The 115,343-nt window shown below is 66.5% G+C and carries 97 protein-coding genes, 4 tRNA genes and 1 pseudogene (2 of these 102 cut by a window edge); 89 read left to right on the top strand and 13 right to left on the bottom strand.

Annotated features, from left to right (window positions below; all coding sequences use genetic code 11):
• From ACYVRU_RS07545 to ACYVRU_RS07485, 13 genes and pseudogenes are all read left to right on the top strand, one after another.
• On the top strand, positions 1-2,174 hold the 3' portion of the coding sequence (locus ACYVRU_RS07545) for a hybrid sensor histidine kinase/response regulator (RefSeq protein WP_114539703.1). Its footprint begins 91 nt before the window's first position; only the last 2,174 of its 2,265 coding nucleotides appear in the window; its start codon lies off the left edge, out of view; its stop codon occupies positions 2,172-2,174.
• Complete coding sequence (locus tag ACYVRU_RS07540) at positions 2,171-3,589, top strand: ABC transporter substrate-binding protein (RefSeq protein ID WP_114539704.1); 1,419 nt, start codon at positions 2,171-2,173, stop codon at positions 3,587-3,589. The genes ACYVRU_RS07545 and ACYVRU_RS07540 overlap by 4 nt, the downstream gene beginning before the upstream one ends.
• Positions 3,590-4,253: 664 nt before the next feature.
• Positions 4,254-5,501 carry a prephenate dehydrogenase gene (locus ACYVRU_RS07535; RefSeq protein ID WP_114539706.1) on the top strand — a complete coding sequence of 416 codons (1,248 nt, stop codon included), beginning with the start codon at positions 4,254-4,256 and terminating at the stop codon, positions 5,499-5,501.
• Positions 5,491-6,746 (top strand): annotated as a pseudogene (locus ACYVRU_RS07530) (3-phosphoshikimate 1-carboxyvinyltransferase). The gene ACYVRU_RS07535 and the pseudogene ACYVRU_RS07530 overlap by 11 nt, the downstream one beginning before the upstream one ends.
• Entirely contained in the window at positions 6,746-7,417 is a 672-nt protein-coding gene (gene cmk / locus ACYVRU_RS07525) for a (d)CMP kinase (RefSeq protein ID WP_114539708.1), read from the top strand. Before ACYVRU_RS07530 ends, cmk begins: the two are co-directional and overlap by 1 nt.
• A complete protein-coding gene (locus tag ACYVRU_RS07520; protein WP_227070178.1) occupies positions 7,417-8,286 on the top strand; it encodes a lysophospholipid acyltransferase family protein in 870 nt (289 codons plus the stop codon). The genes cmk and ACYVRU_RS07520 overlap by 1 nt, the downstream gene beginning before the upstream one ends.
• A 2-nt stretch (positions 8,287-8,288) precedes the next feature.
• Entirely contained in the window at positions 8,289-9,185 is an 897-nt protein-coding gene (ispH, locus tag ACYVRU_RS07515; RefSeq protein ID WP_227070181.1) for a 4-hydroxy-3-methylbut-2-enyl diphosphate reductase, read from the top strand.
• A gap of 2 nt (positions 9,186-9,187) precedes the next feature.
• Positions 9,188-10,651: a DUF512 domain-containing protein gene (locus ACYVRU_RS07510; protein ID WP_227070183.1), complete on the top strand. Its 1,464-nt coding sequence runs from the start codon at positions 9,188-9,190 to the stop codon at positions 10,649-10,651.
• Positions 10,652-10,669: 18 nt separating this feature from the next.
• The gene (gene der, locus ACYVRU_RS07505; protein ID WP_227070190.1) at positions 10,670-11,983 is read left to right on the top strand and encodes a ribosome biogenesis GTPase Der; all 1,314 of its coding nucleotides are present in this window, start codon (positions 10,670-10,672) and stop codon (positions 11,981-11,983) included.
• 3 nt (positions 11,984-11,986) lie between these two features.
• Positions 11,987-12,688, top strand: a complete 702-nt coding sequence (gene plsY / locus ACYVRU_RS07500) for a glycerol-3-phosphate 1-O-acyltransferase PlsY (RefSeq protein WP_114539713.1) — start codon at positions 11,987-11,989, stop codon at positions 12,686-12,688.
• Between the two features lie 194 nt (positions 12,689-12,882).
• Complete coding sequence (locus ACYVRU_RS07495; RefSeq protein WP_114539714.1) at positions 12,883-13,881, top strand: NAD(P)H-dependent glycerol-3-phosphate dehydrogenase; 999 nt, start codon at positions 12,883-12,885, stop codon at positions 13,879-13,881.
• Positions 13,882-14,498: 617 nt separating this feature from the next.
• Positions 14,499-17,057 (top strand): hybrid sensor histidine kinase/response regulator, encoded by a 2,559-nt coding sequence (locus tag ACYVRU_RS07490; RefSeq protein WP_461185938.1) that lies wholly within the window; start codon positions 14,499-14,501, stop codon positions 17,055-17,057.
• The gene (locus ACYVRU_RS07485) at positions 17,054-18,370 is read left to right on the top strand and encodes an ABC transporter substrate-binding protein (RefSeq protein WP_114539716.1); all 1,317 of its coding nucleotides are present in this window, start codon (positions 17,054-17,056) and stop codon (positions 18,368-18,370) included. Before ACYVRU_RS07490 ends, ACYVRU_RS07485 begins: the two co-directional genes overlap by 4 nt.
• Positions 18,371-18,612: 242 nt before the next feature.
• Here the strand turns inward: ACYVRU_RS07485 and ACYVRU_RS07480 are convergent, their stop codons facing one another.
• The gene (locus tag ACYVRU_RS07480; protein ID WP_161128437.1) at positions 18,613-19,080 is read right to left on the bottom strand and encodes a methylated-DNA--[protein]-cysteine S-methyltransferase; all 468 of its coding nucleotides are present in this window, start codon (positions 19,078-19,080) and stop codon (positions 18,613-18,615) included.
• Positions 19,081-19,265: 185 nt separating this feature from the next.
• Between ACYVRU_RS07480 and rpe the strand changes: the two genes are divergently transcribed.
• The 18 genes from rpe (at position 19,266) to ACYVRU_RS07390 (ending at position 39,567) form a co-directional block, all read left to right on the top strand.
• Positions 19,266-19,976 carry a ribulose-phosphate 3-epimerase gene (gene rpe, locus ACYVRU_RS07475; RefSeq protein ID WP_114539718.1) on the top strand — a complete coding sequence of 237 codons (711 nt, stop codon included), beginning with the start codon at positions 19,266-19,268 and terminating at the stop codon, positions 19,974-19,976.
• Between the two features lie 17 nt (positions 19,977-19,993).
• Positions 19,994-21,292 (top strand): cysteine desulfurase family protein, encoded by a 1,299-nt coding sequence (locus tag ACYVRU_RS07470; RefSeq protein WP_306559519.1) that lies wholly within the window; start codon positions 19,994-19,996, stop codon positions 21,290-21,292.
• A gap of 254 nt (positions 21,293-21,546) precedes the next feature.
• On the top strand, positions 21,547-22,362 hold the full coding sequence (locus ACYVRU_RS07465; protein ID WP_114539719.1) for a histidinol-phosphatase HisJ family protein: 816 nt from the start codon (positions 21,547-21,549) through the stop codon (positions 22,360-22,362).
• Positions 22,363-22,415: 53 nt separating this feature from the next.
• Positions 22,416-23,324 carry a Nif3-like dinuclear metal center hexameric protein gene (locus ACYVRU_RS07460; protein WP_417175509.1) on the top strand — a complete coding sequence of 303 codons (909 nt, stop codon included), beginning with the start codon at positions 22,416-22,418 and terminating at the stop codon, positions 23,322-23,324.
• A gap of 89 nt (positions 23,325-23,413) precedes the next feature.
• Positions 23,414-24,130, top strand: coding sequence for a zinc ribbon domain-containing protein (locus tag ACYVRU_RS07455; RefSeq protein WP_417175508.1), 717 nt, complete (start codon positions 23,414-23,416; stop codon positions 24,128-24,130).
• 86 nt (positions 24,131-24,216) lie between these two features.
• Positions 24,217-24,408, top strand: a complete 192-nt coding sequence (rpmB, locus tag ACYVRU_RS07450) for a 50S ribosomal protein L28 (RefSeq protein ID WP_157012836.1) — start codon at positions 24,217-24,219, stop codon at positions 24,406-24,408.
• A 326-nt stretch (positions 24,409-24,734) separates the two neighbouring features.
• Entirely contained in the window at positions 24,735-25,082 is a 348-nt protein-coding gene (locus tag ACYVRU_RS07445; protein WP_022739691.1) for an Asp23/Gls24 family envelope stress response protein, read from the top strand.
• A 72-nt stretch (positions 25,083-25,154) separates the two neighbouring features.
• On the top strand, positions 25,155-26,789 hold the full coding sequence (locus tag ACYVRU_RS07440) for a DAK2 domain-containing protein (RefSeq protein WP_417175507.1): 1,635 nt from the start codon (positions 25,155-25,157) through the stop codon (positions 26,787-26,789).
• A 191-nt stretch (positions 26,790-26,980) separates the two neighbouring features.
• Positions 26,981-29,164, top strand: a complete 2,184-nt coding sequence (locus tag ACYVRU_RS07435; RefSeq protein ID WP_461185937.1) for an ATP-dependent DNA helicase RecG — start codon at positions 26,981-26,983, stop codon at positions 29,162-29,164.
• Positions 29,165-29,166: 2 nt separating this feature from the next.
• Complete coding sequence (rsmD, locus tag ACYVRU_RS07430; protein WP_461185936.1) at positions 29,167-29,751, top strand: 16S rRNA (guanine(966)-N(2))-methyltransferase RsmD; 585 nt, start codon at positions 29,167-29,169, stop codon at positions 29,749-29,751.
• A gap of 121 nt (positions 29,752-29,872) precedes the next feature.
• Positions 29,873-30,331 carry an ATP synthase subunit B family protein gene (locus ACYVRU_RS07425; RefSeq protein ID WP_022739695.1) on the top strand — a complete coding sequence of 153 codons (459 nt, stop codon included), beginning with the start codon at positions 29,873-29,875 and terminating at the stop codon, positions 30,329-30,331.
• Between the two features lie 214 nt (positions 30,332-30,545).
• Positions 30,546-31,103, top strand: a complete 558-nt coding sequence (locus tag ACYVRU_RS07420) for a YceD family protein (RefSeq protein WP_114549727.1) — start codon at positions 30,546-30,548, stop codon at positions 31,101-31,103.
• A 185-nt stretch (positions 31,104-31,288) separates the two neighbouring features.
• Complete coding sequence (locus ACYVRU_RS07415) at positions 31,289-32,614, top strand: chloride channel protein (protein WP_114549726.1); 1,326 nt, start codon at positions 31,289-31,291, stop codon at positions 32,612-32,614.
• 129 nt (positions 32,615-32,743) lie between these two features.
• On the top strand, positions 32,744-32,923 hold the full coding sequence (rpmF, locus tag ACYVRU_RS07410; RefSeq protein WP_022739698.1) for a 50S ribosomal protein L32: 180 nt from the start codon (positions 32,744-32,746) through the stop codon (positions 32,921-32,923).
• A gap of 227 nt (positions 32,924-33,150) precedes the next feature.
• A complete protein-coding gene (gene plsX / locus ACYVRU_RS07405) occupies positions 33,151-34,209 on the top strand; it encodes a phosphate acyltransferase PlsX (protein ID WP_261797848.1) in 1,059 nt (352 codons plus the stop codon).
• Positions 34,206-35,078, top strand: a complete 873-nt coding sequence (gene rnc / locus ACYVRU_RS07400; protein WP_114549725.1) for a ribonuclease III — start codon at positions 34,206-34,208, stop codon at positions 35,076-35,078. Before plsX ends, rnc begins: the two co-directional genes overlap by 4 nt.
• Before the next feature lie 6 nt (positions 35,079-35,084).
• Positions 35,085-38,663: a chromosome segregation protein SMC gene (smc, locus tag ACYVRU_RS07395; protein WP_461185935.1), complete on the top strand. Its 3,579-nt coding sequence runs from the start codon at positions 35,085-35,087 to the stop codon at positions 38,661-38,663.
• 205 nt (positions 38,664-38,868) lie between these two features.
• Positions 38,869-39,567: a methyltransferase domain-containing protein gene (locus tag ACYVRU_RS07390; protein WP_181869695.1), complete on the top strand. Its 699-nt coding sequence runs from the start codon at positions 38,869-38,871 to the stop codon at positions 39,565-39,567.
• A gap of 183 nt (positions 39,568-39,750) precedes the next feature.
• On the opposite strand, the gene ACYVRU_RS07385 is transcribed toward ACYVRU_RS07390, so the two are convergent.
• On the bottom strand, positions 39,751-40,074 hold the full coding sequence (locus tag ACYVRU_RS07385; RefSeq protein WP_114539730.1) for a putative heavy metal-binding protein: 324 nt from the start codon (positions 40,072-40,074) through the stop codon (positions 39,751-39,753).
• A 296-nt stretch (positions 40,075-40,370) separates the two neighbouring features.
• Here ACYVRU_RS07385 and ahcY point away from each other — a divergent pair, with 296 nt between their 5' ends.
• Positions 40,371-41,627 (top strand): adenosylhomocysteinase, encoded by a 1,257-nt coding sequence (gene ahcY, locus ACYVRU_RS07380; protein ID WP_114539731.1) that lies wholly within the window; start codon positions 40,371-40,373, stop codon positions 41,625-41,627.
• A gap of 411 nt (positions 41,628-42,038) precedes the next feature.
• On the top strand, positions 42,039-43,367 hold the full coding sequence (locus ACYVRU_RS07375) for a glycosyltransferase family 2 protein (protein ID WP_227070200.1): 1,329 nt from the start codon (positions 42,039-42,041) through the stop codon (positions 43,365-43,367).
• Between the two features lie 316 nt (positions 43,368-43,683).
• Here the strand turns inward: ACYVRU_RS07375 and ACYVRU_RS07370 are convergent, their stop codons facing one another.
• Positions 43,684-44,493, bottom strand: a complete 810-nt coding sequence (locus ACYVRU_RS07370) for a ComF family protein (protein ID WP_461185934.1) — start codon at positions 44,491-44,493, stop codon at positions 43,684-43,686.
• 477 nt (positions 44,494-44,970) lie between these two features.
• Between ACYVRU_RS07370 and ACYVRU_RS07365 the strand changes: the two genes are divergently transcribed.
• Entirely contained in the window at positions 44,971-46,038 is a 1,068-nt protein-coding gene (locus ACYVRU_RS07365; protein WP_181869696.1) for a substrate-binding periplasmic protein, read from the top strand.
• A 284-nt stretch (positions 46,039-46,322) separates the two neighbouring features.
• Here the strand turns inward: ACYVRU_RS07365 and ACYVRU_RS07360 are convergent, their stop codons facing one another.
• On the bottom strand, positions 46,323-47,252 hold the full coding sequence (locus ACYVRU_RS07360) for a SufB/SufD family protein (protein ID WP_114539734.1): 930 nt from the start codon (positions 47,250-47,252) through the stop codon (positions 46,323-46,325).
• A gap of 189 nt (positions 47,253-47,441) precedes the next feature.
• Positions 47,442-48,218 carry an ABC transporter ATP-binding protein gene (locus tag ACYVRU_RS07355; protein ID WP_114539735.1) on the bottom strand — a complete coding sequence of 259 codons (777 nt, stop codon included), beginning with the start codon at positions 48,216-48,218 and terminating at the stop codon, positions 47,442-47,444.
• A gap of 216 nt (positions 48,219-48,434) precedes the next feature.
• Here ACYVRU_RS07355 and ACYVRU_RS07350 point away from each other — a divergent pair, with 216 nt between their 5' ends.
• The 6 genes from ACYVRU_RS07350 to rplT all read left to right on the top strand — a co-directional run bounded on the left by ACYVRU_RS07350 (position 48,435) and on the right by rplT (position 54,582).
• Positions 48,435-51,350 (top strand): insulinase family protein, encoded by a 2,916-nt coding sequence (locus ACYVRU_RS07350; RefSeq protein WP_461185933.1) that lies wholly within the window; start codon positions 48,435-48,437, stop codon positions 51,348-51,350.
• 195 nt (positions 51,351-51,545) lie between these two features.
• Positions 51,546-51,905 carry an SURF2 Surfeit locus protein 2 gene (locus ACYVRU_RS07345; protein ID WP_114549527.1) on the top strand — a complete coding sequence of 120 codons (360 nt, stop codon included), beginning with the start codon at positions 51,546-51,548 and terminating at the stop codon, positions 51,903-51,905.
• 39 nt (positions 51,906-51,944) lie between these two features.
• A complete protein-coding gene (locus ACYVRU_RS07340; RefSeq protein WP_114549526.1) occupies positions 51,945-53,231 on the top strand; it encodes a histone-lysine N-methyltransferase in 1,287 nt (428 codons plus the stop codon).
• Between the two features lie 194 nt (positions 53,232-53,425).
• A complete protein-coding gene (gene infC, locus ACYVRU_RS07335) occupies positions 53,426-53,998 on the top strand; it encodes a translation initiation factor IF-3 (RefSeq protein WP_022739721.1) in 573 nt (190 codons plus the stop codon).
• Entirely contained in the window at positions 53,998-54,195 is a 198-nt protein-coding gene (gene rpmI / locus ACYVRU_RS07330) for a 50S ribosomal protein L35 (protein ID WP_022739722.1), read from the top strand. The genes infC and rpmI overlap by 1 nt, the downstream gene beginning before the upstream one ends.
• 30 nt (positions 54,196-54,225) lie before the next feature.
• Positions 54,226-54,582 carry a 50S ribosomal protein L20 gene (gene rplT, locus ACYVRU_RS07325; protein WP_114539739.1) on the top strand — a complete coding sequence of 119 codons (357 nt, stop codon included), beginning with the start codon at positions 54,226-54,228 and terminating at the stop codon, positions 54,580-54,582.
• Positions 54,583-54,657: 75 nt separating this feature from the next.
• Here rplT and ACYVRU_RS07320 read toward each other — a convergent pair whose 3' ends face one another.
• The 3 genes from ACYVRU_RS07320 to ACYVRU_RS07310 form a co-directional block, all read right to left on the bottom strand.
• Entirely contained in the window at positions 54,658-55,065 is a 408-nt protein-coding gene (locus tag ACYVRU_RS07320; protein ID WP_114539740.1) for a NifB/NifX family molybdenum-iron cluster-binding protein, read from the bottom strand.
• Positions 55,066-55,364: 299 nt separating this feature from the next.
• Positions 55,365-56,882 carry a DEAD/DEAH box helicase gene (locus ACYVRU_RS07315; RefSeq protein ID WP_114549525.1) on the bottom strand — a complete coding sequence of 506 codons (1,518 nt, stop codon included), beginning with the start codon at positions 56,880-56,882 and terminating at the stop codon, positions 55,365-55,367.
• 48 nt (positions 56,883-56,930) lie between these two features.
• The gene (locus ACYVRU_RS07310; RefSeq protein WP_161127158.1) at positions 56,931-58,370 is read right to left on the bottom strand and encodes a glycosyltransferase; all 1,440 of its coding nucleotides are present in this window, start codon (positions 58,368-58,370) and stop codon (positions 56,931-56,933) included.
• A gap of 197 nt (positions 58,371-58,567) precedes the next feature.
• On the opposite strand from ACYVRU_RS07310, the gene ACYVRU_RS07305 reads away from it, so the two are divergent.
• From ACYVRU_RS07305 to ACYVRU_RS07290, 4 genes are all read left to right on the top strand, one after another.
• Positions 58,568-59,569, top strand: a complete 1,002-nt coding sequence (locus ACYVRU_RS07305; protein WP_114549651.1) for a glycosyltransferase family 2 protein — start codon at positions 58,568-58,570, stop codon at positions 59,567-59,569.
• Positions 59,570-59,648: 79 nt separating this feature from the next.
• Positions 59,649-59,723: transfer RNA gene (locus ACYVRU_RS07300), tRNA-Glu, on the top strand.
• A 65-nt stretch (positions 59,724-59,788) separates the two neighbouring features.
• Positions 59,789-60,193: a GtrA family protein gene (locus ACYVRU_RS07295; protein WP_114539743.1), complete on the top strand. Its 405-nt coding sequence runs from the start codon at positions 59,789-59,791 to the stop codon at positions 60,191-60,193.
• A gap of 136 nt (positions 60,194-60,329) precedes the next feature.
• Positions 60,330-61,277 carry a diacylglycerol/lipid kinase family protein gene (locus tag ACYVRU_RS07290; protein WP_231699479.1) on the top strand — a complete coding sequence of 316 codons (948 nt, stop codon included), beginning with the start codon at positions 60,330-60,332 and terminating at the stop codon, positions 61,275-61,277.
• 44 nt (positions 61,278-61,321) lie between these two features.
• Here ACYVRU_RS07290 and ACYVRU_RS07285 read toward each other — a convergent pair.
• A tRNA-Arg gene (locus ACYVRU_RS07285) sits at positions 61,322-61,397 on the bottom strand.
• A 117-nt stretch (positions 61,398-61,514) separates the two neighbouring features.
• Between ACYVRU_RS07285 and rlmD the strand changes: the two genes are divergently transcribed.
• The 20 genes from rlmD to ACYVRU_RS07185 all read left to right on the top strand — a co-directional run bounded on the left by rlmD (position 61,515) and on the right by ACYVRU_RS07185 (position 81,967).
• Positions 61,515-62,960, top strand: a complete 1,446-nt coding sequence (gene rlmD / locus ACYVRU_RS07280; RefSeq protein ID WP_315969921.1) for a 23S rRNA (uracil(1939)-C(5))-methyltransferase RlmD — start codon at positions 61,515-61,517, stop codon at positions 62,958-62,960.
• 99 nt (positions 62,961-63,059) lie between these two features.
• Positions 63,060-63,593 (top strand): peptidylprolyl isomerase, encoded by a 534-nt coding sequence (locus ACYVRU_RS07275; protein WP_114549649.1) that lies wholly within the window; start codon positions 63,060-63,062, stop codon positions 63,591-63,593.
• 101 nt (positions 63,594-63,694) lie between these two features.
• A complete protein-coding gene (locus tag ACYVRU_RS07270) occupies positions 63,695-65,080 on the top strand; it encodes a tetratricopeptide repeat protein (protein ID WP_302403548.1) in 1,386 nt (461 codons plus the stop codon).
• An 89-nt stretch (positions 65,081-65,169) separates the two neighbouring features.
• A complete protein-coding gene (gene ndk / locus ACYVRU_RS07265; RefSeq protein ID WP_114539746.1) occupies positions 65,170-65,574 on the top strand; it encodes a nucleoside-diphosphate kinase in 405 nt (134 codons plus the stop codon).
• A gap of 323 nt (positions 65,575-65,897) precedes the next feature.
• Entirely contained in the window at positions 65,898-66,923 is a 1,026-nt protein-coding gene (locus ACYVRU_RS07260) for a 4Fe-4S dicluster domain-containing protein (RefSeq protein WP_330038083.1), read from the top strand.
• 5 nt (positions 66,924-66,928) lie between these two features.
• Positions 66,929-67,831 carry an FAD/NAD(P)-binding protein gene (locus ACYVRU_RS07255; protein WP_022739735.1) on the top strand — a complete coding sequence of 301 codons (903 nt, stop codon included), beginning with the start codon at positions 66,929-66,931 and terminating at the stop codon, positions 67,829-67,831.
• Positions 67,832-68,620: an NADH-quinone oxidoreductase subunit B family protein gene (locus tag ACYVRU_RS07250; RefSeq protein WP_418997144.1), complete on the top strand. Its 789-nt coding sequence runs from the start codon at positions 67,832-67,834 to the stop codon at positions 68,618-68,620.
• A gap of 4 nt (positions 68,621-68,624) precedes the next feature.
• Positions 68,625-69,914 carry a Ni/Fe hydrogenase subunit alpha gene (locus ACYVRU_RS07245; protein WP_461185932.1) on the top strand — a complete coding sequence of 430 codons (1,290 nt, stop codon included), beginning with the start codon at positions 68,625-68,627 and terminating at the stop codon, positions 69,912-69,914.
• Positions 69,915-70,148: 234 nt separating this feature from the next.
• On the top strand, positions 70,149-71,204 hold the full coding sequence (gene mreB, locus ACYVRU_RS07240; protein WP_022739738.1) for a rod shape-determining protein: 1,056 nt from the start codon (positions 70,149-70,151) through the stop codon (positions 71,202-71,204).
• Between the two features lie 14 nt (positions 71,205-71,218).
• Entirely contained in the window at positions 71,219-72,241 is a 1,023-nt protein-coding gene (mreC, locus tag ACYVRU_RS07235; RefSeq protein ID WP_461185931.1) for a rod shape-determining protein MreC, read from the top strand.
• Entirely contained in the window at positions 72,238-72,765 is a 528-nt protein-coding gene (mreD, locus tag ACYVRU_RS07230) for a rod shape-determining protein MreD (RefSeq protein ID WP_302568824.1), read from the top strand. The genes mreC and mreD overlap by 4 nt, the downstream gene beginning before the upstream one ends.
• 12 nt (positions 72,766-72,777) lie before the next feature.
• Complete coding sequence (gene mrdA / locus ACYVRU_RS07225; protein ID WP_302233867.1) at positions 72,778-74,952, top strand: penicillin-binding protein 2; 2,175 nt, start codon at positions 72,778-72,780, stop codon at positions 74,950-74,952.
• Position 74,953: 1 nt separating this feature from the next.
• Positions 74,954-76,210 (top strand): rod shape-determining protein RodA, encoded by a 1,257-nt coding sequence (rodA, locus tag ACYVRU_RS07220; protein ID WP_461185930.1) that lies wholly within the window; start codon positions 74,954-74,956, stop codon positions 76,208-76,210.
• Positions 76,207-77,412, top strand: a complete 1,206-nt coding sequence (locus tag ACYVRU_RS07215) for a YcjF family protein (RefSeq protein WP_461185929.1) — start codon at positions 76,207-76,209, stop codon at positions 77,410-77,412. Before rodA ends, ACYVRU_RS07215 begins: the two co-directional genes overlap by 4 nt.
• Positions 77,405-79,339 (top strand): TIGR03960 family B12-binding radical SAM protein, encoded by a 1,935-nt coding sequence (locus ACYVRU_RS07210; protein ID WP_461185928.1) that lies wholly within the window; start codon positions 77,405-77,407, stop codon positions 79,337-79,339. Before ACYVRU_RS07215 ends, ACYVRU_RS07210 begins: the two co-directional genes overlap by 8 nt.
• Entirely contained in the window at positions 79,339-79,989 is a 651-nt protein-coding gene (locus ACYVRU_RS07205; RefSeq protein ID WP_461185927.1) for a TIGR03936 family radical SAM-associated protein, read from the top strand. Before ACYVRU_RS07210 ends, ACYVRU_RS07205 begins: the two co-directional genes overlap by 1 nt.
• Positions 79,990-80,255: 266 nt before the next feature.
• Positions 80,256-80,618, top strand: coding sequence for a histidine triad nucleotide-binding protein (locus tag ACYVRU_RS07200; RefSeq protein WP_302233872.1), 363 nt, complete (start codon positions 80,256-80,258; stop codon positions 80,616-80,618).
• 69 nt (positions 80,619-80,687) lie between these two features.
• A tRNA-Asp gene (locus ACYVRU_RS07195) sits at positions 80,688-80,764 on the top strand.
• 20 nt (positions 80,765-80,784) lie between these two features.
• Positions 80,785-80,861: transfer RNA gene (locus ACYVRU_RS07190), tRNA-Asp, on the top strand.
• 164 nt (positions 80,862-81,025) lie between these two features.
• The gene (locus tag ACYVRU_RS07185; RefSeq protein ID WP_461185926.1) at positions 81,026-81,967 is read left to right on the top strand and encodes a PLP-dependent cysteine synthase family protein; all 942 of its coding nucleotides are present in this window, start codon (positions 81,026-81,028) and stop codon (positions 81,965-81,967) included.
• Here the strand turns inward: ACYVRU_RS07185 and ACYVRU_RS07180 are convergent.
• Positions 81,934-82,617 carry a Crp/Fnr family transcriptional regulator gene (locus tag ACYVRU_RS07180; RefSeq protein ID WP_022739748.1) on the bottom strand — a complete coding sequence of 228 codons (684 nt, stop codon included), beginning with the start codon at positions 82,615-82,617 and terminating at the stop codon, positions 81,934-81,936. The two genes, ACYVRU_RS07185 and ACYVRU_RS07180, sit on opposite strands and share 34 nt — an antisense overlap.
• A 150-nt stretch (positions 82,618-82,767) precedes the next feature.
• Here ACYVRU_RS07180 and hcp point away from each other — a divergent pair, with 150 nt between their 5' ends.
• Entirely contained in the window at positions 82,768-84,354 is a 1,587-nt protein-coding gene (hcp, locus tag ACYVRU_RS07175; RefSeq protein WP_461185925.1) for a hydroxylamine reductase, read from the top strand.
• Between the two features lie 189 nt (positions 84,355-84,543).
• Here the strand turns inward: hcp and ACYVRU_RS07170 are convergent, their stop codons facing one another.
• The gene (locus tag ACYVRU_RS07170) at positions 84,544-85,851 is read right to left on the bottom strand and encodes an isochorismatase family protein (RefSeq protein WP_461185924.1); all 1,308 of its coding nucleotides are present in this window, start codon (positions 85,849-85,851) and stop codon (positions 84,544-84,546) included.
• A 110-nt stretch (positions 85,852-85,961) separates the two neighbouring features.
• Here ACYVRU_RS07170 and ACYVRU_RS07165 point away from each other — a divergent pair, with 110 nt between their 5' ends.
• The 21 genes from ACYVRU_RS07165 to ACYVRU_RS07065 all read left to right on the top strand — a co-directional run bounded on the left by ACYVRU_RS07165 (position 85,962) and on the right by ACYVRU_RS07065 (position 110,571).
• Entirely contained in the window at positions 85,962-86,897 is a 936-nt protein-coding gene (locus ACYVRU_RS07165) for an SPFH domain-containing protein (protein ID WP_114539760.1), read from the top strand.
• Between the two features lie 165 nt (positions 86,898-87,062).
• Positions 87,063-87,410, top strand: a complete 348-nt coding sequence (gene rplS / locus ACYVRU_RS07160; RefSeq protein ID WP_022739752.1) for a 50S ribosomal protein L19 — start codon at positions 87,063-87,065, stop codon at positions 87,408-87,410.
• Positions 87,411-87,489: 79 nt separating this feature from the next.
• A complete protein-coding gene (locus ACYVRU_RS07155; protein WP_461185968.1) occupies positions 87,490-88,278 on the top strand; it encodes a ribonuclease HII in 789 nt (262 codons plus the stop codon).
• Positions 88,279-88,426: 148 nt separating this feature from the next.
• Positions 88,427-88,927 carry a YraN family protein gene (locus tag ACYVRU_RS07150; protein ID WP_161127171.1) on the top strand — a complete coding sequence of 167 codons (501 nt, stop codon included), beginning with the start codon at positions 88,427-88,429 and terminating at the stop codon, positions 88,925-88,927.
• A 27-nt stretch (positions 88,928-88,954) separates the two neighbouring features.
• Positions 88,955-90,427, top strand: a complete 1,473-nt coding sequence (locus ACYVRU_RS07145; RefSeq protein ID WP_237974309.1) for a YifB family Mg chelatase-like AAA ATPase — start codon at positions 88,955-88,957, stop codon at positions 90,425-90,427.
• A gap of 3 nt (positions 90,428-90,430) precedes the next feature.
• Positions 90,431-91,378: a DNA-processing protein DprA gene (dprA, locus tag ACYVRU_RS07140; protein WP_461185923.1), complete on the top strand. Its 948-nt coding sequence runs from the start codon at positions 90,431-90,433 to the stop codon at positions 91,376-91,378.
• A gap of 88 nt (positions 91,379-91,466) precedes the next feature.
• Positions 91,467-92,831, top strand: coding sequence for a methylenetetrahydrofolate--tRNA-(uracil(54)-C(5))-methyltransferase (FADH(2)-oxidizing) TrmFO (gene trmFO, locus ACYVRU_RS07135; protein ID WP_330038128.1), 1,365 nt, complete (start codon positions 91,467-91,469; stop codon positions 92,829-92,831).
• Positions 92,828-93,796: a tyrosine recombinase gene (locus ACYVRU_RS07130; RefSeq protein ID WP_223900720.1), complete on the top strand. Its 969-nt coding sequence runs from the start codon at positions 92,828-92,830 to the stop codon at positions 93,794-93,796. The genes trmFO and ACYVRU_RS07130 overlap by 4 nt, the downstream gene beginning before the upstream one ends.
• Before the next feature lie 617 nt (positions 93,797-94,413).
• Positions 94,414-95,733: an MFS transporter gene (locus ACYVRU_RS07125; RefSeq protein WP_461185922.1), complete on the top strand. Its 1,320-nt coding sequence runs from the start codon at positions 94,414-94,416 to the stop codon at positions 95,731-95,733.
• A gap of 166 nt (positions 95,734-95,899) precedes the next feature.
• On the top strand, positions 95,900-98,815 hold the full coding sequence (gene uvrA / locus ACYVRU_RS07120) for an excinuclease ABC subunit UvrA (RefSeq protein ID WP_461185921.1): 2,916 nt from the start codon (positions 95,900-95,902) through the stop codon (positions 98,813-98,815).
• 192 nt (positions 98,816-99,007) lie between these two features.
• Positions 99,008-99,739: a hypothetical protein gene (locus ACYVRU_RS07115; RefSeq protein ID WP_461185920.1), complete on the top strand. Its 732-nt coding sequence runs from the start codon at positions 99,008-99,010 to the stop codon at positions 99,737-99,739.
• Positions 99,740-99,824: 85 nt separating this feature from the next.
• Positions 99,825-100,274, top strand: a complete 450-nt coding sequence (locus ACYVRU_RS07110) for a TetR/AcrR family transcriptional regulator (protein ID WP_461185919.1) — start codon at positions 99,825-99,827, stop codon at positions 100,272-100,274.
• 299 nt (positions 100,275-100,573) lie between these two features.
• Complete coding sequence (locus ACYVRU_RS07105; RefSeq protein WP_461185918.1) at positions 100,574-102,478, top strand: FAD-dependent oxidoreductase; 1,905 nt, start codon at positions 100,574-100,576, stop codon at positions 102,476-102,478.
• Between the two features lie 24 nt (positions 102,479-102,502).
• Positions 102,503-103,279 carry a 2Fe-2S iron-sulfur cluster-binding protein gene (locus tag ACYVRU_RS07100; protein WP_461185917.1) on the top strand — a complete coding sequence of 259 codons (777 nt, stop codon included), beginning with the start codon at positions 102,503-102,505 and terminating at the stop codon, positions 103,277-103,279.
• A 240-nt stretch (positions 103,280-103,519) separates the two neighbouring features.
• The gene (gene gdhA, locus ACYVRU_RS07095) at positions 103,520-104,851 is read left to right on the top strand and encodes an NADP-specific glutamate dehydrogenase (protein ID WP_022739763.1); all 1,332 of its coding nucleotides are present in this window, start codon (positions 103,520-103,522) and stop codon (positions 104,849-104,851) included.
• Between the two features lie 145 nt (positions 104,852-104,996).
• Positions 104,997-105,689, top strand: a complete 693-nt coding sequence (locus ACYVRU_RS07090) for a DNA alkylation repair protein (RefSeq protein WP_461185916.1) — start codon at positions 104,997-104,999, stop codon at positions 105,687-105,689.
• Positions 105,690-105,747: 58 nt separating this feature from the next.
• On the top strand, positions 105,748-107,109 hold the full coding sequence (locus ACYVRU_RS07085; protein ID WP_461185915.1) for a Y-family DNA polymerase: 1,362 nt from the start codon (positions 105,748-105,750) through the stop codon (positions 107,107-107,109).
• Entirely contained in the window at positions 107,102-107,587 is a 486-nt protein-coding gene (locus ACYVRU_RS07080; RefSeq protein WP_157011464.1) for a hypothetical protein, read from the top strand. The genes ACYVRU_RS07085 and ACYVRU_RS07080 overlap by 8 nt, the downstream gene beginning before the upstream one ends.
• A gap of 63 nt (positions 107,588-107,650) precedes the next feature.
• Entirely contained in the window at positions 107,651-109,087 is a 1,437-nt protein-coding gene (locus ACYVRU_RS07075; protein WP_461185914.1) for a DUF2130 domain-containing protein, read from the top strand.
• 73 nt (positions 109,088-109,160) lie between these two features.
• Positions 109,161-109,697 carry a type IV toxin-antitoxin system AbiEi family antitoxin gene (abiEi, locus tag ACYVRU_RS07070; protein WP_461185913.1) on the top strand — a complete coding sequence of 179 codons (537 nt, stop codon included), beginning with the start codon at positions 109,161-109,163 and terminating at the stop codon, positions 109,695-109,697.
• A complete protein-coding gene (locus ACYVRU_RS07065; protein ID WP_461185912.1) occupies positions 109,687-110,571 on the top strand; it encodes a nucleotidyl transferase AbiEii/AbiGii toxin family protein in 885 nt (294 codons plus the stop codon). The genes abiEi and ACYVRU_RS07065 overlap by 11 nt, the downstream gene beginning before the upstream one ends.
• Before the next feature lie 15 nt (positions 110,572-110,586).
• On the opposite strand, the gene ACYVRU_RS07060 is transcribed toward ACYVRU_RS07065, so the two are convergent.
• The gene (locus ACYVRU_RS07060) at positions 110,587-110,829 is read right to left on the bottom strand and encodes a hypothetical protein (protein WP_461185911.1); all 243 of its coding nucleotides are present in this window, start codon (positions 110,827-110,829) and stop codon (positions 110,587-110,589) included.
• A 191-nt stretch (positions 110,830-111,020) separates the two neighbouring features.
• Here ACYVRU_RS07060 and ACYVRU_RS07055 point away from each other — a divergent pair, with 191 nt between their 5' ends.
• Both ACYVRU_RS07055 and ACYVRU_RS07050 read left to right on the top strand, forming a co-directional pair.
• Positions 111,021-111,347: an HIRAN domain-containing protein gene (locus ACYVRU_RS07055; RefSeq protein ID WP_022739771.1), complete on the top strand. Its 327-nt coding sequence runs from the start codon at positions 111,021-111,023 to the stop codon at positions 111,345-111,347.
• Positions 111,340-112,356, top strand: a complete 1,017-nt coding sequence (locus tag ACYVRU_RS07050; RefSeq protein WP_114539772.1) for a tetratricopeptide repeat protein — start codon at positions 111,340-111,342, stop codon at positions 112,354-112,356. Before ACYVRU_RS07055 ends, ACYVRU_RS07050 begins: the two co-directional genes overlap by 8 nt.
• A 144-nt stretch (positions 112,357-112,500) precedes the next feature.
• On the opposite strand, the gene ACYVRU_RS07045 is transcribed toward ACYVRU_RS07050, so the two are convergent.
• Positions 112,501-112,821 carry a hypothetical protein gene (locus ACYVRU_RS07045; RefSeq protein WP_022739773.1) on the bottom strand — a complete coding sequence of 107 codons (321 nt, stop codon included), beginning with the start codon at positions 112,819-112,821 and terminating at the stop codon, positions 112,501-112,503.
• A gap of 270 nt (positions 112,822-113,091) precedes the next feature.
• On the opposite strand from ACYVRU_RS07045, the gene ACYVRU_RS07040 reads away from it, so the two are divergent.
• Positions 113,092-115,343: the 5' portion of a PD-(D/E)XK nuclease family protein gene (locus tag ACYVRU_RS07040; RefSeq protein ID WP_461185910.1), read on the top strand. Its footprint extends 451 nt past the window's final position; 2,252 of the gene's 2,703 nt are visible here — the first part of the coding sequence; it begins with the start codon at positions 113,092-113,094; the stop codon falls past the right edge of the window.

Genomic DNA, 115,343 nt, shown 5'->3' with positions numbered 1-115,343 from the left:
CGGTCGCCGGCAACCTCATGACCTCCGTGGACGAGATATCCCGCCACGACGTGGAGACCATCGAGGGCACGCTGAACAATTGCTACGCGCGCCTGGGCGCGGTGGCCGACCGCCTCGAGGTCTACGACGTGCAGACGGTGCACGAGGCTCAGGAGCAGCTGAACCTGGAGGCGGCCTCGTCGGCCATGTTCAACGCGGTCTATCTCATGGAAGCCGACGGCACGCTCTACAGCAGCTCGTACGTGCGCCTCGGTGCCGACGAGCACGCCTACGACGAGCTCATGGAAGACGGGCGGGAGCACTTCGCCATGCTCTACGACGACGAGAACGGCCGGCTGGAAACCACCAAGGAGTCCCTCATTTTCGGCATCCGCCTGCCCGATACAGAAATCGGCGGGCGAACCTTCGTGGCCATGCTCGCCCGCAGCGACTTGTCCACCATCTCCAGCCAGCTGGTCATCGAGAGCTTCGACGGTCAGGGCGTCTCCTCGGTCGTGAACGCGCGGGGCTATTACATCGTGAGCGCCAGCCCTGCCACCGATCTGGCCGGGCGCGACAACTTCTACGACACGCTCGAGGCCGGCCGCATCGACGACGGCGTCACGGTGGAGGACATCCGCCGCAACATCGCCGCGGGCGAGAGCTTCGTCATCAATTGCACGACGAGCGCCGGCGAGGATCTCGTCATGTCCTTCGCGCCGGTCGCAGGTACCGAGTGGTCGTTCATCATGACGGTTCCGACGGAGGTGTTCAGCCAGCGCTTCGCCCCCTTTATCGCCATGACGGTGGGCATGCTCGGGGCCATGGTGGCGGTCATCTCCATCATGCTGGCGGTCATCTACCGGTTCATGAGGCAGTCGATCCAGGCTCGGGCCGAGGCCGTCGCGCGCACGGAGTTCCTTTCGAACATGAGCCACGAGATCCGCACGCCCTTAAACGGCATCATCGGCCTGAACCATCTGATGGAGCGGCACGTGGACGACGCCACCGCCATGCGCGACTATGTGAATCGGCTCGGCAAGGCCGCCCAGTACCTGCTATCGCTCGTGAACGACATCCTGGACATGTCGAAGCTGCAGGCCGGCAAGGTCGATTTGACGAGCGAGCCCTTCGACGTGAACGCGCTGGTCGACAATGTCTGCGAGATGCAGCGCGGGCCCATGGCCGACCGCGGGATCCGCTTCGAGCTGTCGCGCACAGTCGAGCACCCGTGGCTTCGAGGCGACGAGGTGCGCCTGTCGCAGGTTCTCATGAACATCCTGTCGAATGCGGTGAAGTTCACGCCCGAGGGCGGCCGCATCACCATGAAGGTGCACGAGGCGGTGTACGCGTCGGGGAATGAGGCCGTGCTCACGGTGTCGATCGCCGATACCGGCTGCGGCATGACCAAGGAGTTCGCCGAGCACGTCTTCGACGCCTTCACGCAAGAGCGTAACCGCAACAGCGATTCCCAGAAGGGCACGGGGCTGGGCATGTCCATCAGCTACCTGCTCATGACACAGATGGGCGGCTCCATCACGGTGGAAAGCGAGCCGGGGTGCGGTTCCTGCTTCACCGTCATCGTGACGCTTCCCACTGTCGCGAATGGCGATGAGCCGACGCTTGCTCAGGCGCCCTCGCTGATTTCGCCGAGCGTAGAAGGCGCGGAAGGCAGGGGAGGCACAGAACGCGCGGAAGGGGCGGAGGGCGAAGTCGCCGAAACCGCCAGAGTCGCCGAAGCCCCCGGGGCCCCCGGAGCCGTTCGGGCCGTCTCCTCGCCGTCTGGCGCCGAAGCCGCTCGGGCGCCCGTCGAGATCCTCGTGGCCGAGGACAACGAGCTGAACGCCGACATCATCTCGTCCATCCTCACCGAGGAGGGCTTCTCCATCACCGTGGCCGAAAACGGCGAGGAGGCCGTGCGCCTGTTCTCCGAATCGCCGGCGGGACATTTCGCGGCCATCCTCATGGACGCCCAGATGCCGGTCATGGACGGCTACGAGGCCTCTCGCGCGATCCGCGATCTGAAGCGAGCCGATGCCAAGACGGTGCGCATCTTCGCCTGCACGGCCTCCACGTTCGCCGAAGATCGCAATCGCGCTTTGGCATCGGGCATGGACGACTTCCTCAGCAAGCCTTTGAACGTGACGGTCATGCTGCAAAAGCTCGAGGCCGTTCGGAAGGGCGGTGCCTCATGAGTAGCGAGAGCCGCAGAATACATCGCGGGATGATCGAGCCGGCATTTCCGCCGACGCAAAGCGTCGTGCCGCCGATCCCTCGTCGCGGCATGACCCGCCGCGCCTTCTGCGCGGGAGCGGCCTTCCTTGCGGCCGCAGGGACGCTGTCCCTCGCCGGTTGCAACAGCCTGCCCTTCACGGGTGCCGCGCCCGTTCGTCTGGTGATCAAGGTGCCCCGCACGGGCCACGACGTCGTCTTCGACGACTCAATCAGCCAGGTGGAAACGGTCATTCAGGGCATGGCCGAGGGGTTCCAACGCGACTACGAGAGGCCCGTCGACGTCGAGGTCGTCGTCTTCGAGCAGAACCAGTACGACGAGGCCGTCAAGGGGTCGTTCGACACGGATAAGGCGCCGGATGTGCTTTACGGCGATTACTTCAATATCTCCACCTACATTCGCACCGGGCGCGTCGTGCCGCTGGACGACGTTGTCGCCCCGGCTATCCGCGACGACCTCTTCGACGACTTGTGGAACATGGGCGTGGTGGAGGGCCGCGCATATATGATGCCCTATCTGGCGCGCCAGAACGTGCTTGCCTACAACAAGGAGATGTTCCGCAACGCGGGGCTTGGGGAGTTCGTCGCCGAAGGGAAGATCACCGCCTGGTCGCTGGACGAGTGGACGCGCATTTTGGACGCGCTCGCCGCTTCGCTTCCCAAAGGAAGCTTCCCGATGATGATGTACGCGGGCAGCTCCCAAGGCGACACCCATATCGTGACGCTTCTGCGCTCCGCCGGATCTAGCATCTATGACGAGACGGGCCATTTCAACCTTTCGGCGCCCGAGGGCGTGGCGGCGCTTCGGTGGATTCAGGACGGCGTGGGGCGTGGCTGGTTTCCGCCGCACGCGGAGAATTTGGAAATCGAGGATTGCTCCAGCCTGTTTCGCCAAGGTCAGCTGGCTATCTACATGGTGAACAACGCCTCCATCACCCGCTATGGCGACACGGTGGGGCTCGTGAACTTCCCGGGGCCCGATGCGGACGGCAGCGCCACCGCCTTCGCCTCGGGCTTTCAGGTTTTCGACAACGGCGACGCCGAGAAGCTGCAGGTGGCGAAGGATTTCCTTTCCTATGTGTACACCGATGAGCGCTGGCTCGACTATGCGGCGGGCGCGATACCGGCGAGCAAGCGCGTGTCCGATCGCTATGGCGCCGATATCCCCTCCTACGATCTGTTCCGCGCCAATGCCGATAACGTATGGGATTTCACGGGCGGCAGCCCCGACACCCAGACGGTGCGCGATGTCTTCTACACCGGCATCCACGACCTGCTCATGGGCAAGACGACTCCCGAGGAGTGCGCCGCCTTCTTGGACGAGCGCTGCAACGCCGCCATCGACGAAGGCTGGGCCAAAAGCCAACTGCACGAGTAGGAGTGCGCTTCAGTCAAACTGGCAACCATGGTAACGGCCATTGTAGGGCTGATCAGGGAATTGCTCAGAAAGAGGAAAGAGCCGCCCTCAGCCGAGTAGCTAAAGGCGACCCTCCAACCACGAAATACTAGTCAATTCGTGGAGCGGTCGCCGTAGCCGCGGCAATCGCCTTCTCCTGCATTGTAGCACGACTCAAAGAATACTTCACGATTATCCCCGTAGCGAGTTGCATTCGCCACTCTGCCTTCTGCAAGAGCGCGCGGAGGATTGCCAGGTTATCGAAGGCTACCGCGAAAGCGCGCTGGGTCATGTCGACAGAGGTTGCCATGGTTACTTGGACGCAATTGCTGACATTCGTCCTCGTGATTATTGCGGTGATTGATCTGACCGTAAGGGCCAGAAAGTGAAATAGCCGCTCCCGGTAAGCACGGAAAACGGCTACTTCGCCAAGCTATAAACTTGAACCCGAGGTAGCCGCCGTTCGCCCCGGCAAGCCACCCAGCCTCGTCAGTATATAGCCCACGGCGGAATCCTGTCAACGACCGAGGTATGCGTCAGACGTGCGGAAAATGCGGCGGTGGTGGGTGTTTGGGTGCGGGGGCGGCGGCTTCGTATACAATGGGTGGCGACTGGTACCTGATCGATTGAGGAAACAGACACTTCCATGACTGAATCTGCTGAACTGAACGGCGCCGGCGGGGCGGCCGAAACGGCTCCGGATGCCCCCGCGACGGGCGCCGCGCCGGAGCCCGCTCCCGTCGCGCCCAACGCCCCCTTCTCGGCCATCGCCGTCGTCGGCCTCGGGCTCATCGGGGCGTCGCTGGCCGGGGCGCTGGCGACCAAGATGCCCGACGTGCGCGTCTTCGGGGTCGATACCGATGCCGCCACCTGCGCCGCCGCCACCGAGCGAGGCTGGTGCGAGGCGGCCTCCGGCCCCGACGACCCCGCCTTCCGCGCTTTCATCGAAAACGACTGCGAGCTCGTGGTCATCGCCACGCCGGTTGCCGCCGTGGACGACTACCTCGCTCGCCTGCGCGACTGGGGTTACACCGGCGTCGTCACCGACACCATCTCCACCAAGGGCCACATCCTCGCCGCGGCCACCGAGCTTCTGCCTGCGCCTGCGCGCTACGTGCCGGGACACCCCATGGCCGGCTCCGAGCAGAGCGGCATCGCCGGCGCCCGCGCCGACCTCTTCGAGGGAGCGAACTGGATCCTCTGCCCCGACACGGCGACGGTGCCCGAGGACTTCCAGCACCTCCACGAGCTGGTCACCGGCCTCGATGCCCGCGTGGTGTCGCTGCGCCGCGAGGAGCACGACGCCGCCGTGGCCGTGGTGAGTCACGTGCCGCACATGGTGGCCTCCTCCCTCATGCAGCTGGCGAGCGCGCACGCCGACGACACTGGCTCTATCATGCGGCTGGCCGCCGGCGGCTTCAAGGACACCACGCGCATCGCCGCGGGCAGCCCGAAGCTGTGGTGCGGCATCGCCTTCGACAACGCCTGCGCCCTGAAAAGCGGCCTGGACGAGATGGCCTCCATCCTGGGCTCGTTCGCCGCCGCGCTGGAAACCGGCGACCGCGAGACGTTCACGCGCCTGCTCGCCGAGGCCGCCGACGCCCGCCGCGCACTGCCGGCCGCCTGGGTGCCCTCCACCGAGAAGCTGCTCGAGGTGCGCATCCCCATGGTGAACCGCACCGGCGTCGTTGCGGAGGTCTGCACCATTGCCAGCTCGGTGGGTTGCAATATACAATCTATTGACATCGACCACATCAGCGAGGGCAACGCCGTGCTCTCCCTCATCCTCACCGATGAAGGCGATATCGGCCAGCTCTCGATGCAGCTGATCAACGCTGGTTTCTCCGTATCGTTCAGTCCGCTCATGCCGAAGGAGTACGCTCATGTCGAATAGCGAATTCGCAGAACCCTACACGATCATCGAGCCTTTCGGGGGGCCCTTCAAAGGCGACGTCACGGTGCCGGGCGACAAGTCCATCTCGCACCGCGCCGTGCTGTTCGCGGCCATGGCCGAGGGCACCTCGCATCTTTCCGGCGTGCTCGACTCCGAGGACGTGCGCGCCTCCATCCGCGCCGTGGAGGCCTTGGGCGCCGAGGTCGATTTGAAGGCCCAGCCCGACGGATCGCTTTCCGGCACCGTCACCGGCTGGGGCGCCGAGGGCCCCAGCCAGCCCGCCGCCCCCATCGACTGCGGCAACTCGGGCACCACGGCGCGCCTGCTCATGGGTGTCGTGGCCCCCTGGGACATCGAGGTGACCATCACCGGCGACGAGTCGCTCAAGAAACGCCCCATGCGCCGCATCGTGGCGCCCCTGGCGAAGATGGGCGTCGATTTTGTGCCCGAGACGCCGGAGACGCTGCCCATCACCGTGTGCGGCAACCGCGTCCTGCCACCACCGTGAACGAGCCGGCGCCCTCGCGCAACCACACCGAGCTCATGCTGCCGGAGTTCAACGTGCCCACCACCGCCGGCACCCGCGTGGCCACGGTGACCGGCCCCGCCGAGATGCTCGCCTCCGACGTCGTCGTGCCGGGCGACCCCTCCTCGGCCGCCTTCGTGGCCGCGGCCGCCCTGCTGAAGCCCGGCAGCTCCGTCACCATTCAGAACGTGTCGCTGAATCCGGCCCGCATCGGGTTCGTGCGCACGCTGGAGCGCATGGGCGCCGACATTCGCGAGTCCTACGGCGGGCATGAGGGCAAGGAGCCCCGCGGCACCATCACGGTGAACTACACGCCCGTGCTGCGCGGCTGCGAGATTCCCTCCCAGCACATCGCCTCGGTCATCGACGAGATCCCCGTGCTCGCCCTGGTGGCGGCCCACGCCCGGGGCATCACGGTGTTCCACAAGGTGGGGGAGCTGCGCGTGAAGGAATCCGACCGCCTCAAGGCCATCATCGACGGCCTGGCGCTGCTCGGCGTGGACGCCTGGGAAGAGGGCGACGATCTGTTCGTCGAGGGCAACCCGCAGCTGCAGGTGCCCCAAGGCCTCGTCTTCGAGTCCTACGGTGACCACCGTCTGGCCATGACCTGGGCGCTCGTGGGCGCCTGCGGGCGCGTGCCCGTATCGGTGACCCGCTTCACCTGCGTGGCCGTGAGCTACCCCGACTTCCTCGCCGACTTGAAGGGATTGGTGAAATAGTGATCGTCGCCATCGACGGGCCCTCCGGGGCCGGAAAGTCCACCGTGGCCAAGGCCGTGGCCAAAGAGCTCGGCTTCTCCTGCCTGGACACGGGGGCCATGTACCGCGCCATCGCCTGGCGCGCCCTGCAAGACGGCGTCGCGCTCGACGACGAGCCGGTCTTGGGGGCTATCGCCCGTACCTACGACATCGCCTTCGGGCATGTGGAAGGCGACCCGGTGCCGCGTCGCGTGTTCATCGGCGATGACGAGGTGACCGACGCCATCCGCACTGCCGAGATCGACCGCGCCGTGAGCCCGGTGTCCGCCGCGCCCGCCGTGCGCGAGGCGCTGCTCGACCAGCAGCGCCGCATCGGCAACGCCGGCGACTACGTGGTGGAGGGCCGCGACATCGGTACCGTGGTGTTTCCCGATGCGGCCGTGAAGGTGTTCCTCACCGCCTCCGACGAGGAGCGCGCCCATCGCCGGGTGCGCCAGAACGTCGATCGCGGCATCGGTTCCATCGACTACGACGAGGTGCTGGCCGACCTGCGCCGGCGCGATGCGGCCGACTCCTCCCGCGCCACGGCTCCTTTGCGCCCCGCCGACGACGCCGTGCACATCGACTCCACCGGTCATTACATCGAGGAAGTCATCGAGCAGATCTGCAAGCTTGCCAGAGAGGCGCGCTGATGTTCCTAAAATACTCCGAGATGTGGGACATGGATTTGGGCGGCGAGCCCAGCACCAACGAGATCCCGCACTGGTTCGGCAATGCGGCCTACGTGGTGGTGGGCGGCCTGTGTAAGCTGCTGTTCCGCTATCGGGTGGACAACCGCGACAAGCTGCGCGCCTTCCAGGGCGCGGAAGGGGCGCTCGTCATCTGCAACCACACGTCGTTCTTCGACGTCGTCTTCATGTACCTGGCCGCGCGCCCGAAGCAGTGGGTGCGCCTCATGGGCCGCGACAGCCTCTTCGACAACGCCCACGGCCTGCTCGGCCAGGCGCTCTCGCGGGTGGGCGCTTTCCCCGTGAAGCGCGACACCGCCGACATGACCTCCATCAAGCGCGCCGTGCGCATGCTCAAGCGCCAGGAGCTCGTGGGCATCCTGCCCGAGGGCACGCGCCGCGGCAAGACCGACCGGGTGCCCTCCATCCACGCCGGCGTGTCGGTAATCGCCCGCATGGCGAAGGTGCCCATCCTGCCCATGACCGTGCGCGGCGTGGAGCGCATCAAACAGAAGGGCCAGCGTGTCCATTTCCCGAAGGTGACCGTCGACTACGGCGATCCCATTCTCGTCGGCGATTTCGACTTCCTGCCGAAGGACGAGCGCGTGGAGGCCTGCACCTGGTACGCCATGCGCGAGTGCTTCGCGCTGTACTACCGCTGCGCTCCCGAGGACGTGGACATGGCGGCGCTGTTCCCCGAGACGCGCGACTACGCCCCGGTGTTCGCCGAGCATCCTATCCCGCGCCACACGAGCGAGGAGCTGGCCCGTGCCGCCCGCACCGCTCGCGCCGAGAAAGCCGCCAAGGCCGCCGCGAAAGTGAAGGAGAGCTAACCGTGGAAGTGATTCGCGCGAAGCGGGCCGGGGCCTGCTACGGGGTGCAGCGGGCGCTGGACATGGCCGACGAGGTCATCGCCGACGGGAGCCGGGCCTACACGCTCGGGCCACTCATCCACAATCCGCAGGTGGTGGCCGATCTGGCCGCCCGCGGCGCCGAGGCCGTTGGTTCCGTGGAAGATATCTGCTGGGAAGGTGCCGCAGCCGGGGACGCGTCAGCGGAAGGGTCAGCTTCCGCAGCCGGGGACGTGCCGGCGGTGGTCATCCGTTCCCATGGGGTGACGCCCCAGGTGCTGGCCGCCGTGGAAGACCGCGGGTTTTCCGTAGTCGACGCCACCTGCCCCCATGTGTCCCGGGCCCAGCACGCCGCTGCGGAGCTCGCGGCCGAGGGCTGTCGCGTCATCGTGGTGGGTGAGGCGGGTCACCCGGAAGTGGAGGGGCTCACTGCCTGGGCCGAGGAAGCCGGCGGCAAGGTGGACGTGGTGGCCGCGCCCGAGGAGATCCCCGAGGGCCTGTACGATCCGGTGGGCGTGGTGGCCCAGACGACCCAGCGCCGCGAGAACTTGGAGGCGGTGGTGGCCGCCCTGCGCGAGGCGGGGCTTGAGCCCATCGTGAAGAACACCATCTGCTCGGCCACGCGCCAGCGCCAGGAGGCCGCGGCCGATCTGGCTTCGGCCGTGGACGCTATGGTGGTCATCGGCGGCCGCAACTCGTCGAACACCACGCGGCTGGCTGAGGTGTGCGCGCTCACCTGCCCGCGCACCTTCCACATCGAATCGACCGACGAGCTGGACCCGGAGGCCTTTGCCGATTGCCGCCGCGTGGGCGTCACCGCCGGCGCGAGCACCCCCGAGAACCAGATCGCCGCCGTGGAAGCGTTCCTGCGCGCCCTGTAGCCATGGCCACCTACCCCGGAAAAGACATCGAGCGCGAGGCCTCTTGCGCCTCTTGCGCCGCCTGCGACCAGGCGAGTCTCACGGCTGCCGAGGCGGCGGCCGCGGCGTGGAAGGGGCCGGCGGCGCGCATTATCGCCGTGGAGCCGGAAAGCCCCGCCGACGATGCCGGCTTTGCGCCCGGCTGCTACCTCACGACCGTGGATGGCGCGCCCTTGCGCGACATCATCGACTGGCGCTGGCTTACGGCCGACGACGACATCACGGTCGGCTACATCGACCTCGACGGCGAGGCCGGGGTGGTGGAGTTGGAGCGCGAACCGGGGGAGCGGTGGGGCTTCGAGTTCGACGGCGTGCTGTTCGATTCCGTGAAGCTCTGCCGCAACGCCTGCGTGTTCTGCTTCATGCGCCAGCTGCCCGACGGCGTGCGCCCCTCGCTCGTGCTGCGCGACGACGACTTCCGCCTGAGCTTCCTTGCGGGAACCTTCGTCACGCTCACGAACTTGAAGCCGGAAGATGAGGCCCGCATCATCGAGCAGCACATCAGCCCCTTGCGGGTGAGCCTGCACGCGAGCGAGCCGGAGCTGCGCCGCCGCATGATCGGCAAGCACGCGGCCCACGGCCTGGCAGCTCTCGACCGCCTGCTGGCGGCTGGCATCGAGGCCCATGCGCAGATTGTACTCATGCCCGGCGTGAACGACGGAGAGGCCCTGCGCGAGACCTTGGAATGGGCCTGGGAGCGCCCGGGTATCAACGGCGTGGGCATCGTGCCTCTGGGCTTCACCAAGCACCAGACGGCCCTGCACGAGAGCTTCACCACGCCTAAGGCCGCCCGCGGCGTCATCGATGTGATCGCCCCCTTCCAGCAGCGCGCCCGGGCCGAGCGCGGAGGCCCCTGGGTCTTCGCCGCCGACGAGTTCTACGTGAACGCCTTCGGCGCCGACACGCCGGCCCGTATCCCGCCGGCCTCCGACTACGGCGACTACGACATGTTCGAGGACGGCATCGGCATCGTCCGCTCCTATGTGGACGAGTTCGACGAGGCCTGCGAAAGCGGCCTGGCTGCCCGCGCCGCCGAGGTGCTGGCGGCCCGCGACCTCACCGCCCGCTACATCGTCGGCGAGGCCATGCAGCCCTTCCTGGACGCCATGATCGCGAACAGCCCCCTGGCCGGTCGCCTCGTCCCCCTCACGGTGAGAAACGACTACTTTGGCGGCAACGTCAACGTCACCGGCCTCCTCACCGCCTCCGACATCGCCCCCGCCATCAAGGCTACCAGCGAGGAAGAAGAAGGAACCCACCAGCTCTTTCTCCTTCCGAGCGTTATCTTCAACGACAACGGCGTGACGCTCGATGACATGACCGTGCAGGATATCGAAAACGCGGCCGGCGCCCCGGTGTCCGTGGTATCCTGTAACCCGTTCGATTATCTGCCTGAGATCATAAAGCTCGCCCAAGACGAGTCGTAAAGAATAGCGAGGATACCCATGGCCCTTCCCATCGTCGCCATCGTGGGGCGCCCCAACGTGGGCAAGTCCACCTTGGTCAACCGCATCGCCCAAACCGGCGACGCCATCGTGCACGAGATGCGCGGCGTCACCCGCGACCGCAGCTACCACAAGGCCGACTGGAACGGCGTCGAGTTCATGCTCATCGACACCGGCGGCATCGAGATGGGCGGCGACGACGCCTTCCAAGGCTCCATCCGCGCCCAGGCCTTCGAGGGGGCGCGCGAGGCCGACGTCATCATCTTCCTCGTGGACGGCAAGGCCGGCATCAACACCGACGACGAGGAGGTGGCCCGCATCCTGCAGAAGGCGGGCAAGCCGGTGTTCGTCGCCGTGAACAAGATGGACAACCCGGCCCGCATGGATGAGGTGTGGGAGTTCTACGCGCTGGGCCTGGGCGATCCGTGGCCGGTGAGCGCCCAGCACGGCAACGGCACGGGCGACCTGCTGGACGAGGTCGTGAACGAGCTGCGGAAGGTGGAAGTTGTTCCCGAGGAAGAGGTTGAGGCCATCAACGTCGCCATCATCGGTCGGCCGAACGCGGGGAAGAGCTCGCTCACCAATAAGCTCACCAACAACAACCGCTCCATCGTGAGCGACGTGGCCGGCACCACGCGCGATGCTATCGACACGCTGGTCGAGCACGAGGGGCAGATGTACCGCATTGTGGACACGGCGGGCCTGCGCCGCAAGAGCCAGATCGACCAGGACGTGGAATACTACGGCTTCGTGCGGGCCATGCGCGCCATCGACCGGGCGGATGTGGCCTTGCTTGTCATCGACGGCACCTTGGGGCTCACCAACGAGGACCAGCGTGTGGCCGGATACGCCGCCGAGCGGGGATGCGCCATGGTGATCGTGCTGAACAAGTGGGACATCGTGGAGGGCCCCGAGGCCAAGGAGAAGATCCGCGAGCGCATCGAGGACCGCATGACCTTCGTGGGCTATGCGCCGGTGGTGGCCATCTCGGCGCTTACCGGCAAGCGTGTCGACCGTATCTGGGGCGCCATCGACGACGTCTACGCCAACTACAGCCGCACCATCCCCACGGCCCGTTTGAACACGTGGCTCGCCGGCATCCGCGAGACGGGGCACACCGTGTCGAAGGGCAAGGCGGTGCTGCGCATGAAGTACCTCACCCAGACCGGTACCTGCCCGCCCCACTTCACCTTCTTCGTGAATCGCCCCGATGTCGTGGACGACAACTACGAGCGTTATCTTGAGAACCGCATGCGCGAGGCCTTCCCCTTGGAGGGCACGCCCATCCGCCTCAAGTTCAAGAAGAAGGACTAGGCCATGGCAGCGATCATCGGTTGGCTCGCCCTTTCCTTCGCCGTCTCGTTCCTGCTCGGCTCTATCCCTTGGGGCGTCATCGTGTCGAAGCTGGCCTATCACAAGGACATCCGCGACGAAGGATCGGGCAACATCGGCACCACCAACGCCTTCCGCGCCATGGGCAAGGTCGGGGGCGCGCTCGTGTTCGTGCTCGATTTCGGGAAGGGGCTTCTGTCCGGCTGGCTCGCTTTCTGGTTCTGGGCGCCGCTCGCCGGTTGGGCTGAGATCGACTATAGCCTGGCCGGCGCAACGTTGCCTGCAACGGTTGAAGGGCTTCCGGTGGATGCGGGCGCCTTGGCCCTGGCCCTCGCCTTCGCCGGCTGCACGCTCGGCCACATCTTCAGCCCCTGGCTCAAGTTCAAAGGCGGTAAGGGTATCGCGGTGGCCGCCGCCTGCCTCGTGTTCGTCTTCGGCCCCCTGGGCTTCCTCATCGAGATCGCCGTCTTCGCCCTCGGCATTGCCGTCACCCGTTGCGTGTCCGTGGGCTCCATCGCCGCGGCAGTCATCTGCCCGGTGCTCGCCCTGTACTTCTACTGGGGCCAGTGGGTCCCCTGGCTCATCATCGCCGCCACGGCCTGCGTCGTCATCTGGGCCCACCGCGCCAACATCGCCCGCCTGCGCGCGGGCACGGAGAACAAGATCGGGAGCAAGAAGACAGCCTAAGCATCAACTATGGTTGAGTGAAGCGGAAACGTCGGGTGCCTTGACCGAGCGAGTTCCGCAGATGGTATCGAAGGCGCAGCGATATGCGGCGAAAACGATCTTGTCGCCTTCGATACCAGCGAGGACTGTTTGAGCGAATCAAGGTACCCGGCGGTTCCGCTCCGGGGGAGCTTCAACCAAGAGAGAGGATCGATATGCGCGTAGCAGTGATTGGGGCCGGCAGCTGGGGAACGGCGTTGGCGCTCGTGCTGGCGGAAGCAGGCCACGAGGTGGTGCTCTGGGCCCGCACGCCCGAGGTGGCCCGCGCCATCAACGAGGAGCACCGCAACCCTCGGTACCTCTCGGACTACCGCCTTCCTTCCGCCATCCGCGCCACCGCCGACTACGCGTGTGCCTGCGAGGGCGCTGAGGCCGTGGTCATCGTGACGCCCTCGGCCGCCCTGCGCTCGGTGGCCGCCGACCTGCGAGAGCTCATCGCGCCTGGGACTCCCATTGTCATCTGCTCGAAGGGTGTGGAGGAGAAGACAGGCCTTCTGCCTATCGATACCTTCGCCGCCGAGCTGGGGAATGCGGGCCGCATGGCGGTGCTGTCGGGCCCCACCCATGCCGAGGAGGTCATCTGCCGCAAGCCGTCGGCCGCGGTGGTGGCGTCGGCCGACGAGGGGACGGCGCTCTTCTTCCGCGACCTGTTCGCCACGCGGTTCTTCCGCACCTACACCTCCGACGACCCGGTCGGGGTGGAGCTGTGCGCCGCCTTCAAGAACGTCATCGCCATTGCCGTGGGCATCTCCTACGGCATGGGCTTCGGCGACAACACCGCGGCCATGCTCATCACCCGCGGGCTCGCCGAGATGAGCCGCATGGTGGTGGCGGCCGGGGGAGAGGCGCTTACCTGCATGGGGCTCGGGGGCGCCGGCGACATGGTGGTCACCTGCATGTCGCAGCACTCGCGCAACCGGCGGTTCGGCGAGCAGTACGTGGCCCGCGGCCTTACCCTGGACGATTTCACGGTGCAGACCCACATGGTGGTGGAAGGGGCCATCGCCTGCAAGACCCTGGCCACGCTCGAGGCCCGCTACGGGGTCGATTTGCCTCTGACTGATACGGTGCGCAGCGTCGTGTGGGAAGGGGTGAACCCGCGCGAGGCCGCGGCCGCCCTCATCGATCGGCCGCTTAAGAGCGAGTTCTACTAGAGCGATCTTCCAGGTTGTCCGGCCTTTAACGCCGGGACGGGGGTGCCGTGCTCAAACAGCGGTCTATGGCATTTCTCGTCTGGGGGTTCGGGCCTTTCCGTTTGCCATAGACCGAACTGCGCGCGGCACCCCCGCCCCGAATCTCGGGCTTGCTTCGTAAAATACGAGCGATTGCCTTAAGATTTCGCCAGGTAAACGGGGTGCATACATGGTCGCAACCGTCGGGCCTTCCCGCTTTCACGAGGACGGGAAGGCCTTATTGTTGTCATCAGCCGAGCGGAAGGGCGGAAATCCGGGCAACCGGGCGCCCGTACCGCGAGGTCCTTGACAACCAATTCGAGCTTTCCGTCGCACCGTCTCCTGCGTGAACCCTCCTCTCTCCTCTCTCAAAACCCTCGCGGCGGAAACGATTTCCATGCGTACGTTATCCCCTTCTCCTCCGTGCGTACTGAGCAAAGCTCCTCCGGTTCCCCTGCCGGAGGAGCTTTTTTATGGGCATCTCTTTGCGGCCGCGCCTCGTTTTCCCCTTGTCGTATGCCGTTTTCGCCTTGCAGTTTCCCCTCTGATGACGTACTGTTAAGCAAGCAAATTTCGAAGGGGAAGGGTGCGCCGCCGCTATGAAGACGACCGAGAACGCCGTCCGGGATCGGAAGGGCTTCGCGCGCCTGACCTTGGTCATCGTGCTCATCTTCGCAGTCATGGGGGCCTCTATCTGGGCCGTCTCGAAGAAGACCTCCGACGACATGGCCGATGCCGCCATTCTGAACCTCAACGAGAACTTGAACCTCGTGGAAAGCACCGTGGAGGCCATTCAGGACAGCGAGGCGCAGTTCCAACGGCTTTTGGCCACCGAGCTTGCCGCCGCGGGCGATCCGGCCGCCGCTGTGGAGCGCTTGGGCAAAAGCGATGCCGCCGCGCTCATCTCTGTCGTGCCCGAGGGGGCCGACGTCGGCGTCTCCAACGACGGTGCCCCCTTCGACCCGGCGTCGCTCGATTTCAGCGGCGGGGGAGCCATCAAGGGGCTGCCCGTCTCCCAGGCCTATGTGAACGCCGAGGGCAGCTGGGCCTACACGGTGAAATGCCCCATCGAGCGCGACGGCGTCCCCATCGCCGAGCTGTACACCGAGTACACCTTCGACGCTATCGACCAGTCGCTGCCCCAGGGCTTCTACGGCCAGCGGGCCGTGCTCTACCTCATGGACGCCGCCACGGAGCGCTTCGTGCTGAAGCCCGAGGGCATGGGCGAGCGAGACGCGGGGCATGTGAATCTGGAGGACTTCTACCGGGCCAACAACATCACCGATCCGGTCATCCTCTCCATGGTGGCGGAAGGTGTCGCAAACCGCGAGAACGTCATGTTCGCCCATAAGGTGAAGGGCACCGAGGCCCTGTGCTATTTATGGTCCATCGGCGACGGCACCACCTATCTGGTGGGCTATGTGCCCATGGAGGCCATCCAGCGCGAGGCCCAGGCGGTGAACGTCGCCCTGATCATGGTGGCCTCCATCACGATTGCGGCCTTCTGCCTGTGCGTCATCCTCTACGGTTTCAACCGGCGCAAGCAGGCCCGGGCCCGGCGGGCACGGGAGGAGGAACGCGCGCTGCACGCCGAGCAGCTCGCCCAGGCGCTTCGGGCGGCCGAGGTGGCCAACGAGTCGAAGTCGGCCTTCCTCGCCAACATGTCCCACGACATCCGCACCCCTATGAACGCCGTGCTTGGCTTCACCACCATCATCGAGAAGGAGGCCGACAACCCCGCGAAGGTGCGCGACTGCGCCGGCAAGATCATGGCCTCGGGGCGCCATCTGCTCGACCTCATCAACGACGTGCTGGACATCTCGAAGATCGAGAGCGGCAAAGCGTCGCTCACCTTGGCGGAGTTCGATTTGGGCGACTCTCTGGCGGCGGTGGAATCCATCATCGCGCCCATGGCCCGGGACAAGGGGCAGACGTTCTGCGCGGAGATCCGCTCCGTCCGCCACGAGCGCCTCATCGGCGACGAGACGCACCTCAACCAAATTCTGCTGAACTTGCTGTCGAATGCCGTGAAGTACACCCCGGAGGGCGGTCGCATCTGGCTGCGCTTCATCGGGCTTCCGGCGCATTCCAACGCACTGGAGCATCTGCGCATCGAGGTCGAGGACGATGGCTACGGCATGACGCCGGAGTTCCTTAAGACCATCTTCGACTCGTTCACGCGCGCCGAGAACTCCACCACCAACAAAGTGCAGGGCACGGGGCTCGGCATGTCCATCACCAAGAGCCTCGTCGACCTCATGGGCGGTACCATCGAGGTGGAAAGCGAGGTGGGGAAGGGGTCGTTGTTCCGGGTCGATCTGGAGCTGCGCATCCCCGAGGAGCAGGCTGCCGGATACTTCTGGGAGCGCGCCGGCATCAAGGGCATGCTCGTGGCGGACGCCTCGCCTGCGGCGCACGGGGCCATCGCCGAGTTCATGGAGGGCACGGGCGTGGAAGTGGACGGGGCGGCAAGTGCCGATGCGGCCTGCGAGCTGGCGCGGGCCCGCGGCGGCTATGACGTGGTGCTCGTCGGCGTCCCGTGGCTCGACGATGCCGCCGTGCGTGCGGCCGACGGCCTGCGGGCGAGCGCGGAGACGCCGCTTCTGTTCATGCTCGAGCACGCCTTCGACCAGGACGACGACGTGGCGCTGCCCCCGGGCGCGGCGGTGCTGACCAAGCCCTTCTTCCCCTCCATGCTGAAGCAGAAGATCGAGGCCGTGCGCGGCGTGGATGCCGAGGGAGACGACGATCTGGCCCAGGTGCTCTCCGGCAAGCACTTCCTCGCCGCCGAGGACAACTTCCTCAACGCCGGCATCCTCACGGATCTGCTGGAGATGGAGGGCGCCACGGTGGAGATCGTCGAGAACGGCAAGCTGGCCGTCGAGCGCTTCGAGCGCTGCGAGCCCGGCGAGTTCGACGCCATCCTCATGGACGTGCAGATGCCAGTCATGAACGGGCATGCGGCCGCCCAGGCCATCCGGGCGCTCGCGCGGGCGGATGCGGCGACCATTCCCATCTTCGCCATGACCGCCGATGCCTTCGTGGAAGACGAGAAGGCGGCGCTGGCCGCCGGCATGAACGCCCATGTGGCGAAGCCCTTGGAGATAGACGAGCTGCGGCGCGCCGTCGACCGCTTCGTCGAGAAAGGACGATCATGAGACCTATCGCGAGCAAGCGCGTCCGCAAGGGGGCCGTGGCCGCCGTCGCCCTCGTCGGCGCTTTAGTGCTCGGGGCCTGCAGCGCTCCGGCGCCGGCGGAGAATTTGGCCGTGCAGGATGTCGACGAGGAGAGGACGGTGAACTTCTTCAGCCCCATGGAGAAGATCAGCCCCGACACCGAGAACACGGCCCGCACGGCCAGCGACCTGACGATCGCCATGGCGGAGGAGCGGCTCGGGCTCACGCTGGCCTATCACACCTACACGGCCGAGAACTACCAGGACAAGACCTACGACGAGGTGTGCCTGGAGCGGGCCCGCAACAATTCGGACGATCTGTACCTGCTGAACACCGACACCATCGTGACCCTCGGGTCGGAGGGGCACCTCGCCGACTTGTCGGGGCTTTCCTGCGCCCAGAACCTGCGGGAGGTGGTGCGCACGGCCAACACGGTCGACGGCAAGCTCGTGGCCATTCCCCAAGAGGTGGTGGCCTACGGCCTGTTCGTGAACAAGGATATCTTCGACGAATGCGAGCTTTCGCTGCCGAACACGCCCGAGGAGTTTCTGGAATGCTGCCGGGTTCTCAAAGAGAAGGGCTATGAGACGCCCGTCGGCGCCAACCGCTGGTGGCTGGAGACCTTCGTTTTCGCCCAGGCCTACGCCGATCTGTACAACGGAGGAGACGTGGCCGCCGAGGTGCAGGCTTTGAACGAGGGCCGCGCCCGTTACAGCGACTACATGCGTCCCGGATTCGAGTTCTTGAAGAAGCTGATCGATCTCGGCTACGTCGACGCCGAGAACGCGCTGGTGAGCGAGGCCTTCGAAGGGGCCGGCGAGGGCGATGACTTCATGGCGGGAACATGCCCCATCGTCATGGCCTACTGGGACGCGGCCAACACCGATACCGCCTACGGCAGCCCCTCGTTCAACATGGAGGTCATCGGCTTTCCGAGCGCGCGGGGGCAGATGCCCGTGCTCTCCATGACCGGATGCGCCGTGGGCGAGCGGGCCGAGCACCGCGACGAGGCTCTCAAGGTGGTGGACGTCATCTGCTCGGACGAGGCCCTGCGGCTGTACGCCGAGACCAACCGCGTTATCTCGCCTTCGAAGAACGTGGAAGTGGAATGCGTCGAGCCGCTTCGCCCCTTGAACGATTTGGTGCAGGCCGATACCTACGTGCTCGCCTCGAACGCGGGTATGGACGTGGAACAGTGGGGCAATGTGTGCCTCATCGTGCGCGATTTGCTCGGTGGGGCGACCGTTGACGAGTGCATGGCGAAGCTGGACGCCCTGCAGGACGCGGCGGCCTGATCGACCTGTCCGCGCTCCCGGGTGCCGGGGCGGTCGTCGCCTGTCCGCGTCCGAGAGCGCCGGGGGCATCGCCGCAACACCCGCTCCGCTGTTCGGCCTTCGGCCTCAGGCGCTGCGCTGCTTCATGCTTTTATGGGCGCCCCTTCGGGGCGCTTTTTCAAATTGGTGTTCAGAGAGTTTCGGCGACGCCCCCGGCGCTCTCGGACGCTGCAGGGTCTCGGTTGCTCCGGTGCCCGGGAGCGCTACCTGGTGAGAGGCTGCTGCTCTAGTTTCAGGAGGGCGGCGTTGATGTCGTCGGTGGGCTTGCCGGTGGCGGTGACGATGCGGTGCGTTGGTACGAGCAGGGGAGTGGGGCAGGCGCGCAGGGCGGCTCCGACGGAGCGGAAGGAGCCGGGGCGGCCCAGCGTTTCGGCGAGGGCGCGGGCCGTGGTCGTGTGCCCGTAGGGGATGTTCGCCGCGGCCTTCCATACCTCCTGCTGGAAGGCGCTGCCCTCGGGGCGCATGGGAACGGTGAACGCCGATCGCTGGCCGGCGAGGTAGGCCATGATCTGGTTGGCGGCCTCGGTGGTGAGCGCTGTGGGCTGCCGGTCGCCGGGGAGGTTCTGCTCGCCGAAGCTGACGGCGGTCACGGCGGTGCCGTCGGCGGCGATGGTGACGGGCCCGAACTTCGTCGGATAGGTGAAGAAGGTGCTGCGAGTCGTGCTGGGCATGGGTGTCCTCGCTCTCGTCGGAAGGCGTCGGCGCCCCATCGGGGCGCGGGCGCATCTGCGGCGCCGGCCGTGGGCGCCGGGCCGCTCCGTGCAGGTTTGCCGCTGACGGTCATTATAGGCCGTCGGAGCACCGTCGTCGCGGTAGAATGTCGCCATCGGAAAGCCGCGAGATGAGGATGCGTCCTATGTACCAACCTGTGAAAATCGCCCCTTCAATCCTGTCCGCCGATTTCATGAACCTCGGACGGGACATTCGCATGATCGAGGAGGGCGGCGCCGCCTTCGTCCACATCGACGTCATGGACGGCCACTTCGTGCCGAACCTCACCATGGGCGTGCCGCTCTTGAAGCAGCTCAAGCCCGCCACGAACCTTCTGTGCGACGTGCATCTCATGATCGACAACCCGCTGGACGAGCTGCCCTGGTTCATCGATGCCGGCGCCGATCTTTTGAACGTGCACGTGGAGGCGCTGGATGAAGCCGACCTGGCGCGGGCCGTCGCCCAGATCCACGAGGCGGGCCTTCTGGCCGCGGCGGCTCTGAAGCCCAAGACGCCCGCGAACGCGCTTTCGCCGGTCATCGCCGAGCTGGACATGGCGCTCGTCATGTCGGTGGAACCGGGCTTCTCCGGCCAAAGTTACATCGCGGGATCCGATTTGAAGGTGGCCGAGGTGGTGCAGATGGCGCGGGCGGCCGGCAACGAGGAGCTGCTCATCCAGGTGGACGGCGGCATCGGGCTTTCCACGGCGCCGCTTGTGGCCGCCGCCGGGGCCGACGTGCTCGTCTGCGGCAACGCCGTGTTCAAGGCCGACGACCCGCGGGCGGCCATTGGCGCCGTGAAAGACGCGGCCGACGAGGCCCGTGAGGCTGCCTTGGCCCGTGGCCAATGGAATTAAGAGAAAGAAGAAGCGCGATGAGCAACACCGAGGAAAACCTTGCGGCCGTCGAGCGCGAATTGGCGGCCGATGTGGCCATGGCCGAGGGGCGCGCCGATGCCGAGGACGCCACCCTGCCCGAGCCGGCGGCGGGCTTCATCTACCTGGACTACGCCGCCACCGCCCCCCTGTGCGCCGAGGCGGCCGGCGCCATGGCGCCCTTCCAGGTGCCCGGGCCTGCGAATTTGGCCGTGAACGCCAACGCCAACGCCCTGTACGGGGTGGGGCGCGCCGCCTTCGACCTTCTGGAAAGCGCTCGGCGCCGCGCGGCCCAGGCCCTGGGCGCCCGGCGCCCCGATGAGATCGTCTTCACCTCCGGTGCCACCGAGGCCGACGACGCGGCCGTCCTCGGCCTTGTGCAGGCGGCCGCCGAGCAGCGCCGCCTTGCCGGCCAGAAGGACCGCCCTCTGCACGTCATCACCTCCGCCATCGAGCACGATGCCGTGCTCGCGCCCTGCCGGCGCCTCGAGGGCGAGGGCGTGCTCGTCACCTACCTGCGCCCCAACCGCCAGGGCTTCATCGAGGCCTCGTCGCTGGCCGAGGCGCTCACCGACGACACGGTGCTCGTCTCGGTGCAAGCGGCGAATTCCGAGGTGGGCGCCATCCAGCCCATCCGCGAGCTGGCGGCGCTGGCCCACGAGCGCGGCGCCCTCTTCCACACCGATGCCGTGCAGGCCCTGGGCAAGATGCCGCTCGATGTGCAGAAGCTCGGCGTGGATGCGGCTTCCTTCTCGGCTCACAAGATCGGCGGCCCCAAGGGCGTGGGCGCCCTGTACCTGAAGGCCCGCACTCCCTTCGCCCCCTACCTTCTGGGCGGCGGTCAGGAATCCGGTCGCCGCAGCGGCACCCAGAACGTCGCCGGCGTCACCGGCTTCGTCGCCGCCCTGGAGGCGGCCCAGGAAGCCGAGCCGGAGGAGTCCGCCCGCCTGCGCGCCCTGCGCGACCGCCTCTATGCGGCCATGGGCTCCATCGGCGGCATCCAGCCCACGGTGGAGGTGGACGCCGGCAGCGAGGACTTCCTCCCCAACATCGTCCACGGCCTGGCCGATGAGTGGGAGAGCGAGACCATGGTACTGCGCTTCGACCAGCTCGGCATCTGCGTCGCCGGCGGCAGCGCCTGCTCCAGCCACTCCCTGGAGCCGAGCCACGTCCTCAAGGCCATGGGCATCACCGGCGACGAGTCCTACAACGCCCTGCGCATCTCCATGGGAAGATACACCACCGATGCCGATATAGCGGCCTTCGAGAAGGCTTTGAACAAAGTATTGAACTGGTAGAATACGGTAGAAGATAAAGCATTTCATTGTTGTAAGAGCAGCGTGTGGGCTCGGGGCGGTGGTGCCGCGCGCAGTTCATTCTATGGCATGCAGATACGTCAGAACCCTCGACGAGATCTGCCATAGAATGCTGTTTGAGCACGGCACTTCCGCCCCGAGCCCACACGCGGACAAGCGGTCGAGAGATGCGGGGATTGCTGTTTGAGCACGGCACCACCACCCCGAATCCGCACACGGACAAGGAGAGCAATTAAGTGGAACGAGTAAACACCCATTGCCATTGCGTCTATTCCGGCCACGGCACCGGCACCATCGCCGAGTACGCTGATGCCGCCGCGGCCGCCGGCCTCACCACCCTCGCCTTCACTGAGCACTTCCCGCTCTCTGCGGCCTTCGACCCCGACGAGTACCTCTCCATGAGGCCGCAGATGGTGAATGCCTACCTGGCCGAAATCGACGAGGCCCGCGCCCGGCACCCGCAGATCGAATTCGTCACCGGCACCGAGATGGACTACCTCGGCGCCTTGGAGGACCGCCAGCTCACCGAGGAGGCCCTGGCCCCCTTCCGCTTCCGCCTTCTGTCGGTGCACTTCATCGACGGCTGGGCCTTCGACGATCCCGATCAGAAGGCCCGTTGGAAGGAGCCCGGGGCGCCGGACGCCATCTGGCGGCGCTACGGCGAGCTGTGGTGCGAGGCGGCATCGAATGCGAGCCTGCCCTACGACGCCATGAGCCATCCGGATCTCGCGAAGAAGTTCGGCTATTACCCGAGTTTCAGCCTGGAGTCCCTCTACGACGAGATGGCCGAGGCGGCGCGCGCCGGCGGCCGCATGGTGGAGGTGAACACGTCGGGCGGCTACTACGCCTGCGCCGAGATGTTCCCGGCCCCGGGGCTGCTCGCCGCCTTCTGCCGCGCCGGCGTGCCCTGCACCGTGGGCTGCGACTCCCACGACCCGGCCAACGTGGCCCGGGACATCGAACGGGCCTACGGGCTCATGTACGAGGCGGGCTACAGAAGCGTTACCGTTCCGACAGCCACAGGCGACCGTCGAAGCATTACCATCGAATAGGGTGCGTCCGCGATAAGGCGCGCCGATTCCGTTCCAAGAAAGAAGCTGATCATATGGGATTGTTCAACAAGGCCGACAAGGCCAGCACCGAGGCTCTTTCCAAGCGGGGCGAGTCCCATCTCGCGCCGCGCGCGTTCAATATGACCATCGGCGGCCTGGAGAAGGCGCTGCTGAAGGAGTTCCCGGCCGAGGATGCCGAGAAGTGGGACCGCACCGGGCTTCTGGTGGGGGAGCGCTCGCTGCCCGTGACCCGGGTGGCCGTGGCCCTGGACGCCACGCCGGGTGCTGTGGCCGCTGCCGCTGAGGCCGGGGCCAACGTGCTCCTCACCCATCATCCGGCGTTTCTCGAGGCCCCCGATGCCTTCGCGCCCGAGGCGAGCGCCCTGGAAAGCCCCGGGGCCGTGGTGTGGGCCGCCATCCGCAACCAGGTGGCGCTCATGGATTTCCACACAGCGCTCGATGTGAGCTCGGCGGCGGCCCGGGTGCTGCCCGGTATGCTGGGGCTCAAGTTCACGCTGCGCTTCGCCGAGCCGTTGGCGGGCTCGCGGCGCAAGGGCTACGGGCAGATCTGCGAGGTGCCCGACAACGACGGCGAACCCGAGACCTTGGCGCGCCTGGCGGCCCGCTGCATGGCGGTCTTCGGCCGCGCGCCGCGGGTATGGGGCGCCCCCGATGCGCCGGTGCGCCGGGTCGTCACGGCCACGGGCTCGGCGGCCAGCCTCGCGCCGGCGCTTGTCGCGGCCGGGGTGGACGCCGTCGTCTGCGGCGAGATGAAGTACCACACCGCGCTGGAGCTGGCGGCGGCGCACGTGGCCGTCATCGAGCTCGGCCACGATGCGAGCGAGCTGCCCTTGGTGGCCGTGCTGGCCGAGGCGCTGGCCCGCGCCGGCGTCCCTGCCGAGGCGGTGACGCTTGTCGATCAGTCCGAGAACTGGTGGACGCCGGAGGCCGTCCGCGTCTAGTTGCGTAATTTTCTCCATTGCCCCTGCCCAAGATCTGGGTTTTCGCCTATTATTGTCAGGGAGAAAACAGAGATCGAAAGTGAGGTTCCATGGAGGCTACGCGCGACGATATCGAAGGTCTGTTCGAACTGCAGCGCATCGATCTCGAGATCAAGCGCCTGAGCAAGGAGCTGGACGAGCTGCCCCAGCGCGGCATCATCGTGGCCGCCCGCGACAAGAAGGCCGCCATCGAGGCCAAATCCGAGCAGGTGGCCGAGCTCAAGCGCGCCACCACGAAGAAGATCATCCGCATCGACGACGAGGACGCGTCGCTGGCCAAGAAGGAGGCTGGCGTCCAGGCCGCCATCGACGCCGCTCACGGTGACTTCCGCAACGTGGAGGCCCGCACCAAGGAGCTGGCGGGCATCGTGCGCCGCCGCGCCACCATCGCCGAGGATCGCGCCGGGGTGGCCGCCGAGCTGGACAAGATCAGCGCCATGGAGGCCCAGATCTCGCTCGCCCTGGAGGAGATCGCCGCCAAGGAGCAGGAGGCCATCGACTCGTTCCAGAAGCAGGGGGGCGACCTCAAACTCGCCATCGCCAAGCTGGAAGCGGCTCGCGGCCAGGTGGAGGCGAAGGTCTCCCCGCAGCTATTGGACGTCTACAACCGCACGGCGGCCCGCTCCGGCGTGGCCATCGGCGTGCTCGACGGCAACCGCTGCGGCGCCTGCCGCACGGTCATCGACGGCGGCCGTCTTATCGATCTGCGCAACCAGGCACCGCTGGGTATGTGCCCCTCGTGCAAGCGTTTGCTGGTGATCGCATAATTTCTGTTGCCCTCACCGCGCGCGCTGTGCTATAGTTGGCGAGCTGTGTCCAAAACGAAACAACAAGCACTACGGAGTTGATATCAATGTCGAAGGTTTGCGAAGTTTGCGGTAAGCACCCGGTTGCCGGTCGTAGCATCAGCCACTCTCACCGTGTGAGCAACCGCGTGTTCCGTCCCAACATCCAGAAGATCACCATTCGCGACGCGAAGGGCCATGTCCGTCGCGCCAACGTGTGCACCTCCTGCATGAAGGCCGGAAAGGTGGAGCGCGCCTAGCAAGAGCGCGTCCGCTTTCTTTCCCAGAGAATCCAAAAGCCCGCCCCGCGGGCTTTCTCTGTTTCGGCACAAAGTTGACGATGCGAAGGAGGCGGGGCGGCCCGCGTGCAGGTTGCGCAGCGACTGGAACAGCCCAGTGGGCTGTTCCACCAAGCGAGCCATTGCTTGAGCACGGGTCGTCCCGCCTCCTTCGCGGCGCCTCCGGTGATGCGAGTTCGTTTGTGGAATATGGCCGACTGTCATCGGGGGGTAACGGCGGCGGAGTGTTCGTTGCGCTATACTCTTCTCGACTATGTATGCAAAGCTCAGCGGAAAGGATTTGTCCCATGAGTTCTACGATACCCGGCAACCTCCACGTTGCCAACGACGTGCTGGCCGATTTGGTCGGTAACGCCGCCATGGAGTGCTACGGCGTGGTGGGGGTGTGCGCGCCCAACGCCGCCGACAGCATCGCCAAGATCCTGCCCGCCTCGCGCCTGCGCCGCGGCGTGGTGGTCAGCTCTCTGGAAGAGGGGGTGCACGTCGATCTGTACATCGTCGTGGAATACGGCACCAACATCGCCACGGTTTCCCGCAACCTCATCGACCAGGTCAGCTTCGCGCTGAAGGAGTACGCGCGCGTGCCGCTGGCCGGTGTGGATGTTCACGTCATGGATGTCAAGGTGCGCCGCTAAGGCTCATCGCGAGATGGGCTCAAGTGCCCGCCTGATGCGGGCAGCTCGCCCTTGAAGGAGAATTAACCCCTCATGTCTACTACGACTTACTCTTCCAATAACGTGCTGAACGCCGTGGCCGCCGCTGCCAAGGTTCTCGACGAGCGCAAGGAGGAAGTGAACCGCCTGAACGTGTTCCCGGTGCCCGACGGCGACACCGGCACGAACATGTCGCTCACCATCCAGTCGGTGGTGAGCAACGTGGCGAACCTTCCCATCGGTGCTCCGGGAGCCGATATCCGCAAGGCCATCACCACCGGTGCCCTCATGGGGGCGCGCGGCAACTCCGGCGTCATCACCTCCCAGATCTTGCGCGGCCTATGCGAGGGCAGCCAAAGCTTCGACGAGTTCGATGTCGAATCCATCGCCGCCTCCTTCGATCGCGCTCGCGAGGTGGCCTTCCAGGCCGTGCGCAAGCCGGTGGAAGGCACGATCCTCACGGTGCTGCGCGATTCCGCCGCCGCCGCCAAGGTGGCCGTCGAGCAGGAGCTTTCCATCCCCGAGGCCCTGGACGCCATCGTGGCCGAGGCCTACGCCTCGGTGCAGCGCACGCCCGACCTTCTGCCTGTGCTCAAGGAGCATGGTGTGGTGGACGCCGGCGGTTTCGGGCTCGCCATCCTCTTCGACGCCTTCACCGCGGCGCTGCTCGGGCGCTCCGGCACCATGGTCGACGAGATGTCCTTCGCCCGGGGGTCGCACCCCAAGGTGGAGATCGAGCAGGTGAACGACTGGGAGGGCTCCCGGTACCGCTACTGCAACGAGTTCCTCGTGGATTCCGATACCCTGGACAAGGATGCCGCGCTTGAGTTCCTCTCCACCATGGGCGACTGCGAGCTGTGCGTGGGCGAGGTGCCGAAGTTCAAGGTGCACGTGCACTCCGACCACCCCGATCAGGTGCTGAAGTATTTCCTCGATCACGGTCAGATCTCCGAGGTGTTCATCCACAACATGCAGATTCAGTCGGCCGAGCGCACCGAGAAGCTGGCCGCCGAGGAGCAGGCCGAGCGCAAGCCCCTGGGCTTTGTGGCCGTGGCCGCCGGTTCCGGCCAGGCGGAGATCCTGAAGAGCCTCGGAGTCGATGTCATCGTCTCCGGAGGCCAGACCATGAACCCCTCCACGAAGGATCTGCTGGACGCCGCAGGATCGGTGAACGCCGATGCGGTCATCATCCTGCCGAACAACTCGAACATCATCATGGCGGCCAACTCCGCCGCCGAGCTTTCTGAGACGCCCTGTGCCGTCGTGCCCACCAAATCGGTGCCCCAGGCCTTCTCGGCCCTGTTCGCCGTGGATGTGGATGCCTCCTTGGAAACGAACGTCGAGGAGATGACCGAGGCCGCCCAGGCCGTGAAGACCGGCGAGGTCACCTGGGCCACCCGCGACTCCAAGGACGCCGAGGGCAACCCCATCGCCGAGGGCGACGTCATCGGCATCGCCGACGGCTCCATCGAGGCGGTGGACGATTCCATCGACGGCGCGGTGCTGACGCTGCTCGGCAAGATGGACGCCGAGGACGCCGATACCTGCACCATTTTGGCCGGCGAGGGCTATTCCGACGAGGATCTGGAGGCGCTCGTGGCGAAGATCGAGGAAGCCTACGACGAGCTGGAAGTTGACGCCCAGCGCGGCGAGCAACCCCTTTACCCCATTGTGTTCTCGGTTGAATAATCTGCTTGAAGCTCTCCCGGGACGCGAGCTGGATGGCATGTTCAGCCGCTCAGACAGTCCTCGTCGGTATCGAAGGCGCCAGGGGCATCCTCTCCCCAACATAAGCCGCCTTCGATACCATCTGCGGAACTCGCTTGGTGAACACGCCGTCCATCTCGCGTTTGGCTCTGCCATAATAGAAGGAAGATAGTTTGCCCATTGATCGGGAAAAAGCTACGCTCTCGCTGGACGAGCCCGTGTCCCGGGTTCGTCTGGTGAGCCCTGCGCGGGCATCCGCGCTCGAGAAGCTCGGTGTGTGCACGCTGCGCGATTTGCTGACGCACTTTCCCCGATCCTACATCGACCTCTCGCAGGTGGAGACCTGCGGCACCGCTCGCATCGGGGAGGTCTGCACCATTCGCGGCACGGTGCACGAGATCAAGCTGAAGAAGCCCCGCTACAATCTCAAGCTCGTGGAGATCGCGCTCGTGGATGGCACGGGCATCCTTGTAGTCACCTGCTTTCGCCAGCCATGGCTGATGGATCAGGTGAAGGCGGGGGATGCGGTGGCCGTTTCGGGCAAGGTGACCTTCGACTACGGCTACAAGCGCATGACCAACCCCTTCATCGAAGTGATCGGGGAGGGGGAGGAGGTCACCGGCTCGGTGGTGCCGGTGCATCCGGCCACCGAGAAGCTCACGGCGGCCTGGGTGCGCCGCATCGTGGCCAACGGATTGGAGGCAGCCGAAGGGCTCTTCGACCCGCTGCCTTTGGGGCTGCGTCTGCGCTACCGGCTCATGAGCCGGAACGCCGCGCTGCGCGCCATCCATTTCCCGCGCACCATGGCAGAAGCCGACGAGGCGCGGCGGCGGCTCGTCTATGAGGAGCTTTTGTACCTGGAGCTGTTCCTCATGCAGGAGGGCGCGGCCCGCAGCGCTGGATGCGTGCCCCACGCCCACGTGGTGGACGGCCCGCGGCTTGGTGCCTTCGCCGCCTCGCTTCCCTTCGAGCTCACCGGCGAGCAGCAGCGGGCGCGCGACGAGATTCTTGCCGCCCTGGCGGCGCCGACGGTGGCCAACCACATGCTTTTGGGAGACGTGGGCACCGGCAAGACCGTCGTGGCTGGCCACGCCCTGGCTGCCGCCGCCGATTCCGAGGGGCAGGCCATGCTCCTCGCGCCCACCGAGGTGCTCGCCCGTCAGCACATGGAGGGCCTGGGAGAGCGCTTGGAAGGCGCCGGGGTGCGCGTCGCCCTGCTCACGGGCTCCACGGCCGCTGTCGAGCGGGCCGCCATCGTGGAGGGCTTCGCCGCCGGAGAGGTGGACGTGCTCATCGGCACCCACGCGCTGCTCTCCGACGACGTCGTGCCGCGAAACCTCACCCTGGCGGTCATCGACGAGCAGCAGCGCTTCGGGGTGGACCAGCGGGCGAAGCTGCTCGCCAAGGGGCAGGCGCCCGATGCGCTGTACCTGACGGCCACGCCCATTCCGCGCAGCTTGGCGCTCGCGCTCTACGGCAACCTCACGCTCTCCTACATCAAGCATCGCCCCCACGACAGCGCCCGTCGCACGACGCGGGTGCTCTCCCGAGAGCAGCAGGGCGACGCCTTCGAGGCGGCCCGCGAGGCGCTCGGCCGCGGCGAGCAGGTCTTCGTCGTCTGCCCGCTCGTGGGCAAGGACGCCGAGGCCCGCGACGCAAAAGCGGCGGGGCGCGCGCGCGAGGCCGATGCGGCGGGGGAGGAGTACCACCCGGCCGTGGCCATCGAGGACGATGCCGATTTGGCCGGCGACGATGTGACGGCGGCTACCCGCGAGGCCGAGATGCTGCAGCGCACCACCTTCGCCGACTGGACGGTGGGGCTGCTTCACGGCGGCATGGGCGCCGAGGCCAAGCGCGAAGTCATGGAGCAGTTCCGTGCTGGCGAGGTCCAGGTGCTTGTGGCCACGACGGTCATCGAGGTGGGCGTGGATGTTCCCAACGCCACGGTCATGATCGTCCAGGACGCCGACCGCTTCGGACTCGCCCAGCTGCACCAGCTGCGCGGGCGCGTGGGCCGCGGTGAGAAGGCGGCCGAGGTGTTCCTCGTCTCCGCTTCCCAGCGCGAGGAGTCGCTCGCGCGCCTGGCGGCCATGGAGAGCACCGACGACGGCTTCGAGCTGGCCGCCTTCGATTTGTCCCTGCGCCGCGAGGGCGATATCCTCGGGAACCGCCAGCACGGCGCCAGCGGGCTGAAGCTCGTGAACATCATGCGCGACGGTGCCGTCATCGAGGCCGCCCGCGCCGACGCCCAGGCCCTTCTGGAGGTGGATCCGAACCTGGAAGAGCCCGACCACGTCGCCCTGGCCCGCGAGGTCCGCCTCGCCTTCGCCCACGAGTCCGCCATCGTAGGAGGTTGATCATGCGCATCATCGCCGGAGAGTTCCGGGGCCGCAAGCTGGACGCCCCCAGAGGCGACGGCACCCGCCCCACCACCGACCGCGTCCGCGAGTCGCTCATGAGCGCGCTCGTTTCCCTGCGCGACGGCCTCGACGGCGCGGTGGTGCTGGACGCCTTCGCGGGTTCCGGGGCCCTGTCCCTGGAGGCTCTTTCCCGCGGCGCCGATACGGCCGTGCTCTGCGAGCGCGATCGGGACGCCGCCGCCGTCATCGAGCGCAACATCGCCGCCCTGCACCTCGGCCGCGATCGGGCGCGCCTCGTGCGCGGCGACGTTCTCAAGCGTGGCGCGGCAGCGCCCGGGCGTCCTTTCGATCTCGTCTTCCTCGATCCGCCCTACGCCACCGACCCGGCGGAGGTTTTCGGCCTCCTTAGCCGCCTCGACGCCGCAGACGCCCTGGCCGCCGATCTCATCGTCAGCTACGAACACGACGCCTCCGACGACGATGCCGTGGAGGCGCTGGCCGAAACGTCCGGATACGAAATAGCCTCCCGCCGCCACTTCGGCGACACCACCCTCGATCTTTTGGAGCGTTTGTGCACGGAATGACAGGGGTGTTCCATAGTTTTTCCATCATGGTAGAATGGTAAAACTTAGCGTGCACGACGTCTGCCCGCGCGTGTCCAAATGGGGGCCGTGGGGCGATGCGATATAGTCAGGAAGGAACAACATGGACGAAACCGGAGTACTTGGGCTGCTCGAAGAGCTCTCGATCCTCTTGGAGGACTCGAAGCCGGTCTTCGGCAAGAACAACCTTCGCCAGGTCGATATCGCCGCCGCCTTCGACATCATGGACGAGATTCGCGATCTGTTCCCGGCGGAGTTCTCCCAGGCCCGTCAGATCGTGCGTGAGCGCCAGAGCCTTCTGGACGACGCCGAGGTCGAGGCCAACCGCATGATCGAGGACGCCCGCAGCCAGGCGATCACCATCGCCTCCGAGCAGGAGATCGTGCGCATCTCCCAGCAGCAGGCCGACACCATCCTGGCCGACGCCCGCGAGCTGGAGCGCCAGACCCGCGCCGGTGCCGAAGACTACGCCGACGAGGTGTTCGGGCACATCGAGCAGAGCCTCGACACGCTGCTGAACAACACGCGCCGCTGCCGCGATCGCCTGAACGCCGCCCGCTAGGCTGCGTGGCGCCAGTAAGCAAGCAAGTGACGAAGGCGCGCCGTCTGTGGCGCGTCTTCTTTTTTGGAAGTAAATGCCACTTCGACCTAGAAATGGCATGCGACGATGCCACTTCATGGTCGAAATGGCACGATTTGAGTCAAAAAGGGCCGTTTTCGTGACGGCTGGCCTGCCATTTCGGGGTCGAAGTGGCATTTACGGAAAGGAAATTGAAATGGCTACGGATGCCACGGCGATTATCGCCATTCCCGAGGCGCTGCTGGAGACGGCGGCGACCCGGCATTTCGAAGGAACGCTCGATCTGGCCGAGCTGGCCGCCGGCCCCGACACCTACACCTTCGCCGCGCCCGTCACCTGGTCGGTGGAGGCCACCAACACCGGCGACGCCATCCTCATCCAGGGAACGGCCGCGGGCGACGCCACGACCCAGTGCGCCCGCTGCTTGGAGGACGTGACCTACGGCTTGGAGGGTGATATCGAGGGGTACTTCCTCATCGGCGGCGAGGAGGAAGCGGAGACACCGGAGGATATGGAAGGCGACGAGTTCGACTTCCTGCCTGACAACCGCAAGATCGATCTGGTGCCGCTCATCGTGGCGGCCCTGCTGCTCGAGGTGCCGCTCGTGCCCCTGTGCGACGACGACTGCAAGGGGCTGTGCCCCCAGTGCGGCGCCAACCTGAACGAGGGGCCCTGCGGCTGCTCCCGCGACGAGGCGGACGTGGAGGCGAGCCCGTTCGCGGCCCTCAAGAACTTCGACTTCGGCGACAAGTAGAAGATCCGGTCCATAACGGCTTTTCAACGAAGGGCGGCGCGGCGGAAACGCTTCGCCGCCCTTCGGGCTATGAGTGCGAAAGGTCGTCTAAAGTTGTCCCGTACGGTTCGGATGCGTGGGAGCGAGGAGGCATGCGGTGAAAGGGGCAGCGAGAGCGCAGGTGCTGCGCCACGGGGTGTTCGTCGTTGGCCGTCGGTGTCGTGGGGGCGGCGGCCTCGGTGGTGCTGTGCCTCGTTGTCGGCTGGGCCTACGATCTCGTTTGCGCCCATGGCTGGCTGCTGTACCTTCTGCCCATTTTCGCGGTGGCGAGCCTTCTGCTGTACCGCGCCCTGAAGCTTCCGCTGGACATCACGACGCACACGGTGATAAACGATATCTGCGCCGATCGCCCCATCTCGCCCGCGCTCGCCCCGGGCATTCTGCTCGGCACGGCGGTTTCTATTCTCGGAGGCGCCTCGGTGGGCAAGGAGGCGGCCGCCCTGCACATGGGGGCCTCGCTGGGCGACCTTGTCGCGCGCCCTTTGAATCTGCGGCCCATGACGGGGGTTTGGAAGGGCGAAAGCCATGCCGACGGCGCAGGTGGCGCGGACGGCGGTGACGGCGCGGTTGGGAGCGCGGGCGCAAGCAAAGGCGCGGCCGGAGGCGCAGGCAGCGGCGGAGGCGCCAGCGGCGGCGTGCACGCCTATGCCGCCTCCTGCGGCATGGCCGCGTGCTTCGCGGCGCTGTTCTTCGCGCCCTTGGGATCGACGGCCTTCGTCATCGAGCTCTCCCGCTACGACCGCTCGGTTTGGCGGCATGCGCCCTTCATGCTGCTGGCGTGCTTCGTGGCCTTCGGCCTGGCGAGCATCATCGGCATCGGCGATGTCATTCCCAAGGTGCCGCTGCCTGCGCTGTCATGGCCCGTTGTCGGCCAATGCGTCGTGATCGCCGTCGCCTGCGCGCTGGTGGGAACCGTCTACATTCAAATCATCGACGGCGCCCAGCGCCTCACCAAGCGCATCTCGCAGAACTACTATCTGTGGGCAGCCCTGGGCGGCGTGCTCATGGCGGTGCTGGTCACGCTGTTCGATTGGCGCGGGTTCGAGGGCACGGGCGCCAACCTGCTCTCCGACGCGCTCGCCGGCCGCGCCGGCGGATGGACCTTCGCCGTGAAAGCGCTGCTCACCATCGTGTGCCTCGGGCTTTGGCTGCGCGGCGGCGAGATCATGCCTACCTTCACCGTGGGCGCGCTGCTCGGCGCGAGCTGCACGGTCATGACCCAGGGCGATCCGGCCTTCTCAGCGGCTGTGGGGCTCGTCGCCTTCTTCGCCGCCATGAGCCGCTGCCCGGTGACCGCCTTCCTCATGGGCTGCGAGATTTTCGGCTGGGCCGGCGCTCCCGCGTTCGCTTTGGCCGTGGCCGTCTCCTTCTCCCTCGGCCGCGATGTGGGATTGTACGGACGTGGGGCCACTGGCATTCTGAAGCGCGCGACTTCGGCGGCGCGGGCGCGCCTTGTCGTGAAGAAGCCGTGACCGCTGGCGAATTCGTGGGAAATTGCCCTTGCGGGGCCGCGTGCGGTTGGGTATCATATCAGATCGTGCGTTTACAGAAGAAGTTGTGAACGGCACCCGCTGTTCCCAGCTATAGAAGGAGTAATCGAGATGGCAGTACCTAAGCGCAAAATGGGCCGTGCCCGTACCCACGCCCGTCGCAGCACCAACGACAAGATCGCGGCTCCCGCCCGCTCCATTTGCCCCCAGTGCGGCGAGGTGAAGCTTCCTCACCGCGTGTGCGGCAACTGTGGCTACTATCGCGACCGCGAGGTCATCGAGACCGAGTAGCTTTTGTGCGTGACGGTCGCGGAGGCGCCAGGTAGTCTCCGCGATGTCGGCAAAGCCTCCTCGCATGCCAAGCTGGATAAGCCTGGTCTGCCAGGGGGCTTTTTGGCTATAGGCCCGTGCCTCCGACCGTGTCCGCAGGCTGTGCGGATAGGGCCGGATGCGCAGTGCCCGTGCAACGAAAGACCCTGCCGCCCCGGGCGGCGCATCGTTTTGAGGAGATACGCAACGTGGCAGAACCAGTAACAATCGCCGTGGACGTCATGGGCGGTGACCGCGGCCCGGCCGTGGTGCTGCGCGGTGCCCTGCAGGCCCTTGAGGCCGATCCCGACTTGAGGCTCACGCTCGTCGGGCCGGCCGAGGAGGTGGAGCCCTTCGCCGCCGTTCACGATCGGGCGACGGCGCAGGTGGCCACCGAGGTCATCGAGATGGGGGAGCATCCGGCCGGCGCCGTGCGCGCCAAGAAGGACTCCTCCATCGTCGTGGGCTGCCGGCTCGTGAAGGAGGGCGCCGCCGATGGCTTCTTCTCCGCCGGTTCCACCGGCGCCTGCCTGGCCGCCGCCACCCTCGTCGTCGGGCGCATCAAGGGCGTGAAGCGCCCGGCCTTGGGCCAGGTCATTCCGGCTTGGGCCCGTCCGACCCTGCTCATCGACGTGGGGGCCAATGCCGACTGCAAGCCGGAGTACCTCGTGCAGTTCGCCCAGATGGGCGAGGTGTACATGAACGCCATCATGGGGGTGGAAGACCCGAAGGTCGGTCTTCTGAACATCGGCGAGGAGGACACCAAGGGAGACCTGTTCGCCCAGGAGGCCCACCGTCTTTTGACCGAGGCCGTCCCCGCCTTCGCGGGAAACTGCGAGGGGGGCGACCTCATGGCGGGCGACTTCGACGTGGTGGTCACCGACGGGTTCACCGGCAATGTCTGCCTGAAGACCATCGAGGGCACGGCCAAGACGCTCATGCGGAACCTGAAGGCCGCGCTCATGTCCACGGCGCTTTCCAAAGTGGGGGCGCTGCTCGTGAAGGGCCCGCTCGGCGCGCTCAAAGAGAAGATGTCGCCGGACACCTACGGCGGCACGCCGCTGCTCGGTGTCAAAGGCGCCGTCATCGTGGGGCACGGCTCCTCCAACGAGACGGCCGTGAAGAACGGCATCGCCGTGGCCGCCGCCACGGTGCGCGCCCATGTGCCGGAGGTCATCGCCGAGCGCGTGGCCGCCGCGCCCGCGTCGGCTTCCGCGGCCGTTGGTGCCGAGGAGAAGGGGGAGGCCGCCGCCTCGGATGCCCGATGAGCCTCACCGCAGAACAGCAGACCAAGCTCGAGCGCGCCCAGAAGATTGTGGGCCGCACCTTCGAGAACACTCAGTACCTGCTCTCGGCCATCACTCATCCTTCCGCCACCGAGGGTCGGGCCGTGAAGTTCTCCTACGAGCGCTTGGAGTTCCTCGGCGATTCCATTCTGGGGGCCTTGGTGGCCAACGCCGCCTTCCATCAGTTCCCCGAACTGGACGAGGGCGGCCTCACGCGCATCAAGGTGGCCCTCGTCTCCGGCGCGAGCCTGTCGGAGGTGGCCGAGAAACTCGGGTTCGCCGACGTCATCGTGTTCGGCTCATCGGAGACCGGCACGGGCCGGCGCGGGCTGCACTCGGCGCTCGAGAACGTCTACGAGGCCGTGGTGGCGGCACTGTTCCTCGACGGCGGCATCGATGCGGCGTGGGCCTTCGTCGATCGCACGCTCATGCCCAAGATGTCGCTGGATCTCGCGCGCGAGCCGGAGAATCCCAAGAGCGCCCTGCAGGAGAAGCTGCAGGAGGGCGGCATCACGCCCACCTATCGGTTGGTGGAGACCCAAGGGCCGCCCCACGACCGCACCTTCGTCGCCCAGGTGTACGCCGGCGACAAGGGGCTCGCGCAGGGTGTCGGCCGCACGAAGAAGGAGGCCGAGAGCCAGGCGGCAAAATCCACGCTCGCGCGCCTCTCCGAGTTCTTCGGCATCGGCATGACCGAGGAGCAGGCCGCCGAGAAAGCGGCCGAGAAGGCGGCGCGCGCCGAGGAGAAGGCCGCCACGAAGGCGGCGCGGGTCGCCGAGCGCGAGGCTGCGGCCGCCGCGAAGGCCGCCGCGAGGGCCGAGCGCGCCGCCGCCAAGAAGAAGCAGGATTAGGCGCCCATGTATCTGAAATCTCTCGTTCTCAAGGGCTTCAAATCCTTCGCCGACCGCAGCGCGCTCACGCTGGAGCCGGGCATCACCGCCGTGGTGGGTCCCAATGGGTCGGGCAAGTCGAACATCTCGGACGCTGTTCTGTGGGTGCTCGGCGAGCGCAACGCCAAGAACCTGCGCGGCCAGGCCATGGAGGACGTCATCTTCGCCGGCTCCTCGGCGCGCAAGGCCTCCGGTCTCGCCGAGGTCGATCTCGTGCTCGACAATTCCGACGGCACGCTGCCGGTGGATTTCGACGAGGTGGCCATCACCCGGCGCATGTACCGCAACGGCGAGAGCGAGTACCTCATCAACGGCACCGTGGCCCGGCGCATGGACGTGTTGGACATCCTGCACGACTCGGGCCTGGGCACCGGCACCCATTCCATCATCTCCCAGGGCTCGCTCGACTCCATCCTGCAGAGCAAGCCGGAGGATCGCCGCGCGCTCATCGAGGAGGCCGCCGGCGTTCTCAAACACAAGCAGCGCAAGGCGAAAAGCGAGCGGAAGCTGGCGAACATGGACCAGCACCTTTTGCGCGCCCGCGACGTGGTGGGGGAGGTGGCCCGGCAGCTGGGGCCGCTCGAGCGCAAGGCCAAGAAGGCGCGCACCTACCAGGAGCTCGCGGTGCAGCAGGCGGAACTGGCGCTATCGCTGGCGGTGGACGATTTGCGGGGGCTTCAGAAGGAGTGGGATGCGGCCAAGGAGCGCGAGGCGGCGCTTTCCGCCGAGCTGGAGGAGCGAAGGGGCGCCATCCAGGAGGCCGAGGCCGCTGTAGAGGCGCTGCAGGAGCGCATCCGCCAGCAGACGCTGGACGCCGGCGACCTGTCGCGGCGCCATCGCGCGGCGGCGACGGTCGTCGAGCGCTTCGACTCCGCGGCCATGATGCTGCGCGAGCGGCGTCGGGCCGCCACGGCCCGGGCCGGCGAGCTGGAGCTTTCCATCGAAGCCAATGCCGTGAAGGCCGACGAGGCGGCATCCGAACTCGCGCGCGCGACGGCCCAGTACGAGGAGGCGGCCGCCGAGCTGGACGCGGCTAAGAAGAAGGTGTCGGATCTGGATGCGGTGTACCGCGATTTGGGAGTGCGCCGCGGCGCGCTGGAGCGTGAGCTTGCCGCCCTTTCCAAGGACGCCGAGAAGATGACCGCTGAGCGCGAGACGGCGCGCCGCCGCCATGCCGAGAACACCGAGGCGCTCTCCCACGGGCTTGCCCACGTGCAGGTAGTGGAGGGGCGCGCCGCCGAGCTGGCGCTCGAGCTCGCGCGCGCCCAAGAGGAGGCCGAGCGCGCGGCGGCCGGGGCCGCCGAGGCCGATGGCGAGCTTTCCGCGCTGGTGGCGGACGAGGCGGCGGCGCGCGCCGCCGTGGGCACCGCCGTGCAGTCCCGCGACGCGGCCCGCGCCGCCATGGACGAGGCTCGCGACGCCCATCGGGCCCTTTCGGTGGAGATCGCCACCTTGGAGGAGATGGAGCGCTCAAGCGCGCTTTCCGCCGGCGAGGCCCGGGCGTGGCTCGTGGAGCACGTCGACGAGGTGCTGGGGCTCTGCGAGCCGCTCTCCCACGTCATCCAGGTCTCGGCCGGCTTCGAGCCTTTGGTGGAATCGCTTCTGGGCGGGGACGTGGCCACGCTGCTCGTGGAAGACGCGGGCGCGGTAGAGCTCATCGCCGGACAGCTCGCCGCCGCCGGTGCCGCGGGCGAGGCGTCCTTCCTCATTCGCGACGACGCCAGTCCCTCCCGCATCCGCGGCGCGGCCCGTGTTCGGCGCGAGCGCTTCGGCGGGGCCGAGGGCGTCCCGCTCGTGGACGAGCTCCTCTTCCCGGAAGAGGCCCGGGGCGCCGTGGAGGCGCTTCTGGGCGATGTGGTGGTGTGCCCGACCCTGGAGGCGGCGCTTTCCGCCCACGGACGGGACGACGCGGCCCTGCGCTTCGCCACTCCGGATGGTGCCATTGTATGGCCCTCCGGCAAGGTGAGCGTGGGGGGCGCCGTGGTGGACGAGGGGGCCGGCGTGCTCGCCCGCGTGCGCCACTTGGAGGAGCTGCGGGCGCAGCTTTCCGGCGCGGCGGCGGCCCAGGCCAAGGCTGAGGAGGCCCACCGCTTGGCCGAGGAGGCCCTGCGCCAGGCCCAGGCCACGTCCCTGGAGCTTTCCCAGGCCCTGGCCAACCTGCGCGGCCGTGCCGAGGCGGCCCGCAACACCGCGAGCGCCGCCGCCGAGAAGCTGGCCTCCTGCCGCCGCGAGCTGGAATCCGTCGAGCGCCAGCGCGCCGAGGCCGAGGCCGCCGTGGCGTCGGCCCGTCCCAACGTGGAATCCTTCGAGGCCCGGGTGAAGGAGCTGGACGCGGCGCTGAATGCGGGCAAGAAGAAGCAGGAGGCCCTGACCGAGGAGCTGGCGCCTCTGCGCCGCGAGGCCCATCGCGTCTCCGACAGCCTCGCCGAGGCGAAGCTGGCGCAGGCCACGCTCTCCGAGCGCACTACCTACGCCGAGCGCGTCCGCGATGCCCGTGTCCGCGACTTGGAGGCCCTTGCCGCCGCGAGCGAGGAGGCCCGTGTGGCCCTGCGCGCGAAGACGGTCTCCGCCGCCCGCATCGAGCCGGTGCTCGCTCTCATCGACGAGCTGACGGCCTCGGCCCAGAAGTGGACGCGTCAGCTGGAGGAGCGGGCTACTGCCGCCGAGGACTCCTCGAGCGGGCTGCACGCCTCTGTCACCGAGGCCCGCGGCCGGGCCCATGAGGCCCACGCCCTCTTCGACGGCGTAAGCGAGCGCCTCAGTGAAGCCCGCGTGCAGAAGGGGCGGCTCGAGCTCCAGGTTGAGGCGGCGGTGAACCATATCGCGACCGACCTGTCCGTGCCCCTGGAGACGGCGCTTTCCGTGCCGCCCCTGGAGAACCGGCCCGAGGTGGAGGACGCCCTGTTCAAGATCAACCGTCGCATCGCCAACCTCGGCACCATCAACCCGGACGCCGCCGAGGAGTACGACGCGCTGAAGGTGCGCTACGACTACCTGGCCGCCCAGCTGGACGACCTCGATCGCGCCCGGCGCTCGCTCGCGAAGATCAACCGCGTCATCGACGCGCGCATGAAGGAGGACTTCATCCGCACCTACGAGGCGGTGGATCGCAACTTCCAAGAGATCTTCTCCATCCTGTTCCCCGGTGGCAGCGCAAATTTGTCGCTGGTGGATCCGGACGACGTGGAGAACACCGGCGTGGAGGTGAACGCCCAGCCCAAGGGCAAGCGCATCGCGAAGATGATGCTCTTATCCGGCGGCGAGAAGTCGCTCACGGCGCTGGCGCTCTTGTTCGCGGTCTACCGCATCCGATCCACGCCGTTCTACATCTTGGACGAGGTGGAGGCGGCACTCGACGACACGAATCTGCGCCGTTTGGCGGCCTATATCGACAGCCTGCGCGACGAGACCCAGCTCATCATGATCACCCACCAGCGCCGCACCATGGAGATGGCTGACGTGCTGTTCGGCGTCTCCATGCAGGGCGACGGCGTCACCAAGGTCATCAGCCAAAAGCTCGACCAGGCCCTCAAGCACGCGGAGTAGGGAAGGCATGGGCGCGCGCTACGGTATGAAAGTGATGGATGCCGAAGCCGCTTTTGCCCGGGTGCGGGAGCTCGTGGCGGCACGGCACTTTTGCGGTTTGTCGTAGAACCGGAAGACCAGGAGTTCGGCAAACGCCTGGCGCTGCTGGGGGAGAGCTGTTTTTCTGGCTGTTATGCGAAGAGGATTAGAAGGAAGAGGGGCGGCCATGGAAAACGATGCGCTGCAACGGCACTACGAGAATCTTGCCTGCGAGGGAGGGTTCGAGGCGCGCTGCCATATGGAGCTGCCGGAGCGGTCGCTGGTTGGCGCGCGCGTGGTGAACGTGGGGTGCCGGCGCGGCAAGGGGACTTACAAGCTGAGCGAGCAGGTGGGCGAGAGCGGCTTCGTCATCGGCGCCGATTGGAGCGAGGAGTTTGTGGAAGCGGCCCGGGCGGGTGCTCCCAAGGCGCTTGACCGCAGCGGCCTTTCCCGGTGCAACATGGCGTTTCGCGTCGGCTTCCCTGAAGATTTGGCCGCAGCGGGCATCGAGGAGGGATGGGCGGACTTCGTCTACCTGAACAGCTCGCTTTCTCTGTTCGCCTCGCCGGCCCGGGCGCTGCGGGAGTGCTGTCGAGTGCTGGTACCCGGCGGCGTGCTGCTGGCCGAGGTTCCCGTGGCGGCCCCAGGTAGTGTCGATCGCGCGGCCATCGTTGAGGCGGCCCGCGCCCTTCCGAACGCCGTGCAGGCGGCGCCGACCTTCGAGGAGCTTCTCGGCTGGCTTGCCGAGGCGGGGTTCTCCGGGCCGACCGTTCGCAGCGAACGGCCGCTCTCTCCCGAAGAGGGCAGCACGCCCGACCGTCCCGCCGCCACCGTGCCCGGCGACGCGGCGGCCTATCGCCTTCTGTCGCTTGAAGTCGCTCGTTGAGTCGACGAGCGTGTCCATTCCTGCACGAGATCGCCGTTTATGAGCGTCTGAATGCGGAAATTAAAGACGTAATTAACGTAAGACGTATATCTAAGAGGGCAGCGGGTCCTTTTAGACGCTCATAAACGGCGATCTCGTGCAGAAAACGACCTCTTCAACGACCGAATTGAGTGAAGAGGCCCGCTACGCCGCTTCCACGGTGACGGCGGTGCCGGAGGCGGTGACCATGAGCATGTTGCCCTGGCCGAGCACTTCGTAGTCCATATCCACCCCGACGATGGCGTGGGCGCCCAAGGCCGCGGCGCGCTGCTGCATCTCCGCCAGTGCCTCGTTGCGCGCGCCCATCAGCTCCTCCTCGTAGCCGGCGGAGCGTCCGCCCACGAGGTTGCGGATACCGGCGCCGAAGTCCTTCAAGAAGTTGATGCCGGTGATCACCTCGCCGAACACGATGCCGTAGTAGCCGGTGATACGGTAGCCCTCCACGGTGGGGGTGGTGGTGACGATCATGGGGGAGTCCTTTCTTGGGTTGGCGCCTGGGTGGGCGTCACGATACCTATACGGCAATGATACCCGAAGCGGTCGCGTCTTGGCGGCGACGGAACACCTCGTTCGATGACGGGGCAAAGCCTTGCGCCATAACGAGTTGGAGCCTCACAAGATCTGCGCCGATTGTCCAACCTGTGGGGAGGTTCCTTGAAACAGCGCCGTGCGGGCGCGGGCGCTGTGCTACCCTGTTGCCCATGCACATTCCCCGGGCAGCATTCGGCCCGGAGAGACGAACCTTATGCGAAAGGAAGCAATCCGTGAGCCAAGCCTGCGACATTTTGGACATCAATCTGGCCGACGAGGGACAAAAGCGTATTCTGTGGGCCGACCGCGACATGCCGGTGCTCGCTCGCATCCGCGAGCGCTTCGCCGAGGAGCGCCCGCTCGAGGGGGTGCGCATCGGCGCTTGCATGCACGTCACCACCGAGACGGCGAACCTCATGCGGACGCTTGTGGCCTCGGGCGCCGAGGTGACGCTGTGCGCCTCCAACCCGCTGTCCACCCAGGACGACACGGCCGCCTCGCTCGTGCGCGACTACGGCGTGCGCGTGTACGCCATCGCCGGCGAGGACGCCGAGACCTACGAGCGCCACATCGCCGAGGTGGTGGCCACCAATCCGCAGATCATCATGGACGACGGCGCCGATTTGGATACCGCCCTGCACACGAAGTTCCCCGAGAAGCTCGAAGGCGTGATCGGTGGGACCGAGGAGACCACCACCGGCGTGGTGCGTCTTATGGCCATGGCGAAGGACGGCGCGCTGCGCTACCCGGTCTTCAACATCAACGACGCCAACACCAAGCACTGCTTCGACAACCATTACGGCACGGGCCAGTCCACCTTGGACGGCATCGTGCGCGCCACGAACCGTCTTCTGTGCGGGCGCACCATGGTGGTGTCCGGCTACGGCTACTGCGGCAGCGGCCTGGCCCTGCGCGCCAAGGGCATGGGCATGGACGTCATCGTCTGCGAGGTTGATCCCCTGAAGGCCCTGGAGGCCCATATGGAGGGCTACCGCGTGATGAAGGCGGAGGACGCCGCCCGCTTCGCCGATGTGTGGGTCACTGTCACCGGCGACTGCAACGTCATCGACGAGCCGGCCTTCAAGAACATGAAGGACGGTGCCATCATCTGCAACTCCGGCCATTTCGACTCCGAGATCAACATGAAGTGGCTGCGCGCGAACGCCGTGAAGGTGGAGGAGCTGAAGCCTTTGGTGGAGGAGTACACGCTGCCCGACGGGCGCACCATCACCGTGCTCGCCGAGGGGCGCCTTGTGAACCTCGCCTGCGCCGAGGGACATCCGGCCTCGGTTATGGACATGAGCTTCGCCAACCAGGCGCTCGCCGCCGAGTACCTCTACAAGCACGCCTCCGAACTTGAAGACAAGGTCTACGACGTGCCTGCCGCCATTGACGACGACGTGGCTCGCGTGAAGCTGGAGACGCTCGGCATCGAGATCGACACCCTCACCGAGGAGCAGATCGCCTATATGAACTCTTGGAATTTCTAGAAGCCTCCTAAACTGTCCGGCCGCGGATCGGCGGAGGGGCACGTGCTCAAGCAATGGCTCGCTTGGTGGAACAGCCCACTGGGCTGTTCCAGTCGCTGCGCAGCCTGCGCGCGAGCCCCTCCGCCGATCCGCGGCCTCCCGCACGCGCTCTGCTGACGTTTCAAACTTGAGCACGTGCCCCCTCGCCGATCCCCGGCCCGCCAAACCTTACGCTTCCCTTACAGGTATGGAGGGGATGTGGCGCAAATGCGGCGAAAAGGAACACTTTGGTCTCGATTGCCCCCATTTCGGCTGTCATGGCCCAACTGGTGCTGCCAACTTAGCTCGAAAGGGCTATACTTTCAGCCGTTTGTGCAGCCGCGCCCACGCCACTGACCGTGCGGGCGCATGTCATGTCCTAGGAGCCTCAAGGTGTTCGATACCGTAGCATCGCAAGTGTCGGCGTTGTCCTTCGTTGACATCTTCAATTTCTGCGTGTTTCTTACCTTCACTATTTGCTATACCTACCAGCTTTTCTACGTGCTCGTGGTGCTGACGCGCCGGGCACCGAAGAAGGTGGCGCGCGCCAACCACCGCTACGCGGTCATGGTGGCGGCGCGCAATGAGGAGACGGTCATCGCCGACCTCATCCACTCCATCAAGGTGCAGAACTATCCCGCCGAGCTCATCGACATCTTCGTCATCGCCGACAACTGCACTGATAACACGGCCGACGTGGCCCGCGAGGCCGGCGCCATCGTGTTCCCCCGCAGCAACGACAAGCTGGTGGGGAAGGGCTATGCGCTCGATTACGGCCTGAAGGCCATCTGGGAGCAGTACGCCGACCGCGACTATGAGGCGTTTTTCGTCTTCGACGCCGACAACGTGCTCGATGTGAACTACTTCCGTGAGATGAACGCCACCTTCGATAACGGCGCGAAGGCCTCCACCTCCTACCGCAACTCCAAGAACTTCGGCAGCAACTGGATCTCCGCTGGCTACGGCGTGTGGTTCCTGCGCGAGGCGAAGTTTTTGAACCAGGCGCGCCTCACACTGAACACCTCCTGCGCCGTGTCGGGCACGGGCTTCTTCATCGCCGCCGACATCCTGAAGGCCGCAGGCGGCTGGAAGTGGCACTTGCTCACCGAGGACATCGAGTTTTCCGCCGCTTCCATCATCGACGGCGTGCGCATCTCCTACTGCCCGACGGCGGTGCTCTACGACGAGCAGCCCATCACCTTCCGCGATTCGTGGAACCAGCGCTTCCGCTGGGCCAAGGGCTTCTACCAGGTGTTCGCCCACTACGCGGGCGGCCTGGTGAAGGGCACGCTGACCAATCCCGCGGGCTACCGCTTCGCCTGCTACGACATGCTCATGACCATCGCTCCGGGCATGCTGCTCTCCATCATCTCCATTCTGTTCAACACCATTATCATCGTGCTGGCGGCCACGGGCGTCATGTCCACGGGCGTGGCCATCGCGAGCTCGGTGACCTCGGTCGTGTTCTGCCTGTGCAACTACGTCGTGTTCATGTTCGTCTTCGGCGTGCTCACCACCTTCGTGGAATGGGACTCCATCCGCACCACCACGGCGAAGAAGATCCGCTACATGTTCACCTTCCCCTTCTTCATGCTCACCTACATCCCCATCGCGCTCATTGCGCTCGTGAAGAAGGCGGCGTGGAAGCCCATCCGCCATTCCATCTCGGTGGACGTCGCCGAGTTCTCCGAGGCCGAGGGCGTTCGTCTCTCCTCGAAATAACTCCTTTCATTTTCTAGCGATGCTTGCTAGAATATAAGGCAGGCTCGAGGGGAGCCACTGGCCAGTGAAATCTCCCCTGAACCGTTTGTTATTTGGGCCGTCTTGCATGACGTGCCCGCCTTGCCTTTCGGCTCGAATCCGCGTACTCGCGGATTCGAGCCATCAGGTTCAGCAAGCAAGCCGCAAAACGAACCCAATCGCAAAGGTTCATTTGCCCGCCTTTCTCCCGTTGCCTAAGGTAGCGAAACGGGCGGGGTCGGCCAGCTCCCCGCCCCGAGGATGCTTCTTATGTATCCTCGGGGCGAAAGGCTGCGTCCTAGGTTCGCGCGAACGTGAGGCACCAGACGATCTTGGCACCGGCGGTGCGCAGGGCCTCGGTGGCGGCGAACAACGTGGCACCGGTGGTGCACACGTCGTCCACGACGATGACGGCGGCGGGCATGCTGGCGCCGGCCAGCGCGGTGAGCGAATGCCTCATGTTGCCGATGCGTCCCGTCCGCCCCAGCTTCCGCTGGTCGCGGCTGCGGGCGGCCACGAGCAGAGGGGCGAAGTCCAGCCCGGCGATGAACGACAACTCGCGGGCCAGATGCTCGGCATGGTCGAAGCCGCGCCGCCGCCGGGCGGCGGCCGTGGCGGGCACGAAGGTGACGACCGGCGCTGCGCCCATCCAGCGGGGCGGCAGGTAGCGGGCCATGATCTGGGCCATGGGCCGTGCCAGACCGCGCTCGTTCTGATCCTTGTACACCGTTACAATGCGGCGGACGGCCTCGGTAAGCACGAGGGCGCTCGCCATCTCGTCGTAGGGCGGCTCCTTGTAGCCGAAGGGCTCCATCAGCACGGACGTGCACTCCGAGCACTGCACGACGCCGAAGGGCGCGCCGCAGCGCGGGCAGGCCGTCAGCGCGTCGATGTAGGGGAGCGCCGCGGTACAGGAGCCGCACAGCACCGCGCCGGGCTTATCGCACACCGCGCAGCGGGTGGGGTAGAGCGTCTCGGCCACCATGTCCGCGGCGAAGTCGCGCGCGGCGCGCCAGTCCGCGCGCAGGCGGCGGGAGGGAGCGGCGTGTTTCGCGGCCGCGCCCTCCCGACGGCTCTTCGCCGGCGTTCGCTCATCGAAGAGCGCCATCTGTCCTTTCATCGGCTTCATGGGGGCAGTCTACGCGCGCACGACCGTGGAAATGACGCGGGAATGTCCCGTTTCGTTCCCCGCGCCGACCGCGTTCGCGTCTCATCCCGCGCCCCGCGCCGACCGCACGGCTTTCGCACTTCGTAGGTTCTGCGGGGCTTTGCCCCGTCTAAGCCCACTTCTGCTACACTTAGCGATGCTTCTTTCGGGTCTGTAGTTGCGGAGAGACGCGACGTCTTTCCAAGTCCATGGCAGATGCGGTCGAAAGGATCCACGTAAGCGCGTGGGCGTTGCCCGCCGTGAGCATGGCGTATCCTAGAGGTAAGTCGCACCGCCCGCTGACATTTTCGCGGCACGGACGCCGTGACGGGCGAGAGGGCTACTAGCGCAAGCGAACGCCCCGGTGCGCGAGTGTGGGGTCAAAGACTAGGTCAGTCGAAAGAGGCAACGTACCGATTGAATTAGACGGAGGATGATGTGAGAAAGCGTTCGTTCGTTGCGGTTGCCTTTGCGGCGCTGCTCGCGGTCGGCCTGTTCGGCCTGGCCGGATGCACTGGATCGGGCACCTATCAGCCGGAGCTGAAGTCCGCCGAGGTGGCGCCCCCGGTCATCGGCGAGGAGGGCACCCTGCGCGTGGGCGTCAACACCGAGAACCCGCCTCTGGCCGGTATGGGCAGCGGCAAGATCATCGGAATCGACGTGGACATCGCCGCGGCTCTCGCCGACGAGCTGGGGCTGAAGCTGTCGGTGGTGGATGTGGGCAGCGACCCGGCCGGGGCACTCGCCAACGGCACGGTGGACGTGGTGCTCGGCATCGACGACTCCGCGAGCGACGGCGATTTCTGGCGCTCGGCCTCCTACCTGCCCACGGGCATCGCCCTGTTCGCGCTGAGCCCCGACGCGGGCATTCCCACCCAGGATTCCGGTGCCACCTTCGCCGCCCAAGTTTCCTCGAAGAGCGCCTGGGCCGTCTCCAACGGGTTCGGCGAGTCCAGCCTCACGCCCACCGACAGCCTGAAGGAGGCCTTTGAGGCGCTTGAGGCCGGAAGCGTGCAGTACGTGGCCGCCGACGCTGTCATCGGCCTGTACGCGGCCCATGGCCAGGGGCTCGACGTGTCCATCGTCGCCATGCTCATGTCGCCGACCGGCTACTGCATGGGTGTCTCGAACGAGAACGTCGATTTGCAGACGGCCGCCGGCGACGTGCTCGCGCGCCTGGTGAGCGACGGCACCATCAACGTCATTGAGCGCAAGTGGCTCGGCACCACCGTGGCCCTGGGCGATCTCACCGTCGTCAGCGATCTGACCGCCTCCGCCGCCGACGCCGCCACGGGTTCCGATAACGAGGACGCGGGCGATTCCGACAGCGGTGATGCCGACACCGGCGACTCGGGAGACACGGGCTCCGAAGACACCGGTTCCGGCGACTCGTCGGACGGCTCCGATGAGTCCGGCGATACCGGTAGCGGCGACGATTCTGGTAGCGAGGACTCCGGCGATGCAGGCGACTCCGGCAGTTCCGGCGACGAGGACGCGGCCGAATAGTGTCCTTTCCTTCAATGCACTGAGTCCCGCTTTCGGGAAGATGAGCCTCAGCTGTACGGACGAATGACAAAAGTGGCCCTCGGGCTGCGGGTTGAATCGCTGAATTCGCAGCCCGAGGGCTCTTTTTGTCGTTTCACCCGCAGCCCGAGGGCCGAAAATGTCGTAGCACGATGCTCGCAGTGGCAAAAACCCGCCTCGGGCTGCGGTTTGCAAAAAGAAGAGGGCGGCTCCTTCGGGAACCGCCCTCGTTCGATGGTGATGCGGGTGCGGCGGTGCGCCAGCGCCTAGCTCAAGAAGTCGTCCAGGATCTCGGCCTCGGCCTCTTCCTCGGTGAGGCCCAGCGTCATGAGCTTCACGATCTGGTCGCCGGCGATCTTGCCGATGGCGGCCTCGTGCACGAGCATGGCGTCCTCGCTGGCGGCCTCGATGCCGGGGATGGCCTTCACCTTGGCGTTGCCCATGATGATGGCGTCGCACTGCACGTGCCCGCGGCAGGCGCACTCGCCGATGACGAGCGGGTTGAACACCTGCACGGAGTCGTCCTGGGCCACCGAGCGGGAGATCACCTGCACGGAAGAGCCCTCGCCCTTCAGCTCCACCTTCATGTTGGAAATGGCGGTCTGGTTGCCGTGGGTGAGCAGCTTCTCGGTGAGTACGAGCTTGGCGTCCGCGCCCAGCTCGGCGTTGGTGTCGCGCACGGTGGAGGTGACGCCGCGCAGCTGTACCATCTCCATCTCGCAGGAGGAGCCCTCCTCCATGTACACGTTGGTGGTGGGGTTCAGGATGCGCTCGCCTGAGCCATCGCCCTCGCCGTAGTGCTTCTCCACGTAGCGTACGCGGCTGTTCTTCCCCAGATAGAAGCTGTGGATGCCGTCGTGCTCGGAGGCGTCGTGGGAATCGTTGTGGATGCCGCATCCGGCGATGATGGTGATGTCGCAGTTCTCGCCCACGTAGAAGGTGTTGTACACGACGTCCTTCAGGCCCGACTTCGTCACGATGACGGGGATGTACACCGTCTCGCCCTTGGTGCCGTCCGCGATGCGGATGTCGATGCCGGGGTTGTCGGTCTTGGTGGAAATGTCGATGTAGGCCGAGGAATGGCGCTCGACCAGTTCGCCGTCCTTGCGCACGTTGAAGGCGCCCTTCGGCATGCCGTGCATATTGGCGATCTCGGCGAGCAGGTTCTCGTCGATGGGGGAAAGATCAACGGTCATAGTTGCCTCCTTTTGCAACTAGAAAAGACGTGCGGCGGGCGGGATGGCGGGTGTTTCGACCGAGCGAGTTCCGCAGATGGTGTCGAAGGCGGTATACAGTGGGGAGAAAGCAGCCCCGTCGCCTTCGATACCATCGAGGACTGTCTGAGCGAATCGGAATACCCGGCAGTCCGCCCGCACTGGTGACGTTTAGCAAGTGGTGGGGATCTCGGTCAGGTGCAGCTCGGTGGGGGTGGAAAGCGGGCAGCCGTGGTCATCTAGGCTGCGGGCCGCGAACCCGAGCCGCGGCATGAGCTCGGCCGGCGTCCCCACCTCGGCCACCTGGCCGTCGCGCAGAAGCACGATCTCGTCGGCCAGGGAAATGATGCGCTCCTGGTGCGAGATGATGACGATGGAGCGCCCGTCGCGGGCCTCGTGGATGTCGCGGAACGTCTCGGTGAGCCTGTCGAAGCTCCACAAATCGATGCCGGCCTCGGGCTCGTCGTAGATGGCCAGCTTCGGGTCGCGGGCCAAAATGGTGGCGATCTCGATGCGCTTCACCTCGCCGCCCGACAGCGACTTGTCCACCTCGCGGGTGAGGTAGCTCGCCGAGCACAGGCCCACCTTCGAGAGGTACTCGTTGCAGGCGAGCATGGGCAGCTTCTTGCCGGCGGCGATGTCGAGCAACTTCTTCACCTTCATGCCGCGGAAGCGGGCCGGCTGCTGGAAGCCGTAGCCGATGCCGAGGCGGGCGCGCTCGGTGATGGATTTGTCCGTGATGTCCTCGCCGTTGAAGAGGATCTGGCCGCTCGTGGGCTCCTCGATGCCCATGATGAGCTTGGCGAGCGTGGACTTGCCGCCGCCGTTGGGTCCGGTGATGACCGTGAAGCGGTCGTCGGGAATGGTCAGGGAGAGATCGTCGATGATGCGCTTGGTGCCCCCGTCGTCGGCCGGCACCTCGAACACCAGGTTCTTAAGTTCGAGCATGGGATACTCCGTATCTGTCTCGTCTCGTCTAGATAGTTCGGGGCTGATTATAGCGAAAATTCCCCCGTCGCGGAGAAATCATAACGACACCATATTGGTTGGAAACGGCGACGCGCGGACGGGTAGAATACTCACGAACACTCCGTTGCTCCGCGCCGGGCCGCCAGGGCCGGTCGCGGGGCCCTTCGCAGGAACCCTTCGAAAGGAAGACAGACCATGACCGATTTGGAACAGGTGGCCGCCTCCCACGGCTTTACCGCCGTGAAAAGCGAGCCGATAAGTGAGGTGGAGGGTACGGTGCACCTCATGCATCACGCCGCCTCCGGCGCCCGCCTCATGTTCATCGAGAACGACGACGCCAACAAGGCCTTCTCCATCACCTTCAAGACCCCGGCCGACGACGACACCGGCGTGTTCCACATTTTGGAGCACTCGGTGCTGTGCGGATCGGAGAAGTTCCCGGTGAAGGAGCCCTTCGTCAATTTGCTGAAGACCTCCATGCAGACGTTCTTAAACGCCATGACCTTCCCGGACAAGACCATGTACCCCGTGGCGTCCACCAACGAGCAGGATCTCGTCAACCTCATGGACGTCTACCTGGACGCGGTCTTCCACCCCGATATCTACCGGCGCCCCGTCATCTTCCAGCAGGAGGGCTGGCACCGCGAGCTGGAAGGGGAGGGAGAAGGCGAGCGCCTTGTGGTGAACGGCGTAGTGTACAACGAGATGAAAGGCGCGCTCTCCGAGCCCGATTCCGTGCTCTACGACGGGCTGTCGGCGGCGCTGTTCCCGGACACGACCTACCGTTTCGAGTCTGGCGGCACGCCGGCGGCAATCCCAACGCTCACCTACGAGGGCTTTCTCGAGAACCATCGGCGCCACTACCGTCCCGACAACGCCTACATCATCCTATACGGCAACCTGGATGCCGACCGCTTCCTCGGCTTTCTAGACGAGCGCTATTTGGCGCCGCTGGCCGCGAAAGAGCGCGGGCCGCTGGACATCAATCCGCTCGGGCTGCAGGCCCCCGTGGCTCCCGCGCCGGTTGTCGTGCCCATGGCCACCGCGCCGGAGAACGCCTGCGCCGCCGTGGGCTTCGTCATCGGGCGCGCCGCCGAGCGCGAGCGCATTGTGGCCGCCGACATTTTGATGGACGCCATCATGGGGGCCAACGAGTCGCCCCTGAAGCGGGCGCTGCTCGACGCGGGCATCGCCGACGACGCCATCGGGTACGTGGCCGACTCCGTGGCCCAGCCCTTCGCCGTGGTATCCCTGCGGGGCGCCCGGCCCGGTGCCGCCGAGAGGCTGCGCGCCATCGTTGCGGCCGAGGCCCGGCGCCTCGCCGAGGGCGGGCTCGACCGCGAGCTGGTGCGGGCGGCCCTCTCCCACGCCGAGTTCGTCATGCGCGAGCGCAACTTCGGCTACCCCGACGGCGTGGTGCTGGCCATGTCCGCCATGGCCGGATGGCTGTACTCCGACGACGACCCGGCGGCCTACCTGCGCTTCGAGGACGTCTTCGCCAGCCTGCGCGAGAAGGTGGAGGAGGGGTACTTCGAGGCGCTTTTGCGCGAGCTGTTCCTGGATAACGACCACCGCGCCTGCGCCGAGGTGGTGCCCACGGAAAGCGACGAGGCCGCCGAAGAGGCCGAGGCAGCCGGCGAGCGCGAGGCGGCCGCCGAGCTCACCGAGGACGAGGCCGCGTCTATCCGCGAGGCCGTGCGCGCGCTGCGCGAGGCCCAGGAGGCGCCGGACGCGCCGGAGGCCCTCGCGAAACTTCCGCAGCTTTCGCGGGCCGATATCGGCGAGGCGCCCGCCGAGGCGATGTGGGAGGTGGGGGAGTGCGGGCCCTGGCGCCTCATCCGCCACCATCTGCCCTGCCGCGGCATCGCCTACGCCTACCGCTACTTCGCCATGGACGGCCTCGCCTTCGACGAGCTGCCCTACGCCACGGTGCTGGCCTGCGTGCTCGGCAAGTTGGATACGTCCCGCCACACGGCGGCCGAGCTGGACACGCTTGTCCAGGCCCATCTGGGCAACCTCGGGTTCGCCGTTGAAGTGCACGAGGACGCCGAGGACCGCGAGCGGCTGCGGCCGATGTTCGTCATGGGCTCCTCTGCCCTTGACGAGGAGGTGCCCTGGGCGGCACACCTGGCCGAGGAAGTGCTGCGCGAGACCGATTTCTCCGACATCGAGCGCATCCGCGACATCTTGGGCCAGCGGCGCATCGCCATGGAGCAGGCCTTCGCCTCGGCCGGCCACAGCGCCGCCATGGCGCGGGTCGCCTCCTACTACCTGCCGGCCGGGGTGGTGCGCGAGGCGCTCTCCGGCGTCGGTTTCTACCGCTTCTTGAAGGAGCTGCTCGCGAGCTTCGACGAGCGGGCCTGCGAGCTTTCCGCGAAGCTGGCCGAGCTGTCCCGCCGCCTGTTCACCGACGGCGGCTGCACGCTCTCCTTCGGGGGCGACGAGGCGGCGCTCGCTGCCTTCCGGGAGGCGTCTTCGCCTTTCGGCGGCATGGCGGGCGCCCCGGCGCTCACGGTGCCGGCGCCTGAGGATGGGCACGAGGCCTTCGTCGTGGCGAGCGACGTCACCTACACCGCCTGCGGCTGGGACCGCCGCCTGCTCGGCGAGCCCTACGGCGGCGCGTGGCTTTTGGCCTCGCGCATCCTGTCCTACGATTTTCTGTGGACGGAGGTGCGCGTGAAGGGCGGCGCCTACGGGGCCGGCTTCCAGACGACGCGCTCGGGCTCGAGCCGCTTCTACTCCTACCGCGACCCGCGCATCGACGAGACCGTCGAGCGCTTCCGCACCTCCGGCGACTGGCTCGCCGGCGTCTTTAACCCCACGGAATCGGAGATGGACGGCTACGTGGTCTCCACGGTGGCCTCCCTGGACGCGCCGGCCAAGGCCCGCGAGCTTTTGCGTCGCCAGGACGGCCTATACTTCTCCGGCGCCACCTTGGAAGACCGGGCCCGGGTGCGCGAGGAGGTGCGCGCAGCCGGCATCGATGACGTGCGCGCGCTGGCCTCCTCGGTGGACGCCATCGCCGGGGCCGGACCGGTGTGCTGCTTCGGCAACGGCGAGGTCATCCGTGCCAGCGGCGAGGGATTCAACGTCGTCGACCTTCTGGCCTAAAGGGTGCTGAGGGGCGGCCGCCGCGACGGCTCTGCGGGCGTCGGCGACTGGCAACGGTTCTCCGGGTGCCTGCGCGGCGCCCCTCGCGCGGCGCCTTCGCGTGGTGCCCGGATGCAGAACTGGTGCAGCGGATGCGCGCCGCGCGGCCCATCGGCTATAATAGGGCAACCCCAAACAGAAAGGATGCAAGCTCCCATGGCGAATTCCAAGGAGTTCTCGCATATCACGGTCACGGCCGACGATGACGACGATGTGGTCATCCAGGCCGGCGTCGTAGAAGAGCCGGCCGCCGAGGAGCCGGTCGAGGAAGCGCCCCTTGAGGAGCCGGTCGACGAGCCGGGCGCCGAAGAGGCCGACGACGCGGTAGCGGAGGCTGTGGAAGAGGCCGCCGTGGAAAAGGAGGGTGCGGGAGAGACCGCCGATGCCGTCTCCTACCATGAGACGACCCTCGATGACTTGGAAGCGACCAAGATGTCCACGACCCAGAAGGTCATCATCGTCGTGGCCGTGCTGGGCATTGTCGCCTTTGCGGCCTGGTACCTTTTGGCCCACTAGCCCCGTGGGCCTTCGAGAAGCGAGAGGAACAGCGAGCACATGGTGAGAAGAAGCAAGCGCAACCGCGACGCCGGCATTAGCGCCGACGACGGCAATGCCATGGGCCTCACCGAGGCCTTCCACCCCGTGTCGGCGGATGGCTTCACCACGGCCATGCCCCCCGTGGACGAGGGCGACGGCTCTGTCGTCGGGGAGGATATCGTCGTCGACGAGGAGGGCGTCTTCGAAGAGGTGGACTTGGGCGATGGGGAAGTACTCGACGACGAGGGCTTGGCCGCCGGCGAGTCGTTTCCCGATGAAGCGGTCTTCGAGGACTTCTACGCCGGTCGTCCGCTGGACGCCGACGGCGCCGATGCCGCAGACGCCGACGGCGCCGATGCCTCGCCCGTGCCCGACGCTGTGCCCCTCGGCGTGGTGACGGCCGACGTGGCGCCAACCAAGCCTGCGAGCAAGGCCGCCCATGGCGCGAAGAAGGGCGACGGCGCCTCGCGCGGGCGCCATGCCAAGCACGCGAGTGAGATGAACGAGAAGGCCCGAAAGAAGGCGGAGCTGCCCGAGTACATGCGCAAGTCGCGCCGTATGCGCCGCATTCTTATCGTGGTCATCATCCTGCTCGTGCTCATTCTGGCCGCCATGGTCTACTTCGGCGTTCAGCTGTACAAGGAGGCCTCTTCCAGCGCGGTGCAGCAGGCGCTCTCCTCGGAGCAGGAGGTCGCCGCCATCGCCTCCGAGGACGCGACGGACTCCGCCGATGCCGCCAAGGTGACGACGGTGCCCGACTTGGTGAGCTTGCTGGGCCACACCCAGCAGGAGGCCATCGACATTCTGCAGCACGGCGCCACGGCCGCCGAGCCCCGGGCGGTGAACGAGGAGGGCAACCCCATCAAGAGCGAGGTGCGCGTCGCGCTCACCGCTGAGCCGGCTGACAGCCGTACGGGTACGCCCACGGTGTATTTGGGACTCGACGCCGACGGCAAGATCATTCAGGCGGGCTATTCCACGTCCACCAGCTCGCTCGGCTACGGCTCCCTCAGCTTCGCCGATGCCGTGCGCACCGAGCACATCATCGAGAAGACCCTGGCAGAAGCCGGCGTGTCGGTGCCCGAGGGCGCCGTGGAGCTGCCCGAGGACGCGGAGTCCTACACCTCCTTCGACACCGACGGCACGACCCGCACCAAGGAGTACTGCTCCTTCAACGGCGAGGTGGACATCGACGGTGCGCCCCATGCCTGGTCGGCGGTGCTCTCCTACGACTACTCCATGGCCAACGCCTCGGACAACTTGGCCGACACCGTCCGCACCATCTTCATATATGTAAACTCCTAGAATTTCCCTTGCGCGGGAGCGACGGCAACGCTATACTGGGCAAGCTGTCAATCAAGCGAGGGCGAAAGCTCTCCACCTGGTTCGGCGCCTTCCAAGGTTGCTGATGGGTACCCGCAGATAGAAACTTTGCGTGTAAGCCCGCCGTGCGCCTTGTTGGCCCGGCGGGTTTTTATGTGTGAGAACACGAAAGGGAGGTGAGCGCGATAGCTGCTCAAGAGCCCCGGCTCAACGATGAGATCACCACGCGCGAGTGCCGTCTCATCGATTTCGACGGGAACCAGATGGGCGTGTATCCCACGCACCAGGCCCAGCAGATCGCCGACGACATGAATCTCGATCTGGTGGAGATCGCTCCGAACGCCACGCCGCCCGTGTGCCGCATCATGGACTACGGGAAGTTCAAGTACGACCAGGCCATCAAGGCCAAGCAGGCTCGTAAGAACCAGAACAAGATCGAGGTCAAGGAGATGAAGTTCCGGCCGAAGATCGACGTGGGCGACTACACCACCAAGAAGAAGCACGTGCTGCGCTTTTTGGAGGCCGGCAACAAGGTGAAGATCACCATCATGTTCCGCGGCCGCGAGATGGCCCACCCCGAGCAGGGCCTCTCCATTCTCGAACGATTGGCCGACGACCTGAAGGACGTTGCCGTCATCGAGAACCAGCCGAAGATGGAGGGGCGCAACATGCACATGCTCATCGCGCCTCTGCCCGCGACCGCGAAAAAGAAAAAGGATTCCAAGAACGACGAAGGAAAGGACAACTAATGCCCAAGATGAAGACCCATCGCGGTATGGCCAAGCGCGTCCGCAAGACCGGTACCGGCAAACTCATGCGCGCCAAGGCGTTCAAGAGCCATATCCTCACCAAGAAGAGCCCCAAGCGCAAGCGCAACTTCCGCCACGAGACCGAGGTCGCCAAGGCGGATACCAAGGTCGTCGAGCGCCAGCTCGGCCTTCGCTAGTCCCATTCGTCTTCAAGGAGTGATTAAGATATGCCTCGTGTAAAGCGTTCCGTCCATGCCCGCAAGAAGCGTCGTACCGTCCTCAATCGTGCGAAGGGCTACTACGGTGCGAAGTCTCGTTCCTACCGCGCCGCGAAGGAGCAGGTGCAGCATTCGCTTCAGTACATGTACCGCGACCGTCGCAACAAGAAGCGCGAGATCCGTCGCCTGTGGATCACCCGCATCAACGCCGCGGCCCGCATCAACGGCCTGTCCTACTCGGTGTTCATGAACGGCCTGAAGAAGGCCGGCGTCGTGCTCGACCGCAAGGTGCTCGCCGACATGGCCGTGAACGACCCGACGGCCTTCGCCGCCCTGGTGGAAGTTGCGAAAAAAGCTGTGGCTTAATTTGCTTCGTTCGAAAGAGCGCACAAAGAAAGGACCCTTCGGGGTCCTTTTTCGTTGAGGGAGTGCGAGCGAGGGCTAAGCGCTTTGGGCGACGAGCTTAAGCTCGATGCGGGCGAAGGCGTCGTCCAGCTCGCCGAGAGGCTCCTCTTTGATGCTCTTTTCCGATAGGCCCTCCTCACCCATGAGCGTGCGGTAAAGGTACAGATCCGCCGCCTCGCGGGGGGACGCGGCGTTGGAGATGACGGCCTCGATGCCCGCTTCGTCCAAGGCCGCGAGGCCCTCGGGGGTGAATTGACGGGCTATGAGGGCATCGACGCCCATTTGCTGCAGGATGGAGGCCCGCTCGCGCGGAGTGAGCCCCATGTTCGGCACGTTGCTGCAGCCTGTGACGACGCCGCTTTGCGTGGTGTAACAGGCAAAGCTCGAGCAGGTGGCCGCAGCCGCGGCTATATCGAGTCCGTCGCAAGCGACAGCGATCTTCATGCAATATTCCCTTCCCCAGAAATACTGAGGTTACAATACCCGAACAATCCTCCGCTGAATGTGGAGTACGGCAAACGGAGGGTATCTTCCCGGCGAGCAGCCCGAACGTTGGACGGCTTGCCCGCTCGCGGGCGCAACGGGCCGCTGTGGTTCGGCTGCCACCGCCATGTTCCGGCAATGGTCGGCTTGTGCACGACTCCGTAGGGGCCGACTTCGGTCGGCCCTCTCGGCGATGGCGATCCTTGCGACAGGGAGCGACCAAGGTCGCCCCCTACGGAAAACTTATGACGTAGATGCTCTTAGCCGCGGCGCTTGCCGCCGCTGCGCTTGGCGGCGACGGCAGCGCGATGGGCGCGACCGGGGCGGAAGTCGCTCGACGTACGCGGCGCGCCGCTTGCCGCCGCGGAACCCGTCTTCGCGCGGTTGCCGCCCTTGGGCGCTTTGGATTTCGGAGCCGCCTTAGATCCCGTCCCGCTCTTCCTCGAGCTGTGCGCGGCGCCGGCGCTCTTGCCGCCCTGCTTCTTGCGCGTGCCGCGCTGGCGCGACTCGGCGGCAGCCTGCTCGGCACGCTCCTTCTCCTTGGCGCGGCGCTTCTCCTTCTTGGCGAGCTCGCGGGCGGCCGCTGCCAGCTCGGGGTCGCGTCGGGCATTGGCCCGCGTGGCGCGCTCGGCTGCGGCCTCGGCGGCCTCTTCCAAGTTGAAGCCCGCGATCTCGATCTCGGGGATGTCGCGCTTGATGAGCTTCTCGATGGCCGCCAGCTCGTCTTTGTTCTCGGGGCTGACGAAGGTGATCGCGAAGCCCTCGGCTCCGGCGCGGCCCGTGCGGCCGATGCGGTGCACGTAGTCCTCGGCCTGGGTGGGCACGTCGTAGTTCACCACATAGGACACTTCGTCGACGTCGATGCCGCGGGCCAGCACGTCGGTGGCCACGAGGATGTCGGTCTCGCCGGAGGCGAAGTTGTCCAGGGCGCGCTTGCGCTGGTTCTGGGAGCGGTCGGAATGGATGGCCTCGGCGTGGTAGCCGGCTCGCTTCAGCTTGCGGCAGGCAGCATCGGCCCGATGGCGCGTGCGGGCGAAGACGATGACGCGCTTGTGCCCCCGCTCCTTCAAAAGTGCCGCCAGAAGGTCGGGCTTCAGGGTGTGGGGCACGTGCGCGATGTACTGTTCCACGGTGTCGGCCGTCTCGCCCTTCGCGGCGATCTGCACAATGGCCGGATCGTCCAGCATGGCGTCCACCTGGTCGAGCACGCCCTTGTCGATGGTGGCCGAGAACAGAAGTGTCTGGCGGCTTTTCGGCGTCGCCTCCACGATGCGGCGCACCGAGGGGAGAAATCCCATGTCGAGCATGCGATCGGCCTCGTCCAGCACGAGCACTTGAACCTGGGAGAGGTCGACGGCCTTCTGGTTCATGAGGTCGATGAGGCGCCCCGGCGTGGCGATGAGCACGTCCACGCCGCGCGCGAGGCGGTCGATCTGCGGCTCGATCTTCACGCCGCCCACCACATTGGCGACGCGCAGGCCGCGGGTGCGGGCGATGGTTTGGCAGACTTCCTGAATCTGCATGGCCAGCTCGCGGGTGGGGGTGATGACGAGCATGGCCGGCGCCTTCTTGCGCTCGGCGCGGGCGAGGACGTCCAGGCTCGGCAGCGAGAAGGCGGCCGTTTTTCCCGTGCCGGTCTTGGCGGCGGCGATAATGTCGCGCCCCTGGAGGACGAGCGGGATGGCCTGGGCTTGAACGGGGGTCGGCTCGGTGTAGCCGAGATGATCGACGGCGGCAAGAACGGCGTCGGAAAGGCCGAGTTCGGCAAAGGTGGTCATGAAGCTCTCTTTCGTGGTTCGGATCGTGGCGGTAGCGGTTGGGGCGTCCTAGCGGACGTGGGCCGGCTTCTTGCCCCAGTAGAAGTGCAGGAAGTGCTTGGCCCGCAGCTTCGCGTCTCGCGGCGGTTCGCGCCGGATGAGGGCGAAGGTGGCCCGGGCGATGTCCTCGGCGGCGTTGGGGCGCCGCAGGATGGAGGCGTTCATCAGCATGGCATGGGCGCTCGCAGAGTGGTCGCTGATGTGGCGCAGGGTGTCCAAGAGCTCGCGAGGCGTGGTGGCGGCCATAGCGGCTCCGGCGGCGGTGAGCATGCGCACGTTGGCCTTCTCCTGGCCGTAGGCGCGGCCCAAGAGGATCATGGGCGCATGGGCGCACAAACACTCGGTCACCGTGAGGCCTCCCGGCTTGCAGATGACCACGTCGGCGGCCTCCATGAGCTCGGCCATGGCGTTCACGTAGCCGAGTACCGTGACGTTGGCCAGGCCGTATTCGGCCACCTGGCGCCGCAGCTCGCGCTCGTAGTCCTCGTCGGCCCCGGCGACGATCACCAGCTGCATCGAGGGCATCGCGTGCATGAAGGGGAGCATCTCCCCGATGGCGGCACGGAAGTGCACATAGGGTTGGGGGAGCTTCGCCCCGGCGAGCGCCAGCACCACCTGTTTGTCCTGCGGCAGTCCGAAGGCCTCGCGGGCCTTAGCGCGGTCGTAGGTTCGCGAGAAGGCGGGGCTGGCGGGGATGCCGGTGATGAGGATGCGGTCCTCGGGCACGCGCCGCGGGCGCAGCGTCTCGGCCATGGACTCGTTGGCGACGCAGAACAGGTCGGTGTGCAGATGGGGCCACAGCCCCTCGGCCTCGTAGTCGGTGGGCACGCAGACGATGGGGAAGCTCTGGCCCGTGATCATGCGAGCGCTCACGGCCACGTTGGCGGCGGTGATGTGGGTGGCGACGATGGCCGCCGGCCGCAGGCGGCGCACGTACTCGGTGAACTTCGGGTACATGAGGCGCGCCCAAATGGTGCCGCCGCCCCACAGAAGACGCCCAGTGAGGGTGTAGCGCCAGGTGAGGTCGTAGAAGGGACGCGTCCAGCCGGTGAACATGGAGGCGGTCTTGTCGCCGTCGAACACGATGCGCCCGAAATCGAGGATGTCGAGGACGCGCACTTCCGAGCGCGCTTCCAGCGAGTTGTCGTCCCCGGCCGCGCGGGCGGCCTCGCCGGCTTCCTCCAGCGCCTCGGCGATGGCGTTGGCTGCCGAGCGGTGGCCCGAGCCCACCGAGGCGTGCACTACGAGGATGAGCGGCCGGGCGACGGCCTCCTCGGCCGTGCGGGCCGGTTCGGCCAGGGCGCGCGCAATGGCCTCGGCGGCCGTGGCGCCTTGGGCGCCCGTGGCGAGGGGGGAGGGCGAGGGCTCGGCAGGGACGGCGAGCGTCTGGGCGGGGGCGGGAGCGATCGGAGCCGAGGGCTCCGTCGATTTCGATGCAGGTGTGTTCATGGAAGCTATCATAGCCTATTTTCCCCGCATCGGCCCCGCGTCGGCGGCAAGCCCGCCAAGATGCCAGAAAATCCGCTTATGGGTCGCAGGGGCTTTTCGCCGATTCGGTCAAAGTTTTTCTCGGGGGATTTTCCGCGCCCCCGCGTTCATTTAAGATAATGGACGCGGTCAACAATGGACAGGAGGTTTGTCTTCCCATGACCGATATAGCGACAGTTTCCAACGCCGAGGCCACGGCTGCCGCGGTGGATGCGGCCCGGCGCGGCGAGGGGGTGGCCGTGCTCGTCCCGTGCTACAACGAGGCGCCCACCATCGCTAAGGTGGTCTCCGACTTCCGCGCGGCGCTGCCCGAGGCGACGATCTACGTCTACGACAACAACTCCACCGACGGCACCGCGGACATTGCCGCGGCGGCCGGGGCGGTGGTGCGCCGGGAGTCCCGCCAGGGCAAGGGCAACGTGGTGAGAAGCATGTTCCGCGACATCGACGCCGAGTACTACCTCATGGTCGACGGCGACGACACCTACCCGGCCGAGGCCGCCGGCGACCTTCTGGCCCCGCTCGCGGCCGATGCGGCGGACATGACCGTGGGCGACCGCATCTCCAACGGCGCCTACGGCAAGGAGAACGAGCGGCCCTTCCACAACTTCGGCAACAACCTCGTGCGCCGGCTCATCCGCGTCATCTACGGCTACGCCTTCGAGGACGTCATGACCGGCTACCGCGCCTTCACCCGCGCCTTCGTGAAGACGATGCCCGTCATGAGCGGCGGCTTCCAGATCGAGACCGAGATCTCCATCTGGGCCGTGGACCGCCGCTGGCGGGTGGCCGACGTGCCCATCGACTACCGCGACCGGCCCGAGGGCTCGGAGAGCAAGCTGTCCACCTTCTCCGACGGCATGCTCGTGCTCGCGGCCATCGCGAGCCTGTTCCGCGACTACCGCCCCATGGCCTTCTTCGGATGGCTCGGCCTGGCGCTCGCCGTGGTGGGGCTGTGCTTCGGGCTGCCGGTGGTGGCGGAGTACCTCGGCACCGGCTACGTGGCGAAGCTCCCCTCGGCGGTGCTCGCCGTGGCGCTCATGATCGTGGCGGCGCTCTCCTGGACGGCCGGCCTCATCCTGGACACCGTGGCGAAGTCCCACCGGCGCCAGTGGGAGATGAGCGTGTACCGGGTGATGGAGGCGGATGCCGAGCGCTAGGGCCGTCGCCGAGAAAAAGCGAACGACGTCCTTGCAAAGTGCGGTGCACTCTGCCATACTATGCAAGCTGTTTTAAGCGGTCCCCATAGTCTAACGGTTAGGACGCGGCCCTTTCAAGGCTGAAATACGGGTTCGATTCCCGTTGGGGGCACCACTTGAGAATCGCTGAACCCCGCTTGCGAGCGGGGTTTCTTTATGAAAGGCCTCAGGGAGAATACGATGGGAAAGCTCGTCCAGCAGTTCATGAAGTTCGGCGTGGTGGGCGTTATCGCCTTCGTCATCGACTATGGCCTCATGGTGGCGCTCACAGAGCTGGCCGGCGTGAACTACCTCATCAGCGCCACCATCTCCTTCACGGTGTCGGTCGTCTTCAACTACCTGGCCTCCATGCGCTACGTGTTCACGCACAAGCAGGGGCTCTCGCGCCGGCGCGAGTTCGTCATCTTCGTGGTGCTCTCCGTGATCGGCCTGGGAGTGAACGATCTGCTCATGTGGCTCGGCTCGTCGGTTCTGGGCGTGAGCTACCTCATCGTGAAGATCGTTGCCACGGCCATCGTCATGGTGTACAACTTCGTGACGCGCAAGATCTTCCTCGACGGCGACACCGGCGCCGTTCTCGAGTAGCGAGCGGGCGACCCCTCCGTTTCGAAAACGAGTTGCGAACAGCGCGACTTGGTAGGTGAGGGACACGGTACTCGGTGCTAGAATGAGGGAAATCGCAGGTCGGCGTTGCGTCGGCTGCTTGGTTAGGAGGCAAGTCGTGGTTCCTTCCATAGAAGAGGGGCGCATCGTCCTCATCGCAAATCCCGTGTCGAAGAGCGGGCGGGGGGCCGTGGCCGCCTCCGAGGCGGCGCGGCTTCTGCGCGAGCGCGTGGGCGACGGGCGTTTCGAAATGCTTACCACGGCCTGGGCCGGCCACGGGGAGTCGCTGGCTCGCGAGCTGGGCCCCGACGTGGGTTGCGTCATCGCGCTCGGCGGCGACGGCCTGGTGAACGAGGTGGTGAACGGCCTTATGGCCCGCGCCCCCCAGGATCGCCCGGTCCTGGCCGTCATCCCCGTGGGCTCCGGCAACGATTACGCCGAGACGTTGGGCATGGCCTACTCCGTCCCCACGGCGGTCACCGAAATTCTGCGCTTTCAAACGGTGCGGGCCGACGTGGGGCGCGTCAACGGCCGCTACTTCGCCGAGACGCTCTCCTTCGGTTTGGACGCCGCTATCGCGCTTGACACCATGGACCGTCGCCAGAAGTCCGGCCGCGCCGGCACCATGCTCTATTTGGAAAGTGCCGTCGATCAGCTGTTCCACCACTTGCAGGTGTTTTCCTTCAAGATGGATGTCCTGGGGGCGGAGCCGGGATGCGCCCCTCATCCGGAATGGGACGATGCCTATCTGGTAGCCGTACAGGTGGGGCCCACCTACGGTGGCCACTTCCGCATCACGCCCAAGGCGCGCCTCGACGACGGGCTGCTCGACATCTGCTGGGCCACGCCGGAGCTTTCGTCCATGCGGGCGCTGGCGCTCCTTCTGCGCGCCCGGGGCGGCAAGCACACGGGAAGCGACCACATCCATTTCCGGCGAGCGTCCTCCCTCGTGCTCGACTTCGAGGAGGAGCCGCCGGCCCAGATGGACGGGGAGCCGGTTCACGGCACGCACTTCCTCATCGACTGCGTCCCCGACGCCCTCACCGTCGTTGTGGGCCAGCGGTAGGGCAATGAAAAAGCCCCGCGGGGGCGGGGCTTGCGCTTTGAAGGTGGTGCCCTCGACAGGATTCGAACCTGCGGCACCTTGCTCCGGAGGCAAGTGCTCTATCCCCTGAGCTACGAGGGCACGAATTCAGGGTCCCGACAGGCGGGTGCTGCGCTATTATAGGGCAATTGCGCCGCCACGGACGGCAAATCCGTAAAATACCCCTCAGATGGAACGAGAACGGAACAGGAGCCCCCAGTGATCGATACGTCCACCAGGAACGATAACGCCGCGTCCGACCGCTCCGTCGACACGGCGAAGGCTCAGGACGCGGCGGCCCCTGAGGTCGCGACGGCTCCCGCTTCGGCCCCGTGCGCCTCGGGCGCGCCCGGCGAGGTGGTGCCCATCGAGCGCATGAGCTTCGGGTCGGCGGCCGTGGGGCACCTGTCTGACGGCAAGACTGTGTTCGTGGAAGGGGCCGTGCCGGGCGATGTCGCCCGCGTGGAGCTGACCGAGGAGAAGCCCCGCTTCGCCCGCGGGCGTGCGGCCGAGATCCTTGAGGCCTCGCCCGACCGCGTGGCGCCCCCGTGCGCGGCGGGCTGCGGGGGATGTCCCTGGGCGCCCCTCGCCTACGAGGCTCAGCTTGTCGCCAAACGGGCGAACGTGGTGGACGCTCTAGTGCGCACGGCCCATATGGACGCGGCCCGCGCCGAGGCCCTTGTCGGTTCCTGCGTGCCCTCGAAACGCCAGTGGGGCTACCGCAACAAGCTGGAGCTGTCCTGCGGCGCCGACGGTGCCGGTCGCCTCATCTTGGGCATGCGTCCCGAAGGGGGCGCCGACGTCGTCTCGCTGGACGCGTGCCCCTTGGCCCACCGGAACATCGAAGGTGCCCCCAAGGCGCTTAGGGGCGCGCTACGCTACCTCTCCGGCGGCAGCGACCTGGGCCTGTTCCGCGTGGGGGTGCGCGGCAGCCTGCGCACCCGTGATGTGGAGATCGCCCTGTGGACGACCCCGGGTCCCTTCCCGCGGGCCGCGGCGGCCAAAACCCTCGCCAGCGCGCTGAAGAACACCTCCGTCGTCCGCGTCGTGGCCGACCCCGGGCGCGCCCGCAAGGTGAAGAAGGTGGAGGCCATCTCCGGCAAGGGCTGCTGGGAGGAGGAAGTGGCGGAAAGTCGCCTCCTTCTGAGCGCGCCCTCCTTCGCCCAGGTGAACACGGCTCAGGCCGAGAAGCTCGTCGAGCTGGTGCTCGCGGGTTTGGAAGTGGAGGCCGGCGACTACGTGGCCGACCTCTACGCCGGCGCCGGCACCTTCACGCTGCCGCTCGCCCGGGCCGGGGCCGAGGTGGTGGCCGTGGAGTCGGCGGGCAGCTCCGTGCGCGATCTGCGCCGCAACGCCGAGCGCGCCGGCGCCGACATCGACATTATCGGCGGGGATGCCGCCCGGGAGCTTCCCGAGCTGGGGGAGTTGGACGCGTTCGTGGTGGATCCGCCGCGCGCGGGGCTCGCCGAGGGGGTGGTGGCCTCCATCGCCGCCGCCTCGCCGCGGCGCGTGGCCTACGTCAGCTGCGACGCGTCCACCTGGGCCCGCGACGCGGCCCGTTTCGAGCAGGAGGGCTACCGTCTCATCCGCGCCACCCCCGTCGACCTCTTTCCGCAGACCTACCATGTGGAAGTGGTTAGCATTTTCGAGCGGTCCGGCTCCTAACCTGCTAGAATCATTCCCCGTATGCAATGAGACGCATTCGCGCCCGTAGCGCCCCCAAGCGCCGGCCGCCCGCGTCGCCGAGAACAAAGGAGGAGCCCCATGGCTCTCTACACCCCGGAATATCAGCCCACCGGCGAGGAGATTGCCGTCATCAACACCTCCAAGGGCACGATCCGCGTGCAGCTGGCGGGCAACGACGCCCCCATCCACGTCGGCAACTTCGTGGAGCTGGCGCAGAAGGGCTTCTACGACGGCCTGAAATTCCATCGCTACGTGCCCGGCTTCGTCATCCAGGGCGGCTGCCCCAACACCCGCGAGGCGACCCCCGAGCAGGTGGCCGCCGGCCGCGCCCCGGGCCTGGCCCCCTTCGGCACCGGCAACCCGGGCTACTCCATCAAGGAGGAGTTCACCACCAACCCGAACAACTCCCATGAGGACGGCGCGCTCGCCATGGCCCGCTCCATGGATCCCAACTCCGCCGGCTCGCAGTTCTACCTGTGCCTGGGCCCCCAGCACAACCTGGACTCCGGCTATACCGTGTTCGGCCAGACCATCGAGGGTAAGGACGTCATCGGCCAGCTGCGCGCCGGCGATGTCATCGAGTCCGTCGTCATCGAGAACGCCGCCGAGTAAGTACCGCCCCGCGAGAGGGGTCGGCGCCCGCCGTCCGAGCCGTCTCACCTCACTGCCGCGCCGCCTAAGCGGCCGCCCCGAATGTCGAGTGAAGGAAGTCTATGAACAACGAGTTATTCGATCGAGCAAATGAGCGCTACCGCCTGCGTGACTACCGCGGCGCGCTGATGGCTTTCACGGAATGCTTGCAGGACACGAACTTCCCGCTCACTCCCGGGGAAATGGGCCTTCTCTACCACCAGATCGGCAACTGTCTGGTGAAGCTGAAGAACCCGCGCGAGGCCATTCAGGCCTACAGCCAGGCCACGGCCGATACGGCCTATCGGGCGCTGGCGACGGTGGAGTGCAACCTCGGCATGGCCTACGCGTCGCTGCGCGACTACACGAACGCCATCAACTGCTTCGAGAAGTCGGTGGCCGACACGACCAACCCCACTCCCTACAAGTCCTACATGGGCATGGGCAACGCGCTCATGAAGCTCGGCAAGTCCGCCGAAGCCGGCGTGGCCTTCCGCGAGGCCGCTCTGGACGAGTCGAACCCCGACCCCACCAAGGCGCTTTTGAACCTGGGCGTCTGCTTCATGGCTCTGAACCGCCCGGCCGACGCCGTGGCCTCCTACGAGAGCGCCCTGCAGTTCGACATGCAGCCGGCCACGCGCAACAAGCTGCAGGCGAGCCTGGGGCAGGCCTACGTGGCCTGCGGCCAGATGGAGAAGGCGGTGCATGCCTTCGAGGAGGCCATCGCCGACAAGACGTACTACCTGTCCGATTCGGCCAGCGTCGACTACCAGCGCGCCGTGGGTGCCGTGGCCCAGGGAACGTCCGAGCAGAACCAGGCCACCCAGGTGCTGCAGCTGGCCGATATGTCGGGGCTCGACGTGGCCGCCGACGGCACGAGCGTCTACGACGAGGGCGCCTACGAGGGCGGCGACGTCTCCGAGGCCTTCTACTACGACGAGGGCACCTACGAGGCCGACCCGGCGAGCTTCCCCGGCTATGTGGGCGCCTACGAGAACGTCGACAACGACCGGTTCTTCACGGCCACCGACGCCGAGCTCGAGCAGTGGTCGCGCGGTCTGGCCAAGCAGGATCGCAAGCGCCGCAACGTCGGCTTGAAGATCCTGCTGTTCTTCGTCATCGTCATCGTGCTGGCCGCTGCGGCCGGCGTGTTCGCCTATACTCAGGGCTACGGCTACCCCACGGTGCAGACCGTGACCCAGGAGCTGTTCAGCGACCCGTCCGGTGCCGCTGACAAGGTGTTCTCCGCCGATGTGGACAAAGACGCCATCCCGGCCATGCTCGATCCGGTGGTGTCCGATTCCAACGTGACTATCGACGGCGTGAGCCGCTCCATGACCGAGTCCACGGTGTACGCCACGGCCACAACCGAGGAGGGCGGCGAGGTGCAGTACCGCATCTCCATGGTGCGCGACGGCATCACGTGGAAGGTCAGCAACGTGGAGCTGTACTTCCCGAGCCAGGCCTAAAGCGCATCGGGCCGTTTTCCGATTTCAGCAATCCCGGCCCGCGCCTTGCGGGCCGTCTGCAAGCAAGACCCTCAAACGAAAGGATTTCCATGGCTATCCAGCAGACCTACTCCATGATCAAGCCCGACGGCGTGCGCAACGGGCACATCGGCGAGATCATCAACCGCTTCGAGCGCGCCGGCCTCACCATCGAGCGCATGGAGCTGGGCATGGTCACCCCCGAGCAGGCGAAGGCCAACTACGCCGAGCACGAGGGCAAGCCCTTCTACGACGGCCTGATCGCGTACATCACCTCCGGCCCCGTGGTGAAGATGGTCGTCTCCGGCGAGGGCGCCGTGGCCAAGTGCCGCTCGCTCATGGGCGCCACCAACCCGGCCGAGGCGGCCCCGGGCACCATCCGCGGCGATTTCGGCCTCATCATGGACGAGAACGTGATCCACGGCTCCGACAGCCCTGAGTCCGCCGAGCGCGAGATCAAAATCTTTTTTAATTAAAAAAGATTAAGCTGACACTGCGAAGCCCCAATGCACCGATATTTGGCGCTTTCTCGCTTGCCCTCACGTACCTTAGTACGCTCGGCCGCGAGACGCGCCAACTATCGGCACCTTGGGGCTTCTCGCTGACCTTGCCAACAATGTGAGTTGGCAATGGCTCTATCGGAAAGCCCTGAGAGGGGCTTTTTTGCGTCTCTGTCTGGTTTTTCTGGGCCATCGGCCTGCGCGAGGGAGTGGGGCGGCGGAAGAGCCGTTACTATGGAAGGAGACGGAACCGTTGCGCGAACCGTTGCGCGCGCAGGACGTAAGGAACAGAATCGCCTATGCTGTATCGCGTCATTGACGAGACGGAGGCGCCGGCGCTCGTCGCCGCCTTCATGGAGCGCTACGAGGTGGTGGCGCCGGTCAAGCGGGGGGACAAGTACGTGTTCTCCGCCGTCGATTCCTTCGACGAGATCGCGCTGGACTACCCCACGACCATCGCCTCTCCCAAGAAGTACCTCCTGCCGGCCAAAGAGACCCTCTTCGAGTTCGATGCCGAGAATAACGAGGTGACCGATTACGCCGATGAGGTGCGCCCCCGGGTGCTCTTCGGCGTGCACGCCTGCGACATCAACGGCCTGCAGAACTTGAGCAGCGTCTTCAACGACCCGCGCTATCCCGATCCCTACTACGCGGCCCATGCCGCCGCCACGCTCATCGTCGGCGTCGCCTGCATGCCGTCGGCGAACTGCTTCTGCAACCTCATGGACGCCGAGGAGGCACGGGCCGCCTACGACCTGTTCCTCACGAACATCGGCGGCCGCTACCTCGTTTCCATCGGCAGCGTCGTGGCGGCGAACATCTTGGAGGCGGCCTGCGATGTCCGCGAGGCCACCGACGAGGACCGCATCGCGTTTCGCGCCGCCACCCGCGCGCGCCAGGAGGCCTTCAACCGGGACATCCCCGATATCCAGGAGATCCCCATGCTCATGGACGCCTTCCACGAGGACGAGTTCTGGGAGGAGCTGGGCGGCCGCTGCCTTTCCTGCAACGCCTGCGCGAACGTATGCCCCACCTGCTACTGCTTCGATATCCGCGACACGCTGGATCCGGGCGCGGCCACGGGGCGCCGCGAGCGCGTGTGGGACGCCTGCACCTCGCCGCAGTTCGCCATGGTGGCCGGCGGTCACAACTTCCGGCCCACGCCGGCCGCCCGCGTGCGGCACCGCATGTACCACAAGCTCAACGGCTTTCTGGCCAAGCACGACCGCAACCTCTGCGTGGGCTGCGGCCGCTGCGTTTCCGCCTGCAAAGTTGACATCAGCCCCATCGAGGTGCTGAAGTTCTTCGATCGAAAGGGGGCCTAAGAGCCATGGCGAACGACAACATCGTGGCCGTGCATCCCTTCCGCGACGCCGGGCGCGAGGCCACCGGCGCCGAGCTCATGCACGCGAACCCCTACCGTCCGTGGCCGGCGCGCATCACCTCCATCACCGAGCTCACGCCCACCGAGAAGCTCTTCGAGTTCCGCTTCGTGGACGAGCGCATCCGCGAGGCCTTCCGCCAGGAGCCGGGCCAGTTCGTGGAGCTGTCCATCTTCGGTGTGGGGGAGGCGCCCATCTCCATCTCGTCGTCGCCCACCAAGCAGGGCTTCATCGAGCTGTGCGTCCGCCGCACGGGCCGGTTCACCGAGCGGCTGCACCAGATGCAGTGCGGCGAGATCGTCGGCATCCGCGGGCCCTTCGGCCGCGGGTTCCCCATCGACGAGATGCGCGGCCACGACGTGCTTTTGGTGGCGGGCGGCCTGGGCATCGCGCCTCTGCGCTCGCTCATCAACAACATCCACGACGAGCGCAGCGAGTTCGGGAAAGTCACCATCATATACGGTTCCAAAAATCCCTCTGAGGTCATGTTCCGCAACCAGTTCGAGATGTGGAAGCACCGCAGGGATTTCGAGCTGCACCTGACCGTGGATCATCCCGACGATACGTGGGATGGGGAAGTGGGCCTGGTCACCAAGCCGTTCGAGCACTTGGAGATCGACCCGACGAACACCTTCGGCGCCCTTTGCGGGCCGCCGATCATGTACCGGTTCGTCGTGCAGGAGATGCGCAAGAAGGACATCCCCTACGATCGTATCTACATGAGCTTCGAGCGCCATATGAAGTGCGGCGTGGGCAAGTGCGGGCACTGCCAGGTGGGCCATCAGTACTGCTGTATCGACGGGCCCGTCTTCAACTATTGGGAAGCCAAGAACATTCAGGGGTCGATGTAAATGAGCGAGAACCTGTCACCGACCGCCGAGCGCCGTGCTCCCCGCGTGGTCGTTATCGGCCTGGCCAGCTGCTTCGGCTGCCAGATCAACATCACGAACATCGAGCGCCACCTCATGGACGTGCTCGGCCAGATCGATCTGGGATACTGGCAGCTGACAAGCTCGGTGCCGATGCCCGACGAGTTCGACGTGGCCGTCATCGAGGGGGCCGTCACCACCGAGGAGGCGGCCGAGACGGTACGCCGCGCCCGCGAGCGCGCGGGGAGCGTGATCGCCATCGGATCGTGCGCCGTCACCGGCGGCATTCCCGGCATGGCCTCAGGCGATCTGGCGGGTCATGTGGAGGCCGTCTACGGCGATGCGGCGCCCGATGCCTGCGGCGACCTGTTGGCGCCGCGGCCCGTGTCGGACGTTATCGACGTGGACGCAGAGGTGCGCTGCTGCCCGATTGACCCCTTCGAGTTCGTGCGCGTGCTCGACGGCGTTCTCTATGGAAGCAACCGGCTGCCGGCCACCTCGGCTTTGTGCGGCGAGTGCTCCCGCAACGAGAAGGGGTGCTTCTACAGGCAGGGCGTCATGTGCCTGGGACTCGTGACCCGGGCCGGCTGCGGGGCGAAGTGCCCGGCGCTGGGCCGTCCCTGCAACGGCTGCGCGGGGCTCTCTCCCGATTCCAACGTGGAGGCCGCCCGCTACGTCGTGGGAAAGCGCGGCCTTGAGGTCGCGCGCTTCAACGACGCCCTGGAGATGTTCAACGCCGTGGCGATAAACGCCGCGCAAGGGGAGGAGTAACCTCATGGCCGCCACCGAGATTTCCGTCGACCACATCGCCCGCGTCGAGGGCCACGGCGACATCCGCCTCGTTATCGAGGACGGCCAGGTCACGACCTGCGAGATGGCCGTGGTGGAGCCGGCGCGCCTGTTCGAATCCATGGTGCGGGGCCGCTCCTTCGAAGAGGTGCCCTACATCGCCTCCCGCGTCTGCGGCATCTGCTCGTCGAGCCACGTCGTCACCGACCTGCGCGCCATCGAGCAGGTCTTCGGTGTGGAAGTGACCGACCGCACCGAGGCCCTGCGGGAGCTTCTGCTCTACGGCTCCTACCTGCAGAACCACGGCACGCACCTGTTCGTGTTCGCCGCTCCGGACTTCCTGGGCCACAAGTCGGTGTTCCCGTTGGCCGAGGGCAACCCGGAGCTGTTCGAGCGCGCATTGGGGCTGAAGGCGCTGGGCAACGAGCTGTGCACCCTGGTGGGCGGCCGGTCCATCCATCCCATCACGGCGGTGGTGGGCGGGTTCACCCACGAGATCTCCGCCGACGAATACCTCCGTCTGGCCGAGGCCATGGACGACACGAGGGAATTCGCCCTGGCCAGTGTGGACTTGTTCCGCGACTTCGACACGGTGGACGTGCAGACCGAAGGCGACCTGCTCGCCATGGTCGCGCCGGGAACCTACCCGGTGTGCACCTCAGACACCCTGCGCTTCGTCCGCGCTGGCTACGACTTCAACGCCCAGGACGTGGAAGAGGAGATCGAGGAGTACCCGGTGGGGCATTCCGCCGCCTTCCTCGCCCGGGCCCGTCGCACGGGGCGCCCCTACATGACGGCGGCGCTCGCCCGCGTGAATGCCAGCTGGGACGCGCTTTCCAAGGACGCCCGCTACGCCGCCGCCAAGGCGGGACTGCGGCCCCCGGAGTACAACCCCTTCGCCAACAACATCGCCCAGGCGGTGGAGCTGGTGGACGTGCTCGACCGCTGCGCCGCGCTCTGCCGTCGTTTGGCCGCCGACGAGTTCGAGGGCTCAAGCGCGCCGGTTCCCTTCGAGGTGCGCGCCGGTCGCGGGGTGGGCTTCACCGAGGCCCCGCGCGGGGCGCTGTTCCATATCCTGGACATCAACGGGGAGGGCCGCATCGAGCGCGCCTCCATCATGACGCCCACGGCCCAGAACATCGCGAACCTGGAAGCGGACATGCGCCAGCTCGCCGGCAAGATGGTCGCCGGGGGCTACGACGCCGACCTCATCACCCTGGAAGTGGAGAAGCTCGTCCGCGCCTACGACCCCTGCCTCTCCTGCAGCGTGCATTAAGTTTTGGCAATGTAGGGCTCGGAGCCGCCGGGGTGGCCCGCGCGCAGGTTGCGCAGCGAACGGAACAGTCCAGTGGACTGTTCCGCCGAGCGAGCCATTGCTTGAGCACGGGCCACCCCGGCGGCTCCGAGCCCGGGCAATCCCTTACACCTATGGAGTTTCTAAGCCCCTAGGCCCCGTGTGATAAAATCTAAGGCTGACTGTAACCTATACGTATCCGAAGGGTTTGCCTGTATGTCATTCCTTGATTGGTTTTCGGGCCTGACCGGCCAGATGTCCGCGGACATGGCCATCGACCTGGGCACTGCCAATACCCTTGTTGCTATTACGGGGGAGGGCATCGTCATCAACGAGCCCTCCGTTGTCGCCATAGAAAAGTCCACTCAGCGCGTGCTGGCCGTCGGCCATGAGGCCAAGAACATGATCAACCACACGCCGGACGCGTTTTCCGCCGAGCACCCGCTCAAAGACGGCGTCATCGCCGACTACGATGTGACCGAGGCCATGATCTCGGCCTTCATCAACAAGGCGGCCGAGCGCAAGTACCCTTGGCAGCCCAAGCCCCGCATCGTCGTGTGCATCCCCTGCGGCGCCACCTCCGTTGAGAAACGCGCCGTGTTCGAGGCCACCATCCAGGCGGGCGCCCGCCAGGCCTACCTCATCGAGGAGCCCATGGCCGCCGCTATGGGCGCCGATCTGCCCGTGACCGAGCCGACCGGTTCCATGGTGGTCGATATCGGCGGCGGCACCACGGAGGTGGCCGTCATCTCGCTCGGCGGCATTGTGACGTCCAGCTCGCTTCGTTTGGCCGGCAACCGGCTCGACGAGGCCATCGCCATGCACCTGCGCGATTTGCTCGGCATCAAGATCGGCGAGCGCACGGCCGAGGTCATCAAGATCAAGATCGGCTCCATCCTGCCCTTCGAGGACGGGCGCGAGCGCGACATGATCATCTCCGGCCAGGACGTCTACACCGAGCAGCCCAAGGAGGTCACCATCCAGTCCGAGGACGTGCGCGCGGCGCTTCAGGCCCCCATCGAGGAGATGGTGCTGCACATCAAGGACACCTTCAAGAAGACCAACCCCGACCTGGCGAGCGACATCATCCAGAACGGTATTCTGCTCACGGGCGGCGGCGGCCTGCTCTCGGGCCTCGACCGCTACCTCACCGACAAGCTGGAGATTCCCGTGTGGGTGTCCGAGACGGCGCTGACCAACGTGGTGTCGGGCTGCCTGAAGGTGCTCGAGACGCCGACGGCCCTCAAGCAGACGCTCATGCGCTCGAAGTAGGTCTTTCGCTTCCTATGGCTCTCAACTTTCAGCAACACGAACCGGCCTCCGCGGGCCGGCTCTCGCTCATTATCGCGCTGGCGGTTTCGCTGGTGTGCATCGGCCTGTACCAGGCCGAGGGCGCTACAGGCCCCCTGCATTCCCTTCAGTCCGCCGTGGAGGGCGCCATGGTGCCCCTGCAGCGGGCGAGCGCGCCTCTCACCGAGGCCGTGGACGACGCCGGCGTCGCGGCGGCCGAGGGCGGCGTCACCGAGGAGACCTACGCGACGTTGCGCCAGCAGAACGAGCAGCTCGTGCAGCAGCTGGCCGCCGCCGAGGAGCAGCGTCTCGAGAACGAGCGGCTGCGCGGCCTTCTGAACCTGCGCGACACCTACGAGATCACCGGCGTGTCCGGCCGCGTCATCGGGCGGACCACCGACGCGTGGAACCAGACGGTGACCCTGGACGTCGGATCGAGCTCCGGCGTGGAAACGGGGCTCACCGTGCTCGGCCCCACGGGCGTCGTGGGCCAGGTCATCTCCGTGGACGGCGGCTCGTGCCGGGTGCGCCTGCTCACCGATCCGCAGTCCGGGGCGGCCGCCATGGTGCAGTCGAGCCGGGCCGAGGGCATCGTGCGCGGCTCCATGGACGGCCTGCTCTATCTGGAGAACATCGGCGCGGACGTGAACGTGCAGGTGGGTGACGTGGTTCTCACGAGCGGCCTGGGCGGGAGCTACACCCGGGGCCTCATCATCGGCACGGTGGTGCGCGTCGAGGGCAGCGCCGGCAGCGACACCCGCAAGATCGTCGTGGCCCCCAACGACACCGTGAGCCTCATGGAGGAGGCGCTCGTGGTGTTCTCCGCGGCCGACGACGCCGCCGACCGCACCGTGACGGCGCCCACGAGCGCCGACGGCGGCGAGGGAGCGTCCGGTTCCGGCTCGGGCGATTCCGGCGACGGCAACGATACCGGCAGCGGTGACGACAGTGCCAGCGGCGACGGCTCCGGCGACGATGCGGGCCGCTCTGACGGCACCGAAGGAGGCGAGGCCGCATGATGGAACTTTCCCGCGAGACGGTGGCGGGCGTCATCGGCGCCGTCATCGCCGTGCTTCTGCAGATAACCGTGGCGCCGGCCATCACGCTGTTCGAGGCCGTGCCCAACTTCATCGTGGCCTTTTGCATCGTGCGCGCCGTGGCCACGCCGGCTTCGGCCGGGTCGGTCATGCCGCTGGTTTTGGGCCTTCTCTTCGACCTCATGGGCGGCGGTCCTGTGGGAGGGATGGCCTTTGTGCTCGTGCTGGTAACGTTTCTGGCCTCGCGGCTGTTCATGGCGCTCAACAACGATACCCTGTTCATGCCGGTGGCCATCATGCTGGCGTGCATCATGCTCGTCGAGGTGATGTACGGGCTCATCGTCGTGGTCTGCGGCGCCGACGTGCCCTTGGGGGAGGCCTTCCTCTACCGCACGCTGCCCTGCATGCTCTACGACTGCGTCATCGGCCTTTTGCTGTATCCGATCGCCGCCCGGGTGATGGTCGATCGCCCGCGCGTCCAACCCGGGACGCCGGTCCTTCGTTAGGAAGGGGGAGCCGTGCTCGTAGCTATCATCGTCGCCGTCCTGGCGGCGGTCATCGTCATTGTGGCCGTGGCGGCGGCCCTCGCCCTGCGCGCCCGCAGGGAGACGCCCTCGGTCGGCCGCGCCAAGGGGGTCTCGGAGCTTTCCACCGTGGGCGTGGGAAGCTCGCCCTTCGAGCGCCGTTCCAAGGCCCAGGCCGCCCGCGAGGGCGATGTGACCGTGTCCAGCTCCGAGCCCGGGGCCGCGTCGAAGAAGCCCTCTGACGAGCTGGGACGCCGCTTTGCGGGTCTGGCGGCGGCGGCCGTGGCCATCTTTGGCGCCCTGTCGGCGAAGCTGTGGTCCATGCAGATCGCGGGATCTGAGGCCTACGCCCAGGCAGCGGAGGAGAACCTGTACACCACGGTGAAGACGCCCGCCCCCCGCGGCTGCATCTACGACACCAACGGCGAGGCTTTGGTGGTGAACCGCCCGAGCCAGACCGTCGTGGCCGACCCTGAGGTGGCCGACAACCGCGATGTCGTGCGCCGGCTCTCCACGGTGCTGGGGCTTCCCGCCAACGTGGTGCTCCAGCGCATCAACGATGCCGCCGCCGGCGCTCAGAGCCTGCGCGTGGTGGGGGAGGACGTGCGCCTGCGCGACGTGGCCTTCATCGCCGAGCATGCCGACGCTTTCCCCGGCGTCACCGTGGAGGAGCGCTCCCAGCGCGAGTATCCCTACGGGGCGCTGGCGGCCCATGTGCTCGGCTACACCGGCTCGCCCTCGGCTGCCCGGCTCGAGGAGAAGATTGAGGGCCGCGACATCCTCGCCATCGACGTGGTGGGCAACGCTGGGGTGGAGGCCACCTACGACGCGTACTTGTCCGGCGAGCACGGCGAGAGCCAGGTCATGGTGGACGCCAACGGCCGGCGCATCTCGGTCATGAGCGACATCAAGGACACCAAGGGCAACGACCTCTACCTCACCATCGACGCCAGGGCTCAGTACGTGGCCGACGCGGCCCTGGCCAAGCTCATCGCGCCATCGGGCGGCGTCATCGGCACGGGCAAGGGCTCCAAGGGCGCCGTTGTGGCACTTGACGTGACCGACGGGTCGGTGCTCGTTATGTCAAGCTTCCCCACCTTCGACCCGACGAATTTCACCGGTGCCTTCTCCCAGGAACTCATGGATAGGTACAACTCCGAGGAGGCCTACGCGCCGCTGAACAACAACGTGGTGTCCGGCCAGTTCATGGCCGCCTCCACCTTCAAGGCCTTCACCTCCTTAGCTGGCCTGGAGTACGGCTTCGCCACGGAGAGCAGCTCGTGGAACTGCACGGGCAAGTGGGACGGCTTCGGCACTGGGGACGTGCAGCGCTGCTGGAAGCACGACGGCCATGGGACGCTCGATCTGCACGGGGGCATCGTGAACTCCTGCGACACGGTCTTCTACGAGATCGGCAAGGCTTTCTACGACCATGGGCCCGCCGGCACCGGCGAGATATCGGAGACGGCGCTCCAGGACTACCTGGGGCAGTTCGGCTTCGGCGAGAAGACCGACATCGATCTGGGCGGCGAGGCTGTGGGCGTCATTCCCACCCCGGCCTGGAAGGCCGAGCGCTGGCAGAACGTGCCCTCGGAGGCCACGTTCCGCGGCGGCGACTACACCAACATGATCATCGGCCAGGGCGATGTGCTCGTGACGCCCTTGCAGGTGGCCTGCGCCTACGCCGGCGTGGCCACGGGCCGCATCATGCGGCCGCACCTTCTGAAGGAGGTGCGCAACAGCGAGGGCGAGACGGTCGTCACCTACGAGCCGGTCGTCGAGCGTACGCCCGAGGTGACCGAGGCCCATCTGGCCTACGTGCGCGACGCGCTGCACGGCATGGTGCAGGAGTCCCACTCCGTGGCGCCCTTGTTCGAGGAGCTGGGAATCGATGCGGCCGGCAAGTCCGGCACCGGCGAGAAGCAGGATCAGAACGACACGGCATGGTTCGTGGCCTACGCCCCCTACAACGATCCGAAGTACGTCGTGGCCTGCGTGGTGGAGCAGGGCGGCGGCGGATCGGACACCGCGGCGCCGGTGGTGGCCGAGGTCATGGGCGCGCTCATGGACTGCGCCGCCGGCACGTCCTCGGTGAAGCCGGAGCGCATCTCCGGCTCGCCCGGCGAGTCCGTCGCCATCGCCAACGACTCCGGCGGCCGTGAGGACTAGCATGGCCCAGCAGCTTCCCCAAATCCACTCGGTTCACTCCAGCCAGCGCCGACCGGCCCACGGCTCGGCGCGCCCGGCTGCGCCCTCGCTGCTTGCGCGCGTGCCCTGGGGCTTCCTCGCCGTCATCGCGGTGCTCGTCGCCTACGGTCTCGTGGTCTGCTGGTCGGCGGTGCAGGGGGACGCCGACTACAACTTCAGCCGCCAGCTGCAGGGCGTGGCCGTGGGCCTGGTCGCCATGGTGGCCCTGTGGGCCTTCGACTACCGGCGCCTTTCGAACCTCACCACGGCGCTGCTCGTCATCAACGTGGTGCTCATCCTTCTGCCCCACATCCCGGGCCTCGGCACCGACGCGGGCATGGGGGCCAAATCCTGGATCAAGATCGGCATGCAGGTGCAGCCCGGCGAGTTTGCGAAGGTCACGGTGGTGCTCTTCGCCGCGAGCCTTCTGGCCCGCTACCAGGGCACGCTGGACGATTGGCGCGAGTACTGCAAGGTGCTCGGGATGCTGCTCGTTCCGTTCGCGGCCATCATGACCCAGCCGGACTTGGGCACGGGGCTGGTGTATATGGCCATCTCCGCGGTGGTGCTCGTCATGGGAGGCGCCAAGGGGCGCTACCTGCTCATCACGCTCATCGCCGGCATCGTGGCCATCGCGGCGGTGTTCGCCGTCGACGAGCTGCTGAAGTACCAGCAGTCCGACGGCACGTGGGAGTACCGCCTCCTGAAGAACTACCAGCGCAGCCGCCTGCTCGTGTTCCTGAACCCCGAGGGGGACCTTTCCGGCGACGGCTACAACCTCGCCCAGGCCAAGATCGCCATCGGCAGCGGCGGCCTGTTCGGCAAAGGCATCGGGAACGCCACGCAGTCGACCCACGGCTTTCTGCCCGAGGCCCCCACGGACTTCATCTTCTGCGTTCTGGCCGAGGAGTTCGGGTTCGTGGGCGTCATGGCGCTCATCGGCCTGTACGCCCTGCTCATCGTGGCGTGCCTCTCCATCGCCCGGCGCGCCGACAACCTCTTCGGCATGCTCATCGTCATGGGCGTCATCGGCATGTGGCTCTTCCAGATTTTGGAGAACATCGGCATGGACTGCGGCCTTATGCCCATCACGGGCATCCCGCTGCCCTTCGTCAGCTACGGCTCCTCGTTCATGGTCGTGAACTTCGCGCTCATCGGGCTCATCGGCTCGGTGTACTCCCATACGTCCACGCAGTCCGGCTTTGCCCGGACTCCCTCTCACGGAAGGAAGGCTTCATGAATCTTCCCCTCGATATCCCCGCCCTCCTGAAGGCGGCCACCGATATCGACGAGGCGCGCAATACGCCTCTGGCGGTGTCGGTCTACATCGACGAGACGGCTCCGGGCGACGTGGTGGGCCACGTGCGCAGCGCCTTTGCGAGCGCGGGAGCCAAGACCCGGGTGACCATCGGGTATCTGGACGACAACCTGCTCGCCGAGCCCTACGGGGCCGACGACATGGCGGTCATCGTCGCCGGGGATTCGCCCCGCATCGGCGAGCAGGCGGCCCACATCCGCGGCGCCGGCATCCCGGTCATGGTGGCCACCACGGCCCCTCACGCCGTGGCCGCCGCGGCCGAGGCGGCCGGCTGGCCCGTTCCCGAGGGGGACATCGTCGCGCCGAGCATGACCAACCCCACGCCTTTCGGGGACGCCGCCCGGGCTCTGGCGCGCCGCATCACGGCCGGCAGCACCGCCAACGAGGCGCCCGCCGCCGCAGCCGCCGAGGCAGCGGCCGCGGCCGAGGCGGCCATCGAGGACATCGAGCACGCCCTGCCCGTGGCAACCGAGCCGGCCGCCGCCGAGCCCGTCCCGCTGGACGCCGAGGGCGCCTCAACGTTGGATCGTCGCATGGGGGAGTGGATCATCGCCGCCTGCAAGGACAAGCGCCTCGCCTTCGCGCTGGCCTTCCCCTTCGTGCGGCGCCCGCTGTCCTTGGACGCGGTGCGGGCCACCTCGGTGCAGAACGCCGGCGTGGGCGTGGTGGTGTTCATCCCCGGGGCCGACATGCCCATCATGACGCTCAACCAGGCGAAGATGCTGCTGCAGATCGCCGCTGCCTACGGCCAGCCGTTGTCGGCCGAGCGCATCAAGGAGCTGGCGGCCGTCGTGGGCGGGGCGTTTCTGTTCCGCAACATCGCCCGCACGGCCGTCGGCGTGGTGCCGGTGCTCGGCTGGGCCATCAAGGGGGCCATCGGGTTCGCGGGCACCGAGGCCATGGGGCACGCGGCCATCGAGTACTTCGAGGCCGGCGGCGACATCGTCGGCGTGGCATCGGTGGTGCAGAAGGCCCGTGACGAGGCCGTGGAGGCCGCGTCGAAGGCGGCGGCAACCCCCGCCGGCGGCAAGGTGATCGAGGCGGCTCGCGGAGCCGGGGCCTCGGCCTTCCGCGCCCTGCGCGGCAAGGGGAAGGGCGCTGGCAAGGGAGGCGCCCGTGGCTAGGCGCGATCTGTGGCCTCGGGTGGAGCCTTTGCTCTCCCGGGTGGAACGGCCGGCCCGCTACCTGAACCACGAGTGGGGCTCATCGGCGCCGGTGGCCGAGGGGGACTTCGCCTTCTGCATGATCTACCCGGACACCTACGAGTTGGGCCAGGCCAACCAGGCCGTGCGCATCCTCGTGAACGCCGTGAATGCCACTGACGGCATGGGGGCCGAGCGGGCCTTTCTGCCGGCGGTGGACATGGCCGACCTCATGCGCGAGGAGGGCGTGCCGCTGTTCTCCCTGGAGAGTTGCCGCCCCGTGGCCGACTTCGACGTGGTGGGCATCACGCTGCCCCACGAGCTGGCCGCCACCAACGTGCTGGAGACGCTGGACCTCGCCGGCATCCCGCTGCGCACCGCCGACCGCGCCGAGGGCGACCCCATCGTGCTGGCCGGCGGCCCGTGCGCCTACAACCCGGAGCCCTACGCGCCGTTCTTCGACGTCATCTTGGTGGGCGAGGGGGAGGAGCAGCTGCCCGAGACGCTGGCGCTCATCCGCGAGCTGCGCGCATCCGGCGCGCCCCGGGCCGAGATCCTGCGCGAGGTGGTGCGGCGCGTGGGCGGCGCCTACGTGCCGAGTCTGTACCGCTGGCGCAGCGATGAGGAGGCCCAGGCGGCCGGCAGCTGGGCGGAGCCCCTGTTCGACGATGTGCCATGCGTGGTGCACAAGCGCGTCTTCGAGGGTTTCGCCGACAGCCCGGCGCTCGAGCCCATGATCGTGCCCTATACGGAAGTGGTGCACGACCGGCTGAACGTCGAGATCCTACGCGGCTGCGCGCGGGGCTGCCGCTTCTGTCAGGCGGGCATGATGTACCGCCCGGTGCGGGAGCGCTCGGCCGACAACATCGTGGACGCCGTGGCCCGGGGCCTCGCCGAGACCGGCTACGACGAGGTGAGCCTGACGTCGCTCTCCTCCACGGATCACTCGCAGATCGCCGAGATCCTCTCGCGGGTGAACGCCGACTGCGCCGGGGCCGGCGTGCGCGTGAGCGTGCCCTCCCAGCGCCTGGACGCCTTCGGGGTGGAGATGGCCGAGCTCGTGGCCGGCCAGAAGAAGGGCGGTCTCACTTTCGCGCCGGAGGCCGGCACCCAGCGGCTGCGCGACGTCATCAACAAGAACGTCACCGAGGACGACCTGTTCGCCGCCATCGATGCCGCTTTCACCGCCGGCTGGCGCCGCTGCAAGCTGTACTTCATGGTGGGGCTGCCCACCGAGACCGACGACGACATCAAGGGCATCGCGAGTCTGGCCCAGCGCGCCTACGACCGCGCCAAGGCCGCCGTGCCGGCCGACCAGCGTGGCAGCGTGCGCATGAGCGTGTCCTGCGCGGTGTTCGTGCCCAAGGCCCAGACGCCCTTCCAATGGGACGGCCAGATCTCCCCGGAGGAGACGTTGCGCCGCGTGGGGCTGCTCAAGCGGTCGGTGAAGTACAAGGCGGTGGACGTGCACTACCACGATCCCGCGACGTCGTTCGTCGAGGCGGTCATGAGCCGCGGCGGCCGCGAGGTGGCCGACTGGGTTGAGGCCGCCTGGCGCCGTGGCGCCCGCTTCGACGCCTGGACGGAGCTCTTCAACGAAGAGGCGTGGACGGGCGCCGCCGAGGAGCTGGGGCTTGATCCCGCCGCGATCGCCCAGGCCGAGTTCCCGACCGGCTACGTGCTGCCCTGGGCGCACATCACCGCCGCGGTCTCGCCGAAGTTCCTCGCCCGGGAGCGGGAGCGCGCCGCTGCCGGCATCACGACGCCGGACTGCACCTTCGAGAACTGCTCCGCCTGCGGCGCCTGCCCCACGCTAGGCGTTGACATCGAGCTGCAGCAGGAGCGCGAGGGCAAGGAAGCGGCCCCGGCGCGCAACCCGTACCGCACGGTGAAGGAGGCGATCCGATAATGGCCGATCCCCGTTTGTTCCGCCTGCGCGTCACGTTCCGCGAGACTGGCCGCCTGGCCATGTTGTCGCATCTGGAACTGGCCCGCGCCCTCGAGCGCGCCGTGCGCCGGGCGCAGCTGCCCTTCGCGGTGAGCCAGGGCTTCTCGCCGCATATGCGCATCGCCTTCGGGGCGGCTCTGCCCGTGGGGGTGGGAGGCACCGCCGAGATATTCGATCTGTTCCTCACGGACTACGTGCCGGCGCCCCGTGCCCTCGCGGCGTTGCAGGAGGCGAGCCCTGCCGATCTGTATCCGATCGAGGCGCGCTATATCGAGGCGCGGGACGCCGCCGCCAGCGTGGCGCTGCCGGTGAGCACCTACGAAGTCGTGCTCTCCGAGGCCCCGTGCGCCGTCGTGGTTCCCGAGGCGATCACCGTCGTGCGCAAGAAGAAGGAGAAGACGCTCGTGCCGTCCGACTTTCTTGTAGGGCCGGTGTCCCTGGACGGCGCCACGGTGCGCTTTTCTCTGGAGGCCAAGCCCACGGGATCCTTGCGCGCCGACGCCTTCGCCCGCGAGCTCGTCCGCGAGACCGTTGCCGCCGGTCACGCGACCGAGATGCTGCGGCCGATCACCTTCCTCCGCATCGACCAGCGCGCCGCCGAGGGGATTTAGCCCCGCAAAATGGCTTGGAAATCACGAAAGTTCGGCCGAAAGAGCGAAAATCGGGCTTCGTTGTAATACAGAACCGGATGTTTCCCCAGCTGGTGTATTACAAAAGGGCTTTCAAGAGCTTGGCATGCCCGATCTTTCGTCATTTCCAAGCCATTTCAGGCAAAGGAGGGGCGAAAAACGGCGCGATTGCCGATCTTTCGTTGTTTTCAAGCCAACGCGGGCAAATGAAGGTATGATTTAAGGGTTGGAAGTTGAAAGGAAGACCCATGGACGATTGCCTGTTCTGCAAAATCGTGTCCGGCGAGATCCCGTCGGCCAAGGTGTACGAGGACGATGTGTGCTACGCCTTCGACGACATCGAGCCCGAGGCGCCGGTGCACACCCTCATCGTGCCGAAGACCCACTACGACAACTTGGCCGCCGGCGTGCCGGCCGAGGTCATCGGGCATATGATGAGCGTCGTGCCGGAGGTGGCGCGTTTGAAGGGCGTCGGCGAGTCCGGCTACCGCACCGTGGTGAACACGGGCCCCGACTCGGCGGCCACGGTGAATCACCTGCACATTCACGTGCTCGGAGGCACCAAGATGGGCCGCTTCACCTTCGAGGGCTCCTTCCGCGAGGCGCAGTAGGAAAAATTCTCGAAAAAGGGGCTTGTGCGTAAGATCGATTCTGCTAAACTATACGGGCTGCTGAAACACGGGGTGTTAGCTCAGTTGGTTAGAGCGCCGGCCTGTCACGTCGGAGGTCGCGAGTTCGAGTCTCGTACATCCCGCCATTTTCAGCACGACACCATTCGGGGTGTTAGCTCAGTTGGTTAGAGCGCCGGCCTGTCACGTCGGAGGTCGCGAGTTCGAGTCTCGTACATCCCGCCATTCGAAACTTAATCGCCGTCCTTCGGGGCGGCGATTTTGCTATGGCGAGTATCTGCCCCTCGGGGCGGGGTTTCGGCGTTTCGGGGAGGAGGGCGGCAACGGGAACCGGGGGCGATGCTAGAATTTGTCGTGGAAAACGATGACCCCGAAGGTGAGGGGAAGCTATGATCTGCGATAACGTTCTGGAAGCCGTGGGATCGACGCCGCTCGTGCGGCTGCGGCGCATGACCGGGCCCGATGACGCCCAAGTGCTCGTGAAGTTCGAAGCGGTGAACGTGGGCGGATCGGTGAAGACGCGTACGGCGCTGAAGATGATCGAGCGCGCCGAGGAGCGCGGCGAGCTTAGCCCCGATTCCATTATCGTGGAGCCCACCAGCGGCAACCAGGGCGTGGGGCTCGCGCTCGTGGCGGCCGTGAAGGGCTACGCGGCCCGCATCATCATGCCGGACTCCTGCTCGGTAGAACGCCGGCACATCATGGAGCATTACGGGGCCGAGGTGATCTGCGTCCACGACGAGGGCGACATCGGCGCGTGCATTGAGGAGTGCATCGCGCTTGCCCAGAAGATGGCCGCGGAAGATCCGCGCGTGTTCGTGCCCCAGCAGTTCGTGAACCGCGACAACCTGGCGGCCCATGTCGATGGCACGGCCGCGGAGATCCTCGCCGACGTGTGTGCGGCCGGCATCGCCATCGACGGCTTCTGCTCCGGGTTTGGCACGGGTGGCACCATCACCGGCATAGGCTCCGAGCTGCGCGCGGTCTTCCCCAAGGTGCAGATCTGGGCCGCCGAGCCCGAGCATGCCGCACTGCTCTCGGGCGGCGCCATCGGCACCCACGTGCAGATGGGCATCGGCGACGGCATCCTGCCCGCCATCATGGACACCGCGCTCATCGACGAGATCGTCGTGGTGACCGACGAGGAGGCCCTGGCGTGCGCGCGGCGCCTCGCCCGAGAGGAGGGGCTGTTTGCCGGCATCTCCTCGGGCACCAACGTGGCGGCAGCTCTGCGGTTGGCCCGCAAGCTCGGCCCGGGCAAGACCGTGGTGACGCTGGCCCCCGATACCGGCGAGCGCTACTTCTCCACGGTGCTGTTCGAGGGGGAGTGAGGCAGCGCGAAGTGGTTGCGGCGGCATCGGATGAGCCCCGCCTTCTGCATGCGGGACAGCTCCGCCGATAGCGCGCTGCGATCCACCCCCAGGTAGTCGGCGAGCTGCTGGCGGTTGAAGGGGATGTCGAACTCGCGGGTGCCGGTGCGCTCGGCCTCATTGGAGAGGTAGGCGAGCACTTTGCCGCGGATGGACTTGGGCGCTACGTGAAAGATGCGGCGCGAGAGGGCGAGGCTCTGCCGAGCGATGGCGGCGATCATGTTGCGGGCCACGAGGGCGTGGTGGTCGCAGCGGCACGAGCAGGGGCCGACCACCTTCGCGAGATTCAGGAAGAGGACGGTGCAGTCCTGGTCGGCGACGACGTCCACGAGCAGCGGCTCGCCGGCGGCGGCGTAGGCCTCGCCGAACATGGCACCGGGCCCGCGCATGCCCACGACGCTCACGTTGCCCCAGGGGTCGACGTGCTCGATGCGGACGCGCCCCGTGAGCACGATGCCGGCAGTGGACACCGAATCCCCCATATGATGGATGCGCTCGCCCTGGGCATAGCGGCGCTCATGGGCATCGAGACAATCGAGCATCGCGCCGACCTCCTGCGATGCCACGCCCGAAAACAGCGGCGTTCCAGCCAGGAAGGCGTTTCGTTCCATGGGTCAACCTTTTCATTGAAGGAAGCTTCGTTTGTTGTGATTACAACATACAATGCCCTGCCGTGCCAGTACCTTCACAACAGCGGCGCAACGGTGCCGTCTATCTACTGGAACACGGCCGCAAGGGCCGCGACCCGAAAGGGAGTGTCTATGGCGACAGAGCAAATGTTTTGCTTCCAATGCGAGCAGGTGGCGAAGTGCGAGGCCTGCACCGGCGGCGCCGGCGTGTGCGGCAAGCCGGCCGATGTGGCCGATGCCCAGGACGCGCTGACCGGGGCGATGATCGCCCTGGCCCGCACGGCCCGGGAGGCCGGCGTCAAGAACGACCGTATCTGCGATTTCATCGTGGACGGCCTGTTCACCTGCATGACCAACGTGAACTTCGACGGGCAGGCCGTGACCGCGCTTAAGGACGCAGTGCGCGTCGAGACGGCCGCCGTGGCCGCCGCGGCCGGCATCGAGCCGGTCTCCGACTACGACGTCGACCAGATCTGGGGCGACGACGAGGACATCCGCTCGCTCAAGTCCCTCGTGCTGTTCGGCCTGCGCGGTACGGCGGCCTACGCCTACCACGCCCGGGTGCTGGGCTACCGCGACGCGACTGTCGACGAGTTCTTCGCCGACGCCCTGGCGCAGCTGGCCGAGCCGGGCTCGGTGGACGCGCTTCTGCCCCTGGCGCTGAAGGTGGGCGAGGTGAACCTCGGCTGCATGAGGCTGCTCGATGAGGCCAACACGGGCACCTACGGCACGCCGGAGCCCACCACCGTCGCCATGGAGGTGGAGCCGGGCCCGTTCATCGTCATCTCCGGCCACGACCTGCACGACCTGAAGCTTCTGCTGGAGCAGACCGAGAACACAGGCGTGAGCGTCTACACCCACGGCGAGATGCTGCCGGCCCACGCCTATCCGGAGCTGAAGAAGTACCCGCAGCTCAAGGGCAACTTCGGCACCGCATGGCAGAACCAGAAGAAGGAGTTCGACGGCGTGCCCGCGGCCTTCCTGTTCACCACCAACTGCCTCATGCCTCCCAAGGAGAGCTACGCCGACAACGTGTTCACCACGGAAGTCGTCGCCTTCCCCGGCTGCACGCATATCGGCCCCGACAAGGACTTCGGCCCGGTTGTCCAGAAGGCGCTGGAGCTGGGTGGCTACGACGAGCCCCACACGATTCCCGGCATCAACGGCGGCACGACGATGACCACGGGCTTCGCCCAGGGCACGGTGCTCTCCGTGGCCGACACGGTGGTGGACGCGGTGAAGAGCGGCGCCATCAAGCACTTCTTCCTCGTCGCCGGCTGCGACGGCGCGCGCCCGGGCCGCAACTACTACACCGAGTTCGTGAAGGCCACCCCCGACGACACGGTGGTGCTCACCCTGGCCTGCGGCAAGTACCGCTTCAACGACCTCGATCTAGGCGAGATCGGCGGCCTGCCGCGCCTCATGGACATGGGCCAGTGCAACGATGCCTACAGCGCCATCCAGGTGGCCGTAGCCCTGGCCGAGGCCTTCGACTGCGGCGTGAACGACCTGCCGCTGTCCATGGTGCTGTCCTGGTACGAGCAGAAGGCCGTCTGCATCCTGCTCACGCTGCTGCACCTGGGCATTCAGAACATCAAGCTCGGCCCCACGCTGCCGGCCTTCGTGAGCCCGGGCGTTCTCGACGTCCTCGTTGAGAACTACGGCATCGCCCCCATCACCACCCCGGAGGCCGACCTCGCGGAGCTTCTGGGCGAGTAGCGCCGAGCACAGAACGAGGAGCCCCGAGAGATCGCGCGAGCGCGACGCGATGCGAGGCAAACGGAAGGCGGCGACCGACGGAGGTCGTCGCCTTCCGTTTGCCTTCCATGGTTCACGAAGAGTCGGCCGCCATTTTGTGGCGCCACTCGGTACTTACCGAGAGAGGAGGACGTGGGGGTTCCGGCTATACTAGAGCGCCAACAACTCCAGGATGAGCTGGCAGCGGGTGCCGATGGGGAGCTTGTTGGCGTCCAGGAAGGCGCGCAGGTCGGCGCGGGCCACAGTGAAGGGCTCGATGAGCTCGGCGCTGTCGGGGCGCGGCTGGCCGCCCGGCTCCACCTGGGCGAAGACCACCTGCACGTTCTCCTCGGTAAGCCCCGTGGACGAGAAGCCGGGTTGGGGCAGCGGGCGCACCGCCGGGATGATGTCGTCGCGCAGGCGGTAGCCGGTCTCCTCGGAAAGCTCGCGGGCGACGGCCTCTTCCAGCGTTTCGCCGGCGTCGATGAGGCCGGCGGGCAGCGACACGCACCAGCTGTTCAGCGGATAGCGGAACTCTCGCTCCAGAAGCACCGAGCCGTCGGGCAGAAGAGGTACGATGCACACGGCGTCGGGGGTGGGCGCGCCGGTGCTCCCCAGGGCTTCCAGAGCGGCGGCGTAGCGGTCGGGCCCCTTGCGGGAGACGCCCTCGTAGGTGTAGGGGCGCCCGTCGGGCAGCGCGTAGTGCAGGTGGTACTTGTTGATCCAGCCGGTGGAGACGGCCTCGACGGATTCCAGGGCCGGGGTAGGGGGCAGCGGCGCGCCCGACTCTTCCGCGCTTGCCGTGCTCCCTGCGTCCATCGCGCCTTCCGCTTCTTCTTTCGCCGCCTTCTCCAGAGCCACGGCGCGGGCCACTTCGGCCTCGGTGTCGCGGACGTGCAGAAGCCCGTTGGCCGTGAAATCGTCAGTGTGGAGGAGCTGGATGCCCACGGCCTCCATGTCCGCCAGGTTCGCCTCCTGCACCTCGGGGGTGCGCGAGGAGGTGGCATCTCGCAGGACGGCCACGTTGAAGCCGAGCGCGAGACCGTCGTAAGCTGTCGAGCGCGCGCAGTTGGGGGTGGTGGTGCCGGCGAGCACGATGGTGCCAATGCCCTGTTGGCGCATCGTGGCGGCCAGCTCGGTGCCGAAGAAGGCCGACCAGCTCGGCTTCACAACGACGGGCTCGCCAGGGGCCGGCGCCAGCTCGGGCGGGCACGCAAGGCTTTTGGGATCGGCGCTGGAGAGCGGCCGGCCCCCTTCCGCCCATGTCTCCCAGCGCACGGCCTCCACATCGCTGCCGTCGGCGGCGTAGGCGCGCCGCACGTGGAAGACGGCGAGACCGTGCGCGCGGGCGGCGGCAAGGGCGCGGGCGCAGGCGGGCACCGTGGCGGCCGCGCCGGTGATGCACAAGGGCGAGGCGGCGTCGATGAATCCGTTCTGCATATCGATGAGCAGGAAGGCGGCGCGGGCTGGTTCTATCACGGCAACTCCTTAAACTTCGCGGTAGGTTCGCTCCATTGTAGTACTATGGAAGGCGAATCAGGCGAGGCGTTGCCAATCCATCGCCTTGCCCCCTCGACGAAAGGAATCCCATGATCGGACTTGCTATCATCATCGTCCTCTTGGTGCTGCTCCTGCCCCAGGCGCTGTTCATCGTTCCGCAGCAGAACGTCTACATCATCGAGCGGCTGGGCAAGTTCAACCGCACGGTGGGCGCGGGCCTGAACCTCAAGATCCCGTTCTTCGAGACCATCGCCGCCAAGGTGGACATGCGTACCCGCCAGGAGCAGTTCGGCATCGACGCGAAGACCCGCGACAACGTGACGGTGACCATGGCCATCGCCGCCCAGTACCGCGTGAGCGCCCAACCGGCGTCCCAGGGGCAGCCCTCGGGCGTGTGGCGCAGCTACTACATGTTGGCCAACCCCACGGCCCAGATGCGCTCCTACCTCATCGACGCCCTGCGCTCCAGCGTGCCGCAGTACACCCTCGACGAGGTGTTCGACAAGAAGGACGCCATCGCCTCGGATGTGAACCAGACGGTCTCCGGCCTCATGGTGGCCTACGGCTACGACGTGGTGAGCACGCTCATCACCTCCATCGATTTGCCCGCCGACGTGGAGCAGTCCATGAACCGCATCAACTCCGCCCAGCGCGAGAAGGAGGCCGCCCAGTCGCTGGCCGAGGCCGAGCGCATCAAGGTGGTCACCGAGGCCCGCGCCCGCGCCGAGGCCATGGAGCAGGCCGGTCGCGGCATCGCGGCCCAGCGCAAGGCCATCGCCGACGGCATCTCAGAGTCGCTCGCGGTCATCAAGAGCTCCGGCGTGTCGGCGGCCGAGGCAAACCAGCTGTTCATCTTCACCCAGTGGACCGACATGATGAGCGAGTTCGCCCGCAACGGCCGCCAGTCCACCGTGGTGCTGCCGAGCGACTTCACGGCGACGGCCTCCATGTTCGAGCAGATGCTCGTGGCCCAGGAGACGGAAGGCGACGACGAGTTCGTCATCGTGGAGGAAGAGGAGAAGTAGCTCCTTCGTCACACCGCTTCGAGCTTCCGTGTGCCGTTCGTGGACTTTCCCAGAAAGGCGCGATAATTTCCCTTGCGCCGAGGGTATAGGGGCGATATACTGTCAAATCGCGTCCAAACGAGAAATGATGCAAGACCATTTAGAAGTATAGAGTAGGAAAAGGCAATGGATATCATTCGCGCTATTGAGCAGCAGCAGATCAAGCAGGACCTCCCCGAGTTCCACGTGGGCGACAACGTGAAGGTTCACTATCGCATCACCGAGGGCAACCGCGAGCGTATCCAGGTGTTCCAGGGCGACGTCATCCGCCGTCAGGGCGAGTCGGTTCGCGAGACCTTCACCGTGCGCAAGATCAGCTTCTCCATCGGCGTGGAGCGCACCTTCCCCGTGCATTCCCCGAAGATCGAGAAGATCGAGGTCACCCGCAAGGGCGATGTGCGCCGTGCCAAGCTGTACTACCTGCGCAACAAGGTGGGCAAGGCCGCCAAGATCAAGGAGAAGGCGTTCCGCTAGGCCTTATCTTTTGTGTTTGCGAGGGCTCCTTCGGGGGCCCTTTTTCGTATTCTTCGCCGGTGGGAAGGAGCCCGAGGTGATTGATCTGACCGTCCCCGAGATCCGACGGAAGCTGCAGGAGGCCGACTCGGCCGCCTTCGCCGTGTTGGAGCGGTCGCTTGTGGCCGACACGCGCAAGGGCGTGCGGGCTGCCGTGGAGGTGGCGCGGCGCCGACTTGAGGCCGAGGCCGCCGAGGCGGCGCGCCTGGCGGGGATGTACGCGTTCGAGCGGGAGCTCGCCGCCGAGCGTGGAGGGTCGGTGGTCATCGGGCTAGACGAGGTGGGACGGGGGCCCTTGGCAGGACCTTTGGCCGTGGGGGGCGTGGTGCTGGATGCGGACGACCCCATCGCCGGGCTCAACGACTCCAAGCAGGTGAGGCCGGAGGACCGCGAGGTCATAGCCGACGAAGTGCGCCGGCACGCCCGGGCGTGGACGGTGCAGTACGTGGAGCCGGCCGACATCGACCGGGTGGGCATGACGGCGGCCCTGCGCCAGGCCTTCGCCGCCGCCATCGCCGAGGTGGAGGCCCAGGGCGTCGCGGTGGACGTCGTTCTTCTGGACGGCAACCCGCTGCATCTTGATCCGCGGGAGGTGAACGTCGTGAAGGGGGACGGGAAGTGCGCCTCCATCGCCGCCGCGTCGCTCGTGGCCAAGGTGGCGCGCGATCATGTGATGGAGGCCTATGCCGAGCAGTACCCCGGCTACGGCTTCGAGTCGAACAAGGGGTACGGCTCCGAGGGCCATATGGCGGCCATCCGCGAGCGGGGGCTTTGTCCCATCCACCGGCGCAGTTTCTGCTCCTTCGCCGCCCAGGAGAGCCTGTTCTAGGGATTTTGCGACGTCGATGCGACGCTAGTGCGACGCTGCTGCGATGCCAGTGCGGTCGGCGCGAGGAACGAAACGGGACATTCCCGCGTCATTTTTACGGTCGTGCTCGACTAAGGTGTGCTCCATCGAGAGGAAAGGAGCGCACCTTATGGCTGCGAGCAGTGAGGCGGGCGTGTTGGAGCGTCCCGCGATTAAGGAGAAGAAGCCCAAGTCCGCGTCGGCGCCCAAACGCAAGGCGAGGGAGGGATCGAGGAAGCGGCGGCCTGCCGACCCGAACGCCCAGGGACGCCGCAACCAGGCGCTGGGGGCGCGGGGCGAGGAGGCGGCCGCGCGGTTCCTCCAGCGCAACGGCTACACCATCCTCGAGCGCAACTGGACCTGTTTCGCCGGGGAGGCCGATATCATCGCCGTCAACGACGAGGCGCTCGTGTTCGTCGAGGTGAAGACGCGCCGCAACGCCGACAAGGGGCTGCCCAGCGAGGCGGTCACCCGGGCCAAGCGCGAGAAGTACGAGCGCATCGCCCTCGCCTACATCCAAGACCATTTCTTCGGCGAGGCCGTGGTGCGCTTCGATGTGGTGGCCATTATCGTGCTCTCCGACGACCGCGCCTTCATCCGGCACCATCTGGGCGCCTATTCGGTGGGTTGAGCCGTGGCGCGGGGTCAATGCGCCGTCATGGGGGCGACGGTTCGCGGCGTGGAAGTGGTGCCGGTGCGGGTCGAGGTGGTCGTTTCCGGCGGCCTGCCGGGCATGGCCATCGTGGGCATGCCGGATGCGGCCATCCAGGAGGCGCGGGAGCGGGTGCGCGCCGCGCTGCGGGCAGCGGGGTTCTCCATGCCGGGGGAGAAGATCGTCGTGAACCTGGCGCCGAGCCATCTGCGCAAGACGGGTTCGGGGTTCGACCTTCCCATAGCCTTGGGCATTCTGGCGGCCACGGGGCAGATCGATCCGGCTTGGGCGCGGGACGCGCTCTACGTGGGCGAGCTCTCGCTGGATGGGCGGGTGCGGCCGGTGGCGGGCACGCTCGCCTGCGCCATCTGCGCCCGGCGCCTCGGGCTGGACTTCGTCTGCGCCGCCGACAGCGATCCGGTGCCCTTAGACGACGTGCGGCTGCTCGCTATGACGTCGCTGGCCCAGGCGGCCCGTGAGGGAGGCGCGGCAGCGATGCTGCCGGCCCACAGGGGGCGGGCGGCCCCGGCGGCCGTCGAGGCGCTCGACTTCGCGGAGGTCGCAGGCCACGAGACGGCCAAGCGGGCCTTCCAGATCGCCGCGGCCGGTGGTCACGGGCTGCTCATGATGGGACCGCCCGGGTCGGGCAAGACCATGCTCGCCTCCCGAGTGCCCACCATCATGCCGCCGCTCTGTCCCGACGAGATGCTGGAGGCGGCCGTGGTCCATTCCGTGGCCGCCGAGCCCATCGATGCCATCATCGCGGGCCAGCGCCCCTTCCGCCATCCGCATCACAGCGCCACGTTGGCCGGGCTCGTGGGAGGCGGCAGCCCCCTGCGGCCGGGCGAGGTGTCCCTGGCCCACCACGGAGTGCTCTTCTTGGACGAGCTGGCGGAGTTCAAAAGCTCGGTTTTGCAGGGTATACGCCAGCCCATGGAGAGCGGATCGGTGATGCTCACCCGGGCCGACGGCAACGTGACCTTCCCGGCGCGGTTCGTGCTCGTGGCGGCCAGCAACCCGTGTCCCTGCGGGTACTTCGGCGACGAGGAGCGGGAGTGTACCTGCACGGTGCCCCAGATCCGGGGCTACCAGAACCGCATAGGCGGACCGCTCATCGATCGCATCGACCTGCATCTGGATGTCCGCCGCATTCGTCCGGCGGAGATTTTGGAACGGAGGCGGGGGACGAGCTCCGCGCAGCTGCGGGAGGGGGTGATGGCGGCCCGGGACTTCGCCTCGTGGCGCGCATCGCAGATGGCCGAGAAGGGGTCTGATGGCTCCATAGAGGCCTTGGCCGACGGGCCGCGCCGCTTCATGATCGCCCAGGCGGAGCTGCACGCCATGAGCGGCAGGGCCATCACGCGCACGCTCGCGGTGGCCCGCACCATCGCCGACCTGGCGGAATCCCAGGAAATCGAGAGCGCGCACATCGCGGAGGCCGTGAACTTCCGCGTGCGCGATGGAATAGGAGGAAAGTGACCGATGCCGGTGAAGGTAATGAGATTGGAAGGGGAGCGCTTCGAGCTTGCCTTGGAGGATTCGCTGTTCCCGAAGGCGCTGAAGAGCATACCCCACCCGCCGGCGCGCCTGTACGGTGTGGGCCGCCCCGGCGCGCTGGCCGAGGGACTGGCCGTCGTGGGTGCGCGGCGCGCGACGCCCTACGGGCGCGGTTGCGCCAAGCGCTTTGCCGCGGCTGCCGCCGAGCGCGGCGTCGCCATCATCTCCGGGGGCGCGCGGGGCTGCGACGCCGTGGCCCACGAGGCGGCCCTGGCCGCGGGCGCGCCCACGGTGGCCTTCCTCGGGGGCGGCTGCAACCAGCTGTACCCGGCGGAGAATGTGGGGCTCTTCCAGCGCATCGTGGCGGCAGGCGGCGCGGTGGTCTCCGAGCACGAATGGGACTTCCCGCCCCAGCCCCACACCTTCCGCGCCCGCAACCGGCTCATTGCGGGGCTCTCCCGGGCCACGCTCATCGTGGAGGCGGGGCTGCCCTCGGGCACGTTCTCCACGGCCGACGAGGCGCTGCTCGCGGGCCGGGAGGTATGGGTGGTGCCGGGGGCCATCACCTCTGCGGCGTCGAAGGGGGCGAACCGCCTGCTGTACCAGGGGGCGCTCCCCATTGTGGACGACGAAGCCTTCGCCGACGCGCTCTTCTCAACCTTCGGTTGTCTGAAGGAGCAGCGGGCCGAGGCTGCGGACGATCGCGGCAAGGCGAGTCAGCCCTATCGCGGCGAGGAGGCTCTGCTCGCGGCGCTGCAAGCGGAGCCTTTGGGCATGGAGGCCCTGCGTCAGTTGGCCGAGGACCATGCTCCGGCTGGCGACACGTTCACCTGGCTCATGATTTGGCTCGCCGAGGCCCAGCGCGACGGGCTCATCGCCCAGTACCCCGACGGACGCTACGGCCCGCATCCGGCCCTGCGGACGGCGGTGTAGGCCATGGCTGTGTCATTAGGGAGAAGCTGGGGCGCCCAAGCGGAATTGACGGGCCTTGCGGCACCGTTGTTTGGTATCCTTTTGCCCCATGAGCAATACGGTAACCATAGTAGGCGCAGGACTGGCGGGCAGCGAGGCGGCCCTGAGCCTCGCCTCGCGCGGAATCTCCGTGCGCCTTGTCGAGATGCGCCCCGCGCATCCGACCGCCGTGCACCATACGGGGGACGCGGCCGAGCTCGTCTGCTCCAACTCGCTCAAGAGCACCAAGCCCGACAGCGCGGCGGGGCTCTTGAAGGCGGAGCTCGCGACTCTGGGATCGCCGCTGATCGCGGCGGCGAAGCGCCATGCGGTGGCCGCGGGCGGCGCGTTGGCGGTGGATCGGGTGCTGTTCTCCCGGGACGTGACGCGCCAGGTGGAGGAGCATCCCCTCATTGCGGTGGAGCGCCGCGAGGCGACGGACATCCCCTCCCTTGCCGCCGGCTCGGACGCGATCGTCTTGGCGAGCGGCCCGCTCACCTCCGATGCGCTCTCGTCGTCGCTTATGGCCCTGACGGGGCGAGACGCCCTGGCCTTCTACGACGCCGCGGCGCCGGTGGTGATGGCGGATTCCATCGACTTCGGGAAGGTGTTTCGCCAAAGCCGCTACGAGGACGCCGGTGCCGGCGGGGACTACCTGAACGCCCCGTTCACCCGGGAGGAGTACGACGCCTTCATCGAGCAGCTTCTCGCGGCCGAGCGCGTCATCGCGAAGGACTTCGAGACCCGCGAGCTGTTCCAGGCCTGCCAGCCCATCGAGGAGATAGCCCGGGCCGGCCGCGACGCCCCGCGCTTCGGCACCCTGAAGCCGGTGGGGCTCACCGATCCGCGCACGGGGCGCCGCCCTTGGGCGGCTTTGCAGCTGCGCGCCGAGGACGCCCACGGCGCCAGCTACAACCTCGTCGGGTTCCAGACCAACCTCACCTTCCCCGAGCAGCGCCGCGTGTTTCGCATGATCCCCGGCCTGGAAGAGGCGGAGTTCGCGCGCTACGGCGTCATGCACCGCAACACCTTCATCGACGCGCCGCGGCTGCTCGACCGTCGTAACCGGCTCGTCACGCCGCAAGCGGACGTCCTCGGCGTCCCCGTCTACGTGGCGGGGCAGCTTGCCGGCACCGAGGGCTACTGCGAGGCCATCCGCAGCGGGCTGCACGTCGCGCTGGCCGTGACCGCCGACCTTGCGGGGATCGCGCTGCCGGAGCTGCCGACGGAGACGGTGTTCGGGGCGCTTCTGGCCTACGCCACGGATCCGGCGACGAAGGACTACCAGCCCATGCACGTGAACTTCGGGCTCATGGCTCCGCTCTCGCCCCCGGTGCGCAACAAGCGCGCCCGCTACCAGGCCTACGCCGACCGCGCCAACGAGGCGCTTGCGGGCTACAAGGAGGCCCTGGCCGAGGCGGGGCTGCTGCCGTGACGGGGCGCAAAGGCGCTGGCGGCGGAAACGCCGCCGACGGGGCGCCGCTGCCCGGCGAAGAGGCGGTGGCGCGGTTCTGCGATCACCTCGCCTCCGAGATGGGCGCCTCGGCCCATACGGTGCGCGCCTATCGCGAGGACATGGAGGCCTACCTGCGCTGGGCGCAGCGGGCGGGCGTCGATCCGCTCGCTCCCACCTACCGCCAGCTGAGGCGCTACCTCGCCGAGCTCGACCAGGCGCGCTACGCCCGCACCACCATCAAGCGGCACCTGTCGTCTCTGCGCACGTTCTTCCGCTGGGCGTGCGTGACCGGTCTCGCCCCGGCCGATCCCGCCAGCGTGCTGTCGGCCCCCAAGGTCGACCGCCGGCTCCCGAAGGTCGTGTCCGACGGCGACGTGGAGCGCCTGCTGGCCGTCTACGGCCCGACCGACGCCGACGGCGCGCCCCGCGAGCAGACGGCGGCGCAGATGCGCGACGCGGCGCTCCTGGAATTCCTGTTCTCCTGCGGCGCCCGCGTCTCCGAGGCCTCCGGGCTCCTCCTTTCCTGGGTGAACTTCCCCGAGCGCGAGGTGAAGGTGTTCGGCAAGCGCGCCAAGGAGCGCATCGTGCCCTTGAGCCGCCGGGGCGCCGAGGCCATGGCCCGCTATCTCGAGAAGGCGCGGCCGGAGCTGCTCGGCGACAGGCAGAGCGACTACTTCTTCGTCAGCAACCGGGGCAACCAGATGAAGCCCGACGGCATCCGCAAGATGTTCAAGCGCGCTCTGGCCGCTGCGGGGTTGGACGAGTCGCTCTCGCCCCATGCCCTGCGCCACTCCTTCGCCACCGACCTTCTGGAGGGCGGCGCCGATCTGCGCAGCGTCCAGGACATGCTGGGGCACGCGAGCCTCACCACCACGCAGATCTACACCCATGTGACCCCGGAGCGCCTGAAGGAGATCCACGGCCTCGCCCATCCGCGCGCGTAAGTCGCCTCCTACGGTTGGGCGCACTGCGGCCGATATGCGCGTAATTTACAAACGGCGAACAGGGGCGTTGCGCGGGGTCATCGGGGCGGTTGCGCCATCGTGACTAGTGGCTTTTTCGGGTCTTCCCCTCCTGTGTTTTGTGCAAGAATCACGGTGACGATCCAGATGGACCGTCGATCGGACGGATTGCGCGGAAGGGAGGAGCCATGAGCCGCAAGAAGGCGAAGATGCTGTTTTGGGCGGCGCTCGTCGTGCTCGCCTACATTCCCTACCTCATGCAGTCCGCCAGCCACGCTGTCATGTAGGTTCCGGATACGCCACAGCGGAAACCCACTCAGGAGCCCTCGGGGGAGAGGGCTCCTTTTGCGCTCGCTGTCGGTTGCGGGGGGGGGCATGACCAGCTGCTCGCGGCGGCCGCCGTCGGCGGCTTTAAGGCGGCGGCGGGCGGCACGGGACTCCGAACCCTCGCGCGGCTTGCGGGGCCGTTTCATCGCTGAGTGGAAAACTCAGCGCAATCCCTTGAATTCCCCTGAAGCGAGGTTCATACTTCACCCACCCTTTCGGGATATCCGTTCCCGAGAGGCAGGCTGGCACATCTCGTTCATACGGAGGAAAGGATGCACAAAGAGGAGCTCACCGACGGGCAGTCCCTGCGCGGGTTCGCGCTCGCCACCATCGCGTTTCTGGCCATTTTCGCCGCCACGGCGATCCCGATTCCCCTCTATGCCGACTACCAGGGCACCATCGGGCTCACCACGGCGGATATCTCCAACACGATGTTCACCTACCTCACCGGCGTGGCCTTGACGCTCTTGCTCGCCGGACGCATCTCCGACGCCTTCGGGCGCACTCCCGTGACCAGCCTCACCCTCATGCTCGCCATCGTCGGCTGCATCATGTTCATGATGGCCGACAGCGGCGCGGCCGTGCTCGCCGCCCGCTTCGTCCAGGGCCTCTCGGCCGGCTTCGGCATGAGCGCCGTGTCCGCTCTCGTCATCGACTGCGTGGGGGAGAAGCACCTCGGCTGGGGGTCCACCGTGGCCAGCTGCGGCGCCATGGTGGGCATCATGATCGGGTCGGTGGCCGTGGGCATCCTCTACGACATCGTGCCGAGCATCGCCGTGCTCTACGGCATCATGATCGTCATCCTGGCCGTGTGCCTGTTCCTCATGCCCGTGGTGCACGAGCCCCTCGACCAGACGCTCTCGCTGCGCGCCGTGATGAGGGTGCGCGTCTACATCCCCACCGACAACCGGCGCCTGTTCGCCGTGGTGGCCGTGTGCTACCTGGCCACCTGGCTCGTCTCCTGCTTCTACCAGTCGTTCTCGGCGCCCATCGCCCAGCAGTGCTTCGGCGAGACCTCGCCTCTGGCCGGGTCGGTCATTCTGGCCCTCATCATGGCGCCGTCGCTTCTCGGCGGCCCCCTCGTGCAGCGCTTCGAGCCCAAGCGCACCCTCGTCGTCTCCATGGCGGCCGTGACGGCCACCACGGCGCTGATGGCGCTATGCGTCCTCATGGGCGCCGAGCTTCTGTTCATGGGCGACTGCGCCCTGTTCAGCTTCGCCATGGGCGTGGCGGTGTCCGTGTCGCTGCGCCTTCTGCTTCTGCGCGTGAGCGTGCTGCGCGTCTCGGCCATCCTCGCCTCGGTGAACCTCGTGGCCTACGCCGGCTCGGCGATCACCGGCGTGGTCTGCGGCATCCTTCTGGAGGCGACCTCCTTCGCCTTCGTGTTCGCCGCCATGGCCGCCGTGCTCGTCGCTGCCAGCCTGTTCGTGGCGGTCTGCCTGCGGGCGCCCAGCGAGAAGAAGAAGGACGGCCGCCTCACGCTGTCCCGTTTTCGGAAGATGAAGGGCATGGGGGAGTCCTCGGCGCCCGAGCCCGCGACGGGGGAGGCCGTTCCCGAGGATGCCTCCGTCGCTGCCCCCGCGCTCATATAACCTGAGCGCTCATCTATGCAAAATCCGTGAACCCGAACAAAAGTTCCCTAAATTGCTAGCCAGCGGCCGCGCGAATCGGTAGAATACGCAGGCGAAACAAGAGAATTCGGCAACGGGCGGCCAGCGCGGCGCCCGTTGCTTCACGTCTGCGAAGGAAATCCAGCCAATGGCCAACGAGATCGTCATCAAAGGCGCCCGCGAGCACAACTTGAAGGACGTCGACCTGACTATTCCCCGCGACGAGCTGGTCGTCATCACGGGCCTTTCCGGCTCCGGCAAGTCCAGCCTCGCCTTCGACACCATGTACGCCGAGGGGCAGCGCCGCTATGTGGAGAGCCTCTCCAGCTATGCCCGCATGTTCCTGGGTCAGATGTCCAAGCCCGATGTGGACTCCATCGACGGCCTGTCGCCGGCGGTGTCCATCGATCAGAAGACCACGTCGAAGAATCCCCGCTCCACCGTGGGCACCACCACCGAGATCTACGACTACCTGCGCCTTCTGTTCGCGCGGGTGGGCGTGCCCCACTGCCCGGAGTGCGGCCGCGAAATCAAGAAGCAGACCACCGACCAGGTGACCGACGACATCCTGCGCCTCGGCGACGACGCCCAGGGCGAGTCGACGAAGGCCATCCTCATGGCCCCGGTGGTGGCCGGCCGCAAGGGCGAGTTCACGAAGCTCTTCGCCGATCTGCAGAAGGAGGGCTTCTCCCGCGTGCGCATCGACGGCGAGATCGTGAAGCTTTCCGGTGAGCCCGTCACGCTGAACAAGAAGATCAAGCACTTCATCGACGTGGTGGTCGACCGCGTCACGCTGAAGGAATCCGCCCAAAGCCGCATCGCCGAGGCCGTGGAGCTGGCCTGCAAGCTGGCGCAGGGCCGCGTGCTCGTGCAGGTGCTCGGGCCGGACGGGAAACCGCTCGGCGAGGCCGGTGGCACCTCCTCGGGCGCCACGGGCGGCCTCGGGGAGGGAGAGCATTTGTTCTCGCTGGCCCTCGCGTGCCCCGAGCACGGCCACTCCATGGACGAGCTGCAGCCCCGCGACTTCTCCTTCAATGCCCCCTACGGCGCCTGCCCCGACTGCCTCGGCATCGGCAGCCGCGATGAGGTGGACCCCTCGCTCGTAGTACCCGACCCGTCCCTCACGCTGAACGAGGGCGTCATCGCGCCGTTCAAGAGCGGCAACTACTACCCCCAGGTGCTGCGCGCCGTGGCCCAGCATGTAGGCACCGACGCCGACACACCGTGGGAGGACATGCCGAAGAAGGCCCAGAAGGCGCTCTTGCATGGCCTCGGCAACGAGAAGGTGCGCGTTGACTACCGCACCGTGGACGGCCGCGACACCTACTGGTACATCGAGTGGGAGGGCGTGCTCGCCGCGGTGAAGCGCCGCTATACCGAGGCCCAGTCCGACGCCCAGCGCGAGAAGCTGTCGGCCTATTTCGCCACGGTGCCCTGCGAGACCTGCGGCGGCAAGCGCCTGAAGCCGGAGGTCCTCGCGGTCACGGTGAACGACAAGTCCATCCACGACGTCACGGAGATGTCGGCGGCCGAGTCGCTGGCGTTCTTCGAGGGGCTGCACTTCACGGGCCAGGCGGCGGTCATCGCCCTGCCCATCGTGAAGGAGATCCGCGAGCGGCTGCGCTTCCTCGTGGACGTGGGCCTGGACTACCTCACGCTGGAGCGGGCCACGGCCACGCTCTCCGGCGGCGAGGCCCAGCGCATCCGGCTCGCCACCCAGATCGGCGCCGGGCTCATGGGCGTGCTCTACATTCTGGACGAGCCCTCCATCGGGCTTCACCAGCGCGACAACGAGCGGCTCATCGCCACGTTGGAGCGCCTGCGAGACTTGGGCAACACCGTGGTGGTCGTGGAGCACGACGAGGACACCATCCGGGCGGCCGACTTCGTGGTGGACATGGGCCCGGGCGCCGGCGAGCACGGAGGCCACGTCATCGCGGCGGGGACGCCGGCGGAGGTCATGGCCACGGAGGGCTCCGTCACGGCCGACTATCTGTCGGGGCGCCGCCGCATCGCGGTGCCGGAGGCTCGCCGCAAGCCGGGCCGCGGCACGCTGAAGATGACTGGCGCCAAGGAGAACAACCTGCAAAACGTCACGTTGGAGGTGCCCATCGGCACGCTCACCGTGGTCACGGGCGTCTCCGGGTCGGGAAAAAGCTCCCTTATCACCGACACGCTGGCGCCGGCGCTCGCCAATCGGTTGAACCATGCCCACCGTCGCACCGGGCCCTACCGCAAGATCACGGGCCTGGAGAAGCTCGACAAGGTCATCAACATCGACCAGAGCCCCATCGGGCGCACCCCGCGATCGAACCCGGCCACCTACATCGGACTGTGGGACGACATCCGCGCGCTGTTCGCCAGCACGGCCGAGGCCAAGGCCCGCGGTTACGCGCCGGGGCGCTTCTCCTTCAACGTGAGCGGCGGCCGTTGCGAGGCCTGCAAGGGCGACGGCCAGATCAAGATTGAGATGCACTTTCTGCCCGACGTGTACGTACCCTGCGAGGTCTGCAACGGCGAGCGCTACAACCGCGAGACGCTGCAGGTGACCTACCGCGGCAAGAACATCTCCGAGGTGCTCGACATGACCGTTGAGGACGCCCTGCACTTCTTCGAGAACATCCCGGGCATCAAGCGCAAGCTGCAGACGCTTTTCGACGTGGGTCTCGGCTACATCCGCCTGGGCCAGCCGGCGACCACGCTTTCCGGCGGCGAGGCCCAGCGCGTGAAGCTCGCCAGCGAGCTGCAGAAGCGCCAGTCCGGCAAGACCTTCTACATCCTGGACGAGCCCACCACGGGCCTGCACTTCGAGGACGTGCGCCAGCTGCTCGAGGTGCTCCAGCGCCTCGTGGACGCCGGCAACACGGTGCTCGTCATCGAGCACAACCTGGATGTCATCAAATGTGCCGACCACATCGTGGACTTGGGCCCCGAGGGCGGCGACCGCGGTGGCACCATCGTCGCTCAGGGCACGCCTGAGGAGGTGGCCGAGGTGGAGGGCTCTTACACCGGCTACTTCGTCAAGCGCATGCTGGAGGCCGACCGCCAACTGGCCTCCCGTTAAGCGTCCGGCCCTATCCCGTAGGGGCAGACCTTGGTCTGCCCTCCCGAGTGGAATAGTCTCGCTCGGAAGGGGCGACCAAGGTCGCCCCCTACGGGAATCCTGCAGCGATCAAGGTCGCCCCCTCCGGAGAGGGAATATGGAACCTCGTGCCCCGTCGCGCCCATGCGGCGGCGCTTCGGTATAATTTCCTCCATGAAGAAGCGTACCCGCGAAAAAGTCGCCCTGCTCGTGTTCGCGCTGCTCGTCGTGCTCGGCGGCAGCGTGCTTCTGCGCTACTTCGAGACGGGCCGCTCCTTCAATATGGCCGCCACGGCCGTGGACGACGCCTTCGGGCAGATGTCCGGATATACGGCCATCGTCTTCGACGGCACCTACGACGTCCTGGACGCGCTGCGCCCCACGAAGCTCCCCTCGGTGGGCGGGGGCGCCGAGGAGCGTCCCGAGACGCTGGGCGAGATGGTGGCCGCCGAGCTGGCGCGGTTGCCGCTGTCCATGCGCGAGCGGCCCGTGTACGCCTCGGACGTGCGCTCGTTCTACGAGGAGAAGGGCGCCGGCGTCCTCACGCTGAACGTGGACGACCTCGCCCGCTACGAGAAGCCGCGCATCCTCATGGCCGGCGACCGCAAGATCGGCGTCGTGGCCGTGGACTACTACGCCTCGGCTCGTCAGCTGAAAAAGCTGCACGACGAGCTCGCCTCCGCCGGCGCCGAGTCCTTCGTGTGCCTCGTGCCGCGCCTGAGCTGCCTTGCGAGCACCGACGACTTCAACGTGGTCATCGTCACCGACGACGACCAGGTCGAGCCCGGCCGCGGCGAGGGCGAGGGAAACGCGCACATCGTCTACGCCCCGGAGCGCGGGCAGGTGGGCGTCGTGCTGCTCACGTCCCTGAACGTCCCCTCCTCGAAGGTGTACGCCTCGCTCTGATAGTATATTTAGGAGGGGTCGGCGGAAGGGCTGTCTCCGATCCGCTTTTTTCGACCCAGTCCAACAGGGGAGGGGTGATTCGGCTGTGCCTGAGTCCATGCAAACGCAGCGTATGCGGAAGCTGATACGAGAAACCTTGCTTGACCTGCTTGATAGCCGGCCTTTGGAGAGGATTTCGGTTATCGATATCGTCGAGGCAGCGCAAATCAGTCGATCGACATTTTATCGCTACTACAAGGACATCTACGAGTTGTTCTATGATTGCGCCCTGGTCTACAACGCAGGCTTAGATCGCAACGAACCTCTGCGCGGCGACGGCCTGTTCTTCGCGAAGCTCTACGAGAACATTAGACGCAGTTTCGAAATGGCGGCCGAACATGAATCGTTCCATCGGGAGGAAATCAGGGTCAAGGCCATGGCTCCGGCCGGGTATCTGGAGTGGAGCATGAGCGATACGAAGGAGCATATTGCGACAGTTCTGAAGGAAATGGGACTTAATGAGGGAATTGTCTCGGTAGCTTCGATTTCGCCGTGACATTTCTGCAGAGCCTGTTCGCTGAATCGCTTAACGACTGGATTGCGCGAGGTCGGTCCGTTCCCATCGACGAGGCTGTAAGTGTTACCATGCTCCTGTACTTTCGCATTGCCCGTTCATTTCGGAAATGCTGCCCCTTGGAGGATTTCGGACATATTCTCTAAATTGTCTCATTGCGACACATATCCAGAAGACTGTCCAGCAGAGAGACACGGGCGCCCCACTGCTCATTGAAGTTCGAAATCGCGCTCGGTACATTACCCTTCGTTGGTTCTCATGCCCAGGAGAAGGAGGGTAATATGGAGAAGATTTCAAGGCGCATGTTCCTCAAGGGCGGTGCATTGTTCGCGGCCGGTGCCGCGGCCACCGCATCGTTGGCCGGGTGCTCTTCGGCCCCGTCCGAGAAGAACGAGAACGTGCCCATGGCTGCTACCAGTCCGGGAGTGGGCTTCGGCGCTGACCAGATCGTGACGATGCACGATGCCGATGTGCTGATCGTGGGCGGCGGCATTGCGGGCCTGACGGCGGCTCGCCGCGTGCTGCAGGAGGGCGGCCGTCCCACCATTGTGGACAAGGGCCTCTACGGTCATTCCGGTGCTTCGGGTATCAACTGGGGTCACTCCGTGTCCACGTACGAGTATGCTGATGAGGAGAAGGTGCTCAACTCTGCTTCAAGCTTGCTGTTCTGCGGTGACGGCGTTATCGATCAGGCTATCTTCATGAACGTGTGCAAGGCATGGCACGATGTCAAGGCGGTGCAAACGAGCGTCCAGATGGGCTGCGTCACCGAGCACCACGAAGATGGTCGATCGGCCAGCGAGGTGGGCCGAGAGGGCCTGAACGACCCAGATGCCATTCCCAATGTTCAGGACGCTGGCTTGTTCCCACGCAACTTCGCGCGCCAGCTGCGCCGCGACGGCGTGCAGGTGTTCGACCGTCATTTCGCCCTCGATGTGCTCAAGGACGATGCGGGAGCCGCGTGTGGTCTGGCCGCCATCGACTTGGAAGCGGGCACGCCGGTGGTGTTCCGCGCCAAGGCCATCATCATGGCAACGGGCAGCTACGTGTGGTTGTGCGGTTGGAACGGTATGACCCCTTACACTCACAGCTCGGCCGACTGCACCGGCGACGGCGTGGCCATGATGCTGCGCGCTGGCATTCCCATGCGCGACATGGAAGAGCTGTGCCAGGACAACGGCCAGTGGTACCCCACGGCCACGCGCCAGTGCATGACGGGTATGGGCGTGGAGTCGCCCGACTACTACCGTGGGTTCAACGCCAACAAGGAGCCGTTCACGGCTCTTATGGAAGAAAATCCCGCCCTATACTTCAACCAAGGCTGCTACATGCGCATGACCTTGCGCGAGATCTACCAGGGTCGTGGCACAGAACATGGCGGCATCCTCGCACTTCTTGACGACATCGAGAAGGAAGAGCGCTATTACCGCCCGTGCAAGTGGAACATGAAGCGCATTTTCGACTGGGATATGCCCCAGTACGTTGAGCTGGTTCCCCAGGCGTGGGAAACCGCCGGGCGCCCCTTCGATCTGAATCCCGAGACCTGCGAAACGATAGTGCCCGGCCTGTTCTTTGCCGGTGGTGCGCCCTTTGTGTGGAACGGCTTTGTGGTGGCCTCGTGCATGGGCACCGGCTGGTTGTCCGGCAAGGGGTCGGCCGACCTTGCACGCGACAAGGATTGGGGTGCCATCAACTGGGATCAGGCCAACAGCATTTTCGACGAAGCCTATGCCTGCTTTGAGAGAGATCCCGGCGAGGGCGTGCGCAGCCGCACCCTCATGCGCAACGTGCAGACCTCGTTCTGGGACGGTATGTACTTCCTGCGCGATGAACAGGGCATCCAGAAGACTATCGACGACCTTCAGCGCATTCTCGACGAGGATATTCCCAACATGTCGCTGGGTGATACCTCCAAGACGTTCAACAACGATTTCCGCTCGGCCCTCGAGGCGCGCAATATGGCGCAAGTGGGCATCGGTGCGGCTCAAGCTGCCATCATCCGCAAGGAATGCCGCGGTACCCACTGCCGCACTGACTATCCGACTCAGGACAATTCCATTGGCTTGGTGAACACGAAGGTTGCCTTCGACGGACGGCAGTGGACAAGCGAGCTGGTGCCCATTGACGAGACCCTGGTGCCCGCTAGCGTCTTGGCGGAGAACATCGGCGTCGTGGGCCTTGAATAGCGGGCAAAAAGGAAGGAGAAGGATATGAGCGATTCCATTACCGCGAAGGTGTTCAAGTTTGACCCCGTTGTTGACAGCGAGCCTCACTACGAGACCTATGAGGTGCCCTGGCTTACCGATGAGGAAGACCCCACCAACAAGATGACCGGAATGCAGGTGCTGCAGTATATCAATGATGAGATCGAGCCTATCAGCTACGACTGCGGATGCATCTATGGGTTATGCGGTCGCTGCTCGATGACTATCGATGGCGAGCCGGGGTTGGCCTGCTGGACCACCTTCGACCGCGGCACATCCCACACCTTCGAGCCGCTGAATGGCCTGCCCATCGTGAAGGATCTCGTGGTGGAGCGCGAGGAGATGGCCAAGCGGTTCGTGTTGGCCGACGCGCGCAACAAGACGGTCGATCCCGTCACCGAGATCAAGGACATCGACTACGATTTGTACTGGAACGTACTCGAGCGCATGAACCTATGCCGCGAGTGCCTGTGCTGTTACGCCAACTGCAACGCCCTTCAGCTGGGCAATGCGTGGGACACCTATTTGGGCCCCGGCGGCATGATGCAGATTGCGCAGCGCTACTATGATCCTCACGACCAGGCGAATCGCGTGGAGCAGGCGGCGTTTTCCGGCGTGTTCGATTGCGTGCAGTGCGGCAACTGTACCACCGTGTGCCCCGCAGCCATTCCCATTGCGGAGACCATAGCGATGCTTCAGCAGGAAGCGGAGAAAGCTGGTCTTAAGCCCGCCGACACCTCGGCTGTTTCCAACCGCATCATGGAATCCATGCAGAACGCGTAGGAACTCATAGTCTGTTGGATGGTTTGGCCGTAAGAGCGGCGGATGTTCTCCCTCCCAGCTCCGCTGCTCGTCCATAGCTTTGCTGTCCCGCTTGCCGTTTTAAGCGACGAGCGGGACGTCTCTTTGTTTCGGCTCAGTTAATTAGTCATCGTTTGGAAATTCTCCGTCCTATAATGCAGCGCGAAGGCGGAGGTGCATCGTGGCACCGCCGCGAGCCCTTTCCGCATAAAGGAGGTTCCTTTGAGCTACGTCGACAACGTCATCGAGCAGGTGAAGGCGAAGAACGCCGAGCAGCCCGAGTTCATCCAGGCCGTCACCGAGGTGCTTCAGTCCCTCGAGCCGGTCATCGAGGCCCATCCCGAGTACGAGCAGGCCGCGCTGCTCGAGCGCATCGTCGAGCCCGAGCGCGTCATCATGTTCCGCGTGCCGTGGGTCGACGATAACGGCAAGGTCCAGGTGAACCGCGGCTTCCGCGTGCAGTTCAACAGCGCCATCGGCCCCTACAAGGGCGGCCTGCGCCTGCATCCTTCCGTGAACCTCGGCATCATCAAGTTCCTCGGTTTCGAGCAGATCTTCAAGAACAGCCTCACCACGCTGCCCATGGGCGGCGGCAAGGGCGGCTGCGACTTCGACCCGAAGGGCAAGTCCGACATGGAGGTCATGCGCTTCTGCCAGGCCTTCATGACCGAGCTGTTCCGCCACATCGGCGCCGACACCGACGTGCCGGCTGGCGACATCGGCACGGGCGCCCGCGAGATCGGCTACATGTTCGGCCAGTACAAGAAGATCAAGAACGTCTTCGAGGGCGTGCTCACCGGCAAGGGCCTTAGCTTCGGCGGCTCGCTCGCCCGCACCGAGGCCACCGGCTACGGTCTGGTGTACCTGGTGGAGGAGTACCTGAAGTGCAACGGCGATTCCTTCGACGGCAAGACGGTCTGCATCTCCGGCTCCGGCAATGTGGCCATCTACGCCACGCAGAAGGCCCAGCAGCTCGGCGCCAAGGTGGTCACCGTGTCCGACTCCACCGGCTGGGTGTACGACCCGGCGGGTATCGATGTCGCGCTGCTCAAGCAGGTCAAGGAAGTGGAGCGCGGCCGCCTCACCGAGTACGCCGCCCGTCGCGAGGGCGTCGAGTACCACGAGGGCCGCGGCGTGTGGGTCACCCCCTGCGACATCGCGCTGCCCTGCGCCACCCAGAACGAGGTGCACATGGAGGACGTCGAGAACCTCGTGAAGAACGGCTGCAAGATTCTCGCCGAGGGCGCCAACATGCCCACCACGCTCGAGGCCACCGAGTACGTGCAGGAGCACGGCATCGTGTTCTTCCCGGGCAAGGCGGCCAACGCCGGCGGCGTGGCCACCTCCGGTCTGGAGATGTCCCAGAACTCCGAGCGCCTCTCCTGGACCTTCGAGGAAGTGGACGCGAAGCTCAAGGGCATCATGGTGAGCATCTTCCACGCCATCGACGACGCTGCCAAGCGCTACGGGCATGAGGGCAACTACGTCATGGGCGCCAACATCGCCGGCTTCGAGAAGGTCGCCAACGCCATGATGGCCCAGGGTATCGTGTAATCGATTCCGTTCACCCTGACGGGGTGAACGGATCTGCCGACGCTGCGAACAACCTGTGAGTCGCATGAAAAGAACCCCCCGTGCTGAACGGGGGGTTCTTTTTACGTGCTAGAATGACGGTGTTCATGCGATGGGGAAGGGGACCGTGGCGATTCACGAAGACATAGCGGCGTTTCTCGCCTCCCATGCGGACGAGGGGTACCGGGCGTTCCAGGCGAAGCTCATCCCGAACATCGACGTGGGTGCTATTGTGGGCGTGCGGACGCCCGAGTTGCGGAAGTTCGCGAAAGGACTCGCCCGGCGGGAAGATGCAGGGGAGTTTCTGGCGGCGCTGCCGCACGGCGCCTTCGAGGAGAATCAGCTGCACTCGTTCGTCATCGCGCAGGAACGTGACTTCGATAAGCTCGTCGGCGAGATCGAGCGCTTCCTGCCCTTCGTCGACAACTGGGCCACCTGCGACCAGCTGTCCTGCCGCGGGCTCGCCGCGAATCCCGATGCCGCCCTGGTGAGGGTGCGAGCGTGGTTGGAAAGCGACCACGAGTACACGGTGCGCTTCGCCATCGGCGTGCTGCTGCAGCTGTTCCTCGACGAGCAGTTCCGACCCGAGTTCTTCGAGTGGGTCGTCGCGGTGTCGCGACCGGAGTACTACGTGAACATGATGCGCGCCTGGTACTTCGCCGAGGCGCTGGCCAAGCAGCCCGAAGCCGCCGAGGCGGCCATCGCCTCCGGCGCCCTCGACGAGTGGACCCACAACAAGGCCATCCAGAAGGCCATCGAGAGCCGCCGCGTCCCCGTCGAGCAGAAGGACCGCCTGCGCGCCATGAAGCGGCGGTCGTAAGCGGGAAGTAGGCTATTTCGTATAACTCGAACTAACGTTCCATGTTATACTGGTCGCCATGGAACGCGAGCGCACATATGTCTGTATCGATTCGAAGAGCTTCTACGCCTCAGTTGAGTGCGTGCGCCGGGGGCTGGATCCTATGACTACGCGGCTGGTGGTGGCCGACCCGACGCGGTCGGAGATGACCATATGCTTGGCGGTGAGCCCGGCCATGAAGGCAGCGGGGGTGAAAAACCGCTGCCGGCTCTACGAGATTCCCGAGGGGATCGACTACATCACGGCCCAGCCGCGCATGACGAGCTACATGGAGGTGTCGGCGGAGATCTACGGCACCTACCTGCGCTACGTGGCCGTCGAGGACATCCATCCGTATTCCATCGACGAGTGCTTCATCGACGCCACGCCCTACCTGGAGCTGTACGACCTGACGGCCCGCGAGTTCGCCGACACCCTGCGCTCGGCAGTGCTCGCGGAGACGGGCATCCCGGCCACCGTGGGCATCGGCCCCAACTTGTTCCTTGCGAAGGTGGCGCTCGACATCTCGGCCAAGCACGCGCTGGACGGGGTGGGCGAGCTCGATGCGCGCTCCTTTCGCGAGAGCATCTGGCGACATCGGCCCATCACCGACATTTGGAACATCGGGCCGGGCATCGCTCGGCGGCTCGCGAAGTACCGGGTGTTCGATTTGAAGGGCGTCGCCGAGATGGATCCGGACGTGCTCTACGGCGAGTTCGGGGTGAACGCCGAGTACCTCATCGATCACGCCTGGGGCGTGGAACCCTGCACCATCGCCGAGATCAAGGCCTACGAACCGGAGAGCTCCTCCATGATGAACGGGCAGATCCTGCCCTGCGGCTACAACTTCGACGACACTCTCATGGTGCTGCGCGAGATGGTGGACGACTCTGTGCTCGATCTGGTGGAGAATCATCTGGTGACCGATCATATATCCCTGCATGTGAGCTACGGGAAGAGCGAGGGCGAGATGGCGGAAGATGCTGGGGGCGATGCGTCGGAGGGCTCCGCGAAGGCCGGGGAGCTCTTCGACGGCGGCCACGGCATCCGCCGTGTCGGCGGCGCTCGCCCGCACGGGGGCGGCTCGCGCAAGATTCCCGAGCGTACGAACTCTTTCGCGAAGCTCTACGGCTATTTGGAGGCGCTCTTTCGGGAGACGGTGGATCCCGCTCGCACTATGCGCAAGATCAGCATCGGTTTTGGCAACCTGGTGGACGCCGATCTGGCCACGGTGGACCTGTTCACCGATGTTGCGGCCGCCGATCGCGAGCGGCGCCGCGCCGAGGCCGTGCTCGCCGTGAAGGAGAAGTTCGGGAAAAACGCCCTCATCAAGGGCACGAGCTTGAAGGAGCACGCGCTCGGTCGCGAGCGGAACACCATGGTGGGAGGGCACCATGGCTAGGGAAGTGGATTTGCTCGCGGGACTCGTATGGGAGGAGGTCGGCGGTGCGGGTGTTCCTGACAAGGGGGTCGCCGTTGGCGGGACGGTCGCCGATGCAGGGGCGGAGGGGCGGCAGGCCGAGGCGTCCTTGGATCCTCCTGTGCCGCCCGACATTGGGCGGCCGCACCCGGATCGTGCCCGCCAGTTCATGCCCTTCGCGGCGCTGCGCGGCTACTACGATCTCGTTCATGCAAAGGAAGTAGTGCCTGAGCCGCGTCGGCCGCTGGCTGACGACGAGGCCCGGGCGCTGGACGGGATTATCGCGAACCTCGTCCGCGGGGACGTGGTGCGCTGCCGCTACTACGAGGACGGCGGCTACCGGGTGGCCGAAGGGGCCGTGAGCCAGATCGACCTTACCTTTCGCGACCTGTGGATCGTGCGCCGTCGCATTCCCTTTTCGGCCATCCAGTCTCTGGAAATGCTGTACCCGGCCGGCTGACCTCCGGGCCGCCGCCTCGGCGGCGGTGTATGATTCCCTCGAGCAACAGGAAGGAACCGTTTCATGAGCAACGAGATCAAGTGCCCCCATTGCGGCGAGGCGTTCACGGTGGACGAGAGCGGCTACGCCGCCATTTTGAACCAAGTGCGCGACCAGGAGTTCCAACGCGAGGTGGACGCTCGCGTGTCTTTGGCCGAGAAGAGCCGCGAGCAGGAGGTGGCGCTGGCGGTGTCGAAGGCCGAAGAGGCCCTGCGCGCGCAAATCGCCGAGCGCGACGGCGAGCTCGTCAACCTGAAAGCCCAGCTGTCTACCAAGGAGAGCGAGGCGGAGGCGGCGCGCAAGCTGGCCGTGAGCGATGCGATGGCCGCCGAGGCCGAGCGGCTGCGCGCGGTGGAGCGCGAGCGCGACGAGCTGGCCCAGAAGCTGGAGAGCCAGCGCGCGCAAGCCTCTATGGAAACCCAGATCGCGGTGCAGAGGGCCGAGGCTGCGGCCAAGGACGCCCAGGTGGCCGTCGAGCGCGAGCGGGACGAGCTGCGCGGCAAAGTGGAGCGGGCACGTGACGAGCTGGAGGCGCAGAAGACCCGTGCCGAGGCCGAGCTGGCCCGGGCTCAGGCCGAGGCCCAGGCCCAGCTGGCCGAGAAGCTGCGGGCGAAAGACGAGCTCATCGCCGACCGCGAGCGCGAGATCGAGCGCATCCAGGACATGAAGGCGCGCCTTTCCACGAAGATGCTCGGCGAGTCGCTGGAGCAGCACTGCGAGATCGAGTTCAACCGCCTGCGCCCCACGGCCTTCCCGCGCGCCTACTTCGAGAAGGACAACGAGGTGGTGGAGGGCACCAAGGGCGACTTCGTCTTCCGGGACTTCGACGAGGAGGGCAACGAGATCGTCTCCATCATGTTCGAGATGAAGAACGAGGCCGACGACTCCACCCATAGGAAGACCAATGAGTCGCACTTCAAGAAGCTGGACGCCGACCGCCGCAAGAAGGGCTGCGAGTACGCCGTGCTCGTGTCGCTGCTCGAGCCGGACAACGAGCTGTACGCCGCCGGCATCACGGACGTCTCCTACCGCTTCGAGAAGATGTACGTCATCCGTCCGCAGTTCTTCATCCCGCTCATCACGCTTCTGCGCAATGCGGCGCTCTCCTCCATGGAGGCCCGGCGCGAGCTGGCCCTCGTGCGCCAGCAGAACATCGACGTGACGAACTTCGAGGACCAGCTGGCCGACTTCAAGGACAAGTTCGGCCGCAACTACCGGCTCGCCAGCGAGCGCTTCGCCAAGGCCATCGACGAGATAGACAAGTCCATCGACCACTTGCAGAAGATCAAGGAGCACCTGCTGGGGAGTGAGCGCAACCTGCGTTTGGCCAACGACAAGGCGGAGGATCTCACCGTGAAGAAGCTCACCCGCAAGAACCCCACCATGAAGGCCCTGCTCGACGAGGCCCGCGCCGCGAAGGAAGGACAGTCTGGGGATATACCCGAAGACGAAATTGATTGAGGCCATTGACAGTAGCGCGTAATCGCTCTACAGTAATGACTCAAATTTGGGTCATTACTGTAGAGCGGTAGCAATGAAAGTCATTGAAGCGGAAAAAAAACTCAGGGCGTTCAGCGATCGGAAGCGCGTGTTCCGCTCGCGCGAGCTCGGTCGCGTTCTCGGAGAGGGCGGCAATACCCTGCGCAGCTCTATCAATCGTCTGATTGATTCGGGGGTCATCACGCGACTAGCACGAGATGTCTACTGGGTCGGCGATCTTAAGGGGAGGGATGTGCCAGCCATCGAGGAAGTTGCCGTTGCCTTAAGGCCCGGTGGGTTCAATTACATCGGCATGGAGAGTGCAGCGTCTTTGTGGAACGTGATCTCTCAGATCCCCGTAGGGCGCATAACGGTTGTCACTACCGGCAGGGAAGGGGAGTTCGACACCCCTTTCGGTACGATCGAGTTTATCCATACCGCCGCCGACGGAAACGAGATTATTGCGAACACGGTCGATTACCCCGGCCATGCTTTGCGGCTCGCAACCAAGAAATATGCTGTTCAGGGACTCATGCGGGCGCGACGGTCTACCTACCTCATCGACTGGGAGGAATTGGAAGATGACGATTGATTTCAAGAAGTTCGCCGAAGACGTAGCTCGTCGGGGCGAAGTGGAGGCACTGCTTCCGATTGTAGAGAAAGAGCTCATTCATTACGACATCATTCGCGCGCTCGATGAATCGCAATGGCTCGACCGTCTTACGTTTCAAGGTGGAACGTGCCTGCGCCTCTGCTATGGGGCCGTTCGCTATAGCGAGGATCTCGATTTCACCACGGCTCTGGATCTCGAGGAATCGGATCTTGCCGGTTTCCAGGAATTGCTGAGCGATAGCTTGCAGGATAAGTACGATGTAGGCGTTCGGGTCAAGGAGCCGAAAAAAATCAAGCACTTCGATGGCGGCGGAGCGATGAAGAGGTGGCAAGTGGTCGTAGATACGGCGCCGGCGCGCCCCGATCTTCCTTCCCAGAAAATCAAGATTGAAATTGCCCAGGTACCCTCATATACCCGCGACCTCCGCGTTCTCGAGGAAAACTATCCGGAAGTGGAGGGGATGTGCAGTCGGGCCGTTGTCGGCTGTCAAGCTTTGGACGAAATTCTGGCGGACAAGATCGTATCGTTCTCGCAGCAGGTACTTGCCCCGCGATATCGCGATTTATGGGACATTCCCTGGATCAGCATGCAGCCGGGGAGAAATATGGATGAGGTTGCTGTCATGGTCGGCCAGAAGTTGGATGATTATCGTGTGGCCGAAAGCGCGCACACGCTCTTGCGAAGCGGACTTTCGCGCGCGCAGGGCGTATTAAGGGGAGAGACCTACGCGGAAGAGATGCGTCGGTTCCTCCCTCCGAGACTCTTGGAAAAAACGGTGGCGCGACCGGAGTATCGCGAGGCGATGACCCACAAAGTGGAGGATGCCTACCGTTTTGTGATGGAGCGCTTGTAGGGAACGCGACTCGGCTTACTTCTCTCGCAGCTTGAGGGCAGCGGCGAGGCGGCGCCCCTTGCCGCACTTGGGCTTCGTCAGCGGGCAGCGCTTCTTGCAGCAGGTGCAGTGGGAGAGCGCAAGCGACGCCTTCGCCTTGGCGCAGCCCTTGCAGCCGGCGGCGCCCTTCTCGCCTTTGCAGCCGGTGTGCTTCTTCTTGCGGGCGAGCTTGTCGGCCTTCTTGTCGCTGGCGGCCTTCTTCGATTTCTTGTCTTTCATGGCATTCCTCGTCTTTCGGGGAAGCGGATTTCATGTTAGCGGACTCTAACATAATCGTGCGGCTGCGACAACCATGATCGATCTGCTCAGCAAGGGCGATCTTCGGTGGTTCGCTGTACCGAATAAGGGACACTTGATCGCAAGCGGTTCTTTATCATGATCGATCATAAGGTTATCGGTCAGGAGGAACCATGGCAAATGCACCAAAATCGATTCGCGTCGTGGAAAACACTACTGTGGCGGGAACGCGCCACGTGCCCGCGATGGCGGCCATTGCGGAAGGCTACGGAAAGGGGGATCGGTTCTCCCTCGTGCGGGACGCGGCCAATCCCCACGACGGCTGGGCCGTGGAGGTGCGCGACGGCGCCGACCGGCGAATCGGGTACGTCTCCTGCGAGTGCAACGAGTTCGTCGCCCGGCTCATCGACGGCGGCAAGTCCGTGGAGGGGCGGCTCACGGACAAGGAGCAGATCGGCTCGTGGACGCGGCTCGTGATGGAGGTGGTGCTCAATGACTAGCGCCGTTGCGGCCGTGGCCGCCCCTTCCGTCGCCTGCGCCTTGGTCCTTCCCGCTGAGGATGTCGCCTCCTCGGTTGCCGCTCCTGCCCGTGCGCGGGAAGTGGGCTGGGCCCAGCGGGCCGCCAATGTGCTCTTTGGCGCGCCCAGTGCGCGGCGGGCCTGCGGCGGCGCGGAGACGAGCTTCACGCCGAAAGTGCTGCGCAACGAGAAGTGGCGGCGCCGGCGCGAGACGGGCTCGGTGTTCGCCGTGGATCGCAAGGGAGGCGCCGGCGAGGGCAGTCTGCCCCGCATCTGGGTGAGCGAGCCGGCGCCCGACGGGAGAGGGCGCACGTTCGTCGCCTCCTATCCCTGCGGCGCCGACCGCGGCGGCTGGCGCGCCCTGGAGCTGGCGGAGGTCTATTTCAGCGAGGCTCTGGGCCTGCCGGGCGAGGAGCACCGGCGCCGTCGCGTCGACTGCTACCGCGCGGCCGAGATGCTCCTTCTGCATGCGGCGGCCCGGGGCAGTATCGGTGCCCACTGCCGTCTCGGCGTCATCTACGAGGGCGATCTGTGCGAGGGGGCGTACTGGGACGGCCTGGCCGATCGCCAGGCGCTCCACAAGGCGGACACCCCCTGCGACGAGCGCGCCTACCTGCACTTCTCCTTCGGCGCCTATCATGGTCACGGTGAGTGCTGCTGGCGTTTGGGCGATCTGGTGGCCGCGGGCCGGGGATGCGCTCCCTCGGCGGCTCGGGCTTTCTCGCTGTACCGGCGAGCCTTCGATTTGGAGAGCGGGCGCATTGACGAGGACCGTGCGAGCACGGGCAACGCCGCGCTGCGCCTCGCCCGCGCCTTCGAGCTGGGACGCGGCTGCGAGCAGGACTTCCGCCGGGCGCGCACCTGGTACCGGCTGGCCGCCATTGGCCTCGGCGCCGCCTTCGACGCCGGTCAGTGGCACTTCAAGCGCGAGCGCATCGAGGCTCGCCGCGGGGTGGCCCGCATGGCCCAGGAGATCGCGGGCACTTACTAAGGGCAACGCGGCCGCAGACGGCGAGAGCCGCCCGTTAAGGCGGCTCTCGAAGATAGCGGCTGGATTGGATCGACCGGCTGGCATCCGACGCTCGTCTTCTAGGCGAGGGCGAAGCGGGGCGCGTGGCCGGAGGTGCTGCGGAGCCTACTGGCCGAGCGGGTGGGCGAAGGCCTCGGGCAGCTGGCCGGCGAGCACCTCGTACTCGGCGATGTTGCGGCGCATGAAGTCGTTGAAGTCGTCGTAGTGATCGCGCAGGGCCCGGGCGAACTTCTCCACGGGCCAGATCTCCGGGGCGTCTTCCAGGCCGCCGTCGCCGTCCACGGTATGCTCCCACTCGATGATCTCGGCCTTGGCGACCTTGAGGTCGTGGGGCAGCCGATCCTCGCGCTCGAACTTCTCCAAGTCGGGCATCATGTGCTTCTGAATCTCGATGAGCTTGGTAACCAGTTCCTGATAGGTCATCATGCGCCTCCTGTAATCTGCGGTTCGGGAAAGCGGGCCGGCCTGGGCGGGGGAGCGCCCGGTGCCGACTCGTTCTTTCGCTATGGTAGGCCTGGCCGCGCCGATGCAAGGCCAGGTCGGCGACGGGTCACCGCACGGGCGGCAATCCGTTGCCAAATGCTCACGGGAGCTGCCGACGGAAGAGGCGTTCTGGCTGTGGAGGGACATAAAGAGGACACCGAAGCGCCCCGGTCGCGCTAGAATGGTCGGAACTGATTTTTGAGGAGGACCGCCGTGCCGACAACCGTTCCCGTAGAGCTCTACCGCACCATCGAGCGCGCCAATGCTGCCGCCAAGGCCGCTGCAACCGCGACGGCTCCCGGTGCCGCTTTCGGCGTGCGTCGCCTTACGGCCGCAGGGCTTGTGGAGGAGCTGTGGGAGCTGTGGGGCGACGGCCGCGTTCTCGTTTCGGCCGAGGAGCGCTCCCTTCTTGCGGCCAAAGCGGCTTCGGCTTGCGACGCCGCCGCTGCCTCCGGAGCGCCATCGGTGCTGGCGGCTTTTGCCGCCGAGCACGCGGCCGCTCTCGCCGACGAGAGAGCCGTTCCCGTTGCGGAGTTGACCTCTCTGCAGCGCGGGCTTGTCGCGTGTTTGCGCTCCTACCACGATGAGCTGGCCGCGCGGAATCTGATCGAGGCGGACGAGGCGGCCGATCTCCTTGCCTCGATGGTCGAGGATGGGCGGCTTCCCGCCATGGGCGTGACTGTTTGCGATTGCCTGGACGTCTCGGGGGGGCTTCGGCACCTTCTGACGGCTTTGGGCGCTTCCGCGGAAGGCGATGAGGCTCTTGCCGCGGTTTCCTGTCTTCCGGAAGACGTGGAGCCGGGCGTGCTGATCGCCGCAGGAGCGGCGGCGATGCCCGGGCTTCTGCTCGACGAGATAGGGCGCGCCGGTCGTGCGGGCGCAAGAAGCGTTCTGGTGGTGGGCGCCGACCCTGCAGAGCTGTTCGGCGTGTTGGGAGCGCCTTTGTGCGCCAGCGGTTGGGCGGTGGCGCTTCGGGGCACCGCGCCCTGGAGGGCCACCGCCTTCGGGCGCGCTTGGGAATGCGCGCGGCGGCTGGAGGAGGGGAGCCCCCACTGGCTCGAGGCGGCCACTGATTTCGCCTACAACCCCTTTTCGGGCATCGCCGAGCGAAAGGCGCGGGATCTCAACGGGCGTCTGCGCAAAGACCGCTTACTGACTGCCACCGATGCCGCCGAGATCCTCGCGGGGGAGAGCGACTCGTTTTCCGTTCTGGCCCTCGCCGTGCGCGCCGTGGCTTGCGGCGAAAGCGTTCCTCCTCGTATTCTCGACACCCTTTCCAGCGCCGTCGGTGCTTCCTCGTCGGACGCGCTGGAGCGTGCCGTCGAGCGCGCCGCCTTCGACAAGCTCTGCGGTCTGCTTGCCCTGGCGGAGGGGCTGGGCGTGTCGACCTGCGCGCTGACGCCGCTGCTTGCCGATGCCACGCTGAGCGTCGAGGGCTCCTCCGGGACGGACGGCCCCCTCTGCGAAATCGCCGGTGCGGCCGTACTGGACTCGCTCGTGCCGAAAAGCTGGGATGTGGTGATCCTGGCGGACGTCAGCGCGCGCACCTTCGGCATCTCCGAGAGCCTATCGGCTTTGGACGGCCTCGCCGAGACACTCGGACTTCCCCGAGAGCCTTCGGCGCTCTGGCGCCAGCGCTCGCGGTTCGCGGCGGCACAGCGCGCCGCCCGTCGGCGATTTGTCCTGGGCGTGAGCCGGCGCGACGAGCGGGAAAACGAGCTGTTCCCCTCCTTTCTGCTGGAAGAGTTCGCGAGCGCCCAGGCCCGGGCCGGCGCCGACCGGGCCTTGGCGGCCGGCGATGAGGAGCTGGCCTTGCGTTGGGGCCGCCCTGACCCTGCGCGCTTCGGACTCCCCGAGCCCTTGGCCGCCGGCGCCCGATGCGCCGGCGAAGGCGACTTGCCGCAAGCGCTTGGCGCCGCCTTCGCCCCGGTGACGGGATGCGAGGAGCTTCTCCGCCCGTCGCGGGGCAGCCTGCGGTCGCTTCCGCTTCTTCGCTACCTTCAGCGCACGCCCGAGGGTCTGCCCGTGCTCTCTCCCTCGGCGATCGAGCAGTACCTCCACTGCCCCTATCGGTGGTTCGTGCAGTCGTGCATCCGACCCGAGGCTCCCGACGAGAGGTTCGGGCCGCGGGAGCTGGGCAATTTCGCCCATGAAGCCTTTGCCCGCTTCTACGACAGGCTCGCCGAGGAGGGCGTGCGACGCGTGGACGCGGAGAACATCGAGGCCATGGTGCCCCGGTTCGAGGCGCTCGTGGACGAGCTTGTCCGCGAGCAGCCCGAGCGCCGAGGGGGCTCTCGCCTTGCGGCGACGACGCGCGAGGAGCGGCAGCGGGTGGCGCAGCTCAAGCGCCAACTGGTTCACAGCCTGCGCCTGCAGGCCCAGATGCCCCCGGGCTACGAAGTGGTCTTCTGCGAGCATCCCATCGAGGTCGCCGACGGCGTGGACTTTGCCGGCGTCCGGCTGCG

It is taken from the genome of Adlercreutzia sp. CNCM I-6216 (genome assembly GCF_977113345.1).
This window is presented reverse-complemented; position numbering and strand designations above follow the sequence as displayed.

Bases quoted from the DNA above. Each gene is read 5' to 3' on its own strand.
- ACYVRU_RS07200 (WP_302233872.1), top strand. From the start codon at position 80,256: ATGGACGATTGCCTGTTCTGCAAAATCGTGTCCGGCGAGATCCCGTCG.
- ACYVRU_RS07260 (WP_330038083.1), top strand. From the start codon at position 65,898: ATGCTGTATCGCGTCATTGACGAGACGGAGGCGCCGGCGCTCGTCGCC.
- ACYVRU_RS07320 (WP_114539740.1), bottom strand. From the start codon at position 55,065: ATGAAGATCGCTGTCGCTTGCGACGGACTCGATATAGCCGCGGCTGCG.
- ACYVRU_RS07480 (WP_161128437.1), bottom strand. From the start codon at position 19,080: ATGCCCAGCACGACTCGCAGCACCTTCTTCACCTATCCGACGAAGTTC.
- ACYVRU_RS07255 (WP_022739735.1), top strand. From the start codon at position 66,929: ATGGCGAACGACAACATCGTGGCCGTGCATCCCTTCCGCGACGCCGGG.
- ACYVRU_RS07340 (WP_114549526.1), top strand. From the start codon at position 51,945: ATGGTGAGAAGAAGCAAGCGCAACCGCGACGCCGGCATTAGCGCCGAC.
- ACYVRU_RS07390 (WP_181869695.1), top strand. From the start codon at position 38,869: ATGGAAAACGATGCGCTGCAACGGCACTACGAGAATCTTGCCTGCGAG.
- ACYVRU_RS07250 (WP_418997144.1), top strand. From the start codon at position 67,832: ATGAGCGAGAACCTGTCACCGACCGCCGAGCGCCGTGCTCCCCGCGTG.
- mreD (WP_302568824.1), top strand. From the start codon at position 72,238: ATGATGGAACTTTCCCGCGAGACGGTGGCGGGCGTCATCGGCGCCGTC.
- der (WP_227070190.1), top strand. From the start codon at position 10,670: ATGGCCCTTCCCATCGTCGCCATCGTGGGGCGCCCCAACGTGGGCAAG.
- ACYVRU_RS07345 (WP_114549527.1), top strand. From the start codon at position 51,546: ATGGCGAATTCCAAGGAGTTCTCGCATATCACGGTCACGGCCGACGAT.
- ACYVRU_RS07145 (WP_237974309.1), top strand. From the start codon at position 88,955: ATGGGGGCGACGGTTCGCGGCGTGGAAGTGGTGCCGGTGCGGGTCGAG.
- dprA (WP_461185923.1), top strand. From the start codon at position 90,431: ATGCCGGTGAAGGTAATGAGATTGGAAGGGGAGCGCTTCGAGCTTGCC.
- ACYVRU_RS07385 (WP_114539730.1), bottom strand. From the start codon at position 40,074: ATGATCGTCACCACCACCCCCACCGTGGAGGGCTACCGTATCACCGGC.
- ACYVRU_RS07180 (WP_022739748.1), bottom strand. From the start codon at position 82,617: ATGGAACGAAACGCCTTCCTGGCTGGAACGCCGCTGTTTTCGGGCGTG.
- ACYVRU_RS07150 (WP_161127171.1), top strand. From the start codon at position 88,427: ATGGCTGCGAGCAGTGAGGCGGGCGTGTTGGAGCGTCCCGCGATTAAG.
- rpmI (WP_022739722.1), top strand. From the start codon at position 53,998: ATGCCCAAGATGAAGACCCATCGCGGTATGGCCAAGCGCGTCCGCAAG.
- ACYVRU_RS07520 (WP_227070178.1), top strand. From the start codon at position 7,417: ATGTTCCTAAAATACTCCGAGATGTGGGACATGGATTTGGGCGGCGAG.
- ACYVRU_RS07060 (WP_461185911.1), bottom strand. From the start codon at position 110,829: ATGAAAGACAAGAAATCGAAGAAGGCCGCCAGCGACAAGAAGGCCGAC.
- ACYVRU_RS07115 (WP_461185920.1), top strand. From the start codon at position 99,008: ATGAAGAAGCGTACCCGCGAAAAAGTCGCCCTGCTCGTGTTCGCGCTG.
- ACYVRU_RS07445 (WP_022739691.1), top strand. From the start codon at position 24,735: ATGAGTTCTACGATACCCGGCAACCTCCACGTTGCCAACGACGTGCTG.
- ACYVRU_RS07540 (WP_114539704.1), top strand. From the start codon at position 2,171: ATGAGTAGCGAGAGCCGCAGAATACATCGCGGGATGATCGAGCCGGCA.
- ACYVRU_RS07315 (WP_114549525.1), bottom strand. From the start codon at position 56,882: ATGACCACCTTTGCCGAACTCGGCCTTTCCGACGCCGTTCTTGCCGCC.
- ACYVRU_RS07440 (WP_417175507.1), top strand. From the start codon at position 25,155: ATGTCTACTACGACTTACTCTTCCAATAACGTGCTGAACGCCGTGGCC.
- ACYVRU_RS07165 (WP_114539760.1), top strand. From the start codon at position 85,962: ATGATCGGACTTGCTATCATCATCGTCCTCTTGGTGCTGCTCCTGCCC.
- ACYVRU_RS07485 (WP_114539716.1), top strand. From the start codon at position 17,054: ATGAGACCTATCGCGAGCAAGCGCGTCCGCAAGGGGGCCGTGGCCGCC.
- ACYVRU_RS07050 (WP_114539772.1), top strand. From the start codon at position 111,340: ATGACTAGCGCCGTTGCGGCCGTGGCCGCCCCTTCCGTCGCCTGCGCC.
- ACYVRU_RS07065 (WP_461185912.1), top strand. From the start codon at position 109,687: ATGACGATTGATTTCAAGAAGTTCGCCGAAGACGTAGCTCGTCGGGGC.
- ACYVRU_RS07470 (WP_306559519.1), top strand. From the start codon at position 19,994: ATGAGCAACACCGAGGAAAACCTTGCGGCCGTCGAGCGCGAATTGGCG.
- ACYVRU_RS07275 (WP_114549649.1), top strand. From the start codon at position 63,060: ATGGCTCTCTACACCCCGGAATATCAGCCCACCGGCGAGGAGATTGCC.
- smc (WP_461185935.1), top strand. From the start codon at position 35,085: ATGTATCTGAAATCTCTCGTTCTCAAGGGCTTCAAATCCTTCGCCGAC.
- ACYVRU_RS07355 (WP_114539735.1), bottom strand. From the start codon at position 48,218: ATGCTCGAACTTAAGAACCTGGTGTTCGAGGTGCCGGCCGACGACGGG.
- ACYVRU_RS07085 (WP_461185915.1), top strand. From the start codon at position 105,748: ATGGAACGCGAGCGCACATATGTCTGTATCGATTCGAAGAGCTTCTAC.
- mreC (WP_461185931.1), top strand. From the start codon at position 71,219: ATGGCTCTCAACTTTCAGCAACACGAACCGGCCTCCGCGGGCCGGCTC.
- mreB (WP_022739738.1), top strand. From the start codon at position 70,149: ATGTCATTCCTTGATTGGTTTTCGGGCCTGACCGGCCAGATGTCCGCG.
- ACYVRU_RS07420 (WP_114549727.1), top strand. From the start codon at position 30,546: ATGGCTACGGATGCCACGGCGATTATCGCCATTCCCGAGGCGCTGCTG.
- ACYVRU_RS07370 (WP_461185934.1), bottom strand. From the start codon at position 44,493: ATGGCGCTCTTCGATGAGCGAACGCCGGCGAAGAGCCGTCGGGAGGGC.
- ACYVRU_RS07205 (WP_461185927.1), top strand. From the start codon at position 79,339: ATGGCCGATCCCCGTTTGTTCCGCCTGCGCGTCACGTTCCGCGAGACT.
- ACYVRU_RS07100 (WP_461185917.1), top strand. From the start codon at position 102,503: ATGAGCGATTCCATTACCGCGAAGGTGTTCAAGTTTGACCCCGTTGTT.
- ACYVRU_RS07310 (WP_161127158.1), bottom strand. From the start codon at position 58,370: ATGAACACACCTGCATCGAAATCGACGGAGCCCTCGGCTCCGATCGCT.
- abiEi (WP_461185913.1), top strand. From the start codon at position 109,161: ATGAAAGTCATTGAAGCGGAAAAAAAACTCAGGGCGTTCAGCGATCGG.
- ACYVRU_RS07075 (WP_461185914.1), top strand. From the start codon at position 107,651: ATGAGCAACGAGATCAAGTGCCCCCATTGCGGCGAGGCGTTCACGGTG.
- ACYVRU_RS07185 (WP_461185926.1), top strand. From the start codon at position 81,026: ATGATCTGCGATAACGTTCTGGAAGCCGTGGGATCGACGCCGCTCGTG.
- ACYVRU_RS07305 (WP_114549651.1), top strand. From the start codon at position 58,568: ATGACCGATATAGCGACAGTTTCCAACGCCGAGGCCACGGCTGCCGCG.
- rplT (WP_114539739.1), top strand. From the start codon at position 54,226: ATGCCTCGTGTAAAGCGTTCCGTCCATGCCCGCAAGAAGCGTCGTACC.
- ACYVRU_RS07215 (WP_461185929.1), top strand. From the start codon at position 76,207: ATGAATCTTCCCCTCGATATCCCCGCCCTCCTGAAGGCGGCCACCGAT.
- ACYVRU_RS07495 (WP_114539714.1), top strand. From the start codon at position 12,883: ATGCGCGTAGCAGTGATTGGGGCCGGCAGCTGGGGAACGGCGTTGGCG.
- ndk (WP_114539746.1), top strand. From the start codon at position 65,170: ATGGCTATCCAGCAGACCTACTCCATGATCAAGCCCGACGGCGTGCGC.
- ACYVRU_RS07535 (WP_114539706.1), top strand. From the start codon at position 4,254: ATGACTGAATCTGCTGAACTGAACGGCGCCGGCGGGGCGGCCGAAACG.
- ACYVRU_RS07080 (WP_157011464.1), top strand. From the start codon at position 107,102: ATGGCTAGGGAAGTGGATTTGCTCGCGGGACTCGTATGGGAGGAGGTC.
- ACYVRU_RS07105 (WP_461185918.1), top strand. From the start codon at position 100,574: ATGGAGAAGATTTCAAGGCGCATGTTCCTCAAGGGCGGTGCATTGTTC.
- ACYVRU_RS07360 (WP_114539734.1), bottom strand. From the start codon at position 47,252: ATGACCGTTGATCTTTCCCCCATCGACGAGAACCTGCTCGCCGAGATC.
- plsY (WP_114539713.1), top strand. From the start codon at position 11,987: ATGGCAGCGATCATCGGTTGGCTCGCCCTTTCCTTCGCCGTCTCGTTC.
- rodA (WP_461185930.1), top strand. From the start codon at position 74,954: ATGGCCCAGCAGCTTCCCCAAATCCACTCGGTTCACTCCAGCCAGCGC.
- rpmB (WP_157012836.1), top strand. From the start codon at position 24,217: ATGTCGAAGGTTTGCGAAGTTTGCGGTAAGCACCCGGTTGCCGGTCGT.
- ACYVRU_RS07455 (WP_417175508.1), top strand. From the start codon at position 23,414: ATGGAGGCTACGCGCGACGATATCGAAGGTCTGTTCGAACTGCAGCGC.
- ACYVRU_RS07425 (WP_022739695.1), top strand. From the start codon at position 29,873: ATGGACGAAACCGGAGTACTTGGGCTGCTCGAAGAGCTCTCGATCCTC.
- rsmD (WP_461185936.1), top strand. From the start codon at position 29,167: ATGCGCATCATCGCCGGAGAGTTCCGGGGCCGCAAGCTGGACGCCCCC.
- rpe (WP_114539718.1), top strand. From the start codon at position 19,266: ATGTACCAACCTGTGAAAATCGCCCCTTCAATCCTGTCCGCCGATTTC.
- ACYVRU_RS07490 (WP_461185938.1), top strand. From the start codon at position 14,499: ATGAAGACGACCGAGAACGCCGTCCGGGATCGGAAGGGCTTCGCGCGC.
- rplS (WP_022739752.1), top strand. From the start codon at position 87,063: ATGGATATCATTCGCGCTATTGAGCAGCAGCAGATCAAGCAGGACCTC.
- trmFO (WP_330038128.1), top strand. From the start codon at position 91,467: ATGAGCAATACGGTAACCATAGTAGGCGCAGGACTGGCGGGCAGCGAG.
- ACYVRU_RS07350 (WP_461185933.1), top strand. From the start codon at position 48,435: ATGACCGATTTGGAACAGGTGGCCGCCTCCCACGGCTTTACCGCCGTG.
- rpmF (WP_022739698.1), top strand. From the start codon at position 32,744: ATGGCAGTACCTAAGCGCAAAATGGGCCGTGCCCGTACCCACGCCCGT.
- ACYVRU_RS07125 (WP_461185922.1), top strand. From the start codon at position 94,414: ATGCACAAAGAGGAGCTCACCGACGGGCAGTCCCTGCGCGGGTTCGCG.
- hcp (WP_461185925.1), top strand. From the start codon at position 82,768: ATGGCGACAGAGCAAATGTTTTGCTTCCAATGCGAGCAGGTGGCGAAG.
- ACYVRU_RS07295 (WP_114539743.1), top strand. From the start codon at position 59,789: ATGGGAAAGCTCGTCCAGCAGTTCATGAAGTTCGGCGTGGTGGGCGTT.
- uvrA (WP_461185921.1), top strand. From the start codon at position 95,900: ATGGCCAACGAGATCGTCATCAAAGGCGCCCGCGAGCACAACTTGAAG.
- ACYVRU_RS07045 (WP_022739773.1), bottom strand. From the start codon at position 112,821: ATGATGACCTATCAGGAACTGGTTACCAAGCTCATCGAGATTCAGAAG.
- ACYVRU_RS07460 (WP_417175509.1), top strand. From the start codon at position 22,416: ATGGGATTGTTCAACAAGGCCGACAAGGCCAGCACCGAGGCTCTTTCC.
- ACYVRU_RS07055 (WP_022739771.1), top strand. From the start codon at position 111,021: ATGGCAAATGCACCAAAATCGATTCGCGTCGTGGAAAACACTACTGTG.
- rnc (WP_114549725.1), top strand. From the start codon at position 34,206: ATGAGCCTCACCGCAGAACAGCAGACCAAGCTCGAGCGCGCCCAGAAG.
- ACYVRU_RS07270 (WP_302403548.1), top strand. From the start codon at position 63,695: ATGAACAACGAGTTATTCGATCGAGCAAATGAGCGCTACCGCCTGCGT.
- ACYVRU_RS07510 (WP_227070183.1), top strand. From the start codon at position 9,188: ATGGCCACCTACCCCGGAAAAGACATCGAGCGCGAGGCCTCTTGCGCC.
- ACYVRU_RS07245 (WP_461185932.1), top strand. From the start codon at position 68,625: ATGGCCGCCACCGAGATTTCCGTCGACCACATCGCCCGCGTCGAGGGC.